Raw genomic sequence first — 99,839 nt, 5'->3', positions numbered from 1 at the left:
AATTTCGACCTAACTCAGTCAAGGTCAGTGTCTTACATTCAATCAGTGCCTTAGAGGCCAGCATCAAGCTGTTTAATCGTTTTAGGTGAAGTTCTGGGCAGTATTGGTGTAAAGAATGTTGTAGGATATTGGCTTCGCGCATCTTGTTGTCCAAGTGTAGTTTTTAGCGAAACCATTTGATCATGCAACAAGATGCGCTTCCACCCTAATTTGATGATTTATTTGTAAATCATCAGGGGATTCTTCAGGGCTGGGTTATACCAGTGATTCTCGTTGGGTAATCCGGTCACTAAATCATAGAAATGTGTGCTGATATGGTGTTTTTTAAGTCGGCTCAGCTCAATCGCATGGTTTGCCTGTTCTGTGACATCGTGGCAGTGAAATAACAAAGTATCATGGTGCTGTAATGAGGCTTTTTGCAGCAGATATTTAGTGCTGTTATTGTTTTTTAAATGGGTTGGAAACGAGGCCGCCAGTAAATTCGTGCTGGTATCTTCGGTAAGTTCAAAAATGTCACATAGGCGAGTGCTGTTTAGTGTGACTTCTCCAGCGATTTCCCTCGCGGCATTATTCAGGTTGAGAATGACTCCATCCTCATTGCAGAAGAAAGAGGCTGTACCATTATTTTCAAAGATTTCAGCATATTGGTCTAATGTATGTTGCAGTGCATTTTGATGCTGGATCATTTGCTGCGCATGGATTTTCTGGGTTTTTAGCAGGCGCATTGCCGACAACGGGATACAGATATTAAAAAACATAAACAGCAAACCGTTTAGATAAGCGTGGGTCGCAGGTAGGCTGATATCAATATCGATAATGGGAGGCAGGTTTTGGTTACGCAGTAGCAGTAAAAAAGGCAATACGTTGAAACACATCATAATAAAAGCGACTTTTCTGCCAAACAGGAAAAGCGCCATCAAGGGCAAGGTATATAAGAAAGTAATACCTACCTGCGATAAGTTAAAGTCAGGGATAAACAACAACATAGATAAACAGGCTGCAATAACCATCGCCAGCAGGCTGATAGAGCTGACGAGTAAATATTTGCGCGTAAACCATAAAGACAGGAATAGTACAGTTAAAAAACTGACCGTAATGCTGATAATGAAAGTGAGGTTTAACTCATACGCAATTAAAGAGCTATGCAGCACTATGCTAGTGGTCAAGATGGCGCCACTGAGCAGAATAATCCGCAATAAGCTGGTTTTTAATATCGTTTTGTCAGGATTTAAAAAATCTTGCTCCCTGATAAACAAAAAACCTTTTAGCCATTGAAGCAAAAAAAGTCCTTATCCCGTACGGAAGTCACGCAGGTTGGCTGGGGACGTAACATATAACATAAATCACTAAACTGTTATACAAATAGATTGCCTGCTTTATAAATCAGTGCATTACAGTGTGATGCTTGTTTGAATTATTAAGGGCGTACTGAGACAAATTGGCTAAGACAGTGATGAGCTTGGTGATGTGTTTTGCTTACTAGCATATTCATAAACGAGATTTTTAGGCATAATGGCCATCATTTTCGTTGGTTAGAAGACAGCCTGTGACCTCGATTTTTTTCAATCAGCAATACCCAACACTTGTGGATATTTGTGCACGTTGGCAACTCGTCTACGATGCGAATGCGACCTTCGAATTGCGTTTTGAATCAGATACTTTATCACTGCATAAACGCGATGAGCCTAAGCTCGATGGCATAGTGGTGGATTTTGTGACTGGCGCCGTCGCCCATAGACGTAAGTTCGGTGGTGGTCGTGGCCAATCTATCGCTAAAGCGGTGGGATTGAAGCAAGGAGTAACACCGAGTGTGGTTGATGGCACAGCGGGTTTAGGGCGCGATGCGTTTGTGCTCGCAAGCCTTGGTTGCACTGTAACTATGGTTGAACGTCATCCTGTGGTTGCCGCATTACTTGAAGATGGCTTACGCCGTGCTTATCAAGATGCTGAAATCGGCGATTGGATGCGTGAGCGGATGCGCCTATTTCATGGTTCTAGCCTAGAAGCACTATCGAAATTGGCACAAGAGGTGGATGTGGTTTACCTCGATCCTATGTACCCCCATCGTGATAAATCGGCCCTTGTTAAAAAAGAAATGCGTGTATTCCAATCCTTAGTCGGTGCCGATTTAGATGCCGATGGCTTACTCACCCCAGCTTTAGCTTTAGCAACTAAACGTGTCGTCGTTAAGCGCCCAGACTATGCCGAAGATTTGGATGGGGTTAAGCCTAATACGGTTATTGAAACCAAGAAAAACCGTTTCGATGTCTATGTAAAAGCCGCGATGAAATAGCGAAGATTTTTCTCATCGCGAACATAGTATGCTTTCAGTGACAACGGCTTAGCTCATGTCGATTTTTCAGTTTTATGGGCTATTTTCTTTTTTATACCCACTTGTGATTTTTTATATGAAACTCATTCCTCTGCTAAAACAGCCGCGTATTCACTGACTATTCTAATGTAAAACTTCTCATAACATTATGTTTCGTATTAACTATTTTGTTTATAAAGAGGATTTGCAATGCAGAACAAGCATTGGTCAAAAGTTCAGTTATTGCATGAGGTGGTCACCAATCCCAATATCATAGTTAAAGGCTAACATATCTATTACAGTGATTGCTGGGATGCTGGCTTTGAGGGAGCAGCGGTGAGATATCTTCATGGTGATGAAGTGAGCCGTGAGTGGGAGCCTAAGTGGCCTATCGATAAACTTTATATCGGGAACTATGTGTGTATCGCCGCCGAAGTTGTGATCTTAATGGGCGGAAATCATACGCATAGAGCGGATTGGTTTTGTTTATATCCCTTTATGGATTTCATCGAGGAGGCCTATGTAGGCAAAGGCGATACTCATGTTGGTGATGGGGCTTGGTTAGGCATGAGATGTATGTTGATGCCAGGGGTGACGATAGGTGAAGGTGCGGTTGTTGCCGCAAATAGTGTTGTCACCCAAAATATCGAACCCTACAGTATTGTGGCGGGATCACCTGCGAAATTAATCAAGTATCGGTTCGATAAAGACGTTATTTCTGAGTTACTGGCGTTAAAAATCTACGATTGGCCTGCCGAAAAGTTTGATAGCTTAAAGCAGCATTTGTGTTCGGCGGATTTTGACGCGCTCAGCAAAGCGATCACTCTCTATGACCAATCTGTACATCAAAATAAATAGCCGTTAGTCCCAAAGTGAGAGGTCGGCTTAGTCGAGGCCTTTTACTTATCCTGCCTTAAATCTGCTTTTGGGCGCTTTCGCTAAGTCGACCAGTTCTTCGATGATCACCCGTAGCTTGGGTTGGAGGTAAGGGGTTTTAAGCCAAATCAAGTGGATGGGTGTGTCGTCACTGGCGAGTTCGTCCAGTACCGAGATAAGTTCACCAGTTTTAAGATAGTCCTCAACCAACCATATTGGCACTTGCGCTAAACCCACTCCCGCCAGTGTGGCCGCTAAAATGGCTTCGCAATCAGCGATTTCGTGGCGTACTGGAATGTCATAAGCCTCGATGATCCCATCCTCATTTTTAAGTAACCAGCGATGTTGCTGCCCAAGCGGCCAGCCGACAATGCATTGGTGCTGGCTGAGATCTTCTTTGCCTTGTGGAGTGCCAAGTCGAGCGAAATAGGCGGGAGATGCGCAGATCACTCGGCGCTGCTCCCCTAATCTACGGGCGACTAAATCCACAGTGTCGCCGAGTTGTCCGACACGCACCGCCAAATCAATGCCGTCACTAAACAAATCGGTCGCTCTATCGTTAAAGGTAATGGATAACTCGAGCTTGGGATATTTTTGCGATAGTGATAATAGGGTTGGCAGTATATATCGCCGCCCAAACGTCACAGGTAAATCCACTCGCACTCGACCTGAGGGAATTTGCTGTTCGCTGCCGAGTCGGCTCTGTGCATTGTCTAGGATTGCCATGGCATTTTGGCAATCTGTGAGATACGAATCGCCATCATTGGTTAAGCTCATACGCCTTGTGGTGCGGTGCAGCAGCTTAGTGCCTAAGCGGGTTTCTAATCGCACTATGCTTTTACTGAGCGCCGAACCAGTCATGCCTAACGCCTGCGCCGCTAAGGTAAAACTGCCGAGCTGGGCAACTGTGACGAAATGGCGTATCTCAACAAATTGATTATTTATCACGGCAATTAATTCCTTGTAGGACTTAGTGAAGGTCATTTTAGTGACTTAATCATGGCAAGTGAATCGCGTAAGCTACTACCACAGTATGAAAATGAGCGTTAACGTACAAGCGAACGTCATTTTGTAATTGATTAAAAAGGTTTTTCTATACAATCAACCTTAACCACCTATTGAGTGAGCAAACTATGAAATCGTCGAATAATCTGCAAGGTAAAGTGGCTTTTGTACAAGGTGGTAGTCGTGGTATCGGTGCCGCCATTGTTAAACGTTTAGCGAGTGACGGCGCAGCGGTTGCCTTTACCTATGTGTCATCTGAGGCCCAATCACAATTGCTAGTTGACGAAGTTATCACTTATGGTGGTCAAGCTATTGCCATTAAGGCCGACAGCACAGAGCCGGAGGCGATCCGTCGTGCCATACGCGAGACCAAAGCGCACTTCGGTGGCTTAGATATAGTGGTCAATAATGCGGGCACGCTGATTTGGGATAGCATCGAGAATCTGACGCTAGAAGACTGGGAACGAACTGTTAACACTAATGTGCGCAGTGTGTTTGTGGCCAGTCAAGAAGCTGCGCTGCACATGAATGACGGCGGCCGCATCATCAATATCGGTAGCACCAACGCTGAGCGTATTCCGTTTGTAGGTGGTGCGATTTACGGCATGAGTAAATCGGCATTAGTCGGTTTAGCCAAAGGACTCGCGCGGGATTTAGGCCCACGTGCAATTACGGTGAACAACATTCAGCCAGGCCCTGTGGATACCGATATGAACCCTGATAACGGCGATTCATCTGAGCCCGTTAAAGCGATGGGCGCCCTAGGGCGTTTGGGTAAAGCCGAAGAGATCGCCAGCTTTGTCGCCTTTATCGCGGGTCCAGAAGCGGGCTATATCACTGGTGCGAGTTTGATGATTGATGGTGGGTTTTCTGCATAAGCTTTGTCTGTATTTATCTTTTCGGCAAAAAGTTTGATTCCAGTCATTAATAAGCCTGCACAAGAGTCACTCTGGTGGGCTTTGCTTAAGTTGTGGCTAGTTATGCAGAATCAATATGTTAGAGCATAAAAACTCGTTGAGTATGATGGTAAGAACTTAGGTCGTTGTTACTCAAATTATCCGTCAGCAAAGCGTGGTTTTATTGAAATGGTGGACTATGGCTTGAGTCAGGCAAGGCAAAATAATTTGCTTGTTGATGAACTATTGTTACAATCCGCCGGTCTTATCTTCAGCTATCTGTTGACAGACACTCATTTTTTATCTTTATTATCAAAGAATAAGACGAAGGGAAATTCAAATTTCTAAGTTATCGACTAAGCAAACAGGCAACTTATGGGGCGTGATGGTGTTTACCATTCTGACCTTGTTCTGTTTGACTCAAAATAGTGGAATACTTAACTTGTTGCTCAAGGAGTCGAGCGCGCAGGCGATGTCGGCTACGTCTTTTTCTGGTGCTAGTTTTAGCGCCAACTCAGTTTTAAACTCAAGTTCAGCTTTAAACAGCAGCTCAGCTTCAAACAATATGGCTAGCTACGTCGATGCTCAAGCGGCGGGTACTGAGCTGGTCAAAAGTGAACCTAAAAAATGTGAATTGTCTGAGAAATCGATCCGAACCTGTATCGACACTCCGAGTACCATCCCATTTCTTATCCTGCTGTTCCTACTGCCGTTACTTCCCCGCGCCTCCCGCGTGATAACACTTTACCCATACAAGGTTATCAAGCTAAACCTAGGCGAATACATCTCACACATTGTCGCTTTCAAGAATAAAAACTTATTTATCAATTTGATAGGTGGGTTTGTTTAGGCATGCTTTCTCTCAGTCAATATTTGACTTTTCTCGCCAGTTTGCCGGTAGAAAAGAAAGTTAAGCGGCTGCAGAACATCCAATTTTACACATCACACCTCCCTATCTGACTGCTTGAACTTAAGCCTTCTATCACGCTGATGTTTCTTAAGCCATAACGATATTGGTAACCAGAACATAGCGTTAGCCAATATTTATATGGCCTAAAAGCAAGGTAAGCATGCACGCAGCATCACAGAGTCTTGTTTAACTTAGCTTGGTCTAACAGCGCTTAAGTATTGCAATGGCAAATGTGACGACATATCGAAGAGATTAATATGCAATTGAATAACAAACAGTTAATGCATATTTGGGGGATAAAATGAGTACATTAAAATCCATGTTAACCAGATTCTGGATACTCGCCTTGATAGTGACCAGTCCGTCGCTAATGGCCGCATCGACGGGGTGGTTGGTTAATGATAATCACCCTCCAGCCAAAGTACGTTTTATGCTAACGGGGGAGGTTGATCCTGCAACGAATACTTTGCCTGCTGTGCTTGAAGTACAACTTGAGGGCGATTGGAAAACCTATTGGCGCAGTCCTGGGGAAGGCGGTATTGCGCCTACCATCAAGTGGGATGGCTCTAGCAATCTACAGCAAGTGGATTGGAGATGGCCTGCGCCAGAGGAATTCTCATTATTGGGATTACAAACCTTTGGTTACAAAGGTAATACCACCTTTCCCTTAACCTTGAAAGTCGATGATATCGCTGCCCCAACTCAGTTGCGTGGCAAAGTGACCTTGTCGACCTGTACCACTATCTGTGTTCTGACGGATTATCAGATTAGTCTTGATTTCACGCCCAATGCGCTGCAAGCAGATACCGATGCCATGTTGGCTTACAACAAGGCTGTGTCGCTTGTGCCACAAAAAGTATTGACCCAAGAGGGCCAAAATCCTGCCATGACAATGGGTTGGGATGCCGCCAAAGGTCAACTTGAAATCAGACTCAATGATGCCAACTGGCAGCAACCTACAGTGATTATCGATGGCGAGCCAGATACCACATTTAAGCTAGTGAGCTTAAAACCAAACGAAAGTGATGCTAATGGCAAGCAATTGGTCGGTATTTTCACTGGTCAAAGTTGGCTGGGTGAGCCTGAAGTTTTGGGCAAATCGCTGAACATGACTGTCGCCGATAGCGAGCGGGCGTTGGAATACAGCGCCGAAGTGAAGCCTGTGGTGATTACTCAAGCAAGTACCTCGATATTTGGCATGATACTGCTGGCGCTTATTGGTGGTTTGATCTTAAACGTCATGCCCTGTGTGTTACCAGTACTCGGTATGAAGCTCAGTTCAGTGGTTGCAGCGCCTGATCTTAAGCGTAATCAAATCCGCCAACAGTTCATCGCATCAGCGCTGGGGATATTGGCCTCATTCTGGTTACTGGCTGGCTTTATCTTAATGCTTAAGCTCACGGGTCAAGCGATTGGTTGGGGCGTGCAATTCCAAAACCCTTGGTTTATCGGCTTTATGGCGCTGGTGACTACAGTGTTTGCCTTCAATATGTTAGGTGTGTTTGAGATCAACTTACCCTCTAACGTGCAAACCAAGTTGGCGACAACGGGCGGCAATAATAACAGCGGTCACTTTTTACAGGGTATGTTTGCGACGCTACTGGCGACACCGTGCAGTGCACCATTTTTGGGGACTGCGGTCGCTTTCGCTTTGGGCGCCGATGTACTGAGCCTGTTTGCCATCTTTACCGCGTTGGCCGTGGGTATGGCGTTCCCTTGGTTAATCGTGGCGGCATTCCCGCAAGTGGCGGGTTATTTCCCTAAACCCGGTCGCTGGATGAACACAGTTAAAGTGTTTTTCTCCGGCATGTTGCTCATCACCAGTTTGTGGCTCATTAGCCTGTTGGCCAGCTTTATTGATGTGCTCTACCTGTGGCCGTTAGCGGGTGTCATTACACTGATATTTATTGTGTTTATGGCTAAAAAATATGGCGCGATTGCTATTGTGAGCTGCTTAGGTATCGGCATTTTACTGTCGGCGGTTATTGCATTTATGACGGCGAACCAGTGGGCTAAACCTTTACCTGCGGATCTTGCTTGGACGCCATTGGATCAAGCATTGATTAATCAGCAGGTGGCCCAAGGCAAAACTGTGTTTGTCGATGTCACTGCCGATTGGTGCATTACCTGTAAGGCCAATAAAGTTGGCGTGATCCTGCAAGATCCAGTCTATAGCCTGTTGCAACAGTCGCATATTTTGCCGATGAAGGGCAATTGGACTACGCCTTCTGAGCCCATTACTCACTACCTGCAAAGCCATAATCGTTTTGGAGTGCCATTCAACGTGGTTTACGGCCCGGGTGTGCCGCAGGGGATTGAGTTACCGGAAATTCTATCGACTGACCTTGTGCTTGCTGCGATTGAGCAGGCCTCTGCGTCCCCTGAAAAGGCATCCGTAGCGGCAGGGAAATAACGCTAACGACCAGCCGTTCACTCGGACATGTCACTCGGCAATATCACTGGCGAGTCTCATTCAATAGCGAGTCGAGTGGCACTCAACAAATACTCAGGTCAGGGATAACCCTAACCTAAGACAATGGAAATCGATTATGAAACAGAAGATTGAAGTACAAAACAACACTGAATCAATGCAGAAAACTCAAGCCATTGGAGGCACCCAAATGTCGAAATTTAGCTCTTTACGGAAAAATCGCAAGTTACAGATGTTTGTTGTCTCGGGTGTCGCCATGGCAATGTTGGTGGTTTCCTTGCCTTCGGTGAGCACCATGGCCTATGCCAAGGACAGCAGTTTATCGGCGGCCCAGCAGCAAGAGGTGCGAGCGATTCTTAAAGATGCCTTGATCAATGATCCTGACCTAATGAGAGAAGCAATTATTGCGTGGCAAGCAAGGGAGCAAGAGGGTGCCAATACCGCCATGCAAACGAGCCTAGTAACCCATCATAAGGCCATGTATGAGACCAAAAGCGATCCATGGAAGGGCGCTGCGGCACCTGAGATTGAGATGGTGTACTTCACCGATTTTAACTGCCCATACTGCAAGAAAATCGAGCCTTCGCTGAACCAGCTTATTGAAGAATTTCCGCAGTTAAAAATCATAGTTAAAATGGTGCCATTGCAGGGCGAAGGCTCCAAAATGGCGGTCGATTTTGCCCAAACCGTTTGGTTAAACGAGCCTGAAAAGTATCTCAAGGTGAAGGATATGTTGATGTCGAGTCCGCGTGGACTCGATGCCGCAGCCATCGCTAAGGTCGCTAAACTGACGGCAACCGAGCGCTGGGTCGGCAACACAGATGAGCGCGTGGCTAAAATGGTCGATGACAATGTTAATTTAATGAATGAGTTAGGCATAGGTGGCACTCCAAGTATGATAGTAGCCGATACGCTTATTCCCGGATTAGTGCCTTACGAAGTGTTAAAAGAGCAGCTTGAAGCCGCGATTGCCGCTAAAGATAAGACGCAGAAGAGCAGTTAAGATGCCGTCAAAGGAAACTGAAAATATGAGCGCCGAACAGGTTTCGACATCTTTACCTAAACGCATATTGGGCTGGATTAAGCAGCTGGCACTTTGGCTGCTCATTGCCCTTATCGTGACCAGCGTGATGGACATCTGGCGCGGCAAAGATATCCCGCGGGATAATTTGCCGCAGCTCCAAGGGACGACGTTGGCTGGGGAAGCGCTTGATATTGCCACGTTAAGCCAAGATCAGGCGGTATTGGTATACTTCTGGGGTACTTGGTGCCCTGTGTGTAATTTTGTCAGTCCGGCGGTCAATCAAATGTCGGCCTATTACCCCGTGGTGACGGTTGCCATGAATTCGGGGGAGGATGAGAAACTGAGAAAATATCTTCAGCATCAAGGCTATGGCTTTGACACTATTAACGATAGTGACAGCAAGATTGCCCGTGATTGGTCATTGCAGGCGACGCCAACCATTATGATCTTTAAAGAGGGTGAGCTAAAACACTATACGACAGGCTTTACTAGCCTACCCGGTATGTGGTGGCGAATGATGTTCACTTAGAAGAGATGCTTCAGGGGCTGTTTTAGGAGAGAAAAAAAGCGCTAATCTTGGTTAGCGCTTTTGTATTATCAACTTATTTCAGGACTAGACAACTAGCTGAAAGCTTAGGGTTTACTTCACTAAAGTGAGTAGTGGTGCCTGACTCACAACTTGGAAGTCGAGCGCCATAGTCACACTGAGCGCCGTAATAGTGATGATTGAAAAACCAAACACTTGGCGAGCCCAGCGGTGCATGTCGACGCCGTGGCGATAACCTTTTAATGCCATGGCAAGCCACCACAGGCTAGTGGCACAGGTGACTGCCATAAAGGCGATACCTGTATAACCTGCGAGTGGCAGCAGCGCACTGACTAAGGCGAACACTGCAATATAAAGCACGATATGCAGTTTTGCCTTGGTCATGCCTTCTGCAACCGGCAGCACAGGAATATTAGCGGCCGCATAGTCATTAAAACGGAAAATCGCGATGGCATAGGAATGTGGCATCTGCCATAGACTGAACATCAACAGCAAAATAGCTGCACCCATGTCCATTTGCCCTGTCACGCTGCAATAGCCAACCACGGGCGGTACTGCGCCCGAGAAGCTGCCAACCAAAGTGCCATACACTGAGTTACGTTTCATGTAGAGGCTATAAACCCCCACATAAACGATGTAACCAATAACGGCAAATAGCAGGGCTAATGCATTGGTAAACAAGGCTAAGATGCTAAAGCCTAACACACCTAAGGCGAGTCCAAATGCAAGTACGTTACCCACGGCAATTTCGCCCGTGACGGTCACGCGTTTGCAGGTTCGCTGCATTTTGGCGTCGATATCACGGTCAATACAGTTATTGACAGCGCAGCCCGAGGCTACAACCAAGGACAATCCTACTAAGCTCGCCAGCATCAAGACCAAATTTACGTCGCCTTTGGCGGCTAATAAAAAACCGCCAGCAACGGAAATCAGATTCCCGAAAATGATGCCAGGCTTAGTAACCTGCACATACCCTTTGAAGCGTGCTTTCCATTGCGGTGACATAAATCTGTCTTGTGTTTGCATAGACTGTTTCTCGTTACATCATCAAAGCGTTGGCTTCGAGTATGATCCACACCGACAGGCCGACTACCATGACAATGATCAGTGCGGTAAACAGGAAGGAGAAGGTATTCACTTTGCCTTCTTTCGAGAAATCTAAGTGCAAGAAGTACTTAAGATGTACCACTATCTGCACTATCGCCATCACTAGCACTAAGCTAAGGGTGGTCGCTTTCTCGAAGTGATGGGTCATTACCGCCCAAAATGGAATGGCGGTTAATACCACTGACAGCACAAAGCCCATTAGATATGACTTAATGCTCGCGGCCAGATTGTCAGTACCATGGCTAGGCTTATCAGTATGACTATGTGCGCTCATTACAGTGCTCCCAATAAATACACGACCGTGAATACACAAATCCACACTATGTCGAGGAAATGCCAGAACAAGCTTAAGCAGCTCAGGCGGGTGATGCTGCGATGACCTAAACCGGTTTTCGCCACTTCAATCATCATAATCGCCATCCAAATCAGACCTGCGGTCACGTGCAAGCCGTGCATACCGACCAGAGTGAAGAAGGACGACAGGAAAGCGCTGCGCTGCGGGCCATTGCCATGTTCAATCAGGTGATGGAACTCATAGACTTCCATACCGATAAACACACAACCGAGGGCGAAGGTGACGAGTAACCAAGCCAAGGTCGCGGCTTTGTTATGGCGTTTAGCAAAAATCAGCGCCATGCCATAGGTAATACTACTGACGAGCAGGGCGGCAGTTTCGATCAGCACAAAGTCCAATTCGAAAATGTCTTTACCCGAAACGCCACCGTCCGTGTTCATGTAGAGCACTGCATAGGTTGCGAAAACCGAGGCAAACAAAATGCAGTCGGTCATCAGGTAAATCCAAAAACCAAACAGGGTGTTGCCACTCGTATCATGGTGTTCGTGATGATCTTCTGCGTGAGCTACTTTTAAATCTGCTGGGATTGCAATACTCATATCAGCCCCTTACTACATTGTTTAAGTGGGCATTTTCAATGCGAGCCACTTCATCGGGTTGCACGTAATAGTCGACGTCATTGTTATAGGCACGGAATAAGAACACGATAAACGCGCCCACTAAGCCCACAATGGCTAACCACAGAATGTGCCAAATAGCGGCAAAACCCGCGGCAGTGATCCCCAGCGCCATTAAGATACCGCTTGAGGTATTTTTCGGCATATGGATTGGCTGATAGTGTTTGAGGCCTTGATAAGCCAAACCTTTTTCTTTCGCATCGGTAAAGGCATCGATATCAGCAACCTGTGGCAGCTTAGCGAAGTTATAGCACTGTGGTGGTGAAGCGGTTGACCACTCTAAAGTATGGCCATTCCATGGATCGCCCGTAGTATCGCGGTTTTGGTCGCGGTCACGGATACTCACGTACAGTTGGATAAACTGCAGAATGATACCGACCATGATGATGCAAGCACCCACAGCGGCTAAGTAGATCCATAGATTCCATGCCGGGTTATCCGTATGGCTAATTCGGCGCGTCATACCCATAAAGCCTAATACGTACAGCGGCATAAAGGCCACGTAGAAACCGATTTGCCAACACCAGAATGACGCTTTACCTAAACGTTCATTCAAGTGGAAACCTGTCGCTTTAGGGAACCAGTAAGCAAAGCCTGCTAAGTAACCAAATACAGCACCACCAATAATAGTGTTATGGAAATGCGCGATTAAAAACAAACTGTTATGTAGAACGTAATCGGCTCCCGGTAAGGCTAATAGTACACCTGTCATACCGCCTATGGTGAAAGTCACCATAAAGCCTAGCGTCCACAACACAGGTACCGTTAACCGTAGGCGGCCACGGTAGATAGTGAACAACCAGTTAAACAGTTTTACCCCGGTTGGAACGGCAATCACCATAGTCATCACCCCGAAGAAGGCGTTGACGTTGGCACTTGAGCCCATAGTGAAGAAGTGGTGTAACCAAACGATGAAACCTAAAATTGAAATCGCACCGCTCGCCCACACCATAGAGGTGTAACCAAACAAACGCTTAGCCGTAAAGGTTGAGATCACCTCGGAGAAAATACCAAAAGCAGGCAAAATCAGGATGTAAACTTCAGGATGTCCCCACGCCCAAAATAGGTTGATATACATCATGGCGTTACCGCCACCGTCATTGGTGAAAAAGTGGAAATCCATATAACGGTCGAGCGTTAACATGGCTAACACGGCGGTTAATATTGGGAATGACGCGACGATCAATATGTTCGCCCACGTACAAGTCCAAGTGAAGATTGGCATTTGCATCAGCTTCATGCCTGGGGCACGCATCTTCAGTACGGTGGCGATAAAGTTCACCCCGGTTAAGGTCGTCCCTATGCCTGAAATTTGCAGTGCCCAGATATAGTAATCGACTCCAACCCCCGGACTGTAAGCCAGCTCTGAGAGGGGGGGATACGCCACCCAACCTGTCTTAGCAAATTCACCTAAACCCAATGAAATATTGATCAGCACAGCGCCAGAGGCGGTCAGCCAGAAACTGAGGTTATTCAAGAAGGGGAAGGCAACGTCGCGTGCGCCAATCTGCAGCGGCACTACTAAGTTCATTAGACCTATCATAAATGGCATCGCCATAAAGATAATCATGATCACGCCGTGGGCGGTGAAGATCTGGTCGTAATGTTCTGGCGGCAGATAACCTGCGGCGCCGTTGGTGGCGAGTGCTTGCTGGGTACGCATCATAATGGCATCGGAGAAGCCACGAATGAGCATCACTAAAGCCAACACTATGTACATGATACCGAGGCGTTTATGGTCAACTGAAGTTAACCAATTATTCCAGAGTACACTCCATTTTTTGTGTTTAGTGATCAAGGCTGCGATATACAAACCTACCACAGCGACGACCGCTAGGGTCACCATGATGATGGGCTCGTGATACGGAATCGCATCTAAGCTTAATTTACCGAGAAATGACATGATTACTCCGCCTCCACTTTGTGAGTGGATGAGTGCTCTAATGATGAAGGTTCTGTGGATGAGTCTTGTGTTAATGACGGTACAGAAGGTGTTGAGCTATCCATGTCGGCCATGTTCTGTGTATTTTCCATCGCGTGCTCGCCTGCCATATGTGGCATGTCGTGCATACCTTTCATGTCTGCCATGTCAGATGTGTGCTCAGTGCCCATGTGTTCCATGCCTGCGTGCATGTCCATTCCTTCGTGACCTTTCATGCCCTCATGTGAGTCCATGCGCATGTATTGCATCACGATTTGGTCAAACATCCCTTTGCTGACAGAACCAAAGTATTCAACTGGATTGTATTCACTCGGTTTAGCCAGTGTGGCATAGGCCGCTGAGTCCAATGCCTTGCCCTGTTGTTTTAACTTAGCTACCCATGCCTCGAAGTCGGCAGGTGTCTGAGTGGCAATCGCTTTAAACTTCATGCCCGCAAATCCGGCGCCGCTGTAGTTAGCCGAGATACCGTCGAAGGTGCCGGGCTCGTTAGCGATCAAATGTAACTTAGTGGTCATGCCCGCCATAGAGTAAATCTGGCTGCCTAACTGAGGGATGAAGAAGGAGTTCATCGCAGTGTCAGAGGTGATCTTAAAGTTCACCGGCACATTGGCTGGGAACGCCAACTCATTGACCGACGCCACGCCTTGTTCTGGATAAATGAATAACCATTTCCAGTCCAGCGACACTACTTCAACCGTGACGGGTTTAGCTTCGTGATCTAAAGGTTTGTATGGATCAAGATCATGGGTCGAACCCCAAGTGATCACACCGAGCACTATCACGATCACAATCGGCACTATCCACACTACGGTTTCAATCGCCGTTGAGTGTGCCCATTTAGGCGCATAGATTTCCTGATCACGGCCATCGCGGTATTTCCACGCGAAGTACAATGTCATGGCAATCACAGGGATAACGACAATAAGCATGAGTAGGGTGGCGACGATAATCAGGTGTTTTTCATCGATACCGATTTGGCCCTTAGGGTCCAACACACCGCCATCACAACCCGCGAGCATGAGTGCTACTGCCGCGATTGCTGCTTTACTTAATTTTCGAATTAACAAAGGAAGATTCCTCTAACCCTAAGGTTTACAACTCTGCCAAGCGTTAACCGGCAGTCGCACTAAGCGGCGTTATCTGAGCGCAAATCCTGAAACCCAAGAGGCATGACACAACAATGTGTCGCCATCCCGAGGCAAATCTAAGATCCGCTTTCAGCGCTTAATGCTTAATTTGAATTTAAAAACAGAGGGTTAAAATGGCGGAGCGCGACAACCGTGGGCGGTATGTTCGAGGGATTTTAGCCTTGGGGGTGCTAAAAAAAGTGAGGCGTTAGTTAAATTGAGATGATTGAAAAATTTGAAGCAGCAGTTGATTAAATGCCATAACTGCAGAATAACGAGGGGGTTGAGCAATAATAGGCTGAACAGACTGGCGCCGATAAACTCGACTAAAAAGCCATTGCTGAGGCTGATTAATTCACTAATATCGACACAACCGCCGATCAACACGGATAAAACGTCAGCAATAGGCAGCACAAACAATAACCCGAAAAACAGGGTTAGATTTGTCATGCTAAAGGTTGAAAGCCGAATAGTTAGGTTCAATCTTTCAACAATGAATTGGCTAAGAGCTAATTTCAATTAACGGGTCCGGCTGAACGGGAAAAGGAGTCAGTTGGCAGAACAAAAAATATTCAGCATGTAACTTTTTTATGCGGCAGGAGGATACCAAGAAGCGGCTATTGAATGAAAGCGGATCCCCGTAGTAAAAGGGCTTAAGTATTAAAAAAACCTTAATTAAAACTAAATGCGATCGTTAATTTTACAAAATTAACAGTATTTAAACTGATTTTGTTCTCATAAAATAAAAAATTGTGAAGCCTCTCATTTATTCATTTTGACTAAAGTTGATTTGCTTGTGGTGTCATTGAGTTGATTATAGCCCCTATAAACATGTTAGCTTTACCCGTAAAAAGACTAAGCTTAACTTCTATGGCGGGGCTAATGTTGCCGATAGTTGTCTTGATGGGTTAGCTTGTTTGTCGCAAGATTGGGCTCGCCAAGTTTGGCTGTGTGATTAAGTGCATTTGAGATCGGCATCCCAAATAAAAACATCACGTTAAATGAGTGATTGTGTCAGTCATTTACGCTATTTACATTAGATAAACCGATTATTAAACTGTGAACTTATCTCGCCCCTGATATGTGCTTGAGATTGAGCCTGTGAGTAGGGCATGATGCTTCTCAATTCTCGAAGTGCGTCAGCATAAAGGACTACACATAAAGTCATTTATCCCATACCTTAAGGTAAACATTTTCATCGCCTTAGCTTACGTTATTGTAGGTAAGATTGGTTTGATGATTGCTTTGCCGCCTGGATATTCTGCTGCAATTTGGCCTGCCGCAGGTATTGCTATTGCCGCTTGTGTTTTATGGAAAGAATATGCGCCTTGGATTGGCGTGTTCATTGGTTCTTTGTTGATTAATCTCAACATCAGCGGACATATCCATTGGGGGTGGTTGCCCTTTGCGATTTCAATTGGCTCATCTATACAGGCAGTGCTTTCTGCCTATGTTCTTGGGCGAGTCGATCATTTATTCACCCTAGATAATCCTAACGCCGTCATTAAATCCTGCTTGAGTTTAGCTTTAACTTGTACTGTAGCGACTGTTTTTGGCAATTTCTCCTTAGTGATTAACGGTACGATTCCACAGTCCGATTTACTGGGTAGTTTAATAAATTGGTGGACTGGGGATTTGCTCGGTGCCGTGATTTTTATCCCTCTGACTATGTTGTTATTTGATAAGCGAGTTATTTGGCGTTCTCGCCGCATTCAGACGGGTGTGCCTTTGCTGGTGGGCTTTTTATTCTGCGTGGGGATTTATTACTACTCAGATATGAATCAGCGCCAACAGTTGCAGGATAAGTTTCTGGTTCAATCTAATGCGATTATTAGCAATATTGAAAGTTTTCAAGATGCTAACCTCCAACAAATTGTTGCCTTAGCAAGCTTGTTCGATAATAGCGAGCAGGTTTCTGAGGATGAGTTTGTACAGTTTGGCAAACGCAATATGTTGATGAAGGATGGCTTTAGAGCTTGGTCTTGGTCACCGCTTGTGGCGGCAGCCGATCAGCAAAGTTTTGAGGCATCAATTCGTTCTGTGGTTGGCGGTTCCTACAAAGTGACTCGTCCCGAAGGCTGGCAGGCGAATACTGATGGTTGGCTAGTCCCTGTGATGTATATTCAGCCGCAGATAGGTAACGAAGCGGCCTTGGGATTAGATCTCAATAGTGAGCCGACGCGAGCCGCTGCCATAGCAAAAGTGCGTGCGACGTTAGCACCCGTGATGACAGCCAAGATTCAATTAGCACAAGATCCCAATGGTCCTGGTGGCACTTTACTCATTGCTCCTGCTTTTGACAGATTGGGTAAGATCTCAGGGTTTTGTTCTGCTGTAATTGATTTGCAAGGCATTATTGATGATGTTGATAGTGTAAAAGGGTTGCAGTGGCAACTGACAGATATGAGTGCGGGCGGTACCTTACTTTATAGCAATACTCAAAAATCGTTTCCCGAATTTAGCAGTAAGCTCTTCAGCGATAAAACTGGGCAGTATTTTCAGGCAAACTTGATGTTAGCGGATCGTCATTGGCATATAGTGATTTATCAATCCTATGCGGTGCTGATGGGCGATACTTTTAGCTTATCGCTACTGATGCTGCTGCTCGCATTTATCACTTGTGCGGTCGTGGGCGGTATGACACTGGTTTCCTCCGGCGAGCGCCAACGTATTGCCGAAAAAGTGACAGAAAAAACCATGGCATTGTCGAAGGAAATTGCCCGCCGTCAGGCTTTTCAAGCTACCTTGGTCGAAAGTGAGCAAAAATATCGAAACCTATTTGATAAGGCCCCAGTGGGGCATGTGCTTAAACGTTTAGATGATGGTCAATTTGTGGCGATTAACCCCGCCTTTCAAGCGATTACGGGTTATTCACTCGATGAGCTTAATCAACTTGATCCTTGGGATCTTACCCCAAAGCGTTATCAATTAAGTGAAACTGAGCAATTAGAGCGCTTAAAGCAGACGCGCCGTTACGGCCCCTATCAGAAGCATTATTTACATAAAAATGGCCAATTAGTGGCGGTGCGCCTCAACGGGGCTTTAGTTACTGGTGCTAATGGTGAACAGCTAATTTTGTTTATTGTCGAAGATATTACCGAGCAGGAGCGTACCGTTGCGCGGGTAAATCTCTTGGCGCAAGTATTTCAGCAGAGTGGTGAAGGCATCACGATTATGGATGCCAACGATATCATTGTGGATGTGAATAGCGCATTTTCTTAGATCACGGGTTATTCCCGAGAGGACATTATTGGTAAAAACTGCCGTTTTATAGAGGCTGAACGAACGGACAAAAGTATCGATTCTCAAGTCCGTGCTGCCCTCGAGCAAACGGGTTTCTGGCAAGGTGAAGTCTGGGACAGGCATAAACAAGGCTACGATTTCCCGAAATGGTTGATGATGTCTGTGGTGCGGGATGATTCTGGTGCCGTGAGTCACTATATTGGCAGCTTTACCGATATCAGTGAGCGTAAAGTCAGTGAGGAACGCATTCATTTCCTTGCTCATCATGACTCTTTGACCTTATTGCCTAATCGACTGAGCTTGCAGTCGCGCCTCGAAGTGGTGTTTAAGGATGCTCTGATATCCCACAGCCAAATAGCGGTAATGTTCATCGACATGGACCACTTTAAAAATATCAACGATACCTTGGGCCATCATGTGGGCGATCAACTGCTGCTAGAGGTGGCCCGACGTTTGAAATACATCGTTGGTGATAATGATACTGTGGCGCGTTTGGGAGGCGATGAGTTTGTGGTTGCCTTGTCCGATACAAACCATGATGAAGTGGCCAGTTTAGCCGAGGCGCTGCGCAGTGGTTTGAGTCAAACCTATGTGATTAATAATCAAGCATTACATTCGTCGCCAAGTATAGGGATCAGTTTATTTCCCAATGATGGTGACAGTGTTGAAGCCTTGATGAAAAATGCCGATATGGCCATGTACCGCGCAAAAGCGGCTGGACGCAATAACTATCAATTCTTTACTGCGGCAATGAACACTTTGATCACTGAGCGCCAGCATATTGAAACTGGCCTGAGGCAAGTGTTAGCAAACGACGAATTACGACTGCATTATCAGCCACAAATTGATATTAGAAGCGGGCAAGTGGTCAGTGTCGAAGCGCTTGTGCGCTGGCAGCATCCCGAATTTGGCATGATAGCGCCTGACCGTTTTATTCCCATTGCCGAAGAGATCGACATGATCATCCCAATTGGTCAATGGGTGTTAGAAACGGCGATGGCGCAACTTGCTGTCTGGCGTGCTGCGGGTGCCACTGAGTTGCGAATGGCAGTGAATCTGTCAGCGCATCAACTCCGTAAGGATACGATAGTCGCCGATATTACCAATGTGCTGGTGAAGCATAAGTTGGGCAAAGGCGCGCTGGAGCTGGAGATTACCGAGAGTGTGGCGATGCAATATCCTGAGCAGAATGCGCGCCTATTAGCGGAATTACGTCAACATGGTATCGAGCTCGCCATCGATGATTTTGGTACAGGATATTCCTCTTTATCCTATTTGAAACTCTTGCCCTTAGACAGGTTAAAGCTCGACCGATCCTTTGTGAAGGATATTGAGACCGACTCGAACGATGCAGCCATTAGCGCTGCAACTATTTCTATGTCCCATGAATTGGGGTTAACTGTGGTCGCTGAAGGGGTTGAAAACGAGGCGCAATTGGTATTATTGTCGAGCATGGGGTGCGACTTAGTGCAAGGGTTTTACTTTAGTAAACCCTTAGCGGCAGAAGAGTGTTTCCGCTTTATCCAGCGTAATTTATAACGGCAGAGTGTTGTTGTTTTTCTAATGCTGGCGCAGAGTTGGACTATACTTGAGTTCGCATTATGCATGCGTTAATCAAAATACTAAGGATGGTTTTATGCAAGTCATCTTCACTAAAGGTACTCAGCGTTATGGCCAGTTGCGCTGCGTGCGCATGGACGGTAGTGCGACTCAAACCCAAATGCCAGAACAGGGCATTGCTCCCCACGATATGATTCATTATGTGGTTGAAAAACGTCTGCATATTCAAGGGGCTTTCTTCTCGCAGGTCAGAGCTGGCGCCGATATCAGCTTCGCCTTGGAACATAATGAAACCTCCCGCGCTATCGCAGATAAAACGGAAGTGTGGCAAACCGAATCCATAGTCGAGACCTTGCAGTCGCTACTCTGGTCGGGCGAAACGCCAACCTATGACGGCTTTATTTATCTGTTAGAGCAAGCCTGTAGCAGTCGAGACTTAGCCGTTCCTACTGTTAACCAAACAGATTTTGATCATATTCTCAATGAGATTATGGATTTGAGTGTTGAGTGGCAGGGAATGGGAGAAGGTCAGTCCTTGACCTTGAAGTTCTGATCTATTGATTATGGCGGTGAGTGGCTAAATGCCTTCCCCTAAAAAGACTTTGGTATAGCGTGGCTGGATCCAAGCGCTATCACCTTTGTTTATGCCAAGCTGTTTAAATTGCACTTTAGATAATTCAACATGGATCAGTTGGTTATCTAGCTCAGTTAGGACTTCTAATCTCACTGCAGGGCCAACTATGGTCACTAAGTCTAAACTGACTTTAAGGGCATTTTCAGTTGGTTGTGTCAGTACCTCGATTTCGTGTGGGCGAACATAGGCCAAGCCTTGTTGCTCTTCGCTAATTGTGTGTTCAGGTGAGGGTATGTGGATATTGCCTATAGTGCTATGCCCTTGTTTTACCCGGGCATGAAATAGGTTCACATTGCCAAGAAACTCGTACACAAAAGGATTGCTTGGATTATCATAGACTTCTTCTGGCGTACCTTGCTGCTCGATACGACCTTGATTCATCACTACAATTTTATCTGCGACTTCGAGTGCTTCTTCCTGATCATGGGTCACAAATACGGTAGTGACATTAATCTCATCGTGTAAGCGTCTTAACCAGCGGCGTAATTCTGCGCGGACTTTTGCATCGAGCGCGCCAAAGGGTTCGTCTAACAGTAGAACCTTAGGTTCGACCGCAAGCGCGCGGGCGAGTGCGATGCGTTGCCTTTGACCGCCTGAAAGTTGTGATGGATAGCGATTAGCAGTCCAATCTAATTGGACGAGTTTGAGTAATGAATGCACCTTATCGGCAATGTCTGCCTTACTCGGACGTGTTTTTCGTGGTCTGACTGTGAGTCCATAGGCGACATTTTCGAATACAGTCATATGTTTAAATAGGGCGTAATGTTGGAATACAAAACCGACACCGCGTTCACTCACATGCTGTGTGGTGATGTCTTCGCCATTAAATCTGACTATGCCACTGTCGGCCTGTTCGAGTCCGGCAATAATCCTGAGTAAAGTTGTTTTGCCTGAGCCGGATGGGCCTAAAAGGGCTGTCAGCTCTCCGGTTTTGATCTCTAAATTGACCGAGTCCACGGCAACAAAATCACTAAAACGCTTATTAACTTGTTGAATGTGTATGCTCATAATGCTCTGTTCCCAAGGACGTTGCGTTTAGTTAATTTGATGTTTGCGCTCATCTTTCCACTCCACAAGGCTTTTCAGCACTATAGTGACCAGTGCTAAACCTGTGAGCAGGGATGACACGGCAAACGCGGCCGTAAACATGTATTCGTTATAAAGCACTTCTATGTGTAGCGGCATAGTATTGGTCTCACCGCGAATGCGCCCAGAGACCACTGCTACCGCCCCAAACTCGCCCATAGCACGGGCATTACACAGGATCACGCCGTAGAGTAAGCCCCACTTAATGTTAGGCAGTGTGACGTACCAAAAGGTCTTTAAACCACTGGCACCTAGGGTGAGTGAGGCCTCTTCTTCATCTTTGCCCTGTTGTTGCATCAGTGGGATGAGTTCACGGGCAATAAAGGGTAAAGTGCCGAACATGATGACAATGACTATGCCCGGAACGGCAAAAATCACTTTTAAATCATGGGCAGCAAGCCAAGGGCCAAACCAGCCTTGGGCACCGAAGAGGATCACAAAAATCAGCCCGACCACTACGGGTGAAATGGCGAAGGGCATATCGATTATCGAGATCAGTATGGTTTTGCCTCTAAACTCAAATTTAGCAATGGCCCAAGCGATGGCGACACCAAAAATAGCATTAGTGGGTACAACAATAATTAACACTAACAAGGTGAGGCGAATGGAAGCGAGCGCATCGGGATCGGTCACGGCTTGCCACCAGACCTTGAGACCCGCTTCGAAGGCGCCGTAGAGCACAACCGCTAATGGCAAAACCAGAAACAGTGCGAGAAAGCTTAATGCGATCCCGATTAAACTCCACTTTATCCAAGGTGCCTCAGTGGTAGCGTGATGATTTACAGTCGATATTTGACCCATAGACTTAACCTCTTTTACTCGCCCACCACTGTAGGCTATTAATTAATAACAATAAGAGGAAAGCTGCTGCGAGCATGACCACGCCGATAGCCGCTGCGCCGTTATAGTCATATTGCTCAGCTTTGGACACTATCAGTAGCGGAGTAATTTCGGTGCGATAGGGCAAATTGCCCGAGATAAAAATGACGGAACCATATTCGCCCACTGCACGTGCAAAGGCTAAGGCATAACCCGTTAATAATGCAGGTAATATCGCAGGTAGGATTACTCTTCTTATGGTGGTTAATCGATTAGCACCGAGGGATGCTGAGGCTTCTTCAAGTTCCTTTGAAAAGTCAGCCAAAACCGGTTGCACTGTTCGTACGACAAAGGGCAATCCAATGTAAGTTAAGGCGATTACAACACCAATTTGACTGTAGGCGACTTTAATGCCCCATAAGTGTAAATATTGACCTACCCACCCGGTAGTCGAATAAAGCGTTACGAGCGCGATACCTGCGACAGCCGTCGGTAAGGCAAAAGGCAGATCGACTAAAGCATCGACGACTTTTTTACCAAAAAATTGATAACGTACTAACACCCAAGCGACGAGAGTCCCAAAAATGGCATTAATGCTGGCGCCAATAAAAGACGCCGTAAATGACAGCTTGTATGAGGCTACAACCTGAGGATGACTAATTGCGACCCAAAAGTCAGCCCAACTCATTTGCAGCGTAAACAGAACTAATCCGGCTACAGGAATAAGAAATAGCAAACTTAAATATAAAACTGAGAAGCCTAAGGTAATACCAAATCCAGGTAGCACAGATTTTATGACAACCTTGCTCATATCATTATTCCGTCGCGAGATAAGTGAAACCAATGGGCGGTTTCGTATGAGTGAAACCGCGTAAAAGATTACTTGCTAATCTTGGTTAAAATAGAATCGAATTGACCACCATCATTAAAATGCGTTTTTTGTGCTTTGTTCCAGCCACCAAAAACTTCATCAATGGTAAAGAGCGTCAGTTGTGGAAATTTGTCTTTGTATTGCAACGCAACGTCTGGGTTTGTCGGGCGATAAAAGTGTTTTGCTGCTAGGTGTTGTGCTTCATCAGTATAGAGATGTGCTAGGTAAGCTTCTGCTAACTTACGTGTCCCTTTGCGATCGACATTTTTATCTACCACTGTCACTGGTGGCTCGGCAAGAATACTGACACTTGGAACAATGATTTCAAATTCACCTTTTCCTAACTGCTCAACAGATAATATGGCTTCATTTTCCCAAGCGATGAACACATCGCCAATTTTACGCTGTACAAAGGTATTGGTTGCGCCACGGGCGCCAGAGTCCAGCACAGGTACGTTTTTATAAATCTGAGTGACAAACTCTAACGCTTTTTCTTCTGAGCCGTATTGCTTCAGTGCATAACCCCAAGCGGCGAGATAGTTCCAGCGCGCCCCGCCTGAAGTCTTAGGATTTGGGGTAATGACCTCTACACCTTCTCGAACTAAGTCATTCCAGTCATGGATATTTTTGGGATTTCCCTTGCGAACCAATAGCACTATGGTCGAGGTATAGGGCGAGCTATTGTGTGGCAGGCGACTTTGCCAATTTTCAGGAATTAAATCCGCTTTTTGCCTTAATGCATCAACGTCATAGGCCAGTGCCAGAGTGACAACATCCGCTTCTAATCCATCAATAACTGAGCGAGCTTGCGAGCCTGAACCACCATGAGATTGACGTATGGTTGGGGCTTTATGGCCCTGTTTTTGCCAATATTGGCTAAAGAGTTGGTTATATTCCCGATAGAATTCACGGGTTGGATCATAGGAAACATTCAATAGCGTATCTTCAGCGAGTGCGAGAAAACTAGCAGAGGCCAAAACTAAGGTGAGTGTTGCTTTTTGTAGGTGAGATAAAATATTCATACCGAAATCCTCATATTATTTAATAAGGCTTCCGGTTGACCGGTCAGCGATGTGGTCTAACTGTGTTGATTGGGTGGTAAATTTCGTTTTATTTCGACGGCGTAACTTGGTCTAAACGAATTTTTTCTTTCTTTTCTAATTGCACTAATTTCCCATGGTGAAAGGTTAATTCCACTGTCCCAAACTCAATTCTACCCAGTAGTTTTTCTAAACTATTGACGAGCAAGGGGATCACGGTTTGTAGATCTTCTTTGGTTGCCATATAAGTCCTCATGTAAGTGGTTTTTGACAACGTAATTGGAATTATAATCAAATATTGATAACTAAAAAGTTACATTTTGCGATTTGATATTCTTTTATGTAATAAGTGTGTCTTTTGTGTGTTTGAGTTTACGAGATCGTTAGACTGGCTCTGAGTTGCACTTTCTATTTGATAGATAAGATTACCAATAAGCACATCAATGAGGGGCCACTGTCCATGTCCGGAATCGACATTAATGTGGCCACTTAACCCTAAGTTGATTGTTGGGAATCCCAATTTTTTTGCCAGTTTTGCAGCTTGATTAAAGGGCATCCAAGGATCGTTTTCACTGGCAATGACAAGCCCTGCGACACCTAAGGGATGTTTTGGCAACAAGTGTTTGATCGTTTGATTGCCATCGTGTTCAGGCAGAATGTGTCCATTCTCAGAAAATCGTGCTGGTGATGCTGGCGCGACTAAAATAGCTGCTGCTACCCGCTGTGGATGATGAGCGATGGCAAGGCTTGTCGCTAAACAGCCAAAACTGTGGGCGAGGATGAGGATTTCACCTTCGATTTGATCGATTGCGCGGCAAATGGCATTGGCCCAGATATGAATCTTAGGCTCCAATAGTGGTAAGTCATTGACCCATATAGCTGATTCATATTTTTGTGCAATCCAACTTTGCCAATGTAAAGGGCCGCTACCACCAAACCCTGGCACAATTAATAAGGTTGCCATATTTTATCCTCCAAGATGTGAGTTTATAAGAGAGCCAAATGACGACCGGATGAAGCCAGTTTGACTCGCACTCTGACTATATCTACAAATTTGGTTATTAAAATTGTTATTTGTAGTCCATTTTGGAATATGAGATATATTTAGGATATTAACTCTGGAGGAAGTTGCCTTTGTGAGGTGATGTTACAGATAAATAATCCATAAAAATGCCCAGTAAGAGGGTGAGTCTTCTGGGCACTCGTTTTCAGTTTATATCTTGTTATTCCCTATGACGGCGTTCTTGGCTTTGAGTTGATCGACCTTGGTTATGTTCTACCGAGCGAGCGGTTTGCGCATTTTGGCGTGGCTCACTTTGTCTCACTCTCACTTCTTCGCGTTGTCTAGGCGCCGCTTGTCTTGGTTGTTCAATCCGTTGTGGCTCTGTACGTCTTGTTTCAGGCCGTGGCGTTTCAACTCTTGGGGTCATAGTTCTTGGTTTTTCTTGCCTTTGTGACTGTGCCCTTTGTTGATCGATATTACGCGGTTGTGACTCCCGAGTTTGATATTGCCTTTGCTGAGACTCCTTCGATGGCATTGGTTTTGACTGCACGGGTCTTGATTGCGCGTCATTACGCTCCTTGTGAGTCGGCGTTTGTACCATAGTCGCAGATCGACGTTCCTTTAACTCGGCTTGCGTTTTCTGATAACTCGGCGTGCGGTTATCACGTTCACGGCTGACGTTGTGATAGTCTTTATTATCACGACTTTTATTGCCCTGATTACTCATATTACCCAGATTACTATGGGTATCTTGGCGTTCTTTAGACTTCGAATATTGGCTATTGAAGTGCTGTTTACTGCCGCTTGAGTGTGAATCTCTGCCGCGATATTTATCATCATGGTAATAGCGTTGTTTTACCACTGGATTGTGATAACTCACACCGCGTCTATGTTCGGGTTTATGTTTCCAAGGTTGTGCGCCATGGCTAACACTGTATCTTTCCCGTGGGCGATATCGGTGTGAATGGCGATAGTCGATCACCACCACTTTATGGTTGTGCCAGTGGAACGAACTGAAGAAGTAGTTAAAGGAAATATGGATGCCCGGTGACCAGTAGAAATGGTTATGACTCGGACGATAGGGATAGCCAGCATAGCCGCCAAATTCCCAATATACAGGAGGATAAGCCACACCCCAACGCCATGTGCCGTAAACCACGCGTGGATCGTAATAGGGGACGTAGACGATTTCTCGCTTAGCGGGTTCTATGATGATCTGATTGTTGGCGCGTGTAATTGCCATGTTATCCATGTCTGCTAAGCTATTCGCTTTATCAGCCTGTTGTCTTAGGGACTGAATGCTGTTCATCACTTGGCCTTCATCTTCTAAGAAGGCTTCACCGAGTCTTTGAGTCCATTCGAGATCTTCACTCATTTTTTGCAGCAGCGTCGGGAAGGCCAGCAAGGCTTTGACGCTCGGGTCCCAGTCCTGATCTTCGGCTTGCGACATAATTTGGTCGATCGATGATTTGGGGCGCTGGGTTAACCAACGCTGTGCCTGCACTATTTCGAGTGGATAAGTTGAGGCAATAAGTATGTGGGTCAATAAGCTATCGGGATACAGGGCAATAGGCGCCAGCATTTGTTCGAGTTCGGCTTGGCTTGCCGCTGTGCTCGATCCTTGGCTCGCAGATATGCCCGCAGCCTGTGCTGTGGTAGTGAAAGGCAAGGCCACTAATGCCGCCGTTAACACTAGCCAATTCCATCGATGTAGTCTGTTCATGGTTTGCTCCAATAATCCTGTTCGAGGATGTTATGGGCATATTAGGCGTGTGAATATGAACATAAGCTGAAAGTGTTTTGCGGTTAAATATTTATTTATAGCCAAGTTTTAAGAGACGTAATAAATCTATCACATTGAAAATAAAGACTTAAACTGAGTGTGCAAAGCTGATGCTAAATTTGGCACCACCTAAGGTTTCTGAGCGAGAGACAGAAATTCTGCCGTTATAGCTGTCGACTAAATCGCGCACGATAGCAAGCCCAATACCATTACCTTGAAGGTAGGAGTCTGCGCGAATACCACGTTCAAAGATTTGATTTTGCAGGGCTTCACTGATCCCTGGGCCATCATCTTCGATACAGATTAGCAGTTGATAGGCATCGCCTGTGACCGTTAATGTCACCGTAGACTTCGCGGCTTTACAGGCGTTGTCGAGTAAATTGCCTAGAATTTCAGTCAGATCTGCTTTATCCCCCTTGAATACTGCGTGTTCTACCATCTCGCCGCTGAGATTGATTTGTGGCTCTCGATAAATTTTAGCTAATGTGCGTAATAACTTAGCGGCGACTTCATCGACACGAATACCTAAATGCCACGAGGCCGCCGCTGCGGTTTGGGCGCGTTTTAGCTGGTGGCCAATGATCCTGCTGATCACTGATACTTGCTCACTGGAGGATTCGCTTAAGTCGGCCTGACTCTTGATCACCGCCAGTGGTGTTTTGAGGCTATGGGCTAGGTCGGCCAAGGCATTACGATAGCGTTTTCGTTGGGTTTGTTCGGTATTGAGCAAAATATTAAGCTGCCGAGCAACCGCTTGTAATTCAGTGGGGTACTGGCTACTTAGCTGCATCGACTTACCTTGCTCGACGGAATGTAGCTCTTGGGTAAAGCGTGCTAAAGGCCGCAACGTCCACAGTAACCAACTCAATTGAAACACTAACATGACTAACATTAAGATCAGCAGCCAAGTCCAAAGCTGTTGATTAAACTGATCAATTTGCTGCTGAAATTCTCGCTCGTCTTTAATAATGTGGATTGTCACAGGCACGTTTTGATTTTGGCTGGCAAAACTGACACTAAAGCTATAAATCAAATGGAGTTGATCGGCGAGCTCGATTTGCTCAAATGCGCTTTGACCCGTGGCTGGGATGGTAAAATGTGGCGGTGGCGTAATCCCCATAAAAGATTGCGAATGCCACACTATATCTTGTTTGCCGCTGGCGTCTTCAGTGGTTGCAATGGCATACAGCCCTGATTGAATGAGGTTAAAACGATTCTCTAACACTAACTCTGGGATGGAGATTTGTTTGTTTTCGACTTCAGTCACCGCGAGAATCGAATAGACATAGGCACTGAGTTCATTCTTGGTTGCGCTTTTAACTTGTTCGGTAAAGGCATCGTTTAAGGCAACGCCGATCAAAGGCAATAACACTAAGATAAATAATAGCGCGCTGGCAACTAAGCGTGCTTTTAGGGAGTTCAGCACTTGCCACGCCATGGCGCGTTTACTCATCGGCTGCTTGCCCAGACGTTAACGCTTTTAGGCGATAACCTTGGCCGCGCAGAGTTTCAATTAAGTTGTATTGATTATCTGGGTCGAGTTTTTTGCGTAACCGGCGGATAAAGACTTCGATGACGTTAGAATCTAAATCAAAATCCTGATCGTAAATATGCTCTGTGAGTACAGTTTTTGATTTGACTTCGCCTTGATGCAACATAAAAAATTCGAATAACTTGTATTCAGAACCACTGAGATTAACCAGTTCTTCGCCTTTACGTACTTCTAGGCTGCTGGTGTTAAGGCTAAAGGGGCCGTTGTAGATCAGGGGGCTGGCCTTGCCGGCGGAGCGACGGATCAGGGCTTTTAGTCGTGCGATGAGTTCTTGGGGATGGAAAGGCTTCGTCAGATAGTCGTCGGCACCGGCATCGAGTCCTTCAACCTTATCTTGCCAACTGTCCCTTGCGGTTAAAATCAGGATAGGAAAGTCGCGTTTTTGTTCACGCACGCTACGGATCAAGGCGATACCATCGAGTTTAGGTAAACCGACATCGATAATTGCTGCATCATAGTTGTATTCGAGCGCTTGAAATAAGCCTTCTTCACCATCACTCGCCACATCGATACTGTAATGGGCATCGAGGAGATGTTGCTTTAAGTTAGTCTGTAGTTCTATATCATCTTCAACTAGTAACAATCGCATCGTTAGTTCCTCGAGACTCGGCCCGTTGCGGCATCTACTGAAACAGAAAATACTTGGCCATCATTATTGAGGATTTTAATACGATATCCCGATCCGCTGGATTGTACGCTCAATACTTTGCCTTGAAATTGTCGTTGCGCCATTGCCACCGCTTGATCAGGGCTATTGACCGCTAGACGGCGCTGCTCATTCTTCGCACCTTGGTTACGAGGCTGATTGCGATCATCATGTCTATCATTGCCTGCTATGCAACCAAAGGAGGCTGATAAGCAAGTGATTAGGGCCAAGGTCAAACCAAGTTTCATATCGGGTACCCGCAATGTTCAGCGATCTTAAGTTAATGAGTGAGATGGATAACTTATCGAGTCGACTAAGAATACCTCATCACCTTAACAAACACATAGAGATCAGCCAATTGGTTGGCACAATTCCTTCAAAATTAACTCTGACAGTTATTTTGTTATTCGTGACAGAACTGAAGTTCTGTTGGCGAGTCTATCTCTATGCTCGCGCTTGTATCGTTTAAGTTTTGTGAGTGTTACCCATTCCAGATGAACTCGGGCTGAACGTATCTTCTGGCTGAGAACAGTGGGCGTTGATGTTCAGCTTATGTTCACCTTCATTGCACTTTAATAGCTCCAATTTGAACGGGTTATCCATAGGATATTCAAGATGAACACACTCAATAAGCAAGATATGGCAGCCACAGTTAATATTAAGCTGTTTATGGCAACGGCTATTGCTGCGCTGTTTTTAGCGTCCCCTGCCGCTAGCGCTCAGCCCCGCGAACTGGAGTCATCGCAAAGCTTAACGCCATTTACTGCCGCCAGTGTTGGTATTGCCAAAAAAGCAGAAAATAGCGAGCAAGCTGCTGAGCAGGAACAACAAGCTTTAGCTTTGTTACAACAAGCCGCGCCCGCAAAAAATGTCACTGAAGTCGCCGCTGCAGCCGTGAAATCCTTGGCGCCAGCAGCCTTATCATCCAAAGCGCAGACGACAAACCGAGTGCAACTTATGGGCGCCTCGCCGATGACGCGTGAGCAAGTAACAGCGAAACATGCGAGCCAAGGGATTCCGAGTTCGAGTGCGACCAGTGAAGATCCCTACCGCGCACCTGTGTATCACAGCTTTTCGATTTTTGATGCCAGCAGTCGTTTGTTTGAAGACTTTGACTACGATGGTTTTTATCAAACGTTTAGCGTGACCTTCGACGTTGATGTCAATGGTGCATATCTTAATGAAAGAGCTGATTTATTTGCCGAGCTTTATCTCAGTCGTGATGGTGGCCCTTGGGTGCATTATTACACCACAGACGTATTTACCATTTACGGCGATTCGACACAGGACGATTACGAAGTGTTGACCACGCTCTACACGGGTTATGCGACGGATCACTATGATGTGTTGATTGATGTGTATGAAGTGGGTTACAGCGATATTGTTGCGACCATTAGCGCCGATGAGACCGATAGTTTGTATGCGCTGCCATTGGAGAGTAGCGATCGAGACAGAGAGCCCGACATTATTGTTGTTGAGGAAAGTGGCGGCGCCTTCTCAGTATTAGGTTTGTTATGTCTTAGTTTGTGTGCGGGGCTGCGGTTGAATCGAACTCGAGTCTAATCGCCCTTATTTCTCTCGGTGTTTATCTGCGGTAAATAGGGCTAGTATGGATGAGTTATTTTAACTAAATGGAGAAAGACATGATTGCTCAAGGTCAAACATTACCTGCTGCCACATTAGGTCAACTGACTAAAGATGGCATGGTGAATCACCAAGTTACCGAATTGTTCGCGGGTAAAAAAGTCGTATTGTTTGCAGTGCCAGGTGCTTTTACTCCAACGTGTTCTGAAGCGCATTTACCTGGCTATGTGGTATTAGCCGATCAATTTAAAGCGAAAGGCGTGGATTTGATTGCCTGTGTTGCTGTGAACGATGCCTTTGTGATGAAAGCGTGGGGCGAAGCACAAAATGCCTCTGAATTAATGATGTTAGCCGATGGCGATGCCAGCTTTACTAAAGCCTTAGGTTTAGAGATGGATACTGCCGGTTTTGGTGGCGTGCGTTCACAACGTTATGCCATGATCATCGATAACGGTGTAGTGACTCTACTGAATGTAGAAGAGCCAAAGGCTTTTGAAGCCAGTAAAGCTGAAGTTGTTTTGGCTGCTATCTAAGCGTATTTAAGACATGAAGTTTGGATGTGACCAAAGCCAGCCATTCATTGGCTGGCTTTAACTAAATCAATTTATTGTACGATTTGAATGTTGTCTGCATCTATGGTCACTTCAGACCAATCTTTATCCACTTCACCACGAATAATGACCTGAGTCTCAGGTGTTACTGTGTTGCCGCGCCATAAATCATCATCAATTTCGACCTTAATATCACCCGTAGCGTCACGGAAAATATAATCATCGTGTCCAATGGAAGAAATGATATGGCCCGTTAACTCAATTTGGGCGTCATCACTGGCATTGAGCGCGCTCACCACATCATGAATCACTTGTCTTGCGCTCGGCCCTTGGAAGCCACCCTGTATTTGAGGTTCACCCGTTGTAGGTTGAAAGCCTGCTTGGCTGGTCATAGTCGTGAATGAAAGTGCCATTGCGAAAACGGTAAGAGTCATTTTATTCATCTGTTTGTCCTTTCTATGGTTTTATGTAACTCAGCCTCAATGGCTATTACAGTGTTGCGAGCATAGTGCCAAGACAAGCGTGAAGCGGTTGTGAAGATTGGGTTTGCAACTCAGAATTTGCTAAAACGAGGTCATTTATCCAAGCTAACTTCAGTTAATGGGCATTATCTATAAACTGAACATAAGCCTGATAGCTAGCACCATCGTTTTGGGTTGAAAATGCCCAGCCCATTCGCTCGCAAATACGTTCAATAATAATTAATCCGCAGCCATAGCCTGATGTATCAGTACTTTGAGTGCTTAGTGGATTCAGTATCCATAATTGGTTGCTTTGCATCGTAATTTCAATGTTTCCGGCACTGTAATTGAAAGCATTTTTAATTAAATTACCTATCACTATGTCAATAAAGCTCAGTGGCGCCTTGATGCTCAAGCAATCTTTAAGCGTTAAGCTGTAGGTGATTTCTTGCTTGGCAAAGTGCTGCGCCAATTCAGCTAAAATGTGTTCAAGGCGTGGTGCTAAATCAATTTGGCTGTAGTGCTGGGATTCAATGTCTTCTTTTCCGAGAAGTAAAAAGGCCTCGGTGAGCGTTTTCATTTGATGCCCTGCGTAATCAATACGTGTAATGGCTTTTTTGACCATTAATTGTTGAGCCTCGGTTGTCGCATTGGGGATTTTTTTGAGCAATTCTACCGAACCTTGGATCACCATAATGGGCGTGCGTAGTTCATGGGAGGCAAAACGGCTAAATTCTTGTTCCCGAGTGAAGTAGGCGGCAATTTTAGCTTTGTTGCTTAATAGGGTTTGCTCAATCTGGCGGGTTTCACGGTATGAAGTACTCGGTGTTGATGTTGGTCTTTTTGGTGATAGTTGATTGATTTTATTTTCAATCTCAGCAAGTGGACTGGATAGCAGACGTACAAAATACAATCCATACGCCATGATAAACAGGAGCAAACCGATCCCCATAATAGAGATCAAAATGTGCATTCTATCTTCATAGCTATCAAGGAAATCGTCCGCGTCATCCTTATAAACCACATACAACAGCCCTTGCCCAGAAGGATGAGCGGATATTAAAAAGTGTTTATCTTCGTCACCCAGTTGATGTTCGTAAAATCCGGTATTTTGATAAGGTTGCAGCCAAGCTGGTACAAACTCTTTGCTCCAATATGTTTTCAATTCATTGATATCGGGGAGCTGTGCTTTATCACCAAACCTTTGATAATTCTTTAGATATTCGCGAGTCTCTGTGGCCAGCGTTTGCTCGAGGCTAATCTTCTCAATTTGTTCTTCGGCGATATAAATGAGGCTCCAAAAAATGGCAAACATCAAGCTAGTTAATACTAAAAAAGTGAGGCGGATTTTTTTATATAAACTCGGAAAATGCTCAGGGGATAAGTCGGTAACCTTGGCCATGGATAGTCTCTAATTTTGAGTCTGAAAAACCTTTATCGAGTGCACTGCGTAAGCTGTATATGTGGCTGCGAAGTGAATCACTCGAAGGAGCATCATCTCCCCATACTGTATCTACCAATTGCTCTTTACTCACGATAGCGGGCGCATGTTTTAGTAACAGTGAAAGAATGGTGCGCTGAATTTTACTGAGCTTAATTTCTTTACCAGCACGAGTAACTTGATGGGTTTGCAAATTTAAACTGATATCACTGAAGCGCAAAGTACCCACATCTAAACGTGGGCCACGATTATGCAGTGAATGCAGTCGTAAGCATAATTCTTCCATCGCGAAAGGTTTATTTAAAAAATCATCCCCACCTGATGTAAAAGAATCAATTTTATCCTGCAAACTATCTTTGGCGGTTAAAAATATAATCGGTGTATTACAATAAATTTCTTCACGCAGTTTTTTGACCGTATTAATACCGTCTAATTTGGGCATCATAATATCCATTATGATGACATCGTAATGGTTTTGTTGAATTAAATTGATTGCACTTTCCCCGTGATATGCACAGTCGGCAATAATCCCCTCTAGGGTTAAATAATCCATGATTGTTTCAATAACATCATGATTATCATCAACAATTAATACTTTCATCGGTTAATTCATTTCTTCACATTTGCTTGACGATCTTCATACTAAGATGCCCAGCACTGATTTAACAAGACAAAATAGGGAAGAAAATGAATAAACTCTTAGTTTGTATTACGGCCATTTTGCTGGCAGGTTGCGGTGGTAATGATTCATCAACAGATACCTCTAAACCCGATCCTATCGTTCCACAACCTACGTTACCCGCAAAAATTAACGGTACAGTAACAAATATTGCTTCTGACAATAATTCGATTACGGTCAATGGATATAACGTCAATATCGCTAATGCTAAGATTCACTATGGTCAACAGCCGTTAGAGGTTAATGCCATTCAAATGGGGATGAGGGTCAAAATTGATAATGAAGGCCAACAGGCTAAAAATGTCATATTAGATCCAAGCCTTGTGGGTGAAATCAGTTCCGTTAATCAAAATACTATTGCCGTTAATGGGATTAATTTAGTCGTTAAACCAGCGGACGCGACCCTGTATAAAGTAGGCGATTGGGTGGCGGTAAATGGTTATCCAACGGTAATGGGAGAATGGCAGGTTAATTCTATAAACCTTATCCCCAATTTTGCGTTTGCTGAAATCGAGGGACGTGTCTCTGGATTAAACAAGGCCACGCAACAATTCAATATCGGTTCGGCAGTGATTAATTATGCCAACGCACGTTTAGAAGGCAGCTTACAGGAAGGCTCATGGGTCGAAGTGGAAGGCCAGCAAAGTGGTGCTTCATTTTTGGCCTCTGAAGTCGAGGTGGAAGATACGGCGTCTTTTAACGATATGGAGCTAGAAGGGACTATTACTTGGGTCAACCAAGATAAAACGCAGTTTGAGCTTAATGCCCGTACTCGACTCTATGTCACTACAAATACTCAATTTGAAGATGGCAAGCAAGCTAACTTGGTTGAAGGCAAGTTAGTCGATGTAGATATTCAATCTATGCCGCAGGGTTTATGGGCCAGAGAAGTTGAATTTGAAACATCACATGATAATGGTGGAATACCTCCAACCTTAGGTAAAAAGTTCGAGCTAGAAGGTCTGGCGACACTGACTACCAATAATCAGCTACAAATTAATGGATTTACATTTGATATTGATGCCAGAACTCAATTCGATGACGGTTTAACCTTAGCGACACTTGACCAAAAATGGATTCAAATAGAAGGTGTTGAACTCGCAGACAACCAGTGGTTAGTGAAAGAAGTTGATCTTGAAGTGCGAAGCAATGAGCTTGATTTGTCGGGTTTAGTGATGCAAAAGACCTTGTGGGGCTATCAAGCGACTGATGCTTCATTAACGCCATTTGAAGGCAAATGGGTTGATGTCGAATGTCAGTTCGATGGCTCTAATATCCACAATTGTCGAAGCGACGATTAAACACAAATAGAGAAATTAAGTGAATAAACGTGCGGTTTTAGGCCGCACGGTTTATTTGGCTTTACCCAATCCCCAAGCTGGTTTCAATATCTTCTACACTCTGCTGTACTTCTTGGGCGATGACCTCACTCTGCAGTGAACTGGTTTGCGCTTGTTCTTTTAAACTATCCATAGTGCGAACAAATTCATCGAGATAATCGACTTGCTCTTTGGCATTGAGCGAGCCTTGTTTGGCGGTATTAGCCATTTCACTTGCTTGGTTTTGCACTGTTTGCGCCACTTGCCACAGACTCTGAGCACGCAGTTTCTGGCTGCTGGTGGCCTGTGCTATGCCATCGACACTCTCACTGAGGGCATGATTTGATTGGGTCAGTTGTTGCAGAATTTTCACGATCTCATTCAAAGACACTTGGGTGCGTTGGCTTAAATTACGCACTTCATCGGCCACCACGGCAAAGCCGCGACCTTGCTCGCCAGCCCGCGCAGCTTCGATGGCAGCATTAAGGGCGAGTAAGTTAGTTTGTTCGGCAATATTGCCAATCACATCAATGATTTTCGATACATCCGTCACTGAGTTATTTAGGCTTTCAAGGGACGAATGGCACAGACCTACCGCGGTTTGTGTTTGCTCGGTCGCGCTCAATACCGCCTCGGCTTGTGCTTGACTCGACTGCATTTGGCGCATGGTTTCGGCGGCGCTGTCTTCCACAAGTGCCGAAGTGTGGCTCACCTCATTGGCGAGGCTGCGGATATGCTCGGTCTGTGTTTGCGTATCGGCCACAATCGTTTGGGTGTGCTCTGTGTGTTGTGATAGCTGAGTAATGCGTGCCACCAGTTGGCTTAATGATTGAGAAACCTTAGTGATTTGCTGGCGCTGTGCCTCGTCTTCCTGTTCAAACCTGTGCAGTAACTGGTTGAAATGACCTGCGATTTGGCCCGTCTCGCAGCGACGATTAATATCTAAACGCTCGCGGCTGTTCGATTCGCTTAATTTCATAAAAGCTTGGTTGAGACGTTTTAGCGGTTTGACGACACGATTTTGCTGCAGGATTAAATAACCAATCGCAAACAAGGCCATGATGGAAACCATAGTGTAGAGGATTAGCTGTAACTCATATTTCAGTTGCTGGTTCTTTGCTGCCTGAGCCTCACCTAAACCAATAAGCTGTTGTTCCACATTGCTAATCGCTTGAATGAGTTGATCTTGCATCTCTTGGTTTGTTTGCAGTAATTGGTGGGTATTGGCGACTTCTTTGTTGTATCGATTGGCGAGACTGAGCAGTTCACTGCGGTCACTCTCGCCGATTTCAATTTGTTCCGGTTCGCTGGCGCCGAGTGCAAATTCATCGGCTTCTTGCTGTTCATATACGCCGATTAACGGCAGTGCACTGAGGGTGTCGTGCCACGTATTTAGCTCTTTGCTGGTGCTGTCTAAAATGCCCTTGAGCTGCTGATTTTTACCGATCAGATAACCATCGGTCAGCTGGGAAAGTTGGTAGACGATAGAAGGTAAATCGCGGCTCAATTGCAGATATTGTTCGGCGACCACTGCATTTGTGGCTAAGCCTTTATCGGCATAACTGCCCAGACGACGGTTATAGTCGAGCATTTCAGATTCGGCGTGGGCGAGCAGTTGCCTAGGGTTGCCAGCGAGTTTACCCGCGGCGCGGTACTTGGTATCTAAATCTTGAATGAAGCTACTTAGGCTGGCTTGCAAGTCATTGTCGGTAGCGCCCATGGCTGCGAGGTTAGGCTGCGTGAGCTGGTTTTTAATGGCGCTGAGTTTGGTTTTCGCTTGTTCAAGTTGGCTAGCGTTGCCACTGGCTAAATAGCCATCGAGATCGCGGCGTACACCGACGAGAAAATCCTGCTGAATAGCTTGTAATGTAAGTGTTTGTTGCTCAATTTGTTGCCGCTGATCACTGCTCCACAGCACTACGGCTGCTAGCAATCCCGCGAGCAATAACAACAGGGCAGAAGCAGAAAGCGACAGCGTTGAAATTTTCATTTTGCAATCTTCATAATGGTCAGAGCCAGTAACTGTGCTGAGTTTATGAATTTAAGGTGACATTAATATGACAAGTGCTCACTTGGATGCAGCGTTGTCATTTGATTTGCAAATATGTGATCTCGCGTTATTCCAGCGGCAGCCACACTTGGGCTTTTAAACCGCCTTCGGCGCGGTTGGAGAGTGTAATTTGCCCTTGGTGTCTATCGATAATCCGTTTGATGATGGCGAGGCCTAGGCCCGAACCAACACTACCACGGGCGATATCACCTTGGGTAAAAGGTTGAAATAGTTTGGTAATTTGTGACTCATCGATCCCTGGGCCGTTATCTTCAACGCTAAAACCGATACGCTTGCCATCGAACTGTGAGCTAATGCGGATCCAGCCAGAACCATAGCGAAAGGCATTTTCGACTAAGTTACTCAGTACCCGCTTGATGGCAATCGCTTGGAATTGGGCTTCGGGGCAGTCAGTTAACACCACTTCAATTTCACCAGCGCGATTGGCTTCTGCTTGAGCGATATCTTGAATGAGTTTATTGATTTGGCCTAGCTCACGGCTGGTTTCCTGATCTTGGCGAATGTAAGCAATAAATTGGCTGATGATGGCGTCCATATCTTCGATATCATTGACTATGCCATCTTTAAGATATTGATCTTCCTCAACCATCATCTCAGAGGCGAGGCGAATACGGGTGAGCGGCGTGCGCAAATCGTGGGAGATCCCCGCCATCAATAGCGCTCTGTCCTGCTCCAGTTGCTTCATGCTGTGTGCCATCTGGTTGAAAGCATTGGTAACTTCGACAATTTCACTCGAACCTTTTAGCGGCAAGGGGTCGGGAAATTCACCGCGGGAGACTGAAATCGCGGCTTTTTGTAGTCGCCTAAGTGGGCGGTTTTGCTGGCGAGCAAACCACCATCCCCCAGCGACACTGAGTGCGCCAATCACCATTAAATAAAGGGTGAGTGGCGAAAGATCTGAAACATTTTGGCCGATAAGTGGCACTTTTATCCAAATAGAGGGCGCCTGTGGTGGACGGATCCAAATCTGTAATACGCTGCCATGGGTGACGCGGACTTCAGCATCGCCGCCAAGATATTCCGACATCTGCGATGACCAGAAACCATAGTAAGTGGCTTGCTCAATACCCGCTTCATGCGCTTGCTGTTGATTGTAGATTTTCATGCCATCGTCGTGGACTTTGGCATTAAGGGCATCGACTATGGTTAAGTGTTCGCGGCCAATATCTATGCCGTCGACAAACAGTAATTTGACTTGGCGAGCGATTAACTGATTGATTTGTTGGTAACTTGGCTTAAGTACATAGACGGCGACCGTGACGTAAGACACCAGCTGATTGATCAGTAATAGGCAACCAATCAGCATCACGGTTTGACTAAATGCGCTGCGAGGAACAAACCGCCACCAAAACTTAGGTTTCATCGTGGGCTCAATAACCGCAGTAGATTAAGATGGCGGCGCGGCTCATCGACGCGCGGCACCATCGGGTACAAACACATAACCTAAACCCCAAACCGTTTGAATGTAGCGAGGATTCGCGGGATCTTTTTCGATTAAGCGGCGCAGACGTGACACTTGCACGTCGATGGAGCGTTCTAGCGCCGAATAATCGCGGCCACGGGCGAGGTTCATCAACTTATCCCGAGACAAGGGTTCGCGTGGATGGGTGACGAGCACTTTAAGTACGGCAAACTCACCGCTAGTGAGCGCAATCGATTCGTCGCCGTGGTACATCTCACGGGTCGCTAAATCCAGCGAGAACTCACCGAAGCTAATCTGTGCTTCCTGCTGAGCGGGCGCACCGGGCACATCTTGGGTTTGGCGACGCATCACGGCTTTGATCCGCGCAAGTAATTCCCGTGGATTGAAAGGTTTTGGCAGATAATCGTCAGCGCCCAACTCTAAACCAATAATGCGGTCGACTTCATCGCCCTTGGCCGTCAGCATCACGATCGGAATGGGGTTACCTTGCTGGCGCAGCCTACGACAGATAGACAGGCCATCTTCACCGGGCAACATCAAGTCGAGCACGAGTAAATGGAAGTTTTCACGTTCTAATAGGCGGTCCATCTGCTCGGCATTGGCCGCGCTGCGCACCTGATAACCTTGCTCCATCAGGTAACGCTCGAGTAACGCTCGCAGGCGCATATCATCATCGACGACGAGGATTTTCGAGGTTTCTTGTCCCATGGGATGTCCTTTAATTGCTCAGATTGGTGCTTATTCTACTGACGAGAAACAGTTAAGATTAACCAACTGGCTGAAATTGAAAACGAATCTGCCTAATATAGCCGCATTCAACCAAGGCGACTAGCTCACCTTAGTAACTTGAATGCGATAAATGCTGACATTGATTGCCCAATGTTAATACTAAGCAAATGAAATTGCATGGGAATACTCGCGTTTATTCACGCTATAGCTGAAATTGTAACTAAATTGGCATCAGTAAAAGAGGTGATTTAAAAGCCATTATGCACAGAGATGATTTAGTGAGTTAACTTTAGCGTCCAGTCTGAGTATCATCAGTCTAATATATTATCCCGCATCAATTGTGGTCGTTTAATCCAACGATTGAGTAATGAGTATGAAAGCGCATTTGATCACCCGACAGGGTTGGCAAACTTTAGATAAAGAATTGAAGTATTTGTGGAAGGAATATCGGCCGCAAATCACCCTTAAAGTCCAAGAAGCGGCGGCGCAGGGCGACCGTAGTGAGAACGCGGACTACACCTACAACAAGCGTTTGTTAAGACAAATTGATGGCCGAGTCAGATACTTAGTTAAGCGGTTAGAAGAATTAAAAATCGTCGATTACTCGCCGCAGCAGGAAGGCAAAATATTCTTTGGCGCTTGGTTTGAGCTTGAAAATGAAGCAGGTGATCGAGTGCGTTATCGGATCGTCGGTAAAGATGAGCTCGATACAAAATTAGGCTATATCACCATCGACTCGCCCATGGCGCGTGCCTTAATCGGCAAGCAAGTGGATGATGAGGTGCTAGTGCAAACGCCATCGGGTCCAAAAGAGTGGTATATCAATCAGATCCGTTATACCCCTTTTGAAACTACTCTCGCCAGCGAGGCGAATTAACCACAGACTTGCCGCTCTTAAAATAGCGGCGGTAGTCACTGGATTGCGGGAAAGATCAAACTCTCTGATTTGACCTAGGCTTTAGCATGAAACATACGGGGCGCCTGTGGTATCTTTGGCGCAATAACGATTTACTTTACAGTTAGGCACGACACTTTATTTATGCAAACTAATGCACATAACATCGCTCTGATTATCGCTCAAGAACTGAATGTTCGTGAGCAACAAGTTGCCGCAACCATCACTCTGCTCGACGATGGCGCGACAGTTCCCTTCGTTGCCCGTTACCGTAAAGAAGCCACAGGCGGTTTAGACGATACACAACTGCGTACCTTGTACACACGTTTAGGTTACCTGCGTGAGCTGAACGACAGACGCCAAGTGATCCTGTCTAGCATCCAAGCTCAGGGTAAGTTAACGCCAGAATTACAATGGGCGATTGACGAGGCAGACAGTAAGACACGCCTCGAAGATTTATACCTGCCCTTCAAACCTAAGCGTCGTACTAAGGGCCAAATCGCTATCGAGGCTGGGCTTGAGCCATTAGCCGATGCATTACTGGCTGATCGTAGCGTAGATGTCGAGACTACAGCGGCAGGCTATATCAATAGCGAAGCGGGTTTTGCCGATGTTAAAGCTGTGCTCGAGGGCGCGCGTTATATCCTGATGGAGCGTTACGCCGAAGACGCTGAATTACTGCGTAAAGTGCGTGAGCATTTAAGCCAAAACAGTGTGTTAGAAAGCCGTTTAATTGCTGGCAAAGAGAAAGACGGCGCGAAGTTCCGCGATTATTTTGAGCATACAGAACAGTTAGCTAAGATCCCATCACACCGTGCACTGGCTATGCTGCGTGGGCGTAATGAAGGTTTCTTAACCTTATCTATGAATGCCGATCCAGCCGCTGAAGCGGGCCAAGGTAGTTACTGCGAAGTGATTATCTGTGATCATTTAGGGCTGAAATTAGGTGATAGCAGCGTTGATCAATGGTTGAAAACTGTGGTGACGGCGACATGGCGTATTAAGATTGCCCTGCAGATGGAAACTGAGTTTATTTCGCAAATGCGCGAACGCGCTGAAGCCGAAGCGATTAAAGTTTTCGCCCGTAATCTAGGTGATTTATTGATGGCCGCTCCTGCGGGCGCGAAAGCCACCATGGGACTCGATCCTGGTTTACGTACCGGTGTTAAAGTCGCTGTGGTCGATAACACAGGTAAGTTGTTGTGCCATGCGACTATTTTCCCACACGCACCGCAAAATCTGTGGGAAAAGTCGATCCGTACTTTGGCTAACTTAGTCAAAATGCATAAGGTTGAGCTGATTGCGATTGGTAACGGCACTGCATCAAGGGAAACTGACAAACTGGCTGCTGAGCTGATTGCCGAAGTGAAAGATACCCATCCACATTTGACCAAAGTGATGGTCAGTGAGGCGGGTGCGTCTGTGTATTCTGCATCGGAATTGGCGGCGTTGGAGTTTCCTGATCTTGATGTGTCGATTCGTGGTGCAGTGTCTATCGCCCGTCGCTTGCAAGATCCATTAGCCGAATTAGTGAAGATTGAGCCTAAGTCTATCGGTGTCGGTCAATACCAACACGACGTGAGTCAAAGCCAATTATCGGGTTCGTTGGAAGCCGTGGTGGAAGACTGTGTAAACGGCGTGGGTGTAGATCTCAACATGGCCTCAGTGCCGTTATTGTCACAAGTGGCAGGTTTAAATAAGACGTTAGCGAAAAACGTGGTCGATTATCGCGATGCCAATGGTCAGTTTAAGAATCGTAAAGAGCTGCTGAAAGTACCGCGTTTAGGGCCTAAAGCCTACGAGCAAGCAGCGGGCTTTTTGCGTATTCGAGAAGGGGACAATCCACTCGATGCCTCGTCTGTGCATCCTGAGGCTTATTCGCTAGTGGAAACTATCGCTAAGACTAAGCAAGTAGAGTTGGCGAGCCTGATGGGTAACTCTGATTTGCTGCGCAGCATCAAGGCAGAAGAGTTTATTACGGCGGAATTTGGTTTGCCGACGGTCACAGATATTTTAGCCGAACTGGATAAGCCTGGACGCGATCCCCGCGGTGAGTTCAAAACCGCCAAGTTTAAAGATGGTGTTGAAGAACTTAAACATCTGAAACCTGAAATGGTACTCGAAGGCGTAGTGACCAACGTGACTAATTTTGGTGCCTTCGTCGATATTGGCGTACATCAAGATGGGCTCGTGCATATCTCTTCTCTAACCGACAAGTTCATCAGCGACCCGCACACTGTGGTGAAAGCGGGAGATGTGGTGAAAGTCAAAGTAATGGAAGTTGACGTTGAGCGCCGCCGCATCGGTTTGAGCATGCGTTTGGATGAAGCTATCGACCAAAGCAAGCCGCAGCAAAGACCGCACAATCCTGCCAGAACTAATCATGGTAAAACACCGCAGTCAGCGAAACCGGCTGCGCGTCCTGCGCAAAAGCAAGCACCTAAAGCGCCAGCAAACGCGGCCATGGGCAATGCCTTTGCTGATGCCTTCGCTAAGCTGAAAAAGTAGACGCTGTAATGTTAATACTCGGACATACGTCATGTCCGAGTCGACTTTTTAACCTGTTACTCACAAAATTGTTGCATAAATGTCGTCTTAGGGAATATAAAGTCGGCATTTAATGCAACGTTAAGCAAAATCGGTTGTCATAGCACAGCTTATTCACCGATTTTTCAAATTGACACTCCAAAGCAGAGTGGCTCTTTTTACACGTTTTGGGGTAACACATGCAATCTGGTTTATCACCTCGCGGGCGAAACAATGCCCATGGGCCTTTTCGCGCCATCTTTATCTTTTCGTTATTAGTGCTTTTCATTGCCACCGCGAGCCGTATCGCTTTAGGGCTGTGGCAAGCCGATCGCGTGGCCGCTGTGGATGGTTGGTCGCATCTCTTAATTCAAGGTTTACGCGTCGATATCGCTACCCTGTGCTGGTTATGGGGTATTGCTGCCTTAGGAACCGCATTATTTTCAGGTGATCATTTTATTGGCCGTCTGTGGCAGCCGATTTTACGGGTGTGGTTAACCGTCGGTCTGTGGATAATGCTGTTTTTAGAAGCATCGACCCCCGCTTTTATTGAAGAATACGGTTTTCGTCCGAATCGTTTGTATGTGGAATATCTGATCTACCCGAAAGAAGTGCTTTCTATGCTGTGGGCGGGTCGTAAGCTTGAGCTTATTTTCTCAATATTATTAACCATAGGTACACTCTGGGGCGGTTGGGTTCTCAGCGGTAAACTGACGAAAAACCTGCGCTTTCCACGCTGGTATTGGCGTCCAGTATTAGCGTTAATCGTTATCGCAATTACGATATTAGGTGCCCGTTCAACCTTGGGTCATCGTCCGCTTAACCCCGCTCTGGTGGCCTTTGCTGACGATCCATTGGTGAACTCTTTAGTGATTAACTCTGCTTATTCCTTGGTGTTTGCCATCAAGCAGATGGATAGTGAAGAAGATGCTTCTAAAGTGTATGGCAAGCTAGATAACGCGGAGGTTATTGCAACGATTAGGCAGGAAAGTGGTCGCCCTGAAAGTGCCTTTACTTCAACGGATATCCCATCACTGAGCTTTAACCAAGCCAGTTATACTGGTAAGCCAAAGAACTTAGTGATCCTACTGCAAGAGAGCTTAGGCGCCCGTTTTGTCGGCAGTTTAGGTGGGTTACCCCTGACACCGAATATCGATGCCTTGTCTAAAGAAGGTTGGTATTTCGATAACTTGTACGCTACTGGTACACGATCTGTACGCGGAATCGAAGCCGTGACAACAGGTTTTACGCCAACGCCAGCTCGCGCTGTGGTGAAGCTAGGTAAGAGCCAAGTTGGCTTTTTCAGTATTGCTGAATTACTTAAAAATCATGGATATACCACGCAGTTTATTTATGGTGGTGAGAGCCATTTCGACAATATGCGTAGCTTCTTCTTGGGCAACGGCTTTAGTGACATTATAGATCAGAAAGATTACAAATCTCCGGCCTTCGTGGGTTCGTGGGGCGCGTCAGACGAAGATTTAATGCGCAAGGCCAACAGTGAGTTTGAGCGTCTGCATAGTGAAGGTAAGCCTTTCTTTAGTTTGGTGTTTAGTTCGAGTAACCATGATCCATTTGAATTCCCAGATGATCGTATCGAACTTTATGAACAACCTAAGCAAACTCGCAATAATGCGGCGAAATATGCCGACTATGCGGTTGGTGAGTTTTTCAAATTGGCGAAAAACGCAGACTATTGGAAAGACACGATTTTTATCGTGGTTGCCGACCATGACAGTCGAGTGGGTGGCGCGGATCTGGTGCCAGTGTCACGTTTTCGTATTCCGGGATTAATTCTTGGGGATAATGTTGCACCAAAACGCGATCATCGTATTGTGAGCCAGATTGATTTACCGCCAACACTGTTATCATTGATTGGTATTTCAGACTCTTATCCTATGCTGGGCCGAGATTTGACCCAAGTCAGCGATGATTGGCCTGGACGCGCGTTAATGCAATACGATAAAAACTTTGCCCTGATGGAAGGTAAAGATGTAGTGATCCTGCAGCCAGAAAAAGCGGCTCAAGGTTTCGAATACAATGAAAAAACTGAGCAGTTAACGCCTTATGCGCCAGCCGCTGCAGCGCTAGAGAAGAAAGCCTTAAGTTGGGCATTGTGGGGCAGTTTGGCCTACCAGCAAGAGCTGTATCGTTTGCCTAAATAAGCGTTAAACAGAATGGAAAATGCCGCTATTTTTAGCGGCATTTTTGTTTATCATTCAGGTTAATTTTGTGCGCAAACGGATTCATACGATTGGAATAGGTTAAATCCACGTCGACATAATAGATTCTTGCTCTGGCTGAGTCTGTTGTTGATAGAACTGACTAATGCGTTGCCCAAGTTGTTGATAAAATTGACTCGATTCGCCTTGAAGCGATTGCCTTGCCGTACTGCTGGTATTCGCTTTGGCGTTACTGCTGGCATAATTTGCCGCACCTTGACTGACCTTTAAGCGTATATCCTTACGTTGCAGCGCCGCTTGGCCTCTTGCAGCAATTTTTAGCGTTTTAGGTAAAACACGCTCGGCCACTACAAGGGGCGCTTTTTTCTCTTGCTGTTGTTGGTTCTGTTGCTGTGAGGATTGCTGTTGCTGCTGTTTTTCTTGAACTTGTTGCTGATTATGCTCGAGCGTTTTCGCCTGTTGTTGAGCTTGATCCGCAGTGCGTTCATTCTGTGGATTAAAGGCGCGTTCTTCGTGACCTTTAGTTGCAGCTTGTGGTGGGATGACCACAGGTTTCAGTTGGTTGTCGACCCGAGCCGAGTCCGTCGCGACATTACTGGTCGCTAGCGGGACTTGGGGGTAGTTACTGACAACTAACATGGGAAATTCCTTGGCACATTAATGGTTAAATACTAGTCATTAATCGCTCAAAGATAAAGCGTTAACGTGTCTGTAACGTTAACCAAGGCATAAATACCTGCAAAAACTCCTGCTGATGGGAAATAAAGGGCGCGTGAGAGGCTTTGGCGAGCATCACATCCTCACTTTGAGCTGTGATGGGCATTTTAGGTGGTACGCGTTTGGGTACTAGCCCGTCGAGTCGGCCCCAGATCCTTAGCCAAGGTTGTTGCAACTCTATCAGTTGCTGCCTTAAGTCGACGTCGGTCAGCATATTTAGGCCTTGAGTTAAGGCTCTGGCATTGGGTAAAGGGCGTGCGAGGACAAGATCGCGCAGTTGTTTGATGTCTTCTTTGGCGGTTTCGCTACCCATGGCTTGAATCGCCAGAAATCTCTCTATAGTTTTAGGTAAATTTTGGCCGAGTTGTTCTCTAAATTGATTGAGGACTTGTGGCGGAATGCCCGGCCATGCTTCGTCCTCCCTTGCCATAAAGCAAGGGGATGAGGCAATAGTAATCAAGCCTTTGATTTTTTGTGGATAACTTAACGCTGCCTGAGTCGCAACGAGCCCACCGAGTGACCAGCCGGCCCAAATAGCGTGTTCAGGCAATGCAGCGACCAAGGTATCTACCCAGGTTGATAGGCCACCTTCAACCATTTGGCTATGGCCAAAGCCCGGCAAGTCTACATAGTGTACCCTATACTGAGACAGTGACTCATGTAATGGCGTAAACACAGCGCTATTCACTCCCCAACCGTGAAGCATCACCAGATCTGGCCCTTGGCCGCTGATTTCAATATGCAAATTTGCTTGGTTTGTGGATGTCACTTGGCTCACTTGAGTGCCTCAAAAATGGATTAGGTGAATGTATGCCGTACTTTGTCAAAAGGATTTGGTCGCAATCTGCTTTGCGGGTAATGCGTTTAGGCTATCAACTCGGTACAAGGTGGTTGGCGGGCAGTTTACCTAACCGTTGCCTGCTGTGCCACCAATCCATATCACTTCCCGAGACTGGCATTTGCGCCGTTTGTCTTCAATCTGGCTTATATCATGGGCCTATTTGCTTAGGTTGCGGTAAGTCGATGCAAATAGAAGTCGATTATTGCGGTGAATGCCAAAAGCGTCAGCCACGTAAAGTCATTGCGCCTTGTAGTTATCATCAAGGTTTGGGTGCTTGGGTTGGTGCGATTAAATATCAAGGTCAACTTGCCGCTTTGCCCGTGCTGTGTCGCGCCTTAGTGGCACGACTTAAGGTATTAGAACAGCAAGGATTAATCTCGCTGCCTCAAGCGATAGTGCCAGTTCCATTGCATCCAAAACGTTTGCAACAACGGGGATTTAATCAGGCGTGGTTAATTGCCCATGACTTATCGCAGCTCTTGCAACTGCCATTAGTGAGCGAAGGGTTAACGCGTCAACAAGACACTCGACCGCAGGCGGGGCTTTCGGGGGCGCAGCGACGACGCAACTTACATGATGCCTTTATGTTAGCGGATGATTTTGCGTTCCAGCGTATTGCATTGGTGGATGATGTGGTCACCACTGGCACTACAGTCTCTGAAATTGCTCGCTTATTCGAAGCGCGTTATGTGCATGTTCAAGTATGGTGTTTGGCAAGGGCTGAGGCGCCAGGCTTGTTGGATGATATTTAAAAAGGTTAAAAGCATTGCTCCATTATATCTTTGTGTATGTCAAAATTATGTCAAAAATACTGCGTAAACATGAATAAGTTTTAATTTTGCGACAAGATGTAAGTATCTGTATCAATGGGTTTTGTTTATTTTTTGTATTGAGATACCTTCCTATATTATTTCGTTTGGAGGGTATTTATGGACGCTAAACTGGCGCGATCAAATGCAGATACGGCATCAACGCTGAAGGACGTTATTCAGGCGATAAACTACTCTTTAAAGCTACATGGTTTTTGTGGTTTCTGGTTTCAAGGAGTTCCACATTGTGCGTATGAAAATTATCACTTTCCAAAAGATACCAATCTGTTCTCTCCTACGGCACTAAGAAAACCTATCGCCAGCATAGCTTCTTCCCATGTCATAGCTGAATTACAGCATTTTTATTTAAATCAGATAGCCTCCCATGATTTCAATTTTGGTTTTTCATTGGATACTTCAAAATCTTATATGTATAGATTCACGAGTGAAAAAAATGATAAGACCAGCTTACTGTTTAGTAAGCATAATATTCAAAGTGTTTTGAGCTGGCCCATCTCATGCCACTCTAATCGTCATTGGGCAGGCCGGTTTATACTACTTAGCCATCTTAGTGCTTCGGAGGTGGTATTAGAGGGATTGGCAGACACTTTAAAGGAAGCTCAAAACAAGCTTTTTGAATGTAATAAACAATTGTTCAATCCATTTCTACAAAGCTCTCTGCTTAAAGATAATGCGAGAGATATCCTACTTATGGTCGCAAACGGTCTTCAAAACGACGAAATTTCAACTCAGCTCCCGATAAGTGTCAGAGGAGTTGAATATCATATGGAATCTATGCGTAAGAAGTTTGGGGCTACAAATAGAGCAAATTTAATCCATTTAGCCCATCAATATGAGTTGATTTAAAAATGTTGATATTACTGGTTGAAGATAATCGACTTCTTTCTAACAACATCATTCAATATCTTGAATTGAGTGGTATAGAGTGTGATTACGCTTTCAACTTGGCACAAGCGGATATGCTCATTAGTCAGCAGCAGTTCGACGCTATTATTCTCGATCTAAATTTGCCGGATGGTGATGGGATTGAAGCGTGTGAACGCTGGAAAGCACAGTGCATTACCTCACCAGTAATCATGTTAACTGCACGAAGTAGTCTGAATGATCGCTTGAGTGGGTTTGCTGTGGGCGCGGACGATTATTTAGTAAAACCCTTTGCAATGGAGGAACTGGTCGCGCGATTGAAGGTGGTTGCTCAGCGTCGTCCCGCACCCCAAAGGTTGACTATTGGCGACCTAGAAATCGATTTTGCAAACCACATGGTGTATCGGCAAGGGCAACTGCTGGCTTTGTCTAAAACCGGATGGCAGATCTTGGCTTTATTAGCTAGGCGTAGTCCAGAAACGGTGAGTAGAGAAGAGATTGAGCGAATGCTTTGGCCCGACAGTACACCTGATAGTGATAGCTTGCGCAGCCATATTCATCTTTTGCGCCGAGTGATCGATCGCCCCTTTGAACGGCAAATATTACATACGATTCGTGGCGTCGGTTTAAGCCTTAGAGATGATATCAATGCAAGCGCCTAAACTTAGCCTCAAGCGTAGTTATCAAGTGTGGGGAGTTATTTTTCTATTAATAACCTTAGGTGTAAATAGTTTTATCCCGCTTTGCATGATGTGTGCAGGTATGATTTCTATGCATGAAGTCACAATGCACAATGCAGGGCAAGCGGCCGAAGCATTACTGAAGCTGGCGGAGCCAACTCAGCAATCATTACTTCATCAACCACTTCTAAAAACCGATAACTTAACAGTCTATCCTCATTGGCGAGATATTCCGCTGCAAATTCGTGAGTTAAGTAACAATGAAGTCTTAACTGATGCGAGCACAATTCACTATGAGCATGCAGAAGGTCCCATTGTTAACGCGTTAAGTGTGTACTACACTCAAACTGGCCAGCCGCTATATGTTTGGCTGCAGTTTAGTGTTACCCATGATTTGCAATTTGCCCCTAAAAATATGACGGCGATCTTGCTGCTTGTCTTGATAACCTTTTGTGCCAGTGCAAGTTTAGCGTTTTATATGCAAAGTAAAGTGATTACGCCTGTTCATCAAATTAGTCATGCGATTAAACAACATGATTGGGAAGGAGGAGGAAAACTGAGTTTACCAGAACAAGAATATGCTGAATTAAAAGCTATTGTTGATGCTTTAGATAACTCGATTTTACAACTTCAGGAGGCTCAGCAGCGAGAACTCAATTTTTTACGTTTTGCTAGTCATGAGTTACGTACGCCAGTCGCCATATGCCAATCTTCATTCGAAATCCTCGCATTACAACAAGGTGAGCTTACGGGGGCAACTCTGTATGCTTCCCAAGCGACCAATCAAATGAAGTCACTCATTGAAACCCTACTATGGTTAACTAATAAAGAGTGTTCAAACCTAGAAAAGGAAAACGTAGCATTATCGCCTTTACTTGCCAGTATTATCGAGGAGCAGCAACGGGTACATGGTTATGAGCAAAAAATTCAATTATTGTGTGACGATACTTGCTTGCCCGTCCAGCTTCATCCGCTAAAAATCATATTAAGCAATTTATTAAGGAATAGTATTGAGCATGGTGGGATGGATATTAGTATTACTCAAGATGCTTGTTGTATAGCAATAACCAATTCCTACAATAGTAAGGGCCGCCATGGATTTGGTTTAGGGCTTTTACTGGTGAAACGTCTCGCGAATCAACTGGGTTGGATTTTTACTAGCTCATCTGCAAATAATTTATTTACTGCTAGGCTGGTAATATCTAATAACTAAAGAATGGGAACTATAGATTTACTGCATTAAACCACACACTTTTAAAATGCAAAAGCGCCGTTGGGCTTAGATCACATAGTCATCATGCTATTCGTAGTAACTTTATTATATAAAGTTTACTGGTCGATAAGTATTTTAAAATACTTCCTAGAATACATGGTTGAGAGGGACTCTATGTGTAAAAAAAGTGTGGCATCCATTTTAGTCAGTGCAATTATTTTTAGTGGTTCAGTATATTCTGATGTGAATAAAACGAGCGTGGATTTAGGTTATAAGTTTTATACCAGTGACGCAAAAAATGATAACCCAGGTGTTTTTAATCAACCTTTTGTAAAGTTGAATCATTTAGGAATTGCTGATTGGGGTACTTACTTTGCTAATCTTAAGCTCGAAAACCCTGCTGAAATCGCGGAAAATCAGAAGAACCTTGATGGTAAAACTACCATTAAGTCATTATTGATACTTGAAAATAAGCTGGGAGAGTCGCAGTTCAACTTCTGGACTCAGAACTTTATCTCTGCGAGTGAAACGCTAGTTGAAGATAATCTTTACTTAGGTATTACCCATAATGCAAAAATTCAAAATTTATCACTAAACTATGGTGTCGGTTTAAATTATACCATTGGTAGCTTTTCTCCCACATCAGAGAAGTTTAATGATCTGTCAGGTTATGCCGTGGTTTTAAATGCAAAGTACCCATTTGAGTTGCTAGGGTTAAAACATAGTTTAAGTTTGAATTATGAAGCACAAATTGATAGGGATGCAGCGCATCAAGCATTATTTTCATATGACAGCTATGGCCATCAGATAATTACAACATTACAAACAAGCCTCACGGATTCAATATTTTCAAAGTTATATATCACCCATTATGATAGCTGGGGCTCACAATATAATGATGGTATTGAATACGGTATATCTGTTGGTTATCAGTTTTAACGGTTTATCAAATAGGTTGAAATTTTGATAAGTAGAATCTCATTTAATTTGGTGCTGTTCTAATTTTCATCAAAAATAATAAGGGAATTGTAATGCATTATAAAAAATCCATTATTGGTATTGCTGCCACGGCAACAGCAATTATTGTCGGCTGTCAAGTTACCCATCAAATAGTAAAAAGCCAGGGAACCGCTCAAGGCAAGCATGGCGAAGTGCAGGTCGAAACCACATTCAAAGACGGACACATTGTGGCGATTGATGTACTAAAGCAAAAGGAAAATAAGGTCCTTGCTGGTGCCGTATTTAAAGATGTTAAACAGGCGATTATTGATAATAACTCTATCGAGGTTGACGGTATTGCAGGCGCAACCGTAACGTCTAAAGCGCTTAAAGAAGCCGTGGGTAAAAGTGTTGAAGCCGCAGGTGTTACGTTAGTTGCTGTCGCTTCAGCTAAAAAAAATGAAGCATTAACACCAGCAGAATATACCTATGATGTGGTGATTATTGGCTCGGGTGGTGCAGGTTTCAGTGCTGGTTTAGAGGCTATGGCCGCAGGCCGCTCCGCCGTTATTATTGAAAAAATGCCAATTATTGGTGGTAACTCATTGATCTCGGGTGCTGAGATGAATGTTGCTGGTAGTTGGGTACAAAAAAATATGGGTGTTACTGATAGCAAAGAGCTGTTTATTAACGACACGCTAAAAGGCGGCGATTTCAAAGGTGACCCTGAAATGGTTAAGACCATGGTCGATAATGCGGTTGATGCAGCTGAGTGGTTAAGGGATTACGTCAAAGTAGAATTTTACCCAGATCAATTATTTCAGTTTGGTGGACACAGCGTGAAACGAGCGCTAATCCCTAAAGGTCATACCGGAGCAGAGGTGATCAGCAAGTTTTCTATTAAAGCTGAAGAAGTTGGCTTACCAATTCATACCAATACTAAGGCTGAAAAGTTAATTCAAGATCAAACGGGCCGAATTGTGGGTGTAGAAGCGACTCATAATGGCAAAACGGTAACCTACTATGCAAAACGCGGTGTTGTGATTGCCACGGGTGGCTTCTCGTCTAACATGGAAATGCGTAAAAAATATAACCCAGAGTTAGATGAACGATATGGCAGCACTGGTCATTCAGGTGGTACTGGTGACGGTATTGTGATGGCAGAAAAAATACATGCAGCAGCTAAAAATATGGGATATATCCAGTCATATCCCATTTGTAGCCCAACCTCGGGTGCGATTGCCTTGATTGCTGACTCTCGCTTCTTTGGTGCGGTGTTAATCAACCAGAAGGGTGAGCGCTTTGTTGAGGAATTGGAACGCCGAGATGTGATTTCACAGGCCATTCTAGCCCAACCAGGCCGTTATACTTATCTGCTCTGGAACCAAGCTATTGAAGATGTTGCCCATACTGTTGAAATGCATCAAGGTGAACTGAAGGAATTCACAAAAGACGGGCTAATGTATAAGGTCGACACCTTAGAAGAAGCCGCTAAAGTCTTTAATATTCCTGAAGATAAGCTGTTATCAACGATTAAAGACGTGAATCGTTATGCCGCAACAGGAAAGGATGAAGCCTTTAATCATCGCTCAGGATTGGTTGATTTAAGTAAAGGACCTTATTGGATTTTAAAGGCGACACCTTCTGTGCACCATACAATGGGTGGACTAGCGGTTGATATACGTACTCGTGTACTTGATGAACAAGGAAAGGTGATTCCGGGCTTGTTTGCTGCGGGTGAAGTGACTGGTTTAACCCATGGAACCAATCGACTCGGTGGAAATGCTTACACTGATATCATTGTCTTTGGTCGTATCGCTGGACAAGAAGCGGCTAAATAGTTTGTATTTTATGTCTGGCTTAAAGCGACCCAATTGGGTCGCTTTTGTTTGTAAATGATGCAGTTCACTCGCGTACAACACATTCGTTTAAAGCTTGTTTATGATGAATAAATCGTGATCGCTATGGCAAAAATCCATAAACTTGCTATCCAAAGGACTACAAAGCGAAGGTGAGTCGGAGTATCATACGGCTAATTCTTACTAAAACACTCAGGTATCCCCTGACGGAGCAGGTTTTCATGATTACCATTTCCGATGCGGCTCAAGCCCATTTTGTTAAGTTGTTAGCAGATCAACCTGAAGGCACTCATATTCGCGTATTTGTGATCAGTCCTGGTACCTCGCAAGCCGAGTGTGGTGTGTCTTATTGTCCACCGGATGCAGTGGAAAGTGATGATATTGAAATCGAGTTCACTGGCTTCAATGCTATGGTCGATGAGAAGAGTGCACCTTTCCTTGAAGATGCCACTATCGATTTTGTGACTGACCAATTAGGTTCACAACTCACGCTCAAAGCACCTAACGCAAAAATGCGTAAAGTGTCAGGTGATGCACCTTTAGTCGAGCGTATCGAATACGTGATCCAATCTGAAATCAACCCTCAGTTAGCTGGCCATGGTGGTAATATCATGCTGGTTGAAATCACTAAAGAAGGCGTGGCTGTACTGCAGTTCGGCGGTGGTTGTAACGGTTGTTCTCAAGTTGATATCACCCTGAAAGATGGTATCGAAAAACAATTGTTAGACATGTTCCCAGGTGAGTTGACTGGCGTACGTGACGTGACAGATCACCAACACGGTGAACATTCTTACGCTTAATCTTGTTTGTTAAGCTGAATGAAAAACGCGACCTTGAGTCGCGTTTTTTATATTTGGCTTTCGCTTTAAGTGCAGTTGTTCAGTTATAACTTAGGGTTGAGATTATCAGCTAAGAACTTATCTAAGGCTTTAAACGTCGCGAGTCTGTTGTCGTTATTGCTCAGGTAATGATCACCATTTTCCAACTCAATATACTCCACTGGTTTATTCAGTGATTTGAGCTCGTCATACATTTCTCGGCTATGTTGAACCTTAACGACTCTGTCCTTATCGCCATGTAGCAGTAATACTGGGATGTTAATTTTATCTGCTTTACTGATAGGTGAGCGCTCATAGAGGGCATCGAGATCATCTCCTATTTGCTCTTTAACCACTTCATAGTTGGTATGTCTGCGGCTTGATTTTACTAGGTAGGCCACATCGGTCACACCAGCCACACTGATGGCGCAACGGTAAAGATCGGGAGCCCCATTAAGGCCGCGTAACCACCATAACTCGCACCGGCAATACAAATGCGTTTAGGATCGCTAATCCCTTGAGCTATTAGGTAACGAGTCCCGTCTTCAACATCGTTTTGCATTTCGAGACCCCAGCTTTTTAGGCCAGCCTTCATAAACTCATAGCCGTAACCTGCCGACCCCCTGAAATTCATTCGAAATACCGCATAACCACGATTAGCGAAAAACTGTGCCCAGTAGTCGAAGTCGTTACTGTCATAACTGATCGGGCCGCCATGGGGGAAAATAATCGTCGGTAGCTGTTTGGCTTCGAGTCCCTTTGGCACTGTTAGGTAAGCATCGATTTTGAGCTTATCCCTTGCTTCGTAAGTTAGATGTTGGGTGTTGGCGAGTAGCTCACTATTGAGCTTGCCGTATCTGTTCGCGATGGGATATAACGTTTTTTCGTCCCTATCGCCGAAGTAATAAGTGCCAGGCTCGGTTGAGCTGGTGGAATACACTATGTAGCGGCGTTCATTTGCACTGAATTGAGTAATATAGTTGTGAGCATCGGGTAATACAGCCTTAAGACCATTTTGTAGTCCGACATATTCTGTTTCCCAGAAGGTGTATTCCTCGCCGTCGCCTTCACTGATACCAATGACTTTTTTCTTTAATTGCGAGTAGAGTAAATCCCCTTCGACGTCAGTTGCTTCATTGGCGTAAACCAACTCTTTTGTAAGATTAGGGTCGGTCAGGTTCACTTTAAAAATGGCTTCGAAACCTTGGTGATAGGCGCGAACGTAGAGGATATTAGGGTCTGCATCAAAACCTAATGGCCAAACCGTGTCCTCAGAGAAGGCTTTAAAGGTCCAAAGCAAGCGTGAATCACTCTTTTGCTCGGCCTGTTCATAAATACGGTACTCAGTATCATCGTTGTAGATAGAAATTCGGACTTTGTGCTGCCTGTCGGTAATCCAACTTATAATCTTCTTTTTAGCATTTTGGGTGTAACTGGATTTCCCCTGCGCTAAATTGACTTTCAGAACGCTGTCTTCGCCTACGTTTTCGCCCATTCCGTCTAATGACAGTAAAATATTATCGGGATCATCTGGCATAAGATCGATAATTTGCCCCTGATGTTGCGGGATCCAATTAAGACGGTCTAAGACGCTGCGCGGAAGGACACTCGAGGTCTTTTTCGTGGTCAAATCATACTTAACAAGGCGGGTTTCGGTTGTAGGTGTACCGTAACGGTTAGCCGGAAACTTAGCACTGATCAGTAAGATATTATCGTTTGCCCACTGCAGAGACAGGATGACAAATTTTTGATTATCCGTGTGCAGCGGAATGCTTTTTTCGCCTGTTTCTATATCTTGGATACTAACGACAGTACCTTTGAGTTTGGCTTGATCGACCCGTACAACAGAAGCGATTTTTTTGCCATTAGGCGAGAGCTGCACAGAGCTAACATCTGGGATGCTTGCAAAGGCTTCAACGGGTAATTGTGGCGCAGTGTTGGCAACCGTATAGTTACATAGCCACAGCAATAGCAGCGGTAAAATCCTTTTCATTATCGATTCACATCTTCGTTACAATTGTAAAATCAACATAATAATGATTTTGAGATTAGTAAACTACTGTCTTTACAGATTTATTTATGTAAAAAGGCCTGACTGAAATAATAATGCCCTGCGAGCGTTAGGCTTCTGACGATCATAAAGACACTCATCGCGGCCCAGAGGGCATGGTTGCCTTGCTCTGGTAGTAATAGCTGCTGCAGTAAATACCATGTTGGGAAAAACGCGCCAAAGGTGGCGAGTATCATGCTATTGCGCATCACTTTTCCTTTAGCGGCACCTATGTAAACACCATCGAATAAATACGAGCTAAAGGACCATAAAGGCAAGAATATTAGCCAGATAAGATAGGTTTGCGCAGTGGCTCTGACCTCATTAATACTGGTCAATAACGCGATAATATTACTGCCAAAAAGACTAAATACAGCGCAGAATCCTAGTGCCGTTATGGCCGACCAGCACCAAGCTAAGATCACAGCTTCCCTTAATTGTTCTGCCTGTTTTTGCCCATAGGCTCGACCGACTTCTGCCTCGGCATAATAGGCTATACCATCTAGAGCGTAGGAGATTAATAGCAGTAAATTCAATAACACGGCATTGGCCGCAACGGTATTATCACCTAGACCTGCACCATGGAATGTCATAAAGGCAAAAGCTGCCTGCAAACAGAGGCTGCGGACAAAAATATCTGTGTTGAGCCTCAGTAATTTGCCATAACCCGTTAAGGTGACATGGGGGAATAGCTGAGATAAGTGAAACTCGGGTGCGCGCTTGAGTTGTTGTAACACCATAGTGAGTGCGACTGAGAAAGCGGTGATATCGGCAAATACTGAGGCGAGGGCAGCGCCTTTAACGCCCCAACCCAAGCCGAGGACAAACACCACATCGAGAATAATATTGGCAAGGTTGGCTAAAATCAACTGCCACATGGCGGCTTTAGGTTGTTGTCGCCCTAAGAGCCAACCTAACATCACTAAATTGAGCAGGGCGAAGGGCGTTGACCAAATCCGTACCTGAAAATACTCGCGGCAATAACGTTCGACCTCGCTACTCGCTTCGGATAATCCTAACGCTAAATTCAATATCGGGACTTGCAGTGCGATAACGCCTGCGCCCAATAACATCGCTAGCATAGCGCCTTGGACTAAGAGTTTGTGCTGGGCGTGAAGATCGTCAGCACCAAAGGCCTGCGCGACTAAACCTGTCGTCGCCATACGCAAAAATCCCAATAACCAAATGATTAATGTGATAATCGTTGACCCGACAGCGACTCCCCCTAAATAATAGGCCTCACTCAGATGACCTATAACAGCCGTATCGACTAAGCCCAACAGCGGGATAGTGATATTGGAGAGTATCATCGGCAGGGCGAGCGCCAGTAACTGGCGATTTTTCGCGCCGTTGAGCATGAGGTCGAGCCAAGTTGATTTAGCAGTATTCATTAATTTCAGAGGTGTTCACATTATGGTTAAACGTGTGCTGTTGGCACTCATAGGGCTAATGACGTTTTCTGCCCATGCCGTGGTCATTCTGCAATATCACCATGTGTCAGAAACCACTCCGGCGGCAACCAGCGTTACGCCCGCGCAATTTCGTGAGCAAATGCAGTTTCTCGTCGATGACGGCTTTAAGGTGATCCCGCTTTCTAAAGTGGTTGAAGCGATCAAGCAAAAACAAGATTTACCCGCTAAAACAATCGCAATTACCTTCGATGATGGTTATCGCAGTATAGCGATTACGGCGCATCCTATCCTAAAGGAATTTGGATTCCCCTACACCTTGTTTGTGGCAATTGAGCCGATTAAACAAAAGTTTACCGAGATGATGACTTGGGATGAACTCATCACACTATCCAAGGAAGGCGCCGATATTGCTAATCACAGTTGGGCGCACGAACATTTGATCCGCGCCTTAGAAAACGAATCACAGGCGCAGTGGTTAGCGCGGATAAAAGCCAATATCTTAGATACAGAAAAAGCGATTGCAGATGCCACTGGGCACAATTTTAAAATGCTGGCGTATCCCTACGGTGAGTACAATCAAGCGTTGCAGGATATGTTAACTGAGAACAGCTTTGTCGCTTTTGGGCAACAGTCCGGTGCCGCCGGGCCCTATTCGCCATTAACGGCCCTGCCGCGTTTCCCCGTTGCTGGACAATATGCTGACCTAAAAAGCCTTAAGGCAAAGTTATACAGCTTAAATATGCCTGTGATTGCACAAACCCCAAGTGATCCTGAGTTAAAGGGCGGTCATTGGCGTCCAGAGCTTAAAGTGACCCTCGATATGAGTGATATCTCTGCTAAGCAAATGATGTGTTATATCCAAGGTCAAGGCTCAAAACAGCCGACTTGGCTCAATGAAAACGAGTTTAGTGTTCAAGCGGATTTAGCCTTGCCTGCGGGGCGATCGCGTTATAACTGCACAGCGCCGAGTAAGGCGCGCAATGGCTACTATTGGTTTTCTCAGCCTTGGGTGAGTCCAAAGGACGATGGCTCTTGGGTCAAAGAGTGATCAGCGGCTAGGTTTGTATTGCGCCACTATTTTTTCAAAATCGCTAATTAATTTATCATTTAATACCTGCGGCGGTTTGCCTAACGCTGCCGTAGGTTTAAATACCGCAACTCGCGTTCCCTGCGGCGACACCAACACATAACCCGCACTATGGTCGACTTGGTAATTTTCTCCTTCACCCACCATGGCATAAGTGAGTCCTAAGCTGCGGGTGAGGGGAAATATCTGCGTTTGTTCACCCGTTACAGCTTTAAACTCTGGATTGAAAAAATTTACATAGGTTAAGAGTTTATCCGGTGTGTCCCGTTTGGGGTCGACGGATAAAAACACCACCTGCAATGGCGCGATCTTGTTTAGATCGGGATAAGCCGCCGCAAGTTTATTTAAGGTCGTAGGGCAAATGTCGGGACAAAAGGTAAAACCGATAAAAAATAAGCTCCATTTTCCCTGCAAACTGGCATTGGTAAAAGCTTGCTTGTGTTGATCAACTAATTCAAAGGGCGCTAATTCATAGGCCTGTGGAAACAGAAAACCGCTCTCTAACTCGATAGGTTTTGGGGGATTAAATTTCACCGCAAATAGGCCGCCAAGACCGAACAACAAAATGGCGATGACTAAAATTCTTTTCTGCATTATTCGCTCCATAAATACAGGTTAGCGCGACAAACTCGTTCCATACACTAGTTCCACAAATAGTGGTCTAGCAGTAATGCCATAAATAACAACATTAAATGGTAGATAGAGAAGCGGAACACTTGCATCGCTAAGCCATCATGATCCCGATATTTAAGTTGCCATGCTTTATAGATAAATCCCGTACTGAGTAAACTCGAGCTGACGAAATACACTGGCCCACACATACCAACCAGCACAGGTAACAGGCAAGCAATCGCCAGCAATACTGTGTAGAGCAAGATGCAGGTTTTCGTAAATTCGACACCGTGGGTGACTGGTAGCATGGGAATATCTACTTTGGCATATTCGGCGCGTCTGTGAATGGCCAGTGCCCAAAAATGTGGCGGCGTCCACGTAAAAATGATGATCACTAGCAATAACGCATGGCCGTGAAATTCGTTCGTTACTGCCGTCCATCCCAGCAAGGGTGGCATGGCTCCCGCAAGGCCGCCGATCACAATATTTTGTGATGTTGCGCGTTTCAAATAGGCTGTATAAACCAAGGCATAGCCAATCAGGCTGGCAAAGGTCAGCCAAGCTGTGAGTGGATTGACTAAGGAATATAAGACGATAAAGCCAAGACTACCTAAGCTAGCGGCGAAAATTAACGCGCGTGTGGCCGAAATACGCCCTTTGGGTAGCGGGCGATTGTAGGTGCGTGCCATTAAGCCATCGATACGGCGATCGATCAGATGATTCAACGCCGCCGCAGAACCCGCCATCATAGCAATACCCAGCATACCGGCGATTAAAGGTTGAACGGGGACTGCATGGGGCACAGCAAGACACATGCCGACTAAGACTGTGAGCAGCATCAGTGCAACCACTTTAGGTTTGGTCATTTCAAAATAGGCGCGCCATGTTACGCTGAAAGTGGGCAGGCTACTGGTGATTGAGAGTGGTTTTGCCATCTTGGATCCCTCGCTTATGCTTTGCGCCATAAAAAATAGTTGATTGTGACTAAGGTCAGTAGCAGTAGTGCCGCACCACCGTTGTGAGACACGGCAATACCGAGTGGCAAATGCATCACTACGTTAGAAATACCTAAGCTCACTTGTAGTATGACTAGTCCCACTAATAAAAGGCTTAAAGCCTTAAGTCCCGTAGCGCCCACAAATAATCGGTAGGCGAGCACGAGTAACAAGCTGGCAGTGACGATAGCGCCAATTCTGTGGGCTACGTGGATAGTCATTCGTGCAGGGTAATCGAGTACCCCAAATTCGAAGCTAGGGTGTTGGCCTTGGAACGGTGAAAATGCCTCGGCTATTGCTAAGTTATCTACCCAATTTCCCTCACAGATGGGTAAAGAGGTGCAGGCGAGCGCCGCGTAATTCGATGATGTCCAAGCGCCCAACATAATCTGACCCACAAGGACGAATAGGCTCACCAACGCTAACGGTGCGAGATGCCGAGGATGGGTTTCGCTATTAAATATACGCCGAGATCGGGTTCGCAGGTAAAGGAGTAACAGCAGCGAGATTAGGCTAAAGCCACCAATAAGATGCGACATCACAATTATTGGCATGAGTTTCATGGTCACAGTCCACATGCCTAGCGCTCCTTGAAAGAGGATCAGCAGCACTATGATGACCGGTAACTTTTTGGGTGCTTCAGGTGTTTTTAAGCACAAAATTAAGATGAACAACACCAGTAAGCCAAGTCCGCCTGCGATATATCTGTGGATCATTTCCAGCCAAGCTTTCTCTGGATTGATATCGTGATCTGGGAATATAGTTTGCGCATGGGCGATTTCATGGTCTTGGGTGGGCACTTTAATATGGCCGTAGCAGCCTGGCCAATCGGGGCAGCCAAGCCCTGCATCCGATAGACGGGTGTAAGCGCCCATTAAAATCACCAATAGGGTAAAGACTAAGGTTAAGCGTAGGATCCAAGTTAGTTGCATCAATCTACCCTCGACAGTTTTAACAACTTACGCAGATCCGCAATCAGCGCCTTGCCTTGAGCTAAATGTGCTTCTTTGCCCTGCACTTGAGGGTAGCGCAGGACTAAGCTGCCTAAGGGATCGACTATGATTAGCTGCTGTTCATCTAACCATTTGCTTAAGTCTGCATTGGCGGGGCGAGTGTTGAAGTGAAAGGCGCTTAAGGCGTTAAGATCGCTGTCGGGATGGGTGAGGATGAGCGGTTCTACTCGCGCCTGATCTGGCCCTAACGCTGTGTGGCTTTGGCGCAAAATATACAGGCGTTCGCGGCAAGTATCGTTGCATTTGGCGGGCAATAAATACAGTAGTTGCCATTCTTTGGGATTAGAATTTTCAACCCCAAGGCTGGCATAACTGGTTTCGGGACTGATCAGCTCGCCATGATTGGTGGCACCGCCATGGTATAAATTCAGGCTCAGCACTAGCTTAGCAATCACTACGGGGGCAATAAACGCCAGCAGTAATAGCCCTAATGCTTTGTGTTTAGATTTATTCTGGGAGTTCATGCTTGCTCCTCTCATTCAAATTATCCCTAATTTATTGTTTTATATTTATTTAGTTTTATTAGTGTCTTGCTAAGTATGGTACGAATTTCCCTATTTGCTCCTTGAGTTTGCGACTGTTTGGGCGCTATGGCGTTTTACATATTTAATCCCTTGCCACAGCATTAGTCCTGCAAATACGGCTGCCATCGAAAACCACTGCAACGCATAGCCCCAATGTTTTTGTGCTGACAGTGGGAAAGGTTGCCAAGGATGGGGCAATGTGAGGGAAGGTAATTGCTCTGGTTGCAACACGACAGGTAACACTGGGTGCCCTAATACCTTAGCCATTTCGGGCATATTTAAATTTTGAAAGCGAATACTTGTCCCTGTTTCTGCCATTAAAGCTTGGCTCAAGGGATTGATTTGCTTTTGATAAAGCCTGCCTTCGATATTTAATGCCCCGCTTAGGGGAGTGATGTGGGGTAACTCATCCCGATGGGAGCCTGCGGCAACAAAGCCTAACTCGACCAGCAACCAAGGTTTTTCAACTTCTACTTGCAATGGTTGGAAGGCTAAATAGCCCACTTGACCTTGATAGATTTGATTATCCAGCAGCCAGATTTGTGAGCTTGCGGGAGTGGCGCGTACTTGCAGTCGATAACCCGTTACGCCTTCTTTGCCGACCTTGAGTTGGAGCTGCTCAAAACTTAATGGCAGCAAAGCTTGCCTTGCTTCCATTTGGGCTAAAAGCGTCGTTTTATCTTCACCACGGGCTAACTGCCATAAACCCAACTTGACCAATATAGTTAATACAGCCACAGTCAATATCAGTAGAAAAACCGTTAATTTATTCAGCAGAACATGAGGATATTGTATGAATAGCCTGTTCATTTTTAAGTTGGTCTTAGTTCTGCTGTTGCTATTCATCATTTTTAATCTAGGTCGCGCCTTGTTTATTATGGTGAAAGGTGATGAAAAAGTGCCTATGAGCCGTTATCTTGGTCGGCGAGTGATTTTCTCCGTGCTCGTTATCTTGTTATTGCTGGTGGCCTTAGGGACTGGGCTGATTAGCCCCAATCCCACACCTTACTAAAGCACTAGAGAACGTAAACGAAAATAAACAAACACAGCCAGACCACATCCACAAAGTGCCAATACCAACTCCCCGCTTGGAACGCAAAATGTTTATCTGCGCTAAAGTGCCCCTTCAACACTCTGAAAAACAACACGAATAAAAAGAGAGTCCCCAGAGTGACATGCATGCCGTGAAAGCCAGTTAACAGGAAGAAGGTGTTGCCATAAATCCCAGAGGTTAGGGTGAGTCCCATTTCCCGGTAGGCATGCATATATTCTTCTGCCTGTAAGGCAAGGAAACCCATACCCAAGAGTATGGTGATACCAAGCCAGAGAGTAATGGCAGAACGTTTACCTTTTTCTAGGCTGACATGGGCGAAATGTAAGGTAACTGAGGAGGTTAGCAGTACGATAGTGTTGATTAATGGCAGTCCAGTCCATGGCATAGCTTGGGTTTTAGTGCCATCTGGCGTAGTAATGAGCGGCCAAATAGCTTCAAACTGAGGCCAGAGTACTTCGTGGGTCATGGCATTATTCGATGCGCCACCGAGCCAAGGCACTGCGAACATGCGGGCATAAAATAGTGCCCCGAAAAAAGCCCCGAAAAACATAACTTCCGAAAAAATAAACCAGCTCATACCTTGGCGAAACGATCGATCCATTTGGCTAGAATAGAGCCCTGCCATCGACTCTTGGATCACGGTTCTAAACCAACCTACCAGCATGAATAGGATCACAGCTATCCCAACCAGCAGCACATAACCGCCACCGGATGCACCTGATTTCAACTGTTGCACGAAAAGGCCTGCACCAGAGGCGATTAAGAACAAGCCAATGGCACCTACAATAGGCCAGACACTTTGGGATGGAACGTAGTAAGACTGATGTTTCGTTGTCATTTTGCAGCTCCTTGCTCTATGGCAGACGCTAACTGCTTGTCGGTAATGTCGTAGAGAGTGTAAGAGAGGGTCAGAGTATGGATAGACTCAGGTAACTGAGGATCCACATAGAAAATGAGCGGCAGCTCAGCGCTAGTGTCCGCCGCTAAGGGTTGTTGATTAAAGCAAAAGCATTCTGTTTTATTAAAATAAGCGGCACCTTGGCCGGGCGAAACTGAAGGTATCGCTTGGCCAATAGTTGCTTTAGCGGACATATTGCGCGCCAAAAATGCCGTATGGATTAGCTCGCCAGGGTGAACTTCGAGCCGTTTGGTTTGTGGCGCAAATGTCCATGGCATGCCTGTTTGTACCTGAGAAATAAATTCCACAGTCACTATTCGGCTTGTATCTACTGTGATTGCTTGATAACTACTCGCGGTATTGGAGGGTTTTCCATTGATACCGAGTTGCTCGCACAACACATCGTAGAGCGGCACCAGCGCGAATCCAAAGCCAAACATGCCAATACAGCCTATAACTAACATGCTGATAAGTTTACGATTTGACTTAGATTTATCTTGCTGGTGTTGGGTTGCCATTTCATTTCACCTCAGGTGGTGTCGTGAAGGAGTGGTAAGGCGCAGGGCTTGGCAATGTCCACTCTAAACCCTCGGAACCTTCCCAAGGTTTAGCGGGAGCTTTTTCGCCGCCACGGATGCACTTAATTACTAATACTAAGAAAATCAATTGCGATAAGCCGAAGGCGAACCCACCAATCGAGACGATTTGATTAACATCGGCAAATTGAATCGAGTAGTCAGGGATACGCCTTGGCATTCCTGCCAGCCCAAGGAAATGCATCGGGAAAAATAGCACATTGACTGAAATCACCGAGCACCAGAAATGCCATTGTCCCAGTCGTTCGTTGTACATGTGTCCCGTCCACTTAGGTAGCCAGTAATAGGCCGCTGCCATGATGGAGAAAATCGCACCAGTCACGAGCACATAATGGAAATGTGCCACAACAAAATAAGTATCGTGGTACTGGAAGTCGGCGGGTGTAATGGCGAGCATTAATCCCGAAAAACCGCCAATAGTGAAGAGTATGATAAAGGCTACAGCAAACAGCATGGGCGCTTCGAAACTGAGTGAGCCGCGCCACATAGTGGCAACCCAGTTAAACACTTTCACCCCAGTTGGCACTGCAATCAACATAGTGCAATACATGAAAAACAGCTCGGCAAACACTGGCATACCTGTGGTGAACATATGGTGCGCCCACACGAGGAACGACAGAATTGCAATACTAGCCGTAGCATAAACCATGGATGCATAGCCAAATAAGGGTTTACGACTGAAGGCTGGGACTATGGCAGAGATGATGCCAAAGGACGGCAAGATCATGATGTAAACTTCAGGGTGGCCGAAGAACCAGAAAATATGCTGGAACATCACAGGATCGCCGCCGCCCGCCGCATCGAAGAAACTCGTGCCGAAAAACTTATCGGTCAGCACCATAGTCACTGCGCCCGCGAGTACGGGCATAACTGCGATCAGTAGGAATGCCGTGATAAGCCAAGTCCAGACAAACAATGGTAACTTCATCCATGTCATGCCTGGCGCGCGTAAATTCACTATGGTCACAATCACGTTGATCGCGCCCATGATCGAACTTATCCCCATGATGTGAATAGAAAATACAAAGAGCGCCGTGCTATCTGGGCTATAAGTTGTTGATAGTGGTGCGTAGAAGGTCCAACCAAAGTTAGGTCCGCCACCTTCCATAAACAGCGAACTGAGAAGAATAGTAAAGGCGAAGGGGAGTATCCAAAAACTCCAGTTATTCATCCGTGGCAGCGCCATATCTGGCGCCCCTATCATCATCGGGATCAGCCAGTTAGCTAGCCCTGTAAAGGCCGGCATTACCGCGCCGAATACCATGATCAACCCATGAACAGTTGTCATTTGGTTGAAAAAGTTGGGCTCGACCAATTGTAATCCAGGTTGAAAGAGTTCAGCGCGGATCACCATGGCCATAGCGCCACCGGTTAAGAACATAATGAAGCTGAACCATAAATACAAAGTACCTATGTCTTTATGGTTGGTGGTTAGCAGCCAGCGCATGATGCCCTTTGGCGCACCATGATGATGGTCATCATGGGCTGCGGTTTGATCTTGAGTCGTAGTGCTCATCATTATCCCCTACTGTCCATGACTTGCGATATCAGCAGGTTGCACTGTATCGCCGGTATTGTTACCCCAAGCATTGCGTTCATAGGTAATGACTGCTGCAAGTTGCTGTGGGCTAAGCTGTTTGCCAAATGCCTGCATAGCCGTGCCCGTTTTGCCGTGCATCACAATATCGATGTGATTGGCGACTGGTCCAATGGCGATAGCACTACCCACTAGCGCGGGGAAGGCGGGTGGTATTCCTGCACCTGTCACTTGATGGCAGGCAGCACAGAAGGTCGCGTAGACAGTTTCACCTTCGGCCATGAGGGCGTCATGGCTGAGTGTGGGGAGGCTTGCGGGATCGACTGCAGCTGAGACGTCTTTTGCAGGAGCGGGTGTCGGGGTTGTACTGCTTGGTACCGCGGCGGATGTTTGTGCAGAATTGCCGTTCATGTACTCGTTGACGTCTTTGGCTTGCACTGCATCTCCAGTATTATTGCCCCAAGCATTACGCTCGTAGGTAGTCACTGCCGCGATTTCTTGTGCAGTCAATTGTTTACTAAACGCTTGCATGGCTGTACCCGTTTTACCGTTGAGCACAATTTCAAGGTGGCCGCTGAGCGGTCCCGTTGCAATCGGGCTACCTTTAAGGGGCGGAAATACGCCTTGCAATCCTTCGCCATTGGGCTGGTGGCAGGCTGCGCAGTGCCCGAGGTAAACTTGTTCGCCTAGAGTCATCAACTCTTCTTTACTTAGGGTTTGTGATAAAGCGGCTTGAGCGGCTTCAGCCGCAGCACCTGCGGCTTGTTTTTGCTCTGTGACCCAAGCCTCAAACTCGGCTTCGGGTAAGGCTTGTACTACGATAGGCATAAAACCATGGTCTTTACCGCAGAGTTCGGCGCATTGACCACGATAAATGCCGGGTTTGTCGATGCGAGTCCAGGCCTCATTGATAAATCCAGGGTTGGCATCTTTCTTAATGGCAAAGGCGGGTACCCACCAAGAATGGATGACATCCTCTGAAGTCATCAGAAAGCGGATTTTGCGGTTTATCGGTAGAACGAGCGGTTTATCGACTTCCAATAGATAGTTTTCACCCTTGGTTTCGGTGCCTTCGATTTGTGCTCTGGGTGTTGTCAGTATGCTATAAAAATCAATATCTTGATCGAAATAGCTGTAATGCCATTTCCATTGGGACCCCGTCACTTTTACGGTGAGATCGGCGTTACTGGGATCTTCCATTGCGATTAAAGTTTTTGTCGCTGGAATCGCCATTAAGATCAAAATGATAAATGGCAGAATCGTCCAAGCGATTTCAACTTTAGTGCTTTCGTGAAAGTGGGACGCGACAGCGCCTTTGGATTTTCTGTGGTTGATCATGGCGTAAATCATGACGCCAAAGACCACTAGGCCTATTGCGCAGCAGATATACAAGATGGTCATGTGCAAGTGATAAACCTTGCCACTGATCTCGGTCACGCCAGGGGTCATGTTGAACCGCATGTCTGCGGCGGTCAACGGTGGTGCGAAAAGCACCACGAGTAAACAATACAACAATTGCTTCACAAGACTTCTCCTCTGCCAATTGCGAATAGCAACTACAAAGAAGAGCAACACAGTAAGTCTCAACTCTATGCAAACTCTTCAGTTCCCAAAAAAGCTTTTTTGACTTCAACGTGCGTTGGCGGCTGTTACTTTTAATCAAGTATTGTTACTGCTGGTAATTAGCCACGCTGGCACATACTGCTGAAATAAATCTGTTCTCTATTTTTAGTGGCGCTTCGAGTTCGATAAATACTCGATTCATTGACCACGGAAGGTGATATATCATCACCGACTTAACCAACCATACTTGCTGTTTAAATATTGATCAAGATCACTTATTTATCTAATTATCTGAAAAATTGCCAAAAAAAAGCCTCACATTCATAGGTGAGGCGGCTTTCAAGGTAAAAAATTAAATGAATATTTAGTGTACAGCGCTAAAAAAAGATTGCTGACCGAAGAGATTGCCTTGCTCAATGCGTACGTCGGCATGTAAGTGACTGTTTACGTCTTCAAGCACTATGCCCATAGCTCGGGCACTTTTAGCCACGATTTGTAGGCGTCGATTATCCCGCGCATCTAATGATTGAGTCCAAGTAATGACTGCACTGGACGTACCACTTGTCAGGGCTTTTTCCATCGCCCACAGGGTTTCGACTTCATCTTTAGCATGTACCAGCAAAACTCTATCCATACGCACACCTGCGCTGGCAAGCATTTGCTTGTAGCCAATACTTGGTGGGTTGATGAGCACTAACCAACGGCCCTGTTGGCTTAACTGAGCGAGTTGTGCACTCAGATGAATTAATTCTTGGCGACCTTGAGTCTTAGTTGGCATACAGGCGATAGGCGCATGGTGCCAGTCATAGTCGGCATCACGGACTTCATCGAGCCACAAGCCCGGATGGCGGGGGGCATTGCCAAGTAGTTTATTCATAGCCAATCTCCATTACGGATCACACCGACGGCGAGTCCTTCAATTGTTAAACTTTGGAAGCCTAAATCCACTTTAATCGGGGAGTAATCTTCATTTTCGGCATGTAGATAGACCACATTACCTTTTTTTTCGAAACGTTTAACAGTGACATCGTCATCGACTCTAGCGACAACCACTTGACCATTTCTAGCTTGTTCTACTTTATGAACTGCCAGCAAATCACCTTCGAGAATGCCGATATTCTTCATGCTGTCACCCTTTACTCGCAGTAAAAAATCGGCGGCGGGATGGAACATGCTTGGGTCGACTTGGTAGTACTGTTCAACATGTTCTTGGGCGAGGATAGGTTCACCTGCGGCCACTTGGCCGATGAGCGGTAAACCTGTTTCAGTCAAATCTTCGATTTCCGCAGGCAGACGAATGCCTCGAGATGTGCCTGGCATGATCTCAATGCAGCCCTTTTTTGCCAACGCTTTAAGGTGTTCTTCAGCCGCATTGGCGCTCTTAAAACCTAAACGGGTTGCGATTTCTGCCCGAGTGGGTGGCATGCCAGTATCGGCAATATTTCGTTTAATTAGCTCTAAAATTTCAGCTTGGCGTGGCGTCAAAGGTCTCATGGTGTTTCCTGTTTTTCTATACAGTTACTGTTAGTATATACAGTATTATTTGCAGCGCAAGTATTAACCACTTTTTAGCTATGTTGGAGAGAATTAGCGAATATTGCCCATAGTCTGGTATTCTATCGGGCTAGTAAACGCACTTAATTGCATAAGAATAATGCCTAAACACGACTCTCTTTGGTTGAAATCATTACGTTGGATCCAAAAACACTTAGTGCACACTATTGTGGTGCCTCAGGATCCCTTTGCCGATCTGAATCTGGATGCTTCCAGACCCCTTGTTTATGTGATGAAAACTGAATCCCTTAGTGACATAGCTGCTTTGAGCGAAATAACGGCTAAGTTAGGTTTACCAAGCCCTTATGAGCCTCTAGTGGCTAATGGTGTGACTGCGCCTCGGGTTGTCTGTCTTCAAGGACGTAAGCCACTGTTTGGCGAACGTGCTGGTAATGAGCCTTTCCTCGAATGCTTTATGCGTTTGTTAGCCGTGCATAAGGAACGTCCTGAATTGGATATTCAACTGGTGCCCGTGAGCTTGTATTGGGGTCGCACGCCAGGGAAAGAAGACGACACTATGAAGGCGGCCGTATTTGAGCGGGAAAACCCGACTTGGTTGCGCAAGTGCTTGATGATTCTGTTCTTAGGTCGACATAACTTCGTGCAGTTTTCGAATGCCGTATCCCTGCGTTACATGGCTGACGAACATGGCACCGACATGGGGATTGCCCATAAGTTAGCACGGGTTGCGCGCGTGCATTTCCGTCGTCAACGTAAGGTAATGACAGGGCCTGTGCTGCCAAACCGCCAAGCACTGTTTCATTCGTTACTCAAATCTGAGTCGCTGCGCAAAGCGATTCAAGAAGAAGCCGCCAGTAAAAAGATTTCTGAGACCCAAGCGCGCGAGACGGCTATTGAGTATCTCGATGAAATCGCTGCCGATTACTCAGACAGTTTAGTGCGTATTGCCGAGCGTTTTTTAACTTGGCTGTGGAACAAGCTTTACAGCGGGATCAACATTAAAGGCGCCGAGCAAGTTCGGCAGTTACACCACGATGGCCACGAGATTGTTTATGTGCCTTGCCATCGCAGCCACATGGATTACCTGCTGTTATCGTATATTTTGTATTATCAAGGCATGGTTCCGCCGCACATTGCTGCCGGCATTAACCTCAATTTCTGGCCCGCGGGACCTATGTTCCGTCGCGGTGGTGCCTTCTTTATCCGCCGTAGTTTTAATGGCAATAAGCTGTACACCGCAGTATTTCGTGAGTATTTAGATCAGCTGTTTGCTAAAGGTTATTCGGTGGAATACTTCTCCGAAGGTGGCCGTTCACGTACTGGCCGTCTGTTGGCGCCGAAAACTGGCATGATCGCCATGACGATGAACAGTGTGCTGCGCGGTATCGAGCGTCCAGTCACGCTAGTGCCTGTGTATTTAGGCTATGACCATGTGATGGAAGTGGCGACGTATCATAAAGAGTTAAGTGGTAAGAAAAAGAAAAAAGAATCTGTGTGGCAGGTGTTTGGTGCGATTCGCAAACTTGGTAATTTCGGCCAAGGTTATGTGAACTTTGGCGAGCCGATTACTCTGCAAAACTTCTTAAATGAGCGCGCGCCAAACTGGCGTACTGAGTTGGCCGATGATCCTGAGCAAAAACCAAGCTGGTTAACGCCAGCGGTAAACGTGCTGGCGAATCGAGTGATGACGAATATTAACGATGCGGCGGCGGCGAGTTCGGTGACCTTGACGAGTTTAGTGTTGTTGGCCACAGATCAAAATGCCTTAGAGCGCAGTCTGCTGGAACGTCAGCTTGATCTGTATCTGACTCTACTCAAAAAAGTGCCTTACACTACTTATACTTCGGTTGCCGAAGGTGATGGTAAGCATTTAGTGCAGCAAGGTTTAGAGCTGAACAAGTTTGTTGTTTGCGCCGATCCTTTAGGTGAAATTGTGTCTATCGAGACGAGTCAGGCAGTGTCTATGACTTACTATCGTAACAATATCATCCACTTATTTATTGTACCGTCATTAATTGCGAGTTGTTTAACGCATAATGAGCAGATCCCGCGTCAGCAAGTTGTGTCAATCGTTGCCGATTTTTATCCACTGCTGAAAGCCGAACTCTTCATGGGCATTAAGGATGTACCTGCCTATGTCAATCAAGTGCTGGATTTCTTCATTGAACAAGGGTTAGTGGTTGAGACTGATACCTTAACTGTCGTGCCTGAACACACTAGCCAACTATTATTGTTAGCCAGTTCAGTGAGCGAAACTCTGCAACGCTATGCCATTATCTTCAATCTGTTAGCGAACAGACCTAAGATGGAGCGCTCAGAACTTGAGTCTGAGAGTCATCTACTTGCCCAGCGTTTAGGCGCTTTGCATGGCATTACTGCGCCAGAGTTCTACGATAAGAAACTTTACGGCACCTTGAGCGTTAAGCTCAAAGAATTGGGATATCTAGCGGATAACCAAGATAAGTCCAATATCAATCGCATACGAGATCAAGCCAATAGCTTATTACGTCCGTCAGTGAAACAAACGATAGTGGCGAGTGTCACCGCGGAGCATACAGTTTAATGGCAAATCATATGAATGCGGCTAAGCATAAGCCCGCAGGTAAGTCCTTGCTCGGCGGCGCCATGATTATTGCTGGCACGACCGTAGGTGCTGGGATGTTTTCTCTGCCCGTGGTCGGTGCAGGTATGTGGTTTGGCTATTCGATTTTAATGTTATTGGGCATTTGGTTTTGCATGTTGATGTCGGGCTTATTGCTACTCGAAACCAATTTGCATTTCGAACCGGGTGCTAGCTTCGATACTTTAAGCAAGCAAACCTTAGGGCAGTTTTGGCGGATAGTGAACGGCGTTTCCATCGCGTTCGTGCTGTATATTTTGACCTATGCCTATATCAGCGGCGGTGGCTCGATTGTGAATCACAGCTTGCAGGGCATGGGAATTGAGTTACCGCAAAGTGTGGCAGGGCTAGTGTTTGCCATAGTATTGGCGAGCATAGTGTTGATCAGCACTAAGGCCGTGGATCGCATTACCACGATTATGCTCGGCGGTATGATCATTACCTTCTTCCTCGCGATCGGCAATTTATTGATCGAAATTGATGTGACTAAGTTGCTCGAACCCGATGGTAATAACAGCTTTTCACCTTATCTGTGGGCGGCGCTGCCCTTTGGTCTCGCCAGTTTTGGTTACCATGGTAACGTTCCCAGCTTAGTGAAGTATTACGGCAAAGATTCCTCCACCATTATCAAGGCGATTTTCGTCGGCACCTTTATCGCACTGGTGATTTATGCCTGTTGGTTAGCGGCAACTATGGGCAATATTCCCCGCAGCCAGTTTATCGACATTATTGCCCAAGGCGGCAATATGGGTGTGTTGGTGGGCGCTTTGTCTGAGGTGATGGCGAGTAGCTGGTTAAACAGTATGTTGACCTTGTTTGCCAACTTGGCTGTGGCTTCATCTTTCTTAGGGGTGACCTTAGGTTTGTTCGATTATCTCGCCGATTTGTTTGGTTTTGATGATTCACGCTCTGGCCGAATGAAAACCGCGTTAGTGACCTTTGTGCCGCCAACGATTTTAGGATTACTGTTTCCCGATGGCTTCTTGGTGGCGATTGGCTTTGCGGCATTAGCGGCAACTGTATGGGCGGTAATTGTCCCGGCGCTGATGGCCTATAAATCGCGGCAGTTGTTCCCCGATAGCACAGGTTTTAGAGTGATAGGCGGTACACCGCTGATTATTCTTGTGGTGTTATTTGGCATAGTCACGGGTGCATGTCATCTGCTCGCGATGGCAAATTTACTGCCGCAATATTCCTAATTTGTTGTGATGATTTAAGCCCTCCATGTGAGGGCTTTTTTGTCTTTAGCGGTTGAGTTTTGTCTTACAGATCTTTTTAACCTGAATACTGGACAGAAATACAAACTCAGGCTTAACTCGAATGATTGTTAAAACAAAGGAGCCGATAATGAAAATGACTCAGTACGCACAAGGACATGCATGTTGGGTTGAACTTGCAAGCCATGATTGGCAGGGAACAACAGCATTTTACCAAGCGTTATTTGGTTGGAACTCGGTTGAAATGCCGATCCCTGAAGGTCACTTTTCGCTATTTAATTTAGCGGGAGATGACTTAGGCGCCATGTATCAAATCCCTGAGTCAGAAGCACATATCCCCAGCCACTGGCGTATCTACTTTGCCGTCGATGATATCGATGCCAGCATTGCAGAGATTCAAGCGGCGGGCGGCCAAGTGCACATGGGGCCGCATATTGTGGGTGATGCGGGCGTGATGGCGCAGGTGAGCGATCCTGAAGGCGCACGCTTTGCTTTATGGCAAGCGAAGAACCACATAGGTGCTCGCCGTCAGGGTGAACTCAATACCCTTTGCTGGGTTGAGCTGGCTTGCAAAGAGCCGCGTACTGAAGAAGCCTTTTACTGCAAAATCTTCCCTTGGACCAACATGCCGAGTGACATGCCTGACATTGAATACTCAGAATGGCAGCTTAATGGTCAATCCATCGGCGGCATGATGACGATAATGCCCGAATGGGGCGATATTTCTCCCCATTGGCTGCTTTATTTTGCAGTAGCCGATTGCGATGCATTTGCAGAAAAAGCCCAAGCGTTAGGCGCGCAAGTGTGCATTCCGCCTAGTGATATCCCTGATGTGGGACGATTTTCTGTCATTGCTGACGCCCAAGGCGCTACCTTTGCGGTGATCAAGCTTAATCAGATGTGACTGGCATATTAAGTGCTGTCATTAAGGTTAAAAACGGCGACGCTAAATCGCCGTTTTTATTTGTCTAACTATTTGTTTAATTAGCGTTATCAATCATGATTGTTTCAGGGCAGGAGCCTTTTGAGGCCTTATTGGCTTTGGCGAGTAGGCTAGGTAAGGAGTCAGAAGTTTTAATGACTTCGGGCAAGTTAATGCGGATTTCACTCAGTAATCCCTTGCCACATTCAAGACTCATTTTAGTGTGAGCGCCTTGACCGAAGCTGCTATCAAAACTTTGGTTTAACTCACTTTTACTGACACTCTTACCTATGTTGTCATGAATAAATTTTTGTACCCATGCCGAGGCATTGACCGCTTGGGTCAGCTGGGTTGCCAATAAAAAGTACTCGTTAGGGTCTTGGCTACGGCAAGTGCCGTGTTTCCACCATTCGTGGCGTTCTAAACAGGTGCCATATTGGGCGCTTGGCATGACTTCTTCTAAATTTTTGCGCACCGATGGATTCAGTTCAAACTCTGGATAAGTACAGAAATCATTCGGTTGCAGTTTGACTGTGCTGCAATAGCCATATCGCGTGCCGCATTGTTGTTTATTCGGCCACAGTCCGTGCAGGCTGAAGTGTTGCCATTGGCTCGATTCTGGCGTTTGGCTGAGGGCGCGACATTCGGCTTTACGGCGGCCATAGAGTTCACAAAAGGTGCTTTGCCAGCTTAATGCCAGCACGTTGGCGTCAAATTCACCGCCGATTCGGCATTGATTTCCTTGGCGTTTCTCTGGGGTACCATGCTCTTTAAGGCTATCTCGGCTTTTTGCTTTGATGTCCGATGCCGTGGTGGTTTGCGCCGGTTCCGCCGCCGTTGCAGGTGTTGATAAATTACTGTCAGCAACATTAGATAGATATTGACCACAATCGCCGCTGATCCAACGCATGGGAGACTTCACCGCATTGGTGCGCACTCTTAGCCAATCAGGTTTAGCACTATTGCCGAGGATTTCAAGTACAGGGTAGCGCTCACCAATATTGCTCTGCCATTGGTCTGGATTCGTCTGCTTATTTTTCGATTGAAATAGCTCACAGCGTTTGTCGGCAACGAATTCACCGGTTGCGGGTGCGGCAAAGGCGGGTGCTGTAATGATGAGCGCAGCGCATAAACCGAATGCGGCAAGTAATGCGCGTGATGGGGTTTTAAGGGAAAGTGCTTGCGGCCATATCCGGCTGATGGTTAAACAAAATGACTTGGTCATGTGATGGAATCCTTCCTGCGGCAGTGAATTGAGTCAATTCTGTGTGGCACTGAGTCAATGGTACACATAAGCGCTATAAACTTAGAGGCTTATTTTACCCAGAGTGGTATATGGCACTGTTGTAAAATTAGATTTTTAATCTGATTGAATGAGAAAATCCCCTCAAACTTTAATGGTTTGAGGGGATTTTTATCGGTGTTCTAGCGCCGTACACTCAATTACGCCGCGTCTTTCTTTAATTTACGCGAGTAAATCAGTAGATAAAGTGCGGGTAGTACAAACAGTGACAGTAATGGGGCCGTAACCATGCCGCCGACCATAGGTGCGGCAATTTTCTGCATCACATCGTTACCCGATCCTGCACCCCACATAATGGGGAGTAGACCGAAGAAGATGGTCGCTACTGTCATGGCTTTGGGGCGGATCCGCATAACGGCACCTTCCATTAACGCTTCTTTTAAGTCGCTGACGCTGTGGTAATTATCTTTCTCTTGTCTGTGCTTGATGGCGTTATTGAGATACACCAGCATTACTACCCCAAACTCGGCGGCTACACCCGCTAAGGCAATCATACCGACGGCGACTGCCACTGAGATGTTGTAATCCAGTAGGTATAACAGCCAAGTGCTGCCGACCAACGCGAAGGGGAGGCTGAGCATGATAATACTGGCCTGAATGGTGGAGCCAAAGGTCATCATCAGCAGGATGAAGATGACGGCTAATGCCATAGGGATCACTTGCTTAAGTTTTGCATCTACCCGCTGCATATATTCGTACTGCCCTGCAAAAGTGTAGCTGTAGCGCGGGGGCACCTTGAGTTCGGCATTTAAAGCTTTCTTGGCGGTCGTAATATATTCGCCGATAGACGTGCCTTCAATATCGATAAACACCCAAGAGATTAAGCGACCGTTTTCACTGGTGAGCATAGGTGCGCCATCGGTGATTTCTATATCCGCTAAATTTCGCAGTGGTAGATAATTTCCCGATTTAGTGATCACAGGGAGTTCGCGCAGCTTTTCGATATTATCGCGTAGCTCACGGGGATAACGTAGGTTGATGGGATAGCGCTCAGCCCCTTGTACCGACTCGCCAATATCCATACCGCCAATGGCGTAACGCACGACATCTTGAATATCTTGCAGTGACATACCGTAACGTGCGGCCACATCGAGTTTGGGGGTGATATCGATATAACGCCCGCCACCACTGCGTTCAGCATAGGCTGACTTAGTGTGTGGCACTCTACTGAGGATGGCCTCTATTTCTGCCCCTAGATTTTGCAGCTCGTTGACATCGGCGCCGGTGATCTTAATACCGACGGGGGTTTTTATCCCCGTCGAGAGCATGTCAATACGGGTTTTGATGGGTTGTACCCAAGCATTGGTGAGTCCTGGTACTTTGACGGTTTGCTGTAGTTGGGCAATGATGCCATCTAAGGTCATGCCTTCACGCCATTCCTCATGGGGTTTGAGCATGATAGTAGTTTCAAGCATGGTCAGCGGCGCGGGATCGGTCGCGGTTTCGGCGCGGCCTACCTTGCCAAACACGCGGGCCACTTCGGGCACGGTTTTAATCAAGCGGTCGGTTTGCTGCAAGACTTCGGCGGCCTTACTGGCACTGATACCGGGCAATGCCGTTGGCATGTAGAGCAAATCGCCTTCTTCAAGGGCGGGCATAAACTCACTACCCATGCGGGTCATGGGATACCAAGCACTGGCCAGCGCGACTAACGCTAACATCAGGGTGACTTTAGGAAATTTAAGCACCAGTTTGAGCGAAGGTTGGTAAAGCGCGATCAAGAAGCGACTGAGAGGATTGCTGCGTTCGCTGGGAATTTTGCCGCGAATAAAGTAACCCATCAAAATCGGCACTAAGGTGATCGATAAAAAGGCCGCCGCTGCCATGGCGAAAGTTTTAGTGTAGGCCAGTGGCGCGAATAATCGACCTTCCTGCGCTTCGAGTGCGAACACAGGCACAAAGCTTAAGGTGATAATAATCAATGAGAAAAATAACGCAGGGCCGACTTCAATCGACGCTTCGGTGACGATGCGCCAATGCTCCTTAGTATCGGGCTCGCGATCATGTTTGGCTTTGAAATGTTCTAAATGCTTGTGCAGGTTTTCGATCATCACAATCGCGCCATCCACCACGGCGCCGATAGCAATGGCGATGCCGCCAAGGCTCATGATATTGGCGTTCACACCCATCTTATTCATCACGATAAAAGCGATAAGGATGGATAGCGGCAGGGTTATCACGGCCACGAGTGTGGAGCGCGCATGCAGCAAAAACAGTAAGCAGACTAAGCCAACCACCAACATTTCTTCGACGACCTTGCTAAACAAGTTGTCGACGGACTTAAGAATCAAGTGGGATCTGTCATAGGTTGGGATAATCTCAACCCCATCGGGCAGGCCCGCTTTGAGTTCTTCGAGTTTAGCTTTCACCGCATCTATCGTCGCTAAGGCGTTTTCGCCGTAACGCATCACCACAATTCCGCCAACGACTTCACCTTCACCGTCGAGTTCGGCTATACCGCGGCGTGAGGCTGGGCCTTTGCGCACAGTGGCGACATCTTTGAGTAATAAACCTGTACCAGAAGGGCTGGTGATACCAAGGGGAATTTCACGAAAATCCTCTAGCGTCTGGCGATAGCCTTTGGCGCGCACCATGTATTCGGCTTCGGCCATTTCGATCACTGAGCCGCCAGCTTCGCTATTAGCTTTATCGATCGCTTGTTTAATGCTGGCGATATCGAGCTTATAGATCGCCATTTTATCGGGCTCAAGCACTATCTGATAGGTTTGCTCCATGCCGCCGACGGTGGCAACTTCAGACACGCCTGCCACGCTTTGCAGCTCTAGCTTGAGATACCAATCCTGCAGACTTTTGAGTTGCGATAAATCTAAATTGCCAGAGCGATCGACCAGCGCATATTCATACACCCAACCGACACCGGATGCATCGGGACCGAGTGAAGGTTGTACGCCCTGGGGTAAACGGCTGCTAATTTGACTCAGGTACTCGAGCACCCGCGAGCGTGCCCAGTAGATGTCGGTGCCATCTTCAAAAATCACATACACATAGGAGTCGCCGAACATGGAATAACCACGTACGGTTTTGGCGCCTGGTACGGCTAACATGGCGGTCGACAAGGGATAAGTCACTTGTTCTTCAACCAATTTAGGCGCTTGGCCCGGGTAAGGGGTTTTAATGATCACTTGTACGTCGGATAAATCCGGCAGCGCATCAAGCGGCGTTTTGCGCAGCTCCTGCACGCCCCAAACTGTGATCATGATGGCGATAATCAACACCATCAATCGCTGCCTGATTGACGCCTCGATAATATATTTCAACATAACGCGCTCCTAGTGCTGATGACCGCTGCTTAAACGCATTAAGCTGCCCTTGAGACTGGCTTCGGAGTCGAGTAAGAATTGCCCCGAAATCACCACACGTTCACCTTCATTCAGGCCTGAAATAATCTCGGCTTTACCTTGGCTCATCATGCCGACTGTGACGGCCTTGGCGGTAAAGCTGTCATCGGTTTGTTTGACGATCACGCGGTTTTCTTTACCCGTCTGAATTAAAGCTTCCTGCGGGATCACGAGCACATCTTTATTCGGGCCACCGAATAGCGAGACTTTCGCGAGGGTTTTAGGTCTTAAATCTACGTCGGCATTGTTGAGAACCACTCGTACTCGCAGGCTGCGAGTGACTGGGTCAAGCTCAGGGTAGATATAATCGATCGTGCCTTCGATGCCACTGATATTCATGGCGGGAACGGCAATTTCGGCCTTTTGACCTTTAGCAATCCAGCTTTGCTCATTCTCGAATACGTCGGCAATCACCCATACCTTAGAGAGATCCACTAGGGACATGACTTCGGTCGAAGGCTGAATGTACATGCCATCACGAACGTCGAGGGCTTTAACTATGCCATCCTCTTTGGCGTAGAAAGGTACGCGATACTGGGTTTGATGTGACTCGGCTAATTGTTTGATTTGTCTGTCGTTAAAACCGAGGAAAGATAAGCGTAAACCCGCATTGCGCACCAAATCTTTGTAGCGGCCTTGGCCGTTTGCTTTGGCGGTGTCCATGGCGAGCAGGTAGTCATCTTGGGCGTTAATTAAATCGGGAGAGTAGATCTCGTAGATCAGTTGGTCTTTCTTGACGGTATCCCCCACGGATTTGACCATGAGCTTTTCAATCCAGCCAGTGACGCGGGCATGGATATGGGTGATCTGGCTTTCGTCGTAATCGATTTGACCGACGGTTTCGACAAATTTCCACAGTGTGTCGCGTTCAACCTTGGCGACTTTGAGTGCCAGCGCTTGCTGCATACTGCCGGAAACATTGATATTGATTTCTTGGGTATTGCCGCCCGTTTCGACTTTTTCTAAGTTCATGCCGCAGATAGGGCAAGTGCCGGGCACATCGCTGATGATGTGAGCATGCATAGGGCAAACGTACTTGATTGTTGTCACGTGGTTTTGGGCTTTAACTAAGCTGTCGGCCTTAGGTGTTGGGGTATCGAATACCTGGCTCGAAGCTTTCGCTGCCAAGATTTGTCCATGCTCAGAGGCTTGGTGATCTGCGACTTGATGCTGTGCATGCTCGGCCGCAGAGTTTGCGGTATCTTGTTTCTCAACTAAAAACATATTGCACTTAGGGCAGCGACCAGGCTCATGGCTGAGCACTTCGGGATGCATAGGGCAAGTGTAGGTTTTTACTTGATTTAACGAATTATTTTTAGGCGCTGTTGCAGAATTTACTGCAGCTTCGGTCGCCACGGGCTCTTGTGTGCTCGCCAGTTGGGCATGGCTCAACCAAGGCGTACCTAAGAGTAAGCTACTCAAGATCAGTACGGCTTTAGGGGTCTGCTTTTTTACGGTTTTAAATGAATTCATATGCCTCATCTCCAGCCTAGCTTAGTGGTGTTTGTGGGCGTTTTTTGCCGCACCTTCAGCCGGTTTTGCTTCTATTGCCTTTGGCTCTAAGTTCATACCACATTGAGGGCAAGTATCCTCTTTGCTGCCAGTCACTTCAGGGTGCATAGGGCAAACATGGGTATGTGCTTGTTCCTGTGGATTGGCATTGTCGTGTTGATGTGCGTGCGGCGCGGCCGTCGCAAACACGCTTGTGCTGGTCAGCAAGAATGTGATTAAGGCGAGATTAGTTAGTGTTTTCATATTATTCACTCCATCGGATTAACGGCCGAATACGAGCGCATAAACGTCAGTGAGCACAGTGGATCAAAGCGGTTCGCTTCGATAGACGAATTGATGCCACAATTTGGCATTCGGCTCAGTAATCAACGTTTTGCTAGACTCGGGTGCACGATTTAATGATAAGGCACCACAATAAACGGCTAAATAGGGCGTTAGCTTAGGGCTAACAGCATTGTCGTTTTAGCTTGGTCGTTTGGCTTTTTTTAAGGGTTTATTTGCCCAATAAGCACAAAGTAGAGCTAGGCTATCGGTGGTTTAAAGGCCGAAGACAAAGAGATAGAGTGGAAATGAGGCATAGGAGTGGCCATTGCAGTATCGCTCATGCTCACACTTGGCCAGAGGTGTGGGCTGAATAGAGTGCCAGCGACTGAAATCGTCAAACAATGACCACAATCATTTGAACATGATGTGGTGCCATCACAGCAATGCTGTTTCGCGCCGGGAAGCATTTTATCGTTGCAGCAATCCGCGTTGGCCATTGAATGTGAGTCAGAACTGTTCTCTGTGTCCATCTGCATCATTGTAGCGTGGTGCATTTGGGAGGAAACCTCATGATTCATCGCACTCATATCCATAGTGTGTGGCACCATGGCGTGACCATTAGACACGACACTTTGCCCGACGAGTGCGAGTAGAGTGAATATGACTAAAAAATAACGACCGAGTGTGTGATGCATAAGTCTTCCAAATGATGAACGGCTCGATTCTAGCATAGCAATGTTTAGCTGTAATGATTTAACTCACACTTCAGTTAACGCCTCAATTCAAATATCTAATTAATCTAAATTAGCAAATAGAATTTCTGACTCGAAGTTTTGTCTTCAACGGGCTTATCATGAATATGACTGCGTATTCTAAGAGACTCAAATTGATCGTAGAAAGTTTCATTTCGAACAGTATTATTCGGCTTACCTGCGTTTTACCATTTATTTCTGCTTCACTCTCAAGGTGCAATAAACATTGGCGCGATCACATTTCTGTTTTCTAGAAAATAAATTTCTAGTTCTAGATTATCAAGGGGGAGCCTAACTATAAAAAAAATCGGTAACTTGCGATTATCGGGTGATTGCATTAGCTTTAGTTAAAGTGCATCACAGTTCAGCTAGCGGTTTTTACCAAATGACGTCCAAATAGTTAGAGCTAAGTCTCATTTTGCGCTTTTAAGGTTAATTTAATCAGCAAATTTCGGCTTAAAATCAAATTTCTAATAAATGAAAGAGCATAAACTAGTCTTATAAAAACTAATTTTGACAATTTTGGAGATAGAGTGATGAACTGGCGTGCACTATTTAAACCTAGCGCGAAATATTCAATCCTGGCGCTACTGGTCGTCGGTATTGTAGTGGGTGTTGTGGGATACTTTACCACTCAACAAACATTACACGCGACCAGTACAGATGAGTTCTGTATGTCTTGCCATAGCAATCATTCGCTGAAGGATGAAGTGTTGGCTTCTGCCCATGGCGGCGGCAAAGCAGGGATTACGGTTCAGTGTCAAGACTGTCACTTACCCCATGGTCCAGTCGATTATTTGATCAAAAAAATCATCGTATCTAAAGATTTATATGGTTTCATGACAATTGATGGCTTTAACACTCAAGCTTGGTTAGATGAAAATCGTAAAGAACAAGCGGATAAAGCGCTGAACTATTTCCGTGCGAACGATTCTGCTAACTGTCAGCATTGCCACACTCGTATTTACGAGAATCAGCCAGAAACTATGAGTAAAATGGCTGTAAGAATGCACTCAAATAACTTCAAGAAAGAACCTGACGCGAGAAAGACCTGTGTTGACTGCCATAAAGGCGTAGCACACCCATATCCAAAAGGATAAGGTTTAGCGATTAAGTTTCTTAATTAATAGCCATTAAAAAGCCCTCAATAGAGGGCTTTTTGCTGTCTGTGTGCTCGGTTAATTCGCTTGAGTCATCACTCGTTGCCGATAAGCTAACAGGCTGAAAATTCCGAAGATAAACACTTGTAGATAATCTTGTTGCGTTAATGGTAGCAAGGTCTTAAACAGCATGTGGAAAATCGCGACTTGGAAGCAATGCATCATGCAGGTAATGGCAAACAGGATATTTAAAGTAATCGCCACATTGCCTTCAAAGGGGATGACTAAGTTGTAGGCCATCATCAACCATGCAATCAGAGTGATGGCTTTACCTAAGTTAATTAATAAGGGCATGGTTTTCATCTTCGATGGGCTCAACAGTGGTTTCTGAGTGATATTGATATAAACGGTAGCTCACTTGCCCTGCATTCTTTTCTTTTAAGGCGTGCCAGCGAGAAGGGATAGCAAGTTGCGGCAATTCAGACTCGATTTCGACATAAATCAGCGCACCATCATTGAGCCAGCCTTGAGTATCTAGCAGTTGAATCGTCTTTTCTGCCAATCCCTTACGAAAGGGTGGATCGATAAACACCACATCGAAACCTTGCTCGCAGCCCCTTTGCAGTACCACTAACGTATCAGCATTGAGCACTTCGGCCTTATCGCATTTAAGGGTTTGCAGATTTTCTTTTAATTGCATGGCTGCGCCGCGTTGCAACTCGATAATTTTGGCGAAACTGGCATAGCGGGACAAGGCTTCGAGAGCTAAAGCGCCACTACCGCCAAAACAGTCGAGTACACGTGCATTGACTAAATCATTAGCCAGCCAGTTAAAGAGTGTTTCGCGAACCCTGTCTGTCGTTGGGCGTAAACCTTCGAGATCTTGGATAGGTAGACGACGCGAGCGCCATTGGCCTGCGATGATCCGCACTTGTCCACTGCCGGGTTTATTTTTGGCTGTTTGACCCTTGGTCACATTATTTTTGACCGTTCGATGATTAACCAAAGTGCCCCCGTGATTTTGCCTGAAGAAAGAAAGTGGTAGACTGTGCCACCTTAATAAAGGCCGTTATTTTATATCAAAGTCTCACTAAAAGGTGAGAAGGCTAACTGAGCTTAGCTAATTGCCGACTTTTTGGGCGTAATTGCCGAGGCAATCTGGTATAACATCAGGGTCTTATTCAAAATTCAATACTGAAGTAGAGCGCTGGAATCACACATGGCAAAGAAAGGTTTTTTCTCTTGGTTTCGTAAAGATAAGTCACAAGATGAGGTCGTCGCTGAAACGCCAGTTGTTACTCCAACACAAGATACTGATGCAGCACAGCGTGTCGCGCAGGAACAAGTAGAGACACAAGGGGTCATCGAGGCCGAAGCTCATGTTGAAAAACAGGCAGCAGAACAGTTAGCGGCCGAACAAACACAGGCAAAAGCCGAAGCCGAGCAATTCGCCCTTGAGCATGCCCGAATTGAATCGTTGCATTTTGCTAATCAGCAAGCTGAAGCGACACGTTTGGCTGCTGAACAACTTAGTGCACAAAAGCATGCTGCAGAGAAGTTAGCCGAAGCACAGTTAGAAGCAGAGCAACTCATTGCAGAACAATTGGCAGAACAGCAGTTAGCAGTTGAGCAAGCCGCCGCAGAGCAATTAGCTCAAGCAGAGGCGGCGCGTGTAGTTGCCGCTCAGCTAGAAGCAGAATTACTCGCAGCGGAACAAGCTGAACTTGCCCGCTTGGCCGCCGAACAGCATGCTGCTGAAGCCTTAGCGGCAGAACAACTTGCTGGCGAAGCACTAGCACGTGAGCAAGCAGAGGCTTTAGTCCAGCAACAAGCTGAAACTGAGCAAGCTGTTGTAGCAGTTGCTGAATTACAACCTGAGCCGCAGGCTCGACCCGTTAAGGAAGGGCTCTTTGCTCGACTGAAACGTGGCTTAATGCGCACCAGTGAGAATATCGGCAGTGGTTTTATCGGCCTTTTTCGCGGCAAGAAAATCGATGATGATCTGTTTGAAGAACTCGAAGAACAATTATTAATCGCCGACGTTGGTGTCGAAACCACTACGCGATTAATCAAGAATTTGACAGAGCATGCCTCACGTAAGCAGCTTAAAGATGCCGAAGCTTTATATGAATTACTGCGGGATGAGTTGCAAAAAACACTCGATCCTGTCGCTATCCCGTTAGTACCAGACAATGCTAATGGCCCATTTGTTATCTTAATGGTTGGCGTTAATGGCGTGGGTAAAACCACCACTATTGGCAAATTAGCTAAACAATATCAGAGCCAAGGTAAGTCAGTGATGTTAGCCGCGGGCGATACTTTCCGCGCTGCAGCGGTTGAGCAGCTACAGGTTTGGGGTCAACGTAATGATATTACCGTGATTGCCCAGCATACTGGTGCCGATAGTGCCTCTGTGTTGTTCGATGCTTTGCAAGCGGCCAAGGCGCGTAAAGTGGATGTATTGATTGCCGACACTGCTGGTCGTTTACAGAATAAAGCGCACTTGATGGAAGAATTGAAGAAAGTCGTTCGAGTGATGAAGAAACTCGACCCAGATACGCCACATGAGGTCATGCTGACACTAGATGCGAGCACAGGACAAAATGCTATTAGCCAAGCGCAATTATTCCAAGAAGCCGTAGGTGTAACGGGTATTACCATCAGTAAGTTAGACGGAACGGCTAAGGGCGGCGTGGTCTTTGCGATTGCCGACAAGTTTAATATTCCGATCCGTTACATAGGCGTGGGTGAGCAAATTGATGATTTGCGTACTTTTAATTCGAAAGAATTTATCGATGCCTTGTTCACTCAAGAAAAAGCGGATAGCTAATTTATGATTGATTTTCAGCAGGTCAGTAAGATTTATCCTGGCGGCCAAATGGCGCTGGAGGATGTGAATTTTCATCTACAGCAAGGTGAAATGGCATTTTTAACCGGCCACTCGGGGGCGGGTAAAAGTACGCTGTTGAAATTAATCACGGTAATCGAGCGGGCAACAACGGGGCGCGTCGCGATTAACGGTCACGATATCGCCAAAGTTAGCCCTAAACATGTGCCTTATTTGCGCCGCAATATCGGGATGATTTTCCAGAACCATCACCTATTGATGGACCGAAGTGTGTTCGACAATGTGGCTTTACCACTGGTGATTGAGGGATTCTCCCATGGCGAAATCCGTAAGCGTGTTGCGGGTGCCCTCGACATGGTGGGTTTATATGGCAAGGAGCGGCATAACCCGATTATGTTGTCCGGCGGTGAGCAGCAACGTGTTGGCATTGCCCGTGCGATTGTGAATAAACCGCCTTTACTGCTCGCCGATGAGCCTACGGGTAACTTAGATCCTAAATTATCTATGGATATTTTGCGTCTGTTTGAAACCTTTAATGATGCGGGAACCAGCGTATTAATCGCCACCCATGATTTAGGTCTTATCGCACGAATGAAATATCGCACTTTTACCCTCAAACAGGGCCGTATGTTAGGTGCACAAGAGTTGCATCCTAATGTGCACACTCGCAGTGCATCGACGAATAGAGGCGAAGGGCAATGAGCGATAGCGCAAAATTAACTCGCAGCAAGCTGCCTCTGTCTGGTCGGATTGTGATGTTTTTTATTCGCCATGCGCAGCAAGCAATGGCTAGCATGGGAGAGCTCTGGCGCAACCCAATATCCTCTGTGATGACCATGGCTGTCTTAGGTGTGAGCCTAAGTTTGCCTGCAGCATTGCAAGTGTTAGTTAAAAATGCCGAGACCATTACCAGTTCCTGGAACAGCGCGGCAGAGATCTCCTTGTTTATCGACGATAATCGTAGTGAACAAACGATTCAGAGCCTGCTGACGCGCATTCGGACATATCCCGAAGTGGATAAAGTGCAATACATAGATAAAAATCAAGCGCTAGAAGAATTCCAACGCTTATCTGGGTTTGGTGAGGCCTTGGCCTATTTAGATAAAAATCCTTTGCCCGCGGTCATTACCGTTACGCCTACGCCGCGTTACTCAACACCAGTGGGCGCCCGTGAACTCTTAACTAAACTAGAGCGCGAGCCTGAGATTAGCTTTGGCCGTTTAGATATCGAATGGTTAGAACGGTTACAGGCGGTAGTGCGTCTACTCGAACGTACTGTGATGGCGATTGCTGCATTACTTGTGCTGGCAGTGGTCTTAGTGATAGGTAATACGATTCGCTTAGCGATTATGAATCGGCGCAGCGAAATTGAAGTGATGAAGCTAGTCGGAGCAACTGAAGCCTTTATTCAGCGCCCATTTCTCTACACAGGGATTTGGTACGGAGTCATTGGTGGCATATTGGCTTGGCTTATCATCAACTTATTAGTGTGGTATCTCGATTCCGCCCTTGCCGAGCTTTTAGGCTTGTATGGCAGTCAGCTTGAAATGAAATCACTCACTTTTATTGAACTGCTGCAATTGGTTGGACTTGCCTCATTTTTAGGTTGGTTAGGTTCGTATTTGTCTGTACGTCAGCATTTACGGTCGATTGAACCTTCATAATAATCAGTCGATTAAACTAAAAAAAGTGACGAAAAAAATGCTGAGGAATGAACTTTTGTTCACTTGCAATGTCTACTTCAGCGAGGTAAAAAGGGTATCTACAAACGAGCTGAGGTTGACATACTCTGTCAATTAGCCGATAGTTCGTGAGCTTATTCTTAGGGTATTTTGTTGTTGAACCTAAGAATGCACTCGTTAAGTAGTCTGATAAATGTAGGAGAGCGAATGACCTTTCAAACGCAATCAATGGCACTGACAGTCCCACAGGGCGCCAGTAGTCTAGAAGCTTATATCCATTCAGTGACTAGCATCAGCATGCTGGACGCTGAGGCTGAGTATGAGTTAGCCAAGCGTTTACAGGAAACTGGTGATCTACAAGCTGCGAAGCAACTGATTATGTCGCACTTACGTTTTGTAGTGCACGTTGCTAAAGGCTATTCAGGCTATGGTTTGCCACAGGCAGACCTGATCCAAGAAGGCAACATAGGCTTGATGAAAGCGGTTAAACGCTTCGATCCCGATGTTGGCGTGCGTCTTGTGTCTTTTGCTGTGCACTGGATCAAAGCTGAAATTCATGAATATGTGCTGAAAAACTGGCGCATTGTTAAAGTCGCGACCACTAAAGCACAACGTAAGTTGTTCTTTAATATCCGTAAAGCGAAAAAACGCTTAGGTTGGTTCAGCGATGCAGAAGTCACTATGGTGGCTGAAAATTTAGGTGTGTCTAAGGCCGATGTGACCGAAATGGAATCACGTATGGCAGCGCAAGATCCGGCATTTGATTTAACCAATGATCAAGACGAGGAGCATGATTTTGCCCCCGTCCATTATTTGGAAGATCATTCATCGGATTTAGCGGAAAATATTGAAAACGACAACTGGGAATCCAATGCTCAAGGTCGTTTATTATCGGCCATCAAAACCTTAGATGAACGTAGCCAGCATATTCTGCGCGCTCGTTGGTTAGATGACGATAAAACCACACTGCAAGAACTTGCAGAGACTTATCAAGTGTCGGCCGAACGTATTCGCCAACTTGAGAAAAATGCCATGAACAAGCTAAAAGCTTGTATGGAAGCCTAAGTTGCGTCACGTGTAAAGTGATTTTAACTTAGCCATAAAAAAACCTGCTGCGGCAGGTTTTTTTATGGGTGAAATTTGGCTTGATGACGTTGATGATAAATCAGTGTTTAACAAGATTAGCTATCAAGGCTTTTCTATTTACTTTCAGCCCTGCCTGCTCATGATTTTCTGGCCATACATAATACTGTCTTGGGCGTTTGAAGCGGGCGATTTTGTTGGCAAGGAACAGTTCGAGCGTATTTGCAATCGACTCTGGGTGGTGGGTTAAACTGCCGCGAATGATGGCGGCGGGGAGACTGCCAAATTGTACATCTGGTATGGCGAAAACGATTGCATCGTCTATTTGTGGGTGCAGTTTAAGCGCGGCTTCGATTTCTTCTGGCTGGATGTTTTCGCCGCCGCAGATAAACATATTATCGACGCGGCCATGAATGCGCAGATTACCATTTTCGTCCCATTCGCCCATGTCTTTGGTGTAAAACCAGCCGTCTTGTTCAACGCACTTTTGTATTCCATCCGCGGTGAGATAGCCCATAAACAGGCATGCGCCGCGCACCAAAATCACACCATCTTCGATTTTAAGCTCACGCTTGGGGAGTAATTTGCCACTGCTGCCGTCGCTAAAAGCGTGACCTGTGGTGATCTGCGAGCCCATTTCCGTCATGCCGTAACTGGTGTAACTGGCGATATTGCGTTGCTTAAGTTGTTGGAGTAAGTCGATTGAGACTGCGCCGCCACCAAGTAATAAGGCTTTGATACTTTTAAGCTTGCTGCTCGTATCGACGAGTAACTTGCTCAGTTGTGTGGGAACGAGAGATATGTGAGTCAACTGATCTTGGTCAATCTGCTGACCAAGGCTAAGCGCTTGATCTGGCAGGACAACACTGGCACCGACTAAGGCACAGCGGTTTAATATCGCAAGACCGCCAATATGGAATAAGGGCAAGGAGAGTAGCCAAGCATCACCTTGTTCGAGTGGGATTAAGCTGCGGGCACCTTCGGCATTGGCAATATGATTCGCTAAGCAATGCACCGCCGCTTTGGGAAAGCCACTAGAGCCTGAAGTTAAAATCACATTAGCTGGGCGAGTAAAGTCGACAGGCAGGGCTAAGTCACTGCTAACGCGATTGAAATTTAAGCGCAAGTGATGACAATTCTGTAGTTCGTAAACCTCAGTACTCCAAATATAGCGGATCTGATGTTGATCAACTAAGCCTTGGATCTGAGCGAGGGGAAAACGTGGCGAGATAGGAAAAAAGATTGCTCCAATATCGATGCAGGCCCAATAGAGACAAATCATCTCGAGATTATTGCTAGCAATACAGGCGAGCGGCTCACCGTTTGAGATCCCCGCAGCACTTAGCTGCTTAGCCAGTGCGATAACGCACTGGCTAAGCTTTGAGTAACTAATGTCTTCCCCCGCCAACTTGATGGCTGTTTGCTGTGGAAACGCAAGCGCAGCTTGGTGCACGGGTGGCAGTGCAAGCGGTTTTGATAGGCTGGCATTAGACAAACTCGTTTCCCTCACTTTTAGCTGCATCATCATTTTGTTGAGTTGAATCAATGACATGTGGTGCAATGGGCTCAAGTTGCGCGAGTGTGAGGCAGTATTTTTTGCCCGATGACACGACTAAATCTTGGCTAAAGGCGCTGAGGGTATCGAGCCCAGGGATTTCATCCGGAGTGAGAATCGCGGCTAAATGGGCCAGAGCATTAATGCCTAAACTGCTCTCTAGACTCGAACTGATAATGCAACGTACGCCATAGCTTTGCGCCGTATCGATTAAATTAGCTAGCTTTTCGATACTGCCGAGCAGCATAGGTTTGATGACAAGCGCAGTCAGACCATTTTGCATTACAAACTGGTATTCTGGATCGTTGAGCGATTCATCGAGGGCGTAGGGTATACCAATTGCTTGATAAAATTCATGATTATCATGAGGATTCAGGCAAGGTTCCTCAATGTACTCTATGGTATCTAGGGGTAAGCAAGCGGCAAATTCGATTGCTTGCTCAAGTGTAAACCCTCGGTTCGCGTCCAAACGCAATTTGAGATCGGGGCGGGTACGTAAAATGCCATAAATCAGGCTTAGTTCATCTTCGATTGAAGTTTGCGCGACTTTGACTTTAACCGAACGAACACTCCTGCCAAGGGCGGCAATTTTGCTATCGAGCAAGTCTTTGCTCGCATCCGTTGGATGATAAATCAGAGGGACTGTGGCCGTTTGTGGACGAATGGCATCGAGTTTGCCCATTAACTTGGCATGTAACAGACTTAAACCAAAGGCCAAAGAAGGATAATGACTTTGCTCGGCGCATTCCAGCAATGTATCAATATGCTGACCGCAGAGTTGGGGTAATAATCCAGTCAAAGCCGTTTGCACTTGAGTGAGTGTTTCACGGCTGAACCCCATCAAAGCTTGTTCATCGACATCTATGCCAGATAGTGGGGCAATTTCAACTTCGACTTGTCTATGCTCGCCACCAGCATTAGCGCTAGCACTTACACTGGCTTGTAGTACTAATCCCGCTCTGTGATCGATACGTTGCTTACCGACGGGCAATAATACGTCGAGCGGTAGTCGATATTGATACAGGTTAAGCGAAGTTAATATCATATATTTCCTACATTTTAATTCTGTCATTACCCTAGCAACTTCACTATTTTTGAGGTTAATGCCTCGGGAGCGGCTTGGTGTATGTTGTGGCCGGCGCCGTGAATACTATGGACGAGGATGGGCGCGTGTAATTGCCACTCTTGGGCGAGTGCGTGGAACTTAGCATCTTGGTTGCCCGCAAAGAAATGGCACTCACAGGTAAGCTGCAAAGGTACATCCCACATCGATGCTTGGTGTGCGAGTGAGGTGGCTATGAATACCTCTTTAAGCCGCTGTTTAGGATGCAAATCTAATGCTGCAGAACGATGCTCGATTAGGGTTTTTCGTTTGGTAGCCGTCATATCGGCAAATACGGGCTGCTGATACCACAAGCTTAAAAAGTCTTTGCTATTCAGATGCAGTAAACGCTCGGCCCACTGGGTATCATTTTTGATTCTGGCAAGTTTTTCTTGCGGGTCTGTAAGTCCAGGATGGCAGGATTCGAGGTTTAGGCTCAGTAGTCTTTCTGGATAGGCTTTGGCAAGGTGCAGAGCAATACGGCCACCGAGAGAATAACCATAGAGATGGAATTGACCAATATGAAGGCCATTCAGGTGTGCCAACACATCTTCAACATATTGGTTAAATCCATCTAATTCGGTTGGCTTCAACTCCTTTTGGTTATCCCCATGGCCCGGCAGATCTAAGCAAATACAGTGAAAGTGCTGGCTTAGCGCAGGCATTAACGGCAACCAGTCGGTCTTAGTGCCTAAAAAGCCATGCAGTAACACTAAGGTCGGTAGTGAAGGATCGCCGTAACGGGCCATGGTTGGCATTAGCTTTGTTTCACCCACAAGTTGAGCTCGGCGATTTGGTCGCTGGCTTGTGTTTGACTTACATTGACTTCAATGATCGAAGCCCCCTGAAAATCCAGCGCTTCATTATAGCTATCTTGAAAATCGGCTAAATTATCCACTTGATTATAGGGCAAATTAAACATAGCTGCGGCGTAGCCAAATTCTAAACCGTGGCTGAGTCGATAATAATCGCTACGGACTTGTTCATTGGGAACGGGCAATAAGTTAAAGATGTTACCGCCATCGTTATTGAGGATCACGATCACCAGAGGACTGGTTAAGCCTTTAGCGATGGCCAGTGAGTTAAGATCGTGCAGTTGTGATAAATCACCGATGATTAAACTCGTGGGTTTGCCTTCATGGGCCGCAATACCGCAGGCGGTGGCGAGTAATCCGTCAATACCCGATGCGCCACGATTAGTATAAGTGGTTGCCGTACAACAACTGACAGGGGCATACATGTCGTACAAGCGTACAGGCAGGCTATTGCCGATAAAAAGCTGCTGTTCTAGCGGACGAGTATTGGCGATGGCGCGCACAACTTGTGCTTCACCAAATTCCCCTTGGTCGATATTGCGCACAAATAAGTTATGCAATTCATCGTTATAGGTGATTAGAGTATTCGCCCAGTTTGCAGAGGATGAGCGATACCAATTTAAGGCCGCAAACTGCTGTGCATTCGCGTGCCAAATGTGTTTAGCATTGTGACTAGGGTCAAGCCTGTCTTGTTCTGGTAAAACCTGCCAATAGCTGTGCCAATTTTGCTCGGCGAGATAACCTATCAAGCGTTTTGATAATAAACGGCCGCCGAATACGAGTACACGATCCGCTTCCTGCAATAGATTACGCGCCCTTGGATGTTGCAGCAGTTGATCAATATTACCTATCGCCGCGGGATGCTGACGCAGTTGCGACTGGGCATCGGTAAGTAATGGCCAGCCGATTTTTTGCGATAGGGCAATGAGCTGTTGTGGATCTTGTTCAGGCGTGAGAGTACCGACAACGATCACCCCTTTACCGTGGACGAACCGCATAATGGCATCGTCACTTGGGCCGCTCACCTGTTTGCTCTTACCGTATTGGGTATACGGGCGTGCGAGCTGTAGCCAAGTTTGCAATGGTTTGAGATAAGGTGATTCGGCATCGAGAATCGCGCCACCGAGTTCACTCGGATACAAGGGCTCACGGTACATGCAGTTGATATGCACTGGGCGAGTTTGATTCGCCACTGCTTCATCCACTGTGGTAAGCAACGCCTGCGGTGCGATATGTGTATCCGGTGTTGGCAAATTCACTTGAGTGGCATAATTCGCAAAAATTCCCGGTTGGACTATGGCTTGATTAGCACCGCAGCCGAGTAATTCTGGCGGACGATCGCCACTTAAGACGATTAAAGGTACATGGGTCAGCCACGCCTCCACAATGGCAGGGTACAAGTTGGCGACTGCTGTGCCTGAGGTCGTAATGATGGCGACCGGTGCGCGGCTGGCTTTGGCTAGACCTAAGGCCATAAAGCCGAGCCCACGTTCGTCGAAATGTAAGTGACGCTGGAGTTTAGTTTGCTGGGCGGCGGCGAGGGTTAACGGTGTTGAGCGCGAGCCCGGCGCCATACACACATGTTGCACGCCAAGACGTGCTAACTCCTCAAGAATAAGGGCGCCCCAAATAAGATTAAGAGTGGCTGTATTTTCGGTCCGCATAGCTGAATCTATTAGGATAAAGATGGGCTTAGTGTAACGTGTTTATGCTCCAAGATGTATGCTTGGTTTAACAATTCTCGAGTGGATCGCATGGGGGCTGAGGTGGAGCCTAAGCTAAGGCAGAGGATGCCTGTCACCTCGTGTATCGGTGGTTTGTTGTTTGGATATGTTGAGCTATTGCTTGGCTAGATAATACGATCGACGATTTTTTTAATCTCTCCGCTTAACCATTTCAAGTCCTCATTGATTGCATTAGGCTGATTTTTTTGCACTAAGAAAATCGTTGGGGTTTCTGTATCTGCATATAAACGTTCTGCTTCATACTGCGATAGTTGACACGTATGCAGCTCAGGAATATCACTCACCATTTCGTAAACTATCCGATAAGGCAATAGGGAGACTGCATTACTTTCGCCTAGATATTCAAACAAACTTGAAATACTGGTAATGGTAATTTCAGTATTGAGTTTAATGCCATTCGTTATGCAAAACTCTTGGTATGGACTCAATTTGGTGCTGGGATTACCAAGATCCGTATTGACATAGGGGTATTCCGCAATCGTCTCTAGGGTGATTTCCCGTTTAAAAATAGGATGATGCCTGCTAGCAATCAGGTAGAGTTTGTCCATACGTTGCAATTCAGTTGTTAGCAGTTTATCGCCGAAGGCGGCAACATCGGCAGCACTTTTATTGCAACAAATACCTAGGGTTGTATCACCATTAATAATGTCTTGAGTCGTATGCATAGACCAAGGGTTTATATTAATGTGCATGGGTTTTTGCTCTTCTTTAATAGCCTGCATCAAGGCCTTAGGGAAGGTGTAGGCAATTAATCCTGGCGCTGCTATTTCGACATGCGTCTTAACTTGGCGAGTGTTTGCTATTCTGGCTTTTTGAAACTTATCAGTACACTCAATTGCTTCTTTTGCAATTGGATATAAATGAGTAGCAAACTCATTTGGGAATAAGCCATATTTACGACGGATAAATAACTCATCACCAAAAATTTCCCGTAGATTTTTAAGGCTACGGCTGATTTTAGGGGCTGGAATGTCTAGCGCTTTCGATACATAGGTTGCTGACTTGTTCTCATATAATGAAACAAGTATTTTTAAACTCAGAATATCGAGGCCATCCATGTTACTAATGTGCATTTTTTATATTCCTTAATATTGAGCAAATACTTAAATCAATGCCTAATTATGGTGCTAATTAATAATTTTAATGTGAAACTAATCACAAGTTTTGGATCTAGATTTTATCTATGTGTATCAAAGGTTTTTTTGTTTTATTTTTAATATTTAAAATGGTTTTTCATAAAATTTAAAATTTCAAAAACTGATATTTTCATATTTAAAATACAAATACTGAATTATCAAGTATCAATATTTGTATTTAAGATTTACATAATTTTGCAATGTGACGAGCTATGTAAATCATTGTTTATATTTAAGTTGTTATTTGAAAGTGTGACATGCGTCAAGAAAAGATAAGTGTTTTCAAATAATACTAAAGTTGCTTTAAAGGAGATAACAAAAAATAAATTAGTTTTTGGAGGCGTGTATGAATACTTCAGTCATTCTCAGCTATGCGTTTATGTACTTCGTACTATTCGTAGCAGTACCATTCGTGTTTGTGATGTTTGTCATGACTTGCATTAAGTTTTTTAAAGCAGGTCCTGATGAAGCCGCACATCATGAGATGAAACTTAAACCAGTATTGTTCGATAAACAAAGCTTCAATTTTTTTAAATCATTAAAAACAGTTGTTGAAGGTAAATACGATGTTTGTTGTAACGTGCCATTAGACACTGTATTTGAGATGGACAAACATGATACGGAATTAAATCATGAATGCCGACTCGATTATGTATTGATCGACCATGATTCATCTGAAGTGAAAATGGTTATCAGTGATTTTGGCAAAGAAACTAACTCACCACTGAAAAAACTGTTTAGCAAGTTCAATATCAGTTTCATTGAAATGAACCAGCATAAACAGTGGGATACTCAGAGTCTTAAGCAAGCCTTGGCTGTGTGATCTTGACCGTCGGGTTCGGAATTATCCGAACTCGACCCCTTCTTTACCTTCCTACGGATAAATGTGAGGACTTCCTATGTCCAAAAGACAATGGCTGTGGTCGTTACGCTTAGGTGCTGCTGCGTTGCTTTTAAGCTTTTCTGCAATGAGTGCTGAGCCAGCCAATCAAATTAACAGTGATGCTTGTATGAAGTGTCACAAGCGTAATGGTCAAATGTTAGGGCATCATGGTCAAGATGCGATGAAAATGAGCTGTTCTTCCTGTCATGGAGAAAAGGGCGATCACCCTAAAAAACCGAATGATATGGTGGTCTTTGGTATGGAAGAATCGTCGGATCTGACGGTTCAGCTGAGAGTGTGTCAGAAGTGTCATACCAAGAAAAAACTCAGTGGAGCAGATTGGACGCATAACGTACATGCTCAAAAAGTGCCTTGTGCCGCCTGCCATAAATTACATAGCCCAACGGATCCAATGGCGGATATGACGCCGAAGGTTCGCAGTGAGCTATGTAGCAGTTGCCACACTGGCAAGCAGGAGTAAGGTTATGGAAAATTCAAAAAGAAGATTTCTAAAAGGCACCTGTGCCTTATTTGCCGGCGCTACAGGTGCATCATTACTCGCCACAGTGAATGCATCGGATAGTGTTAAAGCAGAACCTGATGTCAAATATGCACTTATTCATGATGAAACTAAGTGTATAGGTTGCCAAGCGTGTGAGGTGGCCTGCCGTGAAGTGAATAATGTACCCGAAGGTGTGTCTAGGCTTCAAATTAAGCAAGCGGGACCCTTTGGCGAATACCCTAATCAGTTTTATCACTTTAGTCGCAAGTCTTGTCAACATTGTGAAGACGCGCCCTGTGTAAATGTATGTCCAACTGGAGCTGCATTTATTGATAAAGAAACGGGTATCGTTTCTGTCGATGCATGGAAATGCGTAGGTTGCCAATACTGTATTGCAGCTTGTCCTTATCAAGTCCGTTTTATTAATCCTGTCACCCATGCGGCGGATAAGTGTGATTTCTGCCGAGAAACTAACCTAGCTCAAGGTAAACAACCTGCCTGTGTTGCTGCTTGCCCAACAAAGGCACTCGTGTTCGGTAATTTAAAAGATCCGACTTCTGAGGTTGTTCAAGTTCTGCGGTCTAATCCAACCCAGCGCACTAAGGTTGATCTTGGAACGAGACCTAAATTGTTCCGTATCGTTGCAAAATCAGGGGAGGTGATACTATGAGTGCCCTACATTTTGATACCTTAGTGTGGCATTGGCCGATTGCAATTTACCTGTTTTTAGCGGGTGTATCTGCGGGAGCCATGTTCTTCGCCGTACTGTTGAAACATTTTGTTTTGAAGCAAAACGCCTATCAGTCTGGTTTTGTGCGAGCCGCTTGTATTGTCGCGCCTGTAGCTGTGATGGCCGGGTTAGGGATATTGGTCGCAGACTTAACTAAACCTCTCGATTTTTGGAAGATTTTGGTGTTCTACAACCCTAAATCTGTCATGTCGATGGGCGTGCTTATTCTGCTGATTTACCAAGTATTCATGTTTATGTGGATTGGTTTAACCTTCCGTAAACCTGTTGATGCTTGGTGTGAAACACGCTTTCCTATTGTGCTTAAGTTGACCGCATTATTGGCTCGATTTGAAGCGACAATTACAGGATTGCTCGTGATTCTATCCTTGGCATTGGGCGCGTATACAGGCTTCCTGCTCTCGGCCTTGCCAGGCTATCCCATGCTTAAAAATCCTGTGTTACCTCTGCTGTTTTTGGCATCTGGTTTGTCTTCCGGTGCGGCATCATCTTTACTCGGTGGCGTGTTGATGAATGGCAAACCTAATGACAAAGAGGTGCACTTTATCCACAAGGTTGAAATCCCACTGATTTTAGTTGAAATCGTGCTGATTTTTACCTTCTTTATGGGCTTAGTGCTAACAGGTGGACAGAGTAAAATAGCCGCCTTTAATGCCTTAGGGTATGGTTTCTGGGGATGGATTTTCTGGCTTGGTATTATTGGACTCGGTTTGTCTGGACCATTGGCGATGAATCTGTTTATGACGGCGACATCTAAACGGAAATGGGCCTATGTGGCGGGGACGGCTTGCTTGAGCTTGATCGGGGTATTACTGCTACGTAACTTCATACTCTATACAGGACAAATGACGATCGCTTAATGCGTACCGTTAATTAATGACGAAAAAATCATAATAATCAATGGAATCGACGGATCGCGGAAACAATGTCAAAGGAAAACATTGTAGATGAGGCCCTTGCGGCGCTGGCTGAGCTCTCAAGGGTTAAGTCTAGCCGCGGTTGGTTGTGTAACAGGGAGGTCGCTGGGCAAGGATGCCATATTTTACACTTCAATATTTTGCCCTGCCTCCAAACGGGCCTCGCCACCTTATTCCTAAGGGTGGCGTTTCTTGTTTTAGGGAGGCACGATTTACTCGCCGAGGTTATTAATCCATTCACTCATTACCACATGGGTTTTGATCTTGATGATGTCAGTGTGAGTGTCGATATACTCACGGATCTCATGCAGGCGGCGCATCGAGGGCGCATGCACGTACACGAGTAAATCCATATCACCAGAAATACCACGGCAGGTAATCACTTCGGGGATCGCTTGGAATACGTGTACCACGTCGGCGCAACGTGGACATTGATGCTGGATTTCGAAATAAGCCGATACACCTTCTTTTTGCGACTCACTCAAGAGCACTTGATAGCCACGGATCACTCCTGTTTGTTCGAGCTTTTTTATGCGCTCGGCAACCGCACTACGGGATAGATTGACCTGTTCGGCGATATTCGACACGCTCTGGCGTGCATCCTGACGCAAACTATGAATGATGGCCGTATCGAATTTATCCAAGGGTGACTCCAGTGAAAATGGCTATATTGAATCTGTGTGTTATTTTGCCATTGGTTTGAATAACCACAGAATTTGCTGAGTATTTTGGCTTAAAATTGCATCAAATCTTAAACTGACCGTCATTTTGATGGAAATAACGCTATTTGCCGCGATTTTGCCGGTATTGGACGTGGAGAACACTGAAATTAACGGCAGATTGTAGGGCGAAATCTCATTATACTGACAGCTCAAAAACCACAGAATATTAACAGATGAATTCAAATAGCGGAACTATAGGTCGTTGGCAAGGTGCGGGTTTAATGGCGACCACTTTGCTCGGTACAGGGGTATTTATTTTGCCTCAGATGACTATTGAAAAAGCGCATTCTGGCGCCTTAGTCGCATGGATCTTGTTAACCTTGGCCATTATTCCTGTGGCACTGGTCTTTGGTCGTTTAGCGAGTGTATTTCCCCATGCCGCAGGCCCCGCTTACTTTGTCGAAAAAGCCTTTGGTCGCACTGCTGGTCGAACAATTGGACTGATCTTTTTACTGGTTGTGCCCATGGGGGCGCCGGCCGCGATTTTGATGACCTTTCAGTTTGTGAATGCCTTAATCCCGATATCGGGTTGGTCCAAGGTTGGTGTTGAAATACTCGTGATTTTTGGCTTGTTTCTGATTAATTTAAGAGGCATCCAAGTGTCGGCTAAGCTGCAATTTGGCCTGACACTTTGCATCGTCGCCGTTGTTGTGGTCTTGTTTGGTGCGAGTAGTTTTCAGCAAGGTCATCTCACGACACTTGCTAGCCATGGTATGCCTGAAATGCCGACCGTGATGATTGCCGCTGGCATCGCTTTTTGGAGTTTCTTGGGTATAGAAGCTATGACCCATCTTGCCGATGATTTTCGTCGTCCGCAGCAGGATATGATCCCCGCTATGATGATGGGCACAGTGCTGGTGGGGGTGATTTATGTGGCTTGTACACTTTTACTGCTATTAGTGCCGACAGATAAAAGTGTCGCCATGATCGGCGTGTTTGACCAACTGCTCGGTGGTTACGGTGCGCAAGTGATTGGTGTGTTAGGTATCGCAAGTGGATTGGCAACCGTTAACGTGTATGCGGCCAGTGCGGCACGTCTGGTCTGGAGTTTTAGTTGTGAAGGCATTTTACCGCGCTTCTTTGCCGTTAAGAATGCCCACGGAGTGCCCATTCGAGCACTTGCTGCGCTGTTATCTGTGATGGCAAGCGTGATTGTACTGACTTACCTTACCGGGCAAGAGCTAGAGCACCTTATCGCATGGAGCAACGGTGTATTTGTGGTGATCTATTTGATGGCTATGCTCGCTGCCGCTAAGTTATTACCACGGCACAATTGGCCGCTGGTGGCGCTGGGTTGTGCGTTTTGCTTAGTATTAGGTTTTGCCCTAGGTGCAAGTATGTCCTACGTGCTTGTGTTGATCTTAGTGGTCGCGCCATTTTTGTGGTGGCAAAAGACCCATATTAGTCGCAAACAAAGTTTGGCGTTACCTGAGTAATATTCGCACCCTCTGGGGCTAAATCAACATGATGGATTAATTAAGAAAGCCCCGAACTTTTTATTGTCATAAGAGTTTGGGGCTTTTTTGTGTGGCTTAGTGGATTTCGAAACTGGATATGATTGAGTGCGATTAAATTGCATGAAACAAAGAGGTAAACCTTAAGTCTGATGGCCGCCAAGCTTTGTTGCCGAAGGACTGCACATTACTGATATTTAATGTATCTCGGTGAGCGAGGCGATAACTTGTGTTCTATATTTTGATCATTCATACGGAAGGAGAATAAATATGGATTCAGCTGCGTTGCTCAATCGTGTCGATGAGTTACCTAGGTTACCTAAGGCGATCAGTGAATTGTTAGATGCGGTCAATGATGACAATGCGACAGTAAAAAGCATTGCCACTAAAGTTTCACACGATCCCTTAATCAGCGCTAGGGTGTTACGCCTTGCTAATTGTGCCCACTATGGACGTAGTCGAGAGGTTGGTACTATCGATGAAGCGTAAGCGTCCATTTTAGGACGTCCTATTCCCACTTAAGATCGCGCGATAAGCTGTGCACTCATCATAACAGGAGAGTGATATGGCAAAGCGAGCTTACCGCAATGCTGCACAGTGGCAGCAATTAATCGACTTATGGCACACATCAGAGCTGAGCATCACTGAATTTTGTCAAACCCATCAACTCAGTACCATGTCATTTTATAAATGGCGGCAACGCTTGGCTGAGCAAACTGAACAAGCGCCTGTGC

At 45.9% G+C, this 99,839-nt stretch carries 87 protein-coding genes and 5 pseudogenes; 39 read left to right on the top strand and 53 right to left on the bottom strand.

From position 1 onward, the window contains the following. Both L5M18_RS07340 and L5M18_RS07335 read right to left on the bottom strand, forming a co-directional pair. Positions 1-142, bottom strand: a pseudogene (locus L5M18_RS07340) (IS4 family transposase); the annotation flags it as partial. 76 nt (positions 143-218) lie between these two features. Further along, positions 219-1,280 carry a hypothetical protein gene (locus tag L5M18_RS07335; RefSeq protein WP_263196411.1) on the bottom strand — a complete coding sequence of 354 codons (1,062 nt, stop codon included), beginning with the start codon at positions 1,278-1,280 and terminating at the stop codon, positions 219-221. Between the two features lie 266 nt (positions 1,281-1,546). Here L5M18_RS07335 and L5M18_RS07330 point away from each other — a divergent pair, with 266 nt between their 5' ends. Together L5M18_RS07330 and L5M18_RS07325 are read left to right on the top strand one after the other, a co-directional pair. Then, positions 1,547-2,293 carry a class I SAM-dependent methyltransferase gene (locus L5M18_RS07330; protein WP_263196409.1) on the top strand — a complete coding sequence of 249 codons (747 nt, stop codon included), beginning with the start codon at positions 1,547-1,549 and terminating at the stop codon, positions 2,291-2,293. Positions 2,294-2,521: 228 nt separating this feature from the next. Next, positions 2,522-3,169, top strand: a pseudogene (locus tag L5M18_RS07325) (CatB-related O-acetyltransferase). Between the two features lie 45 nt (positions 3,170-3,214). Here the strand turns inward: L5M18_RS07325 and L5M18_RS07320 are convergent. Next, entirely contained in the window at positions 3,215-4,135 is a 921-nt protein-coding gene (locus L5M18_RS07320) for a LysR family transcriptional regulator (RefSeq protein ID WP_263196408.1), read from the bottom strand. A gap of 185 nt (positions 4,136-4,320) precedes the next feature. Between L5M18_RS07320 and L5M18_RS07315 the strand changes: the two genes are divergently transcribed. The 5 genes from L5M18_RS07315 to L5M18_RS07295 all read left to right on the top strand — a co-directional run bounded on the left by L5M18_RS07315 (position 4,321) and on the right by L5M18_RS07295 (position 9,982). Continuing rightward, positions 4,321-5,070, top strand: a complete 750-nt coding sequence (locus tag L5M18_RS07315) for a 3-oxoacyl-ACP reductase family protein (protein ID WP_263196406.1) — start codon at positions 4,321-4,323, stop codon at positions 5,068-5,070. Between the two features lie 403 nt (positions 5,071-5,473). Beyond that, the gene (locus L5M18_RS07310; protein WP_263196404.1) at positions 5,474-5,938 is read left to right on the top strand and encodes a hypothetical protein; all 465 of its coding nucleotides are present in this window, start codon (positions 5,474-5,476) and stop codon (positions 5,936-5,938) included. A 361-nt stretch (positions 5,939-6,299) separates the two neighbouring features. Further along, entirely contained in the window at positions 6,300-8,411 is a 2,112-nt protein-coding gene (locus tag L5M18_RS07305; protein ID WP_263196403.1) for a protein-disulfide reductase DsbD family protein, read from the top strand. A gap of 136 nt (positions 8,412-8,547) precedes the next feature. Continuing rightward, positions 8,548-9,432, top strand: a complete 885-nt coding sequence (locus tag L5M18_RS07300) for a DsbA family protein (RefSeq protein ID WP_263196401.1) — start codon at positions 8,548-8,550, stop codon at positions 9,430-9,432. A gap of 25 nt (positions 9,433-9,457) precedes the next feature. Next, entirely contained in the window at positions 9,458-9,982 is a 525-nt protein-coding gene (locus L5M18_RS07295) for a protein disulfide oxidoreductase (protein WP_263196412.1), read from the top strand. A 111-nt stretch (positions 9,983-10,093) separates the two neighbouring features. On the opposite strand, the gene cyoE (L5M18_RS07290) is transcribed toward L5M18_RS07295, so the two are convergent. The 6 genes from cyoE (L5M18_RS07290) to L5M18_RS07265 form a co-directional block, all read right to left on the bottom strand. Further along, on the bottom strand, positions 10,094-11,026 hold the full coding sequence (gene cyoE / locus L5M18_RS07290; RefSeq protein WP_263141405.1) for a heme o synthase: 933 nt from the start codon (positions 11,024-11,026) through the stop codon (positions 10,094-10,096). A 13-nt stretch (positions 11,027-11,039) separates the two neighbouring features. Continuing rightward, complete coding sequence (gene cyoD / locus L5M18_RS07285; RefSeq protein ID WP_263196399.1) at positions 11,040-11,381, bottom strand: cytochrome o ubiquinol oxidase subunit IV; 342 nt, start codon at positions 11,379-11,381, stop codon at positions 11,040-11,042. Beyond that, positions 11,381-12,001: a cytochrome o ubiquinol oxidase subunit III gene (gene cyoC, locus L5M18_RS07280; RefSeq protein ID WP_263196397.1), complete on the bottom strand. Its 621-nt coding sequence runs from the start codon at positions 11,999-12,001 to the stop codon at positions 11,381-11,383. Before cyoC ends, cyoD begins: the two co-directional genes overlap by 1 nt. 1 nt (position 12,002) lies before the next feature. Beyond that, positions 12,003-13,982, bottom strand: a complete 1,980-nt coding sequence (cyoB, locus tag L5M18_RS07275) for a cytochrome o ubiquinol oxidase subunit I (protein ID WP_263196394.1) — start codon at positions 13,980-13,982, stop codon at positions 12,003-12,005. Between the two features lie 2 nt (positions 13,983-13,984). Then, complete coding sequence (gene cyoA, locus L5M18_RS07270) at positions 13,985-15,088, bottom strand: ubiquinol oxidase subunit II (RefSeq protein ID WP_263196393.1); 1,104 nt, start codon at positions 15,086-15,088, stop codon at positions 13,985-13,987. 189 nt (positions 15,089-15,277) lie between these two features. Beyond that, positions 15,278-15,667: a hypothetical protein gene (locus L5M18_RS07265; RefSeq protein ID WP_317629809.1), complete on the bottom strand. Its 390-nt coding sequence runs from the start codon at positions 15,665-15,667 to the stop codon at positions 15,278-15,280. Positions 15,668-16,282: 615 nt separating this feature from the next. Between L5M18_RS07265 and L5M18_RS07260 the strand changes: the two are divergent. Both L5M18_RS07260 and L5M18_RS07255 read left to right on the top strand, forming a co-directional pair. Continuing rightward, a pseudogene (locus L5M18_RS07260) lies at positions 16,283-19,930 on the top strand (EAL domain-containing protein). 97 nt (positions 19,931-20,027) lie between these two features. Continuing rightward, a complete protein-coding gene (locus tag L5M18_RS07255; protein ID WP_198572437.1) occupies positions 20,028-20,504 on the top strand; it encodes a cytoplasmic protein in 477 nt (158 codons plus the stop codon). Between the two features lie 24 nt (positions 20,505-20,528). Here the strand turns inward: L5M18_RS07255 and L5M18_RS07250 are convergent, their stop codons facing one another. The 10 genes from L5M18_RS07250 to L5M18_RS07205 all read right to left on the bottom strand — a co-directional run bounded on the left by L5M18_RS07250 (position 20,529) and on the right by L5M18_RS07205 (position 29,633). Beyond that, a complete protein-coding gene (locus tag L5M18_RS07250; RefSeq protein WP_168826299.1) occupies positions 20,529-21,593 on the bottom strand; it encodes a sulfate/molybdate ABC transporter ATP-binding protein in 1,065 nt (354 codons plus the stop codon). Between the two features lie 27 nt (positions 21,594-21,620). Continuing rightward, positions 21,621-22,472 carry a sulfate ABC transporter permease subunit CysW gene (cysW, locus tag L5M18_RS07245; RefSeq protein WP_198572436.1) on the bottom strand — a complete coding sequence of 284 codons (852 nt, stop codon included), beginning with the start codon at positions 22,470-22,472 and terminating at the stop codon, positions 21,621-21,623. Between the two features lie 4 nt (positions 22,473-22,476). Next, on the bottom strand, positions 22,477-23,301 hold the full coding sequence (gene cysT / locus L5M18_RS07240) for a sulfate ABC transporter permease subunit CysT (RefSeq protein ID WP_263141424.1): 825 nt from the start codon (positions 23,299-23,301) through the stop codon (positions 22,477-22,479). A 68-nt stretch (positions 23,302-23,369) separates the two neighbouring features. After that, positions 23,370-24,383 carry a sulfate ABC transporter substrate-binding protein gene (locus L5M18_RS07235; protein ID WP_263162503.1) on the bottom strand — a complete coding sequence of 338 codons (1,014 nt, stop codon included), beginning with the start codon at positions 24,381-24,383 and terminating at the stop codon, positions 23,370-23,372. Positions 24,384-24,471: 88 nt separating this feature from the next. Further along, a complete protein-coding gene (locus L5M18_RS07230) occupies positions 24,472-24,645 on the bottom strand; it encodes a YezD family protein (protein ID WP_011790691.1) in 174 nt (57 codons plus the stop codon). A gap of 69 nt (positions 24,646-24,714) precedes the next feature. Continuing rightward, complete coding sequence (locus L5M18_RS07225; protein WP_263162501.1) at positions 24,715-25,365, bottom strand: alpha/beta hydrolase; 651 nt, start codon at positions 25,363-25,365, stop codon at positions 24,715-24,717. Positions 25,366-25,624: 259 nt separating this feature from the next. Further along, entirely contained in the window at positions 25,625-27,127 is a 1,503-nt protein-coding gene (locus L5M18_RS07220; protein ID WP_263196391.1) for a DUF3300 domain-containing protein, read from the bottom strand. A gap of 148 nt (positions 27,128-27,275) precedes the next feature. Next, positions 27,276-28,640: an ATP-binding protein gene (locus L5M18_RS07215; RefSeq protein ID WP_263196390.1), complete on the bottom strand. Its 1,365-nt coding sequence runs from the start codon at positions 28,638-28,640 to the stop codon at positions 27,276-27,278. Beyond that, a complete protein-coding gene (locus L5M18_RS07210; RefSeq protein ID WP_105250672.1) occupies positions 28,633-29,328 on the bottom strand; it encodes a response regulator transcription factor in 696 nt (231 codons plus the stop codon). Before L5M18_RS07210 ends, L5M18_RS07215 begins: the two co-directional genes overlap by 8 nt. A gap of 2 nt (positions 29,329-29,330) precedes the next feature. After that, entirely contained in the window at positions 29,331-29,633 is a 303-nt protein-coding gene (locus tag L5M18_RS07205) for a PepSY domain-containing protein (protein WP_105250671.1), read from the bottom strand. Positions 29,634-30,000: 367 nt separating this feature from the next. Here L5M18_RS07205 and L5M18_RS07200 point away from each other — a divergent pair, with 367 nt between their 5' ends. Together L5M18_RS07200 and L5M18_RS07195 are read left to right on the top strand one after the other, a co-directional pair. Next, entirely contained in the window at positions 30,001-30,948 is a 948-nt protein-coding gene (locus L5M18_RS07200) for a choice-of-anchor H family protein (protein WP_263196388.1), read from the top strand. A gap of 80 nt (positions 30,949-31,028) precedes the next feature. Next, the gene (locus tag L5M18_RS07195; RefSeq protein ID WP_113940228.1) at positions 31,029-31,502 is read left to right on the top strand and encodes a peroxiredoxin; all 474 of its coding nucleotides are present in this window, start codon (positions 31,029-31,031) and stop codon (positions 31,500-31,502) included. A 71-nt stretch (positions 31,503-31,573) separates the two neighbouring features. Here the strand turns inward: L5M18_RS07195 and L5M18_RS07190 are convergent, their stop codons facing one another. From L5M18_RS07190 to L5M18_RS07180, 3 genes are all read right to left on the bottom strand, one after another. Beyond that, complete coding sequence (locus L5M18_RS07190; RefSeq protein ID WP_105250668.1) at positions 31,574-31,963, bottom strand: YgiW/YdeI family stress tolerance OB fold protein; 390 nt, start codon at positions 31,961-31,963, stop codon at positions 31,574-31,576. Between the two features lie 154 nt (positions 31,964-32,117). Then, on the bottom strand, positions 32,118-33,383 hold the full coding sequence (locus L5M18_RS07185) for a sensor histidine kinase (protein ID WP_263182170.1): 1,266 nt from the start codon (positions 33,381-33,383) through the stop codon (positions 32,118-32,120). Then, positions 33,355-34,023 (bottom strand): response regulator transcription factor, encoded by a 669-nt coding sequence (locus tag L5M18_RS07180; protein ID WP_263196386.1) that lies wholly within the window; start codon positions 34,021-34,023, stop codon positions 33,355-33,357. The genes L5M18_RS07185 and L5M18_RS07180 overlap by 29 nt, the downstream gene beginning before the upstream one ends. Before the next feature lie 86 nt (positions 34,024-34,109). On the opposite strand from L5M18_RS07180, the gene L5M18_RS07175 reads away from it, so the two are divergent. Then, positions 34,110-35,402 carry a DUF5666 domain-containing protein gene (locus tag L5M18_RS07175; RefSeq protein ID WP_263196384.1) on the top strand — a complete coding sequence of 431 codons (1,293 nt, stop codon included), beginning with the start codon at positions 34,110-34,112 and terminating at the stop codon, positions 35,400-35,402. Between the two features lie 61 nt (positions 35,403-35,463). On the opposite strand, the gene L5M18_RS07170 is transcribed toward L5M18_RS07175, so the two are convergent. The 3 genes from L5M18_RS07170 to ompR form a co-directional block, all read right to left on the bottom strand. Further along, entirely contained in the window at positions 35,464-37,410 is a 1,947-nt protein-coding gene (locus L5M18_RS07170) for a methyl-accepting chemotaxis protein (protein ID WP_263196382.1), read from the bottom strand. Between the two features lie 127 nt (positions 37,411-37,537). Next, positions 37,538-38,854 (bottom strand): two-component system sensor histidine kinase EnvZ, encoded by a 1,317-nt coding sequence (gene envZ, locus L5M18_RS07165; RefSeq protein WP_219254340.1) that lies wholly within the window; start codon positions 38,852-38,854, stop codon positions 37,538-37,540. Positions 38,855-38,896: 42 nt separating this feature from the next. Then, entirely contained in the window at positions 38,897-39,622 is a 726-nt protein-coding gene (gene ompR / locus L5M18_RS07160; protein ID WP_006079507.1) for a two-component system response regulator OmpR, read from the bottom strand. A 394-nt stretch (positions 39,623-40,016) separates the two neighbouring features. Here ompR and greB point away from each other — a divergent pair, with 394 nt between their 5' ends. From greB to L5M18_RS07145, 3 genes are all read left to right on the top strand, one after another. Then, entirely contained in the window at positions 40,017-40,520 is a 504-nt protein-coding gene (greB, locus tag L5M18_RS07155) for a transcription elongation factor GreB (protein WP_105250662.1), read from the top strand. A gap of 162 nt (positions 40,521-40,682) precedes the next feature. Continuing rightward, positions 40,683-43,046: a Tex family protein gene (locus L5M18_RS07150; RefSeq protein WP_198572413.1), complete on the top strand. Its 2,364-nt coding sequence runs from the start codon at positions 40,683-40,685 to the stop codon at positions 43,044-43,046. Between the two features lie 218 nt (positions 43,047-43,264). Next, complete coding sequence (locus tag L5M18_RS07145; protein ID WP_263162437.1) at positions 43,265-45,229, top strand: LTA synthase family protein; 1,965 nt, start codon at positions 43,265-43,267, stop codon at positions 45,227-45,229. Positions 45,230-45,328: 99 nt separating this feature from the next. On the opposite strand, the gene L5M18_RS07140 is transcribed toward L5M18_RS07145, so the two are convergent. After that, positions 45,329-45,886 carry a hypothetical protein gene (locus L5M18_RS07140; protein WP_173248241.1) on the bottom strand — a complete coding sequence of 186 codons (558 nt, stop codon included), beginning with the start codon at positions 45,884-45,886 and terminating at the stop codon, positions 45,329-45,331. A gap of 61 nt (positions 45,887-45,947) precedes the next feature. After that, positions 45,948-46,742, bottom strand: coding sequence for a pimeloyl-ACP methyl ester esterase BioH (gene bioH / locus L5M18_RS07135; protein WP_212599493.1), 795 nt, complete (start codon positions 46,740-46,742; stop codon positions 45,948-45,950). A gap of 32 nt (positions 46,743-46,774) precedes the next feature. Between bioH and L5M18_RS07130 the strand changes: the two genes are divergently transcribed. The 7 genes from L5M18_RS07130 (at position 46,775) to nfuA (ending at position 53,990) form a co-directional block, all read left to right on the top strand. Beyond that, positions 46,775-47,557, top strand: coding sequence for a ComF family protein (locus tag L5M18_RS07130; RefSeq protein WP_263162434.1), 783 nt, complete (start codon positions 46,775-46,777; stop codon positions 47,555-47,557). Between the two features lie 177 nt (positions 47,558-47,734). Continuing rightward, a complete protein-coding gene (locus tag L5M18_RS07125) occupies positions 47,735-48,481 on the top strand; it encodes a helix-turn-helix transcriptional regulator (protein WP_263162431.1) in 747 nt (248 codons plus the stop codon). Between the two features lie 2 nt (positions 48,482-48,483). After that, positions 48,484-49,161, top strand: coding sequence for a response regulator transcription factor (locus L5M18_RS07120; RefSeq protein ID WP_263192496.1), 678 nt, complete (start codon positions 48,484-48,486; stop codon positions 49,159-49,161). Beyond that, positions 49,148-50,392 carry a sensor histidine kinase gene (locus tag L5M18_RS07115; protein WP_263196380.1) on the top strand — a complete coding sequence of 415 codons (1,245 nt, stop codon included), beginning with the start codon at positions 49,148-49,150 and terminating at the stop codon, positions 50,390-50,392. The genes L5M18_RS07120 and L5M18_RS07115 overlap by 14 nt, the downstream gene beginning before the upstream one ends. A 174-nt stretch (positions 50,393-50,566) precedes the next feature. After that, entirely contained in the window at positions 50,567-51,331 is a 765-nt protein-coding gene (locus L5M18_RS07110) for an outer membrane protein OmpK (RefSeq protein WP_263196378.1), read from the top strand. Between the two features lie 92 nt (positions 51,332-51,423). Next, a complete protein-coding gene (urdA, locus tag L5M18_RS07105; RefSeq protein WP_263196376.1) occupies positions 51,424-53,172 on the top strand; it encodes a urocanate reductase in 1,749 nt (582 codons plus the stop codon). 239 nt (positions 53,173-53,411) lie between these two features. Next, the gene (gene nfuA / locus L5M18_RS07100) at positions 53,412-53,990 is read left to right on the top strand and encodes a Fe-S biogenesis protein NfuA (RefSeq protein WP_006079591.1); all 579 of its coding nucleotides are present in this window, start codon (positions 53,412-53,414) and stop codon (positions 53,988-53,990) included. A gap of 83 nt (positions 53,991-54,073) precedes the next feature. Here nfuA and L5M18_RS07095 read toward each other — a convergent pair. Beyond that, positions 54,074-56,001, bottom strand: a pseudogene (locus L5M18_RS07095) (alpha/beta hydrolase family protein). Between the two features lie 80 nt (positions 56,002-56,081). Then, entirely contained in the window at positions 56,082-57,449 is a 1,368-nt protein-coding gene (locus L5M18_RS07090; protein WP_263141484.1) for an MATE family efflux transporter, read from the bottom strand. A gap of 22 nt (positions 57,450-57,471) precedes the next feature. Here L5M18_RS07090 and L5M18_RS07085 point away from each other — a divergent pair, with 22 nt between their 5' ends. Continuing rightward, entirely contained in the window at positions 57,472-58,518 is a 1,047-nt protein-coding gene (locus L5M18_RS07085) for a polysaccharide deacetylase family protein (protein WP_263196374.1), read from the top strand. On the opposite strand, the gene L5M18_RS07080 is transcribed toward L5M18_RS07085, so the two are convergent. The 5 genes from L5M18_RS07080 to L5M18_RS07060 form a co-directional block, all read right to left on the bottom strand. Beyond that, positions 58,519-59,151 (bottom strand): SCO family protein, encoded by a 633-nt coding sequence (locus L5M18_RS07080; RefSeq protein ID WP_263196373.1) that lies wholly within the window; start codon positions 59,149-59,151, stop codon positions 58,519-58,521. It abuts the gene before it with no gap. Positions 59,152-59,198: 47 nt separating this feature from the next. Then, on the bottom strand, positions 59,199-60,104 hold the full coding sequence (gene cyoE / locus L5M18_RS07075) for a heme o synthase (RefSeq protein ID WP_168827217.1): 906 nt from the start codon (positions 60,102-60,104) through the stop codon (positions 59,199-59,201). 14 nt (positions 60,105-60,118) lie between these two features. After that, positions 60,119-61,096 (bottom strand): COX15/CtaA family protein, encoded by a 978-nt coding sequence (locus L5M18_RS07070; RefSeq protein WP_263162416.1) that lies wholly within the window; start codon positions 61,094-61,096, stop codon positions 60,119-60,121. Continuing rightward, a complete protein-coding gene (locus L5M18_RS07065; RefSeq protein WP_198572401.1) occupies positions 61,096-61,641 on the bottom strand; it encodes a hypothetical protein in 546 nt (181 codons plus the stop codon). Before L5M18_RS07065 ends, L5M18_RS07070 begins: the two co-directional genes overlap by 1 nt. Positions 61,642-61,731: 90 nt before the next feature. Next, positions 61,732-62,496: an SURF1 family protein gene (locus L5M18_RS07060; protein WP_263162685.1), complete on the bottom strand. Its 765-nt coding sequence runs from the start codon at positions 62,494-62,496 to the stop codon at positions 61,732-61,734. On the opposite strand from L5M18_RS07060, the gene L5M18_RS07055 reads away from it, so the two are divergent. After that, the gene (locus L5M18_RS07055) at positions 62,495-62,713 is read left to right on the top strand and encodes a DUF2909 family protein (RefSeq protein WP_105250645.1); all 219 of its coding nucleotides are present in this window, start codon (positions 62,495-62,497) and stop codon (positions 62,711-62,713) included. The genes L5M18_RS07060 and L5M18_RS07055 overlap by 2 nt on opposite strands. 4 nt (positions 62,714-62,717) lie before the next feature. Here the strand turns inward: L5M18_RS07055 and L5M18_RS07050 are convergent, their stop codons facing one another. The 6 genes from L5M18_RS07050 to lexA form a co-directional block, all read right to left on the bottom strand. Further along, positions 62,718-63,593: a cytochrome c oxidase subunit 3 gene (locus L5M18_RS07050; protein ID WP_105250644.1), complete on the bottom strand. Its 876-nt coding sequence runs from the start codon at positions 63,591-63,593 to the stop codon at positions 62,718-62,720. Continuing rightward, a complete protein-coding gene (locus L5M18_RS07045) occupies positions 63,590-64,171 on the bottom strand; it encodes a cytochrome c oxidase assembly protein (protein ID WP_198572399.1) in 582 nt (193 codons plus the stop codon). Before L5M18_RS07045 ends, L5M18_RS07050 begins: the two co-directional genes overlap by 4 nt. Before the next feature lies 1 nt (position 64,172). Further along, positions 64,173-65,765 (bottom strand): cytochrome c oxidase subunit I, encoded by a 1,593-nt coding sequence (gene ctaD, locus L5M18_RS07040; protein WP_263162411.1) that lies wholly within the window; start codon positions 65,763-65,765, stop codon positions 64,173-64,175. Positions 65,766-65,774: 9 nt separating this feature from the next. Next, on the bottom strand, positions 65,775-67,310 hold the full coding sequence (coxB, locus tag L5M18_RS07035; protein WP_263162408.1) for a cytochrome c oxidase subunit II: 1,536 nt from the start codon (positions 67,308-67,310) through the stop codon (positions 65,775-65,777). 403 nt (positions 67,311-67,713) lie between these two features. Further along, on the bottom strand, positions 67,714-68,226 hold the full coding sequence (locus L5M18_RS07030; RefSeq protein WP_131524817.1) for a cell division inhibitor SulA: 513 nt from the start codon (positions 68,224-68,226) through the stop codon (positions 67,714-67,716). Further along, positions 68,223-68,843: a transcriptional repressor LexA gene (gene lexA / locus L5M18_RS07025; protein ID WP_105250639.1), complete on the bottom strand. Its 621-nt coding sequence runs from the start codon at positions 68,841-68,843 to the stop codon at positions 68,223-68,225. Before lexA ends, L5M18_RS07030 begins: the two co-directional genes overlap by 4 nt. 160 nt (positions 68,844-69,003) lie before the next feature. Between lexA and plsB the strand changes: the two genes are divergently transcribed. The 3 genes from plsB to L5M18_RS07010 all read left to right on the top strand — a co-directional run bounded on the left by plsB (position 69,004) and on the right by L5M18_RS07010 (position 73,605). Next, the gene (plsB, locus tag L5M18_RS07020) at positions 69,004-71,427 is read left to right on the top strand and encodes a glycerol-3-phosphate 1-O-acyltransferase PlsB (RefSeq protein ID WP_263168569.1); all 2,424 of its coding nucleotides are present in this window, start codon (positions 69,004-69,006) and stop codon (positions 71,425-71,427) included. Then, the gene (gene mtr / locus L5M18_RS07015) at positions 71,427-72,683 is read left to right on the top strand and encodes a tryptophan permease (RefSeq protein ID WP_263168567.1); all 1,257 of its coding nucleotides are present in this window, start codon (positions 71,427-71,429) and stop codon (positions 72,681-72,683) included. Before plsB ends, mtr begins: the two co-directional genes overlap by 1 nt. A 148-nt stretch (positions 72,684-72,831) precedes the next feature. Further along, positions 72,832-73,605, top strand: a complete 774-nt coding sequence (locus L5M18_RS07010; RefSeq protein ID WP_263168563.1) for a VOC family protein — start codon at positions 72,832-72,834, stop codon at positions 73,603-73,605. Between the two features lie 76 nt (positions 73,606-73,681). On the opposite strand, the gene L5M18_RS07005 is transcribed toward L5M18_RS07010, so the two are convergent. The 5 genes from L5M18_RS07005 to L5M18_RS06985 all read right to left on the bottom strand — a co-directional run bounded on the left by L5M18_RS07005 (position 73,682) and on the right by L5M18_RS06985 (position 80,756). Further along, complete coding sequence (locus tag L5M18_RS07005) at positions 73,682-74,848, bottom strand: ribonuclease T2 (protein WP_263147440.1); 1,167 nt, start codon at positions 74,846-74,848, stop codon at positions 73,682-73,684. A 218-nt stretch (positions 74,849-75,066) separates the two neighbouring features. Beyond that, positions 75,067-78,207, bottom strand: coding sequence for an efflux RND transporter permease subunit (locus L5M18_RS07000; protein ID WP_263147443.1), 3,141 nt, complete (start codon positions 78,205-78,207; stop codon positions 75,067-75,069). 9 nt (positions 78,208-78,216) lie between these two features. After that, positions 78,217-79,758, bottom strand: a complete 1,542-nt coding sequence (locus L5M18_RS06995; protein WP_263168561.1) for an efflux RND transporter periplasmic adaptor subunit — start codon at positions 79,756-79,758, stop codon at positions 78,217-78,219. A 21-nt stretch (positions 79,759-79,779) separates the two neighbouring features. After that, entirely contained in the window at positions 79,780-80,040 is a 261-nt protein-coding gene (locus L5M18_RS06990) for a heavy metal-binding domain-containing protein (protein WP_198572393.1), read from the bottom strand. Between the two features lie 278 nt (positions 80,041-80,318). After that, a complete protein-coding gene (locus L5M18_RS06985) occupies positions 80,319-80,756 on the bottom strand; it encodes a hypothetical protein (RefSeq protein WP_168827238.1) in 438 nt (145 codons plus the stop codon). 593 nt (positions 80,757-81,349) lie between these two features. Between L5M18_RS06985 and L5M18_RS06980 the strand changes: the two genes are divergently transcribed. Continuing rightward, entirely contained in the window at positions 81,350-81,913 is a 564-nt protein-coding gene (locus L5M18_RS06980; protein ID WP_105250630.1) for a NapC/NirT family cytochrome c, read from the top strand. Between the two features lie 78 nt (positions 81,914-81,991). Here L5M18_RS06980 and L5M18_RS06975 read toward each other — a convergent pair whose 3' ends face one another. After that, the gene (locus tag L5M18_RS06975; RefSeq protein WP_173248200.1) at positions 81,992-82,276 is read right to left on the bottom strand and encodes a DUF1145 domain-containing protein; all 285 of its coding nucleotides are present in this window, start codon (positions 82,274-82,276) and stop codon (positions 81,992-81,994) included. Further along, on the bottom strand, positions 82,251-82,919 hold the full coding sequence (rsmD, locus tag L5M18_RS06970) for a 16S rRNA (guanine(966)-N(2))-methyltransferase RsmD (RefSeq protein ID WP_263196370.1): 669 nt from the start codon (positions 82,917-82,919) through the stop codon (positions 82,251-82,253). Before rsmD ends, L5M18_RS06975 begins: the two co-directional genes overlap by 26 nt. A 213-nt stretch (positions 82,920-83,132) precedes the next feature. Between rsmD and ftsY the strand changes: the two genes are divergently transcribed. From ftsY to rpoH, 4 genes are all read left to right on the top strand, one after another. Beyond that, positions 83,133-84,743: a signal recognition particle-docking protein FtsY gene (gene ftsY / locus L5M18_RS06965; protein WP_263196368.1), complete on the top strand. Its 1,611-nt coding sequence runs from the start codon at positions 83,133-83,135 to the stop codon at positions 84,741-84,743. 3 nt (positions 84,744-84,746) lie between these two features. Further along, entirely contained in the window at positions 84,747-85,463 is a 717-nt protein-coding gene (ftsE, locus tag L5M18_RS06960; RefSeq protein WP_212599516.1) for a cell division ATP-binding protein FtsE, read from the top strand. Beyond that, positions 85,460-86,425, top strand: a complete 966-nt coding sequence (gene ftsX, locus L5M18_RS06955; protein ID WP_113940269.1) for a permease-like cell division protein FtsX — start codon at positions 85,460-85,462, stop codon at positions 86,423-86,425. The genes ftsE and ftsX overlap by 4 nt, the downstream gene beginning before the upstream one ends. Before the next feature lie 225 nt (positions 86,426-86,650). Next, a complete protein-coding gene (gene rpoH, locus L5M18_RS06950; protein ID WP_006079635.1) occupies positions 86,651-87,508 on the top strand; it encodes an RNA polymerase sigma factor RpoH in 858 nt (285 codons plus the stop codon). A gap of 100 nt (positions 87,509-87,608) precedes the next feature. On the opposite strand, the gene menE is transcribed toward rpoH, so the two are convergent. The 5 genes from menE to L5M18_RS06925 all read right to left on the bottom strand — a co-directional run bounded on the left by menE (position 87,609) and on the right by L5M18_RS06925 (position 93,816). Next, positions 87,609-89,048 (bottom strand): o-succinylbenzoate--CoA ligase, encoded by a 1,440-nt coding sequence (gene menE / locus L5M18_RS06945; RefSeq protein WP_411569267.1) that lies wholly within the window; start codon positions 89,046-89,048, stop codon positions 87,609-87,611. Then, positions 89,014-90,126: an o-succinylbenzoate synthase gene (menC, locus tag L5M18_RS06940; protein WP_263196365.1), complete on the bottom strand. Its 1,113-nt coding sequence runs from the start codon at positions 90,124-90,126 to the stop codon at positions 89,014-89,016. The genes menE and menC overlap by 35 nt, the downstream gene beginning before the upstream one ends. Before the next feature lie 26 nt (positions 90,127-90,152). After that, positions 90,153-90,941 (bottom strand): 2-succinyl-6-hydroxy-2,4-cyclohexadiene-1-carboxylate synthase, encoded by a 789-nt coding sequence (gene menH / locus L5M18_RS06935; RefSeq protein WP_263196364.1) that lies wholly within the window; start codon positions 90,939-90,941, stop codon positions 90,153-90,155. Further along, entirely contained in the window at positions 90,941-92,662 is a 1,722-nt protein-coding gene (menD, locus tag L5M18_RS06930; protein WP_263196362.1) for a 2-succinyl-5-enolpyruvyl-6-hydroxy-3-cyclohexene-1-carboxylic-acid synthase, read from the bottom strand. Before menD ends, menH begins: the two co-directional genes overlap by 1 nt. 185 nt (positions 92,663-92,847) lie before the next feature. Further along, on the bottom strand, positions 92,848-93,816 hold the full coding sequence (locus L5M18_RS06925; protein WP_105250597.1) for a LysR family transcriptional regulator: 969 nt from the start codon (positions 93,814-93,816) through the stop codon (positions 92,848-92,850). A gap of 409 nt (positions 93,817-94,225) precedes the next feature. On the opposite strand from L5M18_RS06925, the gene L5M18_RS06920 reads away from it, so the two are divergent. From L5M18_RS06920 to nrfD, 4 genes are all read left to right on the top strand, one after another. Further along, on the top strand, positions 94,226-94,702 hold the full coding sequence (locus tag L5M18_RS06920) for a DUF2726 domain-containing protein (protein WP_105250596.1): 477 nt from the start codon (positions 94,226-94,228) through the stop codon (positions 94,700-94,702). A 76-nt stretch (positions 94,703-94,778) separates the two neighbouring features. After that, positions 94,779-95,243 (top strand): cytochrome c3 family protein, encoded by a 465-nt coding sequence (locus L5M18_RS06915; RefSeq protein ID WP_105250595.1) that lies wholly within the window; start codon positions 94,779-94,781, stop codon positions 95,241-95,243. Between the two features lie 4 nt (positions 95,244-95,247). After that, a complete protein-coding gene (locus tag L5M18_RS06910) occupies positions 95,248-95,934 on the top strand; it encodes a 4Fe-4S dicluster domain-containing protein (protein ID WP_105250594.1) in 687 nt (228 codons plus the stop codon). Beyond that, positions 95,931-96,872: a cytochrome c nitrite reductase subunit NrfD gene (gene nrfD / locus L5M18_RS06905; protein ID WP_105250593.1), complete on the top strand. Its 942-nt coding sequence runs from the start codon at positions 95,931-95,933 to the stop codon at positions 96,870-96,872. The genes L5M18_RS06910 and nrfD overlap by 4 nt, the downstream gene beginning before the upstream one ends. A gap of 269 nt (positions 96,873-97,141) precedes the next feature. Here nrfD and L5M18_RS06900 read toward each other — a convergent pair whose 3' ends face one another. Next, positions 97,142-97,573, bottom strand: coding sequence for an Lrp/AsnC family transcriptional regulator (locus L5M18_RS06900; protein WP_006079646.1), 432 nt, complete (start codon positions 97,571-97,573; stop codon positions 97,142-97,144). Positions 97,574-97,824: 251 nt separating this feature from the next. Here L5M18_RS06900 and yjeH point away from each other — a divergent pair, with 251 nt between their 5' ends. The 3 genes and pseudogenes from yjeH to tnpA all read left to right on the top strand — a co-directional run. Continuing rightward, positions 97,825-99,087 carry an L-methionine/branched-chain amino acid transporter gene (yjeH, locus tag L5M18_RS06895; protein ID WP_113940284.1) on the top strand — a complete coding sequence of 421 codons (1,263 nt, stop codon included), beginning with the start codon at positions 97,825-97,827 and terminating at the stop codon, positions 99,085-99,087. A gap of 288 nt (positions 99,088-99,375) precedes the next feature. Then, a pseudogene (locus L5M18_RS06890) lies at positions 99,376-99,591 on the top strand (HDOD domain-containing protein); the annotation flags it as partial. 79 nt (positions 99,592-99,670) lie between these two features. After that, on the top strand, positions 99,671-99,839 hold a 169-nt coding region (gene tnpA, locus L5M18_RS23475; RefSeq protein ID WP_411569266.1), incomplete at its 3' end, for an IS66 family insertion sequence element accessory protein TnpA.

The organism is Shewanella sp. SM20, assembly GCF_025654545.1.
Classification (GTDB): Bacteria; Pseudomonadota; Gammaproteobacteria; order Enterobacterales; family Shewanellaceae; genus Shewanella; species Shewanella oncorhynchi.
This window is presented reverse-complemented; position numbering and strand designations above follow the sequence as displayed.

What these genes read in the sequence shown, in the direction of transcription:
- L5M18_RS07315 (WP_263196406.1), top strand. Translation starts at nt 4,321, where the DNA reads ATGAAATCGTCGAATAATCTGCAAGGTAAAGTGGCTTTTGTACAAGGT.
- L5M18_RS07310 (WP_263196404.1), top strand. Translation starts at nt 5,474, where the DNA reads ATGGTGTTTACCATTCTGACCTTGTTCTGTTTGACTCAAAATAGTGGA.
- L5M18_RS07305 (WP_263196403.1), top strand. Translation starts at nt 6,300, where the DNA reads ATGAGTACATTAAAATCCATGTTAACCAGATTCTGGATACTCGCCTTG.
- L5M18_RS07300 (WP_263196401.1), top strand. Translation starts at nt 8,548, where the DNA reads ATGAAACAGAAGATTGAAGTACAAAACAACACTGAATCAATGCAGAAA.
- L5M18_RS07295 (WP_263196412.1), top strand. Translation starts at nt 9,458, where the DNA reads ATGAGCGCCGAACAGGTTTCGACATCTTTACCTAAACGCATATTGGGC.
- cyoE (WP_263141405.1), bottom strand. Translation starts at nt 11,026, where the DNA reads ATGCAAACACAAGACAGATTTATGTCACCGCAATGGAAAGCACGCTTC.
- cyoD (WP_263196399.1), bottom strand. Translation starts at nt 11,381, where the DNA reads ATGAGCGCACATAGTCATACTGATAAGCCTAGCCATGGTACTGACAAT.
- cyoC (WP_263196397.1), bottom strand. Translation starts at nt 12,001, where the DNA reads ATGAGTATTGCAATCCCAGCAGATTTAAAAGTAGCTCACGCAGAAGAT.
- cyoB (WP_263196394.1), bottom strand. Translation starts at nt 13,982, where the DNA reads ATGTCATTTCTCGGTAAATTAAGCTTAGATGCGATTCCGTATCACGAG.
- L5M18_RS07255 (WP_198572437.1), top strand. Translation starts at nt 20,028, where the DNA reads ATGCAAGTCATCTTCACTAAAGGTACTCAGCGTTATGGCCAGTTGCGC.
- L5M18_RS07250 (WP_168826299.1), bottom strand. Translation starts at nt 21,593, where the DNA reads ATGAGCATACACATTCAACAAGTTAATAAGCGTTTTAGTGATTTTGTT.
- cysW (WP_198572436.1), bottom strand. Translation starts at nt 22,472, where the DNA reads ATGGGTCAAATATCGACTGTAAATCATCACGCTACCACTGAGGCACCT.
- cysT (WP_263141424.1), bottom strand. Translation starts at nt 23,301, where the DNA reads ATGAGCAAGGTTGTCATAAAATCTGTGCTACCTGGATTTGGTATTACC.
- L5M18_RS07235 (WP_263162503.1), bottom strand. Translation starts at nt 24,383, where the DNA reads ATGAATATTTTATCTCACCTACAAAAAGCAACACTCACCTTAGTTTTG.
- L5M18_RS07230 (WP_011790691.1), bottom strand. Translation starts at nt 24,645, where the DNA reads ATGGCAACCAAAGAAGATCTACAAACCGTGATCCCCTTGCTCGTCAAT.
- L5M18_RS07225 (WP_263162501.1), bottom strand. Translation starts at nt 25,365, where the DNA reads ATGGCAACCTTATTAATTGTGCCAGGGTTTGGTGGTAGCGGCCCTTTA.
- L5M18_RS07220 (WP_263196391.1), bottom strand. Translation starts at nt 27,127, where the DNA reads ATGAACAGACTACATCGATGGAATTGGCTAGTGTTAACGGCGGCATTA.
- L5M18_RS07215 (WP_263196390.1), bottom strand. Translation starts at nt 28,640, where the DNA reads ATGAGTAAACGCGCCATGGCGTGGCAAGTGCTGAACTCCCTAAAAGCA.
- L5M18_RS07210 (WP_105250672.1), bottom strand. Translation starts at nt 29,328, where the DNA reads ATGCGATTGTTACTAGTTGAAGATGATATAGAACTACAGACTAACTTA.
- L5M18_RS07205 (WP_105250671.1), bottom strand. Translation starts at nt 29,633, where the DNA reads ATGAAACTTGGTTTGACCTTGGCCCTAATCACTTGCTTATCAGCCTCC.
- L5M18_RS07200 (WP_263196388.1), top strand. Translation starts at nt 30,001, where the DNA reads ATGAACACACTCAATAAGCAAGATATGGCAGCCACAGTTAATATTAAG.
- L5M18_RS07195 (WP_113940228.1), top strand. Translation starts at nt 31,029, where the DNA reads ATGATTGCTCAAGGTCAAACATTACCTGCTGCCACATTAGGTCAACTG.
- L5M18_RS07190 (WP_105250668.1), bottom strand. Translation starts at nt 31,963, where the DNA reads ATGAATAAAATGACTCTTACCGTTTTCGCAATGGCACTTTCATTCACG.
- L5M18_RS07185 (WP_263182170.1), bottom strand. Translation starts at nt 33,383, where the DNA reads ATGGCCAAGGTTACCGACTTATCCCCTGAGCATTTTCCGAGTTTATAT.
- L5M18_RS07180 (WP_263196386.1), bottom strand. Translation starts at nt 34,023, where the DNA reads ATGAAAGTATTAATTGTTGATGATAATCATGATGTTATTGAAACAATC.
- L5M18_RS07175 (WP_263196384.1), top strand. Translation starts at nt 34,110, where the DNA reads ATGAATAAACTCTTAGTTTGTATTACGGCCATTTTGCTGGCAGGTTGC.
- L5M18_RS07170 (WP_263196382.1), bottom strand. Translation starts at nt 37,410, where the DNA reads ATGAAAATTTCAACGCTGTCGCTTTCTGCTTCTGCCCTGTTGTTATTG.
- envZ (WP_219254340.1), bottom strand. Translation starts at nt 38,854, where the DNA reads ATGAAACCTAAGTTTTGGTGGCGGTTTGTTCCTCGCAGCGCATTTAGT.
- ompR (WP_006079507.1), bottom strand. Translation starts at nt 39,622, where the DNA reads ATGGGACAAGAAACCTCGAAAATCCTCGTCGTCGATGATGATATGCGC.
- greB (WP_105250662.1), top strand. Translation starts at nt 40,017, where the DNA reads ATGAAAGCGCATTTGATCACCCGACAGGGTTGGCAAACTTTAGATAAA.
- L5M18_RS07150 (WP_198572413.1), top strand. Translation starts at nt 40,683, where the DNA reads ATGCAAACTAATGCACATAACATCGCTCTGATTATCGCTCAAGAACTG.
- L5M18_RS07145 (WP_263162437.1), top strand. Translation starts at nt 43,265, where the DNA reads ATGCAATCTGGTTTATCACCTCGCGGGCGAAACAATGCCCATGGGCCT.
- L5M18_RS07140 (WP_173248241.1), bottom strand. Translation starts at nt 45,886, where the DNA reads ATGTTAGTTGTCAGTAACTACCCCCAAGTCCCGCTAGCGACCAGTAAT.
- L5M18_RS07130 (WP_263162434.1), top strand. Translation starts at nt 46,775, where the DNA reads ATGCCGTACTTTGTCAAAAGGATTTGGTCGCAATCTGCTTTGCGGGTA.
- L5M18_RS07125 (WP_263162431.1), top strand. Translation starts at nt 47,735, where the DNA reads ATGGACGCTAAACTGGCGCGATCAAATGCAGATACGGCATCAACGCTG.
- L5M18_RS07120 (WP_263192496.1), top strand. Translation starts at nt 48,484, where the DNA reads ATGTTGATATTACTGGTTGAAGATAATCGACTTCTTTCTAACAACATC.
- L5M18_RS07115 (WP_263196380.1), top strand. Translation starts at nt 49,148, where the DNA reads ATGCAAGCGCCTAAACTTAGCCTCAAGCGTAGTTATCAAGTGTGGGGA.
- L5M18_RS07110 (WP_263196378.1), top strand. Translation starts at nt 50,567, where the DNA reads ATGTGTAAAAAAAGTGTGGCATCCATTTTAGTCAGTGCAATTATTTTT.
- urdA (WP_263196376.1), top strand. Translation starts at nt 51,424, where the DNA reads ATGCATTATAAAAAATCCATTATTGGTATTGCTGCCACGGCAACAGCA.
- nfuA (WP_006079591.1), top strand. Translation starts at nt 53,412, where the DNA reads ATGATTACCATTTCCGATGCGGCTCAAGCCCATTTTGTTAAGTTGTTA.
- L5M18_RS07090 (WP_263141484.1), bottom strand. Translation starts at nt 57,449, where the DNA reads ATGAATACTGCTAAATCAACTTGGCTCGACCTCATGCTCAACGGCGCG.
- L5M18_RS07085 (WP_263196374.1), top strand. Translation starts at nt 57,472, where the DNA reads ATGGTTAAACGTGTGCTGTTGGCACTCATAGGGCTAATGACGTTTTCT.
- L5M18_RS07080 (WP_263196373.1), bottom strand. Translation starts at nt 59,151, where the DNA reads ATGCAGAAAAGAATTTTAGTCATCGCCATTTTGTTGTTCGGTCTTGGC.
- cyoE (WP_168827217.1), bottom strand. Translation starts at nt 60,104, where the DNA reads ATGGCAAAACCACTCTCAATCACCAGTAGCCTGCCCACTTTCAGCGTA.
- L5M18_RS07070 (WP_263162416.1), bottom strand. Translation starts at nt 61,096, where the DNA reads ATGCAACTAACTTGGATCCTACGCTTAACCTTAGTCTTTACCCTATTG.
- L5M18_RS07065 (WP_198572401.1), bottom strand. Translation starts at nt 61,641, where the DNA reads ATGAACTCCCAGAATAAATCTAAACACAAAGCATTAGGGCTATTACTG.
- L5M18_RS07055 (WP_105250645.1), top strand. Translation starts at nt 62,495, where the DNA reads ATGAATAGCCTGTTCATTTTTAAGTTGGTCTTAGTTCTGCTGTTGCTA.
- L5M18_RS07050 (WP_105250644.1), bottom strand. Translation starts at nt 63,593, where the DNA reads ATGACAACGAAACATCAGTCTTACTACGTTCCATCCCAAAGTGTCTGG.
- L5M18_RS07045 (WP_198572399.1), bottom strand. Translation starts at nt 64,171, where the DNA reads ATGGCAACCCAACACCAGCAAGATAAATCTAAGTCAAATCGTAAACTT.
- ctaD (WP_263162411.1), bottom strand. Translation starts at nt 65,765, where the DNA reads ATGAGCACTACGACTCAAGATCAAACCGCAGCCCATGATGACCATCAT.
- L5M18_RS07030 (WP_131524817.1), bottom strand. Translation starts at nt 68,226, where the DNA reads ATGAATAAACTACTTGGCAATGCCCCCCGCCATCCGGGCTTGTGGCTC.
- lexA (WP_105250639.1), bottom strand. Translation starts at nt 68,843, where the DNA reads ATGAGACCTTTGACGCCACGCCAAGCTGAAATTTTAGAGCTAATTAAA.
- plsB (WP_263168569.1), top strand. Translation starts at nt 69,004, where the DNA reads ATGCCTAAACACGACTCTCTTTGGTTGAAATCATTACGTTGGATCCAA.
- mtr (WP_263168567.1), top strand. Translation starts at nt 71,427, where the DNA reads ATGGCAAATCATATGAATGCGGCTAAGCATAAGCCCGCAGGTAAGTCC.
- L5M18_RS07010 (WP_263168563.1), top strand. Translation starts at nt 72,832, where the DNA reads ATGAAAATGACTCAGTACGCACAAGGACATGCATGTTGGGTTGAACTT.
- L5M18_RS07005 (WP_263147440.1), bottom strand. Translation starts at nt 74,848, where the DNA reads ATGACCAAGTCATTTTGTTTAACCATCAGCCGGATATGGCCGCAAGCA.
- L5M18_RS07000 (WP_263147443.1), bottom strand. Translation starts at nt 78,207, where the DNA reads ATGTTGAAATATATTATCGAGGCGTCAATCAGGCAGCGATTGATGGTG.
- L5M18_RS06995 (WP_263168561.1), bottom strand. Translation starts at nt 79,758, where the DNA reads ATGAATTCATTTAAAACCGTAAAAAAGCAGACCCCTAAAGCCGTACTG.
- L5M18_RS06990 (WP_198572393.1), bottom strand. Translation starts at nt 80,040, where the DNA reads ATGAAAACACTAACTAATCTCGCCTTAATCACATTCTTGCTGACCAGC.
- L5M18_RS06985 (WP_168827238.1), bottom strand. Translation starts at nt 80,756, where the DNA reads ATGCATCACACACTCGGTCGTTATTTTTTAGTCATATTCACTCTACTC.
- L5M18_RS06980 (WP_105250630.1), top strand. Translation starts at nt 81,350, where the DNA reads ATGAACTGGCGTGCACTATTTAAACCTAGCGCGAAATATTCAATCCTG.
- L5M18_RS06975 (WP_173248200.1), bottom strand. Translation starts at nt 82,276, where the DNA reads ATGAAAACCATGCCCTTATTAATTAACTTAGGTAAAGCCATCACTCTG.
- ftsY (WP_263196368.1), top strand. Translation starts at nt 83,133, where the DNA reads ATGGCAAAGAAAGGTTTTTTCTCTTGGTTTCGTAAAGATAAGTCACAA.
- ftsE (WP_212599516.1), top strand. Translation starts at nt 84,747, where the DNA reads ATGATTGATTTTCAGCAGGTCAGTAAGATTTATCCTGGCGGCCAAATG.
- ftsX (WP_113940269.1), top strand. Translation starts at nt 85,460, where the DNA reads ATGAGCGATAGCGCAAAATTAACTCGCAGCAAGCTGCCTCTGTCTGGT.
- rpoH (WP_006079635.1), top strand. Translation starts at nt 86,651, where the DNA reads ATGACCTTTCAAACGCAATCAATGGCACTGACAGTCCCACAGGGCGCC.
- menE (WP_411569267.1), bottom strand. Translation starts at nt 89,048, where the DNA reads ATGCAGCTAAAAGTGAGGGAAACGAGTTTGTCTAATGCCAGCCTATCA.
- menC (WP_263196365.1), bottom strand. Translation starts at nt 90,126, where the DNA reads ATGATATTAACTTCGCTTAACCTGTATCAATATCGACTACCGCTCGAC.
- menH (WP_263196364.1), bottom strand. Translation starts at nt 90,941, where the DNA reads ATGCCAACCATGGCCCGTTACGGCGATCCTTCACTACCGACCTTAGTG.
- menD (WP_263196362.1), bottom strand. Translation starts at nt 92,662, where the DNA reads ATGCGGACCGAAAATACAGCCACTCTTAATCTTATTTGGGGCGCCCTT.
- L5M18_RS06925 (WP_105250597.1), bottom strand. Translation starts at nt 93,816, where the DNA reads ATGCACATTAGTAACATGGATGGCCTCGATATTCTGAGTTTAAAAATA.
- L5M18_RS06920 (WP_105250596.1), top strand. Translation starts at nt 94,226, where the DNA reads ATGAATACTTCAGTCATTCTCAGCTATGCGTTTATGTACTTCGTACTA.
- L5M18_RS06915 (WP_105250595.1), top strand. Translation starts at nt 94,779, where the DNA reads ATGTCCAAAAGACAATGGCTGTGGTCGTTACGCTTAGGTGCTGCTGCG.
- L5M18_RS06910 (WP_105250594.1), top strand. Translation starts at nt 95,248, where the DNA reads ATGGAAAATTCAAAAAGAAGATTTCTAAAAGGCACCTGTGCCTTATTT.
- nrfD (WP_105250593.1), top strand. Translation starts at nt 95,931, where the DNA reads ATGAGTGCCCTACATTTTGATACCTTAGTGTGGCATTGGCCGATTGCA.
- yjeH (WP_113940284.1), top strand. Translation starts at nt 97,825, where the DNA reads ATGAATTCAAATAGCGGAACTATAGGTCGTTGGCAAGGTGCGGGTTTA.